Source organism: Nonomuraea sp. NPDC054003 (genome assembly GCF_055585125.1).
Genome location: NZ_JBVJKR010000003.1, coordinates 227,787 through 340,095 on the forward strand (window position 1 = coordinate 227,787; position 112,309 = coordinate 340,095).

At 72.4% G+C, this 112,309-nt stretch carries 106 protein-coding genes (2 of these 106 only partly in view); 60 read left to right on the forward strand and 46 right to left on the reverse strand.

The window, feature by feature from the left end; genetic code table 11:
* Positions 1–661, reverse strand: the 5' portion of a protein-coding gene (locus ACZ6YG_RS08645; protein ID WP_378525167.1) for an amino acid ABC transporter ATP-binding protein. Its footprint begins 59 nt before the window's first position; the window shows 661 of its 720 coding nt (coding positions 1–661); the start codon lies at positions 659–661; its stop codon lies off the left edge, out of view.
* Between the two features lie 173 nt (positions 662–834).
* Here ACZ6YG_RS08645 and miaB point away from each other — a divergent pair, with 173 nt between their 5' ends.
* The 3 genes from miaB to ACZ6YG_RS08660 all read left to right on the forward strand — a co-directional run bounded on the left by miaB (position 835) and on the right by ACZ6YG_RS08660 (position 4,696).
* Positions 835–2,334: a tRNA (N6-isopentenyl adenosine(37)-C2)-methylthiotransferase MiaB gene (gene miaB, locus ACZ6YG_RS08650; protein WP_466017578.1), complete on the forward strand. Its 1,500-nt coding sequence runs from the start codon at positions 835–837 to the stop codon at positions 2,332–2,334.
* A gap of 898 nt (positions 2,335–3,232) precedes the next feature.
* On the forward strand, positions 3,233–3,808 hold the full coding sequence (locus ACZ6YG_RS08655) for a hypothetical protein (protein ID WP_466017579.1): 576 nt from the start codon (positions 3,233–3,235) through the stop codon (positions 3,806–3,808).
* A gap of 141 nt (positions 3,809–3,949) precedes the next feature.
* Complete coding sequence (locus ACZ6YG_RS08660) at positions 3,950–4,696, forward strand: isocitrate lyase/PEP mutase family protein (protein ID WP_466017580.1); 747 nt, start codon at positions 3,950–3,952, stop codon at positions 4,694–4,696.
* 18 nt (positions 4,697–4,714) lie between these two features.
* On the opposite strand, the gene ACZ6YG_RS08665 is transcribed toward ACZ6YG_RS08660, so the two are convergent.
* Positions 4,715–5,614, reverse strand: coding sequence for a ribonuclease Z (locus ACZ6YG_RS08665; RefSeq protein ID WP_466017581.1), 900 nt, complete (start codon positions 5,612–5,614; stop codon positions 4,715–4,717).
* On the opposite strand from ACZ6YG_RS08665, the gene ACZ6YG_RS08670 reads away from it, so the two are divergent.
* Genes ACZ6YG_RS08670 through ACZ6YG_RS08695 form a run of 6 tightly spaced genes read left to right on the forward strand, consistent with a single transcriptional unit; the run spans position 5,592 to position 11,755 of the window.
* Positions 5,592–6,125: a methylated-DNA--[protein]-cysteine S-methyltransferase gene (locus ACZ6YG_RS08670; RefSeq protein ID WP_246639586.1), complete on the forward strand. Its 534-nt coding sequence runs from the start codon at positions 5,592–5,594 to the stop codon at positions 6,123–6,125. The genes ACZ6YG_RS08665 and ACZ6YG_RS08670 overlap by 23 nt on opposite strands.
* A gap of 48 nt (positions 6,126–6,173) precedes the next feature.
* Positions 6,174–7,067, forward strand: coding sequence for a tRNA (adenosine(37)-N6)-dimethylallyltransferase MiaA (miaA, locus tag ACZ6YG_RS08675; protein WP_148033532.1), 894 nt, complete (start codon positions 6,174–6,176; stop codon positions 7,065–7,067).
* An 18-nt stretch (positions 7,068–7,085) separates the two neighbouring features.
* On the forward strand, positions 7,086–7,892 hold the full coding sequence (gene dapF, locus ACZ6YG_RS08680; protein WP_148033531.1) for a diaminopimelate epimerase: 807 nt from the start codon (positions 7,086–7,088) through the stop codon (positions 7,890–7,892).
* A gap of 50 nt (positions 7,893–7,942) precedes the next feature.
* The gene (locus ACZ6YG_RS08685; RefSeq protein WP_246639585.1) at positions 7,943–8,698 is read left to right on the forward strand and encodes an SCO6745 family protein; all 756 of its coding nucleotides are present in this window, start codon (positions 7,943–7,945) and stop codon (positions 8,696–8,698) included.
* 19 nt (positions 8,699–8,717) lie between these two features.
* Positions 8,718–10,994, forward strand: coding sequence for a tetratricopeptide repeat protein (locus tag ACZ6YG_RS08690; RefSeq protein ID WP_148033530.1), 2,277 nt, complete (start codon positions 8,718–8,720; stop codon positions 10,992–10,994).
* A gap of 2 nt (positions 10,995–10,996) precedes the next feature.
* The gene (locus ACZ6YG_RS08695) at positions 10,997–11,755 is read left to right on the forward strand and encodes an SDR family NAD(P)-dependent oxidoreductase (RefSeq protein ID WP_466017582.1); all 759 of its coding nucleotides are present in this window, start codon (positions 10,997–10,999) and stop codon (positions 11,753–11,755) included.
* Between the two features lie 8 nt (positions 11,756–11,763).
* Here the strand turns inward: ACZ6YG_RS08695 and ACZ6YG_RS08700 are convergent, their stop codons facing one another.
* The gene (locus ACZ6YG_RS08700) at positions 11,764–12,369 is read right to left on the reverse strand and encodes a TetR/AcrR family transcriptional regulator (protein WP_466017583.1); all 606 of its coding nucleotides are present in this window, start codon (positions 12,367–12,369) and stop codon (positions 11,764–11,766) included.
* A 130-nt stretch (positions 12,370–12,499) separates the two neighbouring features.
* Between ACZ6YG_RS08700 and ACZ6YG_RS08705 the strand changes: the two genes are divergently transcribed.
* From ACZ6YG_RS08705 to ACZ6YG_RS08725, 5 genes are all read left to right on the forward strand, one after another.
* Complete coding sequence (locus tag ACZ6YG_RS08705) at positions 12,500–14,908, forward strand: GcvT family protein (RefSeq protein WP_466017584.1); 2,409 nt, start codon at positions 12,500–12,502, stop codon at positions 14,906–14,908.
* On the forward strand, positions 14,905–16,107 hold the full coding sequence (locus ACZ6YG_RS08710; protein WP_397198170.1) for a sarcosine oxidase subunit beta family protein: 1,203 nt from the start codon (positions 14,905–14,907) through the stop codon (positions 16,105–16,107). The genes ACZ6YG_RS08705 and ACZ6YG_RS08710 overlap by 4 nt, the downstream gene beginning before the upstream one ends.
* Positions 16,107–16,355 carry a sarcosine oxidase subunit delta gene (locus ACZ6YG_RS08715; protein ID WP_148033525.1) on the forward strand — a complete coding sequence of 83 codons (249 nt, stop codon included), beginning with the start codon at positions 16,107–16,109 and terminating at the stop codon, positions 16,353–16,355. Before ACZ6YG_RS08710 ends, ACZ6YG_RS08715 begins: the two co-directional genes overlap by 1 nt.
* Complete coding sequence (locus ACZ6YG_RS08720) at positions 16,352–19,894, forward strand: 2Fe-2S iron-sulfur cluster-binding protein (RefSeq protein WP_466017585.1); 3,543 nt, start codon at positions 16,352–16,354, stop codon at positions 19,892–19,894. The genes ACZ6YG_RS08715 and ACZ6YG_RS08720 overlap by 4 nt, the downstream gene beginning before the upstream one ends.
* Positions 19,895–19,982: 88 nt before the next feature.
* Positions 19,983–20,633: an HNH endonuclease family protein gene (locus ACZ6YG_RS08725; protein WP_466017586.1), complete on the forward strand. Its 651-nt coding sequence runs from the start codon at positions 19,983–19,985 to the stop codon at positions 20,631–20,633.
* Positions 20,634–20,636: 3 nt separating this feature from the next.
* On the opposite strand, the gene ACZ6YG_RS08730 is transcribed toward ACZ6YG_RS08725, so the two are convergent.
* Genes ACZ6YG_RS08730 through ACZ6YG_RS08740 form a run of 3 tightly spaced genes read right to left on the reverse strand, consistent with a single transcriptional unit; the run spans position 20,637 to position 22,945 of the window.
* On the reverse strand, positions 20,637–20,996 hold the full coding sequence (locus ACZ6YG_RS08730; RefSeq protein WP_148033524.1) for a PepSY domain-containing protein: 360 nt from the start codon (positions 20,994–20,996) through the stop codon (positions 20,637–20,639).
* Between the two features lie 36 nt (positions 20,997–21,032).
* Positions 21,033–22,271, reverse strand: coding sequence for a sensor histidine kinase (locus tag ACZ6YG_RS08735; RefSeq protein ID WP_148033523.1), 1,239 nt, complete (start codon positions 22,269–22,271; stop codon positions 21,033–21,035).
* A complete protein-coding gene (locus tag ACZ6YG_RS08740) occupies positions 22,268–22,945 on the reverse strand; it encodes a response regulator transcription factor (protein WP_271277937.1) in 678 nt (225 codons plus the stop codon). Before ACZ6YG_RS08740 ends, ACZ6YG_RS08735 begins: the two co-directional genes overlap by 4 nt.
* 94 nt (positions 22,946–23,039) lie before the next feature.
* Here ACZ6YG_RS08740 and ACZ6YG_RS08745 point away from each other — a divergent pair, with 94 nt between their 5' ends.
* Positions 23,040–23,474: a hypothetical protein gene (locus ACZ6YG_RS08745; protein ID WP_148033521.1), complete on the forward strand. Its 435-nt coding sequence runs from the start codon at positions 23,040–23,042 to the stop codon at positions 23,472–23,474.
* On the opposite strand, the gene ACZ6YG_RS08750 is transcribed toward ACZ6YG_RS08745, so the two are convergent.
* The 8 genes from ACZ6YG_RS08750 to aceB form a co-directional block, all read right to left on the reverse strand.
* Positions 23,458–25,371, reverse strand: a complete 1,914-nt coding sequence (locus ACZ6YG_RS08750) for a hypothetical protein (RefSeq protein ID WP_466017587.1) — start codon at positions 25,369–25,371, stop codon at positions 23,458–23,460. The genes ACZ6YG_RS08745 and ACZ6YG_RS08750 overlap by 17 nt on opposite strands.
* 60 nt (positions 25,372–25,431) lie before the next feature.
* On the reverse strand, positions 25,432–25,644 hold the full coding sequence (locus ACZ6YG_RS08755) for a DUF2277 domain-containing protein (RefSeq protein ID WP_219544141.1): 213 nt from the start codon (positions 25,642–25,644) through the stop codon (positions 25,432–25,434).
* A gap of 3 nt (positions 25,645–25,647) precedes the next feature.
* Positions 25,648–26,385: an IclR family transcriptional regulator gene (locus tag ACZ6YG_RS08760; RefSeq protein ID WP_187281325.1), complete on the reverse strand. Its 738-nt coding sequence runs from the start codon at positions 26,383–26,385 to the stop codon at positions 25,648–25,650.
* Positions 26,386–26,456: 71 nt separating this feature from the next.
* Positions 26,457–27,197, reverse strand: a complete 741-nt coding sequence (locus tag ACZ6YG_RS08765; RefSeq protein WP_148034838.1) for an IclR family transcriptional regulator — start codon at positions 27,195–27,197, stop codon at positions 26,457–26,459.
* A 2-nt stretch (positions 27,198–27,199) separates the two neighbouring features.
* Positions 27,200–28,402, reverse strand: a complete 1,203-nt coding sequence (locus tag ACZ6YG_RS08770; protein WP_466017588.1) for a (Fe-S)-binding protein — start codon at positions 28,400–28,402, stop codon at positions 27,200–27,202.
* Positions 28,402–29,622, reverse strand: a complete 1,221-nt coding sequence (locus tag ACZ6YG_RS08775; protein WP_466017589.1) for an FAD-binding oxidoreductase — start codon at positions 29,620–29,622, stop codon at positions 28,402–28,404. The genes ACZ6YG_RS08770 and ACZ6YG_RS08775 overlap by 1 nt, the downstream gene beginning before the upstream one ends.
* Positions 29,622–31,061 (reverse strand): FAD-linked oxidase C-terminal domain-containing protein, encoded by a 1,440-nt coding sequence (locus ACZ6YG_RS08780; RefSeq protein WP_466017590.1) that lies wholly within the window; start codon positions 31,059–31,061, stop codon positions 29,622–29,624. Before ACZ6YG_RS08780 ends, ACZ6YG_RS08775 begins: the two co-directional genes overlap by 1 nt.
* Before the next feature lie 50 nt (positions 31,062–31,111).
* The gene (gene aceB, locus ACZ6YG_RS08785) at positions 31,112–32,689 is read right to left on the reverse strand and encodes a malate synthase A (protein WP_466017591.1); all 1,578 of its coding nucleotides are present in this window, start codon (positions 32,687–32,689) and stop codon (positions 31,112–31,114) included.
* 147 nt (positions 32,690–32,836) lie between these two features.
* Between aceB and ACZ6YG_RS08790 the strand changes: the two genes are divergently transcribed.
* The 7 genes from ACZ6YG_RS08790 to holA all read left to right on the forward strand — a co-directional run bounded on the left by ACZ6YG_RS08790 (position 32,837) and on the right by holA (position 42,759).
* Positions 32,837–33,541: a DUF4097 family beta strand repeat-containing protein gene (locus ACZ6YG_RS08790; RefSeq protein WP_148033514.1), complete on the forward strand. Its 705-nt coding sequence runs from the start codon at positions 32,837–32,839 to the stop codon at positions 33,539–33,541.
* An 83-nt stretch (positions 33,542–33,624) separates the two neighbouring features.
* Positions 33,625–35,037, forward strand: coding sequence for a GTPase HflX (gene hflX / locus ACZ6YG_RS08795; RefSeq protein ID WP_148033513.1), 1,413 nt, complete (start codon positions 33,625–33,627; stop codon positions 35,035–35,037).
* A gap of 404 nt (positions 35,038–35,441) precedes the next feature.
* The gene (gene hutI / locus ACZ6YG_RS08800; protein WP_148033512.1) at positions 35,442–36,650 is read left to right on the forward strand and encodes an imidazolonepropionase; all 1,209 of its coding nucleotides are present in this window, start codon (positions 35,442–35,444) and stop codon (positions 36,648–36,650) included.
* A 13-nt stretch (positions 36,651–36,663) separates the two neighbouring features.
* Positions 36,664–37,473 (forward strand): DegV family protein, encoded by an 810-nt coding sequence (locus ACZ6YG_RS08805; RefSeq protein ID WP_466017592.1) that lies wholly within the window; start codon positions 36,664–36,666, stop codon positions 37,471–37,473.
* Between the two features lie 384 nt (positions 37,474–37,857).
* Entirely contained in the window at positions 37,858–38,559 is a 702-nt protein-coding gene (locus ACZ6YG_RS08810) for a ComEA family DNA-binding protein (protein ID WP_261808759.1), read from the forward strand.
* 332 nt (positions 38,560–38,891) lie between these two features.
* Positions 38,892–41,642, forward strand: coding sequence for a ComEC/Rec2 family competence protein (locus ACZ6YG_RS08815; RefSeq protein WP_466017593.1), 2,751 nt, complete (start codon positions 38,892–38,894; stop codon positions 41,640–41,642).
* Positions 41,643–41,775: 133 nt separating this feature from the next.
* The gene (gene holA, locus ACZ6YG_RS08820; RefSeq protein WP_187281323.1) at positions 41,776–42,759 is read left to right on the forward strand and encodes a DNA polymerase III subunit delta; all 984 of its coding nucleotides are present in this window, start codon (positions 41,776–41,778) and stop codon (positions 42,757–42,759) included.
* Here the strand turns inward: holA and ACZ6YG_RS08825 are convergent.
* The 9 genes from ACZ6YG_RS08825 to ACZ6YG_RS08865 all read right to left on the reverse strand — a co-directional run bounded on the left by ACZ6YG_RS08825 (position 42,756) and on the right by ACZ6YG_RS08865 (position 53,722).
* On the reverse strand, positions 42,756–43,379 hold the full coding sequence (locus ACZ6YG_RS08825; RefSeq protein ID WP_466017594.1) for a hypothetical protein: 624 nt from the start codon (positions 43,377–43,379) through the stop codon (positions 42,756–42,758). The genes holA and ACZ6YG_RS08825 overlap by 4 nt on opposite strands.
* A 45-nt stretch (positions 43,380–43,424) precedes the next feature.
* Complete coding sequence (locus tag ACZ6YG_RS08830; protein ID WP_466017595.1) at positions 43,425–43,880, reverse strand: hypothetical protein; 456 nt, start codon at positions 43,878–43,880, stop codon at positions 43,425–43,427.
* On the reverse strand, positions 43,877–44,779 hold the full coding sequence (locus ACZ6YG_RS08835; protein ID WP_466017596.1) for a hypothetical protein: 903 nt from the start codon (positions 44,777–44,779) through the stop codon (positions 43,877–43,879). The genes ACZ6YG_RS08830 and ACZ6YG_RS08835 overlap by 4 nt, the downstream gene beginning before the upstream one ends.
* A gap of 72 nt (positions 44,780–44,851) precedes the next feature.
* Positions 44,852–45,550 carry an ABC transporter ATP-binding protein gene (locus ACZ6YG_RS08840; protein WP_148033507.1) on the reverse strand — a complete coding sequence of 233 codons (699 nt, stop codon included), beginning with the start codon at positions 45,548–45,550 and terminating at the stop codon, positions 44,852–44,854.
* Complete coding sequence (locus tag ACZ6YG_RS08845) at positions 45,540–46,463, reverse strand: ABC transporter ATP-binding protein (protein ID WP_148033506.1); 924 nt, start codon at positions 46,461–46,463, stop codon at positions 45,540–45,542. Before ACZ6YG_RS08845 ends, ACZ6YG_RS08840 begins: the two co-directional genes overlap by 11 nt.
* Entirely contained in the window at positions 46,460–49,051 is a 2,592-nt protein-coding gene (locus ACZ6YG_RS08850) for an FtsX-like permease family protein (RefSeq protein WP_466017597.1), read from the reverse strand. The genes ACZ6YG_RS08845 and ACZ6YG_RS08850 overlap by 4 nt, the downstream gene beginning before the upstream one ends.
* Positions 49,048–52,134: an FtsX-like permease family protein gene (locus ACZ6YG_RS08855; RefSeq protein ID WP_466017598.1), complete on the reverse strand. Its 3,087-nt coding sequence runs from the start codon at positions 52,132–52,134 to the stop codon at positions 49,048–49,050. The genes ACZ6YG_RS08850 and ACZ6YG_RS08855 overlap by 4 nt, the downstream gene beginning before the upstream one ends.
* Positions 52,135–52,340: 206 nt before the next feature.
* Positions 52,341–52,613 carry a 30S ribosomal protein S20 gene (gene rpsT, locus ACZ6YG_RS08860; RefSeq protein ID WP_148033503.1) on the reverse strand — a complete coding sequence of 91 codons (273 nt, stop codon included), beginning with the start codon at positions 52,611–52,613 and terminating at the stop codon, positions 52,341–52,343.
* Positions 52,614–52,735: 122 nt separating this feature from the next.
* Positions 52,736–53,722 (reverse strand): glycoside hydrolase family 18 protein, encoded by a 987-nt coding sequence (locus ACZ6YG_RS08865; protein WP_246639583.1) that lies wholly within the window; start codon positions 53,720–53,722, stop codon positions 52,736–52,738.
* A gap of 58 nt (positions 53,723–53,780) precedes the next feature.
* On the opposite strand from ACZ6YG_RS08865, the gene lepA reads away from it, so the two are divergent.
* Positions 53,781–55,610 (forward strand): translation elongation factor 4, encoded by a 1,830-nt coding sequence (lepA, locus tag ACZ6YG_RS08870; RefSeq protein WP_271279644.1) that lies wholly within the window; start codon positions 53,781–53,783, stop codon positions 55,608–55,610.
* A 167-nt stretch (positions 55,611–55,777) separates the two neighbouring features.
* Here lepA and ACZ6YG_RS08875 read toward each other — a convergent pair whose 3' ends face one another.
* From ACZ6YG_RS08875 to ACZ6YG_RS08890, 4 genes are all read right to left on the reverse strand, one after another.
* The gene (locus tag ACZ6YG_RS08875) at positions 55,778–57,469 is read right to left on the reverse strand and encodes a DUF6297 family protein (RefSeq protein ID WP_466017599.1); all 1,692 of its coding nucleotides are present in this window, start codon (positions 57,467–57,469) and stop codon (positions 55,778–55,780) included.
* Between the two features lie 27 nt (positions 57,470–57,496).
* The gene (gene ccmA, locus ACZ6YG_RS08880) at positions 57,497–58,123 is read right to left on the reverse strand and encodes a heme ABC exporter ATP-binding protein CcmA (RefSeq protein ID WP_148033499.1); all 627 of its coding nucleotides are present in this window, start codon (positions 58,121–58,123) and stop codon (positions 57,497–57,499) included.
* Positions 58,051–58,491, reverse strand: a complete 441-nt coding sequence (locus ACZ6YG_RS08885) for a hotdog family protein (protein ID WP_466017600.1) — start codon at positions 58,489–58,491, stop codon at positions 58,051–58,053. The genes ccmA and ACZ6YG_RS08885 overlap by 73 nt, the downstream gene beginning before the upstream one ends.
* A 180-nt stretch (positions 58,492–58,671) precedes the next feature.
* Positions 58,672–58,866 carry a hypothetical protein gene (locus ACZ6YG_RS08890; protein ID WP_466017601.1) on the reverse strand — a complete coding sequence of 65 codons (195 nt, stop codon included), beginning with the start codon at positions 58,864–58,866 and terminating at the stop codon, positions 58,672–58,674.
* A 139-nt stretch (positions 58,867–59,005) separates the two neighbouring features.
* Between ACZ6YG_RS08890 and ACZ6YG_RS08895 the strand changes: the two genes are divergently transcribed.
* Complete coding sequence (locus tag ACZ6YG_RS08895) at positions 59,006–59,275, forward strand: hypothetical protein (RefSeq protein WP_271280096.1); 270 nt, start codon at positions 59,006–59,008, stop codon at positions 59,273–59,275.
* 75 nt (positions 59,276–59,350) lie between these two features.
* Entirely contained in the window at positions 59,351–59,983 is a 633-nt protein-coding gene (locus tag ACZ6YG_RS08900; RefSeq protein WP_364228310.1) for an MOSC domain-containing protein, read from the forward strand.
* A gap of 60 nt (positions 59,984–60,043) precedes the next feature.
* On the opposite strand, the gene ACZ6YG_RS08905 is transcribed toward ACZ6YG_RS08900, so the two are convergent.
* Positions 60,044–61,294, reverse strand: a complete 1,251-nt coding sequence (locus ACZ6YG_RS08905; protein ID WP_148033495.1) for a glycoside hydrolase family 18 protein — start codon at positions 61,292–61,294, stop codon at positions 60,044–60,046.
* A gap of 99 nt (positions 61,295–61,393) precedes the next feature.
* Here ACZ6YG_RS08905 and hemW point away from each other — a divergent pair, with 99 nt between their 5' ends.
* Positions 61,394–62,614 carry a radical SAM family heme chaperone HemW gene (hemW, locus tag ACZ6YG_RS08910; protein ID WP_466017602.1) on the forward strand — a complete coding sequence of 407 codons (1,221 nt, stop codon included), beginning with the start codon at positions 61,394–61,396 and terminating at the stop codon, positions 62,612–62,614.
* Here hemW and ACZ6YG_RS08915 read toward each other — a convergent pair.
* Genes ACZ6YG_RS08915 through ACZ6YG_RS08925 form a run of 3 tightly spaced genes read right to left on the reverse strand, consistent with a single transcriptional unit; the run spans position 62,607 to position 64,662 of the window.
* The gene (locus tag ACZ6YG_RS08915; RefSeq protein WP_271280100.1) at positions 62,607–63,278 is read right to left on the reverse strand and encodes a DUF4870 domain-containing protein; all 672 of its coding nucleotides are present in this window, start codon (positions 63,276–63,278) and stop codon (positions 62,607–62,609) included. The genes hemW and ACZ6YG_RS08915 overlap by 8 nt on opposite strands.
* Positions 63,275–64,084, reverse strand: coding sequence for a DUF3097 domain-containing protein (locus ACZ6YG_RS08920; protein WP_219544117.1), 810 nt, complete (start codon positions 64,082–64,084; stop codon positions 63,275–63,277). Before ACZ6YG_RS08920 ends, ACZ6YG_RS08915 begins: the two co-directional genes overlap by 4 nt.
* 17 nt (positions 64,085–64,101) lie before the next feature.
* On the reverse strand, positions 64,102–64,662 hold the full coding sequence (locus tag ACZ6YG_RS08925) for a hypothetical protein (protein WP_261808756.1): 561 nt from the start codon (positions 64,660–64,662) through the stop codon (positions 64,102–64,104).
* Between the two features lie 446 nt (positions 64,663–65,108).
* On the opposite strand from ACZ6YG_RS08925, the gene hrcA reads away from it, so the two are divergent.
* Positions 65,109–66,128: a heat-inducible transcriptional repressor HrcA gene (gene hrcA, locus ACZ6YG_RS08930; RefSeq protein WP_148033491.1), complete on the forward strand. Its 1,020-nt coding sequence runs from the start codon at positions 65,109–65,111 to the stop codon at positions 66,126–66,128.
* A gap of 11 nt (positions 66,129–66,139) precedes the next feature.
* Positions 66,140–67,282: a molecular chaperone DnaJ gene (gene dnaJ, locus ACZ6YG_RS08935; protein ID WP_148033490.1), complete on the forward strand. Its 1,143-nt coding sequence runs from the start codon at positions 66,140–66,142 to the stop codon at positions 67,280–67,282.
* 27 nt (positions 67,283–67,309) lie between these two features.
* Here dnaJ and ACZ6YG_RS08940 read toward each other — a convergent pair whose 3' ends face one another.
* Complete coding sequence (locus ACZ6YG_RS08940; RefSeq protein WP_466017603.1) at positions 67,310–70,048, reverse strand: sensor histidine kinase; 2,739 nt, start codon at positions 70,046–70,048, stop codon at positions 67,310–67,312.
* A 167-nt stretch (positions 70,049–70,215) separates the two neighbouring features.
* Here ACZ6YG_RS08940 and ACZ6YG_RS08945 point away from each other — a divergent pair, with 167 nt between their 5' ends.
* Positions 70,216–70,941: a 16S rRNA (uracil(1498)-N(3))-methyltransferase gene (locus ACZ6YG_RS08945; protein WP_466017604.1), complete on the forward strand. Its 726-nt coding sequence runs from the start codon at positions 70,216–70,218 to the stop codon at positions 70,939–70,941.
* A gap of 61 nt (positions 70,942–71,002) precedes the next feature.
* Here ACZ6YG_RS08945 and ACZ6YG_RS08950 read toward each other — a convergent pair whose 3' ends face one another.
* Together ACZ6YG_RS08950 and ACZ6YG_RS08955 are read right to left on the reverse strand one after the other, a co-directional pair.
* Entirely contained in the window at positions 71,003–71,644 is a 642-nt protein-coding gene (locus ACZ6YG_RS08950; protein ID WP_466017605.1) for a hypothetical protein, read from the reverse strand.
* Entirely contained in the window at positions 71,641–72,153 is a 513-nt protein-coding gene (locus ACZ6YG_RS08955) for a SigE family RNA polymerase sigma factor (RefSeq protein ID WP_148034834.1), read from the reverse strand. The genes ACZ6YG_RS08950 and ACZ6YG_RS08955 overlap by 4 nt, the downstream gene beginning before the upstream one ends.
* Before the next feature lie 302 nt (positions 72,154–72,455).
* Here ACZ6YG_RS08955 and ACZ6YG_RS08960 point away from each other — a divergent pair, with 302 nt between their 5' ends.
* From ACZ6YG_RS08960 to era, 8 genes are all read left to right on the forward strand, one after another.
* The gene (locus ACZ6YG_RS08960) at positions 72,456–72,800 is read left to right on the forward strand and encodes a histidine triad nucleotide-binding protein (protein ID WP_148033486.1); all 345 of its coding nucleotides are present in this window, start codon (positions 72,456–72,458) and stop codon (positions 72,798–72,800) included.
* 93 nt (positions 72,801–72,893) lie between these two features.
* A complete protein-coding gene (locus ACZ6YG_RS08965) occupies positions 72,894–73,922 on the forward strand; it encodes a PhoH family protein (protein ID WP_148034833.1) in 1,029 nt (342 codons plus the stop codon).
* Complete coding sequence (gene ybeY / locus ACZ6YG_RS08970) at positions 73,919–74,395, forward strand: rRNA maturation RNase YbeY (RefSeq protein WP_148033485.1); 477 nt, start codon at positions 73,919–73,921, stop codon at positions 74,393–74,395. Before ACZ6YG_RS08965 ends, ybeY begins: the two co-directional genes overlap by 4 nt.
* Entirely contained in the window at positions 74,368–75,687 is a 1,320-nt protein-coding gene (locus ACZ6YG_RS08975) for a hemolysin family protein (RefSeq protein ID WP_187281317.1), read from the forward strand. The genes ybeY and ACZ6YG_RS08975 overlap by 28 nt, the downstream gene beginning before the upstream one ends.
* A 391-nt stretch (positions 75,688–76,078) precedes the next feature.
* A complete protein-coding gene (locus tag ACZ6YG_RS08980; RefSeq protein ID WP_148033483.1) occupies positions 76,079–76,618 on the forward strand; it encodes a hypothetical protein in 540 nt (179 codons plus the stop codon).
* A 10-nt stretch (positions 76,619–76,628) separates the two neighbouring features.
* Positions 76,629–76,949, forward strand: coding sequence for a cytidine deaminase (locus ACZ6YG_RS08985; protein WP_466017606.1), 321 nt, complete (start codon positions 76,629–76,631; stop codon positions 76,947–76,949).
* A gap of 2 nt (positions 76,950–76,951) precedes the next feature.
* Positions 76,952–77,428: an NUDIX domain-containing protein gene (locus ACZ6YG_RS08990; RefSeq protein ID WP_466017607.1), complete on the forward strand. Its 477-nt coding sequence runs from the start codon at positions 76,952–76,954 to the stop codon at positions 77,426–77,428.
* A 17-nt stretch (positions 77,429–77,445) separates the two neighbouring features.
* Complete coding sequence (era, locus tag ACZ6YG_RS08995; RefSeq protein ID WP_308248850.1) at positions 77,446–78,354, forward strand: GTPase Era; 909 nt, start codon at positions 77,446–77,448, stop codon at positions 78,352–78,354.
* Here the strand turns inward: era and ACZ6YG_RS09000 are convergent.
* From ACZ6YG_RS09000 to ACZ6YG_RS09015, 4 genes are read right to left on the reverse strand one after another with little or no spacing between them, the layout of a single operon-like run.
* Complete coding sequence (locus ACZ6YG_RS09000; RefSeq protein WP_466017608.1) at positions 78,345–79,769, reverse strand: FAD-dependent oxidoreductase; 1,425 nt, start codon at positions 79,767–79,769, stop codon at positions 78,345–78,347. The genes era and ACZ6YG_RS09000 overlap by 10 nt on opposite strands.
* Positions 79,770–79,797: 28 nt before the next feature.
* Positions 79,798–80,256, reverse strand: coding sequence for a DUF3598 family protein (locus ACZ6YG_RS09005; RefSeq protein WP_466017609.1), 459 nt, complete (start codon positions 80,254–80,256; stop codon positions 79,798–79,800).
* 2 nt (positions 80,257–80,258) lie between these two features.
* A complete protein-coding gene (locus tag ACZ6YG_RS09010; RefSeq protein WP_466017610.1) occupies positions 80,259–81,695 on the reverse strand; it encodes an aldehyde dehydrogenase family protein in 1,437 nt (478 codons plus the stop codon).
* A 9-nt stretch (positions 81,696–81,704) separates the two neighbouring features.
* Positions 81,705–82,745, reverse strand: coding sequence for a nitrilase-related carbon-nitrogen hydrolase (locus tag ACZ6YG_RS09015; protein WP_466017611.1), 1,041 nt, complete (start codon positions 82,743–82,745; stop codon positions 81,705–81,707).
* A 185-nt stretch (positions 82,746–82,930) separates the two neighbouring features.
* Between ACZ6YG_RS09015 and ACZ6YG_RS09020 the strand changes: the two genes are divergently transcribed.
* From ACZ6YG_RS09020 to ACZ6YG_RS09050, 7 genes are all read left to right on the forward strand, one after another.
* Complete coding sequence (locus tag ACZ6YG_RS09020; protein WP_397198144.1) at positions 82,931–83,749, forward strand: hypothetical protein; 819 nt, start codon at positions 82,931–82,933, stop codon at positions 83,747–83,749.
* Positions 83,749–85,386 (forward strand): FAD-dependent oxidoreductase, encoded by a 1,638-nt coding sequence (locus ACZ6YG_RS09025; protein ID WP_466017612.1) that lies wholly within the window; start codon positions 83,749–83,751, stop codon positions 85,384–85,386. The genes ACZ6YG_RS09020 and ACZ6YG_RS09025 overlap by 1 nt, the downstream gene beginning before the upstream one ends.
* Positions 85,383–86,348, forward strand: coding sequence for a VOC family protein (locus ACZ6YG_RS09030; RefSeq protein ID WP_466017613.1), 966 nt, complete (start codon positions 85,383–85,385; stop codon positions 86,346–86,348). The genes ACZ6YG_RS09025 and ACZ6YG_RS09030 overlap by 4 nt, the downstream gene beginning before the upstream one ends.
* A 111-nt stretch (positions 86,349–86,459) precedes the next feature.
* Positions 86,460–87,692, forward strand: a complete 1,233-nt coding sequence (locus ACZ6YG_RS09035) for an ABC transporter substrate-binding protein (protein WP_271279317.1) — start codon at positions 86,460–86,462, stop codon at positions 87,690–87,692.
* 35 nt (positions 87,693–87,727) lie between these two features.
* The gene (locus ACZ6YG_RS09040; protein WP_466017614.1) at positions 87,728–88,957 is read left to right on the forward strand and encodes an ABC transporter substrate-binding protein; all 1,230 of its coding nucleotides are present in this window, start codon (positions 87,728–87,730) and stop codon (positions 88,955–88,957) included.
* Between the two features lie 4 nt (positions 88,958–88,961).
* On the forward strand, positions 88,962–90,776 hold the full coding sequence (locus ACZ6YG_RS09045) for an alpha/beta fold hydrolase (protein ID WP_466017615.1): 1,815 nt from the start codon (positions 88,962–88,964) through the stop codon (positions 90,774–90,776).
* A gap of 33 nt (positions 90,777–90,809) precedes the next feature.
* Positions 90,810–91,493 (forward strand): hypothetical protein, encoded by a 684-nt coding sequence (locus ACZ6YG_RS09050; protein ID WP_466017616.1) that lies wholly within the window; start codon positions 90,810–90,812, stop codon positions 91,491–91,493.
* On the opposite strand, the gene ACZ6YG_RS09055 is transcribed toward ACZ6YG_RS09050, so the two are convergent.
* The 5 genes from ACZ6YG_RS09055 to ACZ6YG_RS09075 are packed head-to-tail and all read right to left on the reverse strand — an operon-like array spanning position 91,494 to position 95,566.
* Positions 91,494–92,207, reverse strand: a complete 714-nt coding sequence (locus tag ACZ6YG_RS09055; RefSeq protein ID WP_466017617.1) for an SDR family oxidoreductase — start codon at positions 92,205–92,207, stop codon at positions 91,494–91,496.
* Positions 92,198–93,130 carry a VOC family protein gene (locus ACZ6YG_RS09060; RefSeq protein WP_466017618.1) on the reverse strand — a complete coding sequence of 311 codons (933 nt, stop codon included), beginning with the start codon at positions 93,128–93,130 and terminating at the stop codon, positions 92,198–92,200. Before ACZ6YG_RS09060 ends, ACZ6YG_RS09055 begins: the two co-directional genes overlap by 10 nt.
* A complete protein-coding gene (locus tag ACZ6YG_RS09065) occupies positions 93,127–94,065 on the reverse strand; it encodes a VOC family protein (RefSeq protein ID WP_466017619.1) in 939 nt (312 codons plus the stop codon). The genes ACZ6YG_RS09060 and ACZ6YG_RS09065 overlap by 4 nt, the downstream gene beginning before the upstream one ends.
* The gene (locus ACZ6YG_RS09070; RefSeq protein ID WP_466017620.1) at positions 94,062–94,499 is read right to left on the reverse strand and encodes a YybH family protein; all 438 of its coding nucleotides are present in this window, start codon (positions 94,497–94,499) and stop codon (positions 94,062–94,064) included. The genes ACZ6YG_RS09065 and ACZ6YG_RS09070 overlap by 4 nt, the downstream gene beginning before the upstream one ends.
* 50 nt (positions 94,500–94,549) lie before the next feature.
* A complete protein-coding gene (locus ACZ6YG_RS09075) occupies positions 94,550–95,566 on the reverse strand; it encodes a zinc-binding dehydrogenase (protein WP_466017621.1) in 1,017 nt (338 codons plus the stop codon).
* 84 nt (positions 95,567–95,650) lie between these two features.
* On the opposite strand from ACZ6YG_RS09075, the gene ACZ6YG_RS09080 reads away from it, so the two are divergent.
* The 14 genes from ACZ6YG_RS09080 (at position 95,651) to ACZ6YG_RS09145 (ending at position 107,747) form a co-directional block, all read left to right on the forward strand.
* Positions 95,651–96,388: a FadR/GntR family transcriptional regulator gene (locus tag ACZ6YG_RS09080; protein ID WP_148033465.1), complete on the forward strand. Its 738-nt coding sequence runs from the start codon at positions 95,651–95,653 to the stop codon at positions 96,386–96,388.
* Positions 96,389–96,487: 99 nt separating this feature from the next.
* Positions 96,488–97,009, forward strand: a complete 522-nt coding sequence (locus ACZ6YG_RS09085) for a MaoC family dehydratase (RefSeq protein ID WP_219549164.1) — start codon at positions 96,488–96,490, stop codon at positions 97,007–97,009.
* Positions 97,010–98,056 carry an LLM class flavin-dependent oxidoreductase gene (locus ACZ6YG_RS09090; RefSeq protein ID WP_148033463.1) on the forward strand — a complete coding sequence of 349 codons (1,047 nt, stop codon included), beginning with the start codon at positions 97,010–97,012 and terminating at the stop codon, positions 98,054–98,056. It begins immediately after the preceding gene.
* Positions 98,053–99,519 (forward strand): CoA transferase, encoded by a 1,467-nt coding sequence (locus ACZ6YG_RS09095; RefSeq protein ID WP_466017622.1) that lies wholly within the window; start codon positions 98,053–98,055, stop codon positions 99,517–99,519. The genes ACZ6YG_RS09090 and ACZ6YG_RS09095 overlap by 4 nt, the downstream gene beginning before the upstream one ends.
* Entirely contained in the window at positions 99,516–101,096 is a 1,581-nt protein-coding gene (locus tag ACZ6YG_RS09100; RefSeq protein WP_466017623.1) for an MmgE/PrpD family protein, read from the forward strand. The genes ACZ6YG_RS09095 and ACZ6YG_RS09100 overlap by 4 nt, the downstream gene beginning before the upstream one ends.
* Positions 101,093–102,259 carry a RidA family protein gene (locus tag ACZ6YG_RS09105; RefSeq protein WP_466017624.1) on the forward strand — a complete coding sequence of 389 codons (1,167 nt, stop codon included), beginning with the start codon at positions 101,093–101,095 and terminating at the stop codon, positions 102,257–102,259. The genes ACZ6YG_RS09100 and ACZ6YG_RS09105 overlap by 4 nt, the downstream gene beginning before the upstream one ends.
* Positions 102,256–102,756, forward strand: coding sequence for an FAS1-like dehydratase domain-containing protein (locus ACZ6YG_RS09110; protein WP_148033461.1), 501 nt, complete (start codon positions 102,256–102,258; stop codon positions 102,754–102,756). The genes ACZ6YG_RS09105 and ACZ6YG_RS09110 overlap by 4 nt, the downstream gene beginning before the upstream one ends.
* Complete coding sequence (locus ACZ6YG_RS09115; RefSeq protein ID WP_148033460.1) at positions 102,753–103,178, forward strand: MaoC/PaaZ C-terminal domain-containing protein; 426 nt, start codon at positions 102,753–102,755, stop codon at positions 103,176–103,178. The genes ACZ6YG_RS09110 and ACZ6YG_RS09115 overlap by 4 nt, the downstream gene beginning before the upstream one ends.
* Positions 103,175–104,320 carry an acetyl-CoA acetyltransferase gene (locus tag ACZ6YG_RS09120; RefSeq protein WP_466017625.1) on the forward strand — a complete coding sequence of 382 codons (1,146 nt, stop codon included), beginning with the start codon at positions 103,175–103,177 and terminating at the stop codon, positions 104,318–104,320. Before ACZ6YG_RS09115 ends, ACZ6YG_RS09120 begins: the two co-directional genes overlap by 4 nt.
* Positions 104,317–104,715, forward strand: a complete 399-nt coding sequence (locus ACZ6YG_RS09125) for a Zn-ribbon domain-containing OB-fold protein (protein ID WP_148033458.1) — start codon at positions 104,317–104,319, stop codon at positions 104,713–104,715. The genes ACZ6YG_RS09120 and ACZ6YG_RS09125 overlap by 4 nt, the downstream gene beginning before the upstream one ends.
* Before the next feature lie 2 nt (positions 104,716–104,717).
* Positions 104,718–105,878 carry an acyl-CoA dehydrogenase family protein gene (locus tag ACZ6YG_RS09130; RefSeq protein WP_148033457.1) on the forward strand — a complete coding sequence of 387 codons (1,161 nt, stop codon included), beginning with the start codon at positions 104,718–104,720 and terminating at the stop codon, positions 105,876–105,878.
* 5 nt (positions 105,879–105,883) lie between these two features.
* Complete coding sequence (locus tag ACZ6YG_RS09135) at positions 105,884–106,708, forward strand: HpcH/HpaI aldolase/citrate lyase family protein (RefSeq protein WP_466017626.1); 825 nt, start codon at positions 105,884–105,886, stop codon at positions 106,706–106,708.
* Positions 106,705–107,169, forward strand: a complete 465-nt coding sequence (locus tag ACZ6YG_RS09140) for a DUF3598 family protein (RefSeq protein ID WP_466017627.1) — start codon at positions 106,705–106,707, stop codon at positions 107,167–107,169. Before ACZ6YG_RS09135 ends, ACZ6YG_RS09140 begins: the two co-directional genes overlap by 4 nt.
* Positions 107,169–107,747 (forward strand): cupin domain-containing protein, encoded by a 579-nt coding sequence (locus tag ACZ6YG_RS09145; RefSeq protein WP_466017628.1) that lies wholly within the window; start codon positions 107,169–107,171, stop codon positions 107,745–107,747. Before ACZ6YG_RS09140 ends, ACZ6YG_RS09145 begins: the two co-directional genes overlap by 1 nt.
* Positions 107,748–107,804: 57 nt before the next feature.
* Here ACZ6YG_RS09145 and ACZ6YG_RS09150 read toward each other — a convergent pair whose 3' ends face one another.
* The 3 genes from ACZ6YG_RS09150 to ACZ6YG_RS09160 are packed head-to-tail and all read right to left on the reverse strand — an operon-like array spanning position 107,805 to position 111,297.
* Positions 107,805–109,220: an MmgE/PrpD family protein gene (locus tag ACZ6YG_RS09150; protein ID WP_466017629.1), complete on the reverse strand. Its 1,416-nt coding sequence runs from the start codon at positions 109,218–109,220 to the stop codon at positions 107,805–107,807.
* On the reverse strand, positions 109,217–110,041 hold the full coding sequence (locus ACZ6YG_RS09155; protein WP_466017630.1) for a cyclase family protein: 825 nt from the start codon (positions 110,039–110,041) through the stop codon (positions 109,217–109,219). The genes ACZ6YG_RS09150 and ACZ6YG_RS09155 overlap by 4 nt, the downstream gene beginning before the upstream one ends.
* The gene (locus tag ACZ6YG_RS09160) at positions 110,041–111,297 is read right to left on the reverse strand and encodes a CaiB/BaiF CoA transferase family protein (RefSeq protein ID WP_261808753.1); all 1,257 of its coding nucleotides are present in this window, start codon (positions 111,295–111,297) and stop codon (positions 110,041–110,043) included. Before ACZ6YG_RS09160 ends, ACZ6YG_RS09155 begins: the two co-directional genes overlap by 1 nt.
* Positions 111,298–111,489: 192 nt before the next feature.
* Between ACZ6YG_RS09160 and ACZ6YG_RS09165 the strand changes: the two genes are divergently transcribed.
* Both ACZ6YG_RS09165 and ACZ6YG_RS09170 read left to right on the forward strand, forming a co-directional pair.
* Positions 111,490–111,840, forward strand: a complete 351-nt coding sequence (locus ACZ6YG_RS09165; protein WP_148033451.1) for a ferredoxin reductase domain-containing protein — start codon at positions 111,490–111,492, stop codon at positions 111,838–111,840.
* 29 nt (positions 111,841–111,869) lie between these two features.
* Positions 111,870–112,309, forward strand: the 5' portion of a protein-coding gene (locus ACZ6YG_RS09170) for an IclR family transcriptional regulator (RefSeq protein ID WP_148033450.1). The gene runs 391 nt beyond the window's last position; the window shows 440 of its 831 coding nt (coding positions 1–440); it begins with the start codon at positions 111,870–111,872; its stop codon lies off the right edge, out of view.

The window sequence follows — 112,309 nt, forward strand, 5'->3', positions numbered from 1 at the left end:
AGAACTCGTCAGGGGTGTTCTCCTCGACGACCTGCCCGTCGGCCATGAACACGACCCGGTTGGCGGCCCTGCGGGCGAAGCCCATCTCGTGGGTGACGACCATCATCGTCATCCCGTCACGCGCCAGCCCGATCATGACGTCGAGCACCTCCTGCACCATCTCGGGGTCCAGCGCGGAGGTCGGCTCGTCGAACAGGATCATCTTCGGGTCCATGGCCAGCGCCCTGGCGATGGCGACGCGCTGCTGCTGGCCGCCGGAGAGCTGGGCGGGATACTTGTCCGCCTGGGCCGCGATGCCGACCCGCTCCAGCAGCTCCATGGCGCGCTTGTCGGCGGCGTCCTTGGCCTGGCGGCGGACCTTGACCGGGCCCAGCGTCACGTTCTCCCGGATGGTCTTGTGGGCGAACAGGTTGAACGACTGGAACACCATCCCGACGTCGGAGCGCAACCTGGCCAGCGCCTTGCCCTCCGCCGGCAGCACCTGGCCGTCGAAGACGATCCTGCCGTCGTCGATCGTCTCCAGCCGGTTGATCGTCCGGCAGAGCGTCGACTTGCCGCCGCCGGACGGGCCGATGACGACCAGGACCTCGCCACGTGAGACGGTCAAGTTGATGTCCTTCAGGACGTGCAGCGCCCCGAAGTGCTTGTTGACGTGCTCCATCTGCACGAGTGGAGTGGCGTCCCCGTTCTCCGTCATGGACCCAAACGGTAGAGGCACGAAGGACGCTGGTCACTAACCAGGCGGTACCGATCCGATCACATCAGGCAGTCAAGCTGGTCTTTTGAAAGCGTACGGCTGGCGCAGGGCTCATAACGACTACCCTTGTTCATGCCATGACTGTGACCCAGGAGAGCCCCCGCACGTACGAGGTCCGCACGTACGGGTGCCAGATGAACGTGCACGACTCCGAGCGGCTGTCCGGCCTGCTGGAAGGCGCCGGCTACGTCGCCGTGACCGAAGGCGAGACCGCCGACGTCGTGGTCTTCAACACCTGCGCCGTCCGGGAGAACGCCGACAACCGCCTCTACGGCAACCTCGGCCATCTGCGGCCCGCCAAGGTCCGCAACCCGCGGATGCAGATCGCCGTCGGCGGCTGCCTCGCGCAGAAGGACCAGGGCGAGATCGTCCGCAAGGCGCCCTGGGTCGACGTGGTGTTCGGCACCCACAACATCGGCTCCCTGCCCGTGCTGCTGGAGCGCGCCCGCATCGAGGGCGAGGCGCAGGTCGAGCTGAAGGAGTCGCTGGAGGTCTTCCCCTCCACGCTCCCCACCAGGCGCGAGTCCGCCTACGCCGCCTGGGTGGCCATCTCGGTCGGCTGCAACAACACCTGCACCTTCTGCATCGTCCCGGCGCTGCGCGGCAAGGAGAAGGACCGCCGGCCCGGCGACGTCCTCGCCGAGGTGCGCACCCTCGTCGACCAGGGTGTCCTCGAAGTCACCCTGCTCGGCCAGAACGTCAACACCTACGGGGTCGAGTTCGGCGACCGGCTCGCCTTCGGCAAGCTGCTGCGCGCCTGCGGCGACGTCGAGGGCCTTGAGCGGGTCCGGTTCACCTCGCCGCATCCGGCCGCGTTCACCGACGACGTCATCGCCGCCATGGCCGAGACACCCAACGTCATGCACCAGCTCCACATGCCGCTCCAGTCGGGCTCCGACCGGGTGCTCAAGGCCATGCGCCGCTCCTACCGCGCCGAGCGCTACCTCGGCATCATCGAGCGGGTCCGCGCCGCCATGCCCGACGCGGCCATCTCCACCGACATCATCGTCGGCTTCCCCGGCGAGACCGAAGACGACTTCCAGGCGACCCTCGACGTCGTACGGGAGAGCCGCTTCGCCAACGCCTTCACCTTCCAGTACTCGATCAGGCCGGGCACCCCCGCCGCCACCATGGACGACCAGATCCCCAAGGAGGTCGTCCAGGAGCGCTACGAGCGGCTGGTCGCCCTCCAGGAGGAGATCTCCTGGGCGGAGAACAAGAAGCAGGTCGGCCGCACGCTGGAGATCCTGGTCGCCGAGGGCGAAGGCCGCAAGGACGAGGCGACCCGCCGCCTTTCCGGCCGCGCGCCCGACAACCGCCTCGTTCACTTCGCCGTGGGCGAGGAGACGCCGCGTCCGGGCGACATGGTCACGGTCGAGGTCACGTACGCGGCCCCGCACCACCTGGTCGCCGACGGGCCGGTCCGCGACCTGCGCCGCACGCGTGCGGGTGACGCCTGGCAGGCGCGTGTGGCTCCTCAGCCGTCCGGGGTGCTCCTCGGTATGCCTACCATTGGCCGGCCGGCGACTTCTCCTTCTTCTTCTTCTTCTTCTTCTTCGGGCTGTTCCGCTCGCTGATCGTCGGGTGTGCTTGGCTCGGGTGGGTCGCGCCGTAAAAGATCAAGATCTTAAGGGCTTTTTGGGAAACCCCCCGGGCTGGGCGCCGATAGCAAGCCTTCGGCCTGCTCTGCCCGCCGTAGTTCCTGAGTTGCGGGCTCGCCTTGGGTGATCAGTTTCCTAGGCTCTTGAGGGCCTCGTAGCAGGCTTCGCGGCGGAAGTCGTGGAAGGTTGCGCAGGGGTCGGGGGCGGGGAGTCCTGGTGGGGTCTGGGCCTTGGGCTGGGGCTCGGGGGTGGGTGAGGGGGCGGTGGTGAGTGTGACCGCCTCGCCGGTGCTGGTGTTGTCGTTCGGTGTGTGGGTGTTGGAACGTTCCCGGGGTTCGGGGCGGTGGGTGCGGGGTTGGGCACGGGGGCCTTGGTGATCTCGGGTGGGGGGCTGGCGTTCTGGGACGTCTGCCGGACGCCTGGTGGCGTCTCCTGGGTGGGACGAGGGTGTGTTGTTCGGTGGGGGGATCGGGTGGAGCCAGGGGGTTTCGGTGGTGATGCTCGTCACCGGTGCGGGGGGTTCTGGGCTGGCTGAATGGGGCGGGGGAATGGACGTCCACGTGGGTGGGGGCGTGCGGCGGGATTGATCGAAAAGTGGGCTTTCCTGATCGATTTCCGGGGCGGATTTGCGAGGGTGCATTCGCGGGCCGGTGAACGCGAGGAGAATTCCCGCCGTGGCGATGGCCAGGACGGCGGTGACCGCGGCGGCGGGGGCGAGGCGGTGGCGTCGACCTGGGCGAATAGGACCTTGGGGGGACAAGTCGTGATTCCTTTGTGATTGTTGCGCGAGCATTCGGCTGTTGCGGCTAGTGTGGTCCATCGCCCGCGGAAGCCGGAGAGCTTTCCCGATACGACCGCAGGGAGCTGTAACACCATGCAAGATCCGACCGAGCCGGATCGTCTTGAGATCCTCAACGGGCCAGGCGAGGGCCGCCGGGCCGCCAGGAACAGGCCGAGCAAGAAGAAAAAGATCACCGTCATCGCCGCGTCCGTACTCGTGGCGGCGATGGCCGTGGGCGGCGTCGGCTACGCGCTGACCGCCGGGTCCGGAGAGACGGGCACGCCCACCCAGCAGAGCCGGCAGGCGGGGCCCGAGCAGGGCGCCGGCGAGACCGGCAGCGAGGGCGAGCCGCTGCAGGACGAGGCGGCCGCCGACGAGGCCACCATGGGCGACGCCGACACCGGCCTGCCCGAGGAGGAGGCCGCCGAGATGGGCGACGCGTCCGTTGGCGACACATCGGGCGACACCCGCGACACCCGCGCCGGTTCGTCGGACAAGAGCACCGCGAGCAAGGGCGACGGCGCCAAGCAGGAAACCGCCGCGAAGCAGGGCGACAGCGGCAAGAAGCCCACGACCGCGGCCAAGCCGCCGCCCTCCGACGAGGGCGACAACCCGGCTGACGGCCCGGCCGGCACCGTCGGCGGCCAGTGCGCCAAGAGCGGCTGCTGACACCACGAGCACGGTGGCGCGGGACACGGCCGTTCACCCTCCGGACGCACCCCGCACCTCTTGAGAAACCTGAAGTGGCTTGCCGGTTCTCGCGGGCATTGGACCTACAGCCACCGGCCCCGCCTTCCTATGGTTCCGGCCATGACCATTGAGAAGGCGGCGGCACTGCGTGCCCTGCACGTGCCGGGAAAGCCGTTGATCCTGCCGAACGCCTGGGACGCCGCGTCCGCGACGGCCGTCCGGGAGGCCGGCTTCCCGGCGGTGGCGACCGGGAGCGCCGCGGTGGCGCGCGTGCTGGGCTACGAGGACGGCGAGGCGACGCCGGTGGCCGAGATGCTGGCCGCCGTGTCCCGCGTCGTCCGGGTGGTGGACGTGCCGGTGACGGCCGACATGGAGCGCGGATACGGGCTGGACCCGGCCGAGCTGGCCGGGCGGCTGCTGGAGACCGGCGCCGCGGGCTGCAACCTGGAGGATTCCGACCCCCGTACCGGAGAACTGGTCGATCCGGACGAGCAGGCCGCTTTCCTGGCGGCGGTGCGCGCCGCGGCGGGACCGGCGCTCGTCGTCAACGCCAGGATCGACACCTACCTCGTCCGCGACGGCGGCGGGCGCGCCGACGCGGTGGCGCGGGCCCGGCGTTACCTGGAGGCGGGCGCCGACTGCGTCTACCCGATCGGGCTGTCGGCCGAGGACGAGATCGGGGCGCTGGTGGACGAGGTGGACGGCCCGGTCAACATCCTGTTCAAGCCGGGCGCGCCGAGCCTGGCCAGGCTGGCGGAGCTGGGCGTGGCCCGGGTCAGCTACGGCCACGGCCTGCACCGGGCGGCCCACGCGTACGCCGTCGGCATGATCGGCGCCGTGAGCGAGGGCCGCAGCCCCTACGAGTGACCACAGGACGAGAGCATGTCAGCGGCGGCGGCGCGGCACCGGGACCCGCATCAGGTCGCGCGCCAGGAAGACCTCCCCGTCGAAGGAGCGCCGCACCTCTTCCAGGAACACGGGCTCGTCCGCGAACGTGTAGCGCTCGGAGAAGTGCGTGAGCACCAGCCGCCGCACCCCCGCTTGGGCGGCCACCAGCCCCGCCTCGAACGCGGTCAGGTGCCCGTACTCCTTGGCCAGCGCCTGCTCGCCCGACAGGAACGTGGCCTCGATGACGAGCAGGTCGACCCCGTCGGCCAGCTCGAACACCGCGTCGCACAGCCGGGTGTCCATGACGAACGCCGCGGCCTGGCCCGGCTTCGGCACGCTGCACCGGGCCAGCGTCACGCCGCGCACCGAGCCGGTGCGCTGCAGCTCGCCCACCTCGGGCCCGCGGATGCCGTGGGCGGCCAGCCGCTCGGGCAGCATGCGCACGCCGGGCGGCTCCTGGACGCGGTATCCGTACGACTCGACCGGGTGGGACAGGCGGCGGGCGGTCAGCGGGCCGGTGGAGGCCAGCTCGCCGGAGACCGGCTGCTCCTCGATGACGGCGGTGTCGGCGAACACGGCGGCGTGCCGCAGCCTGCGCCAGTAGTCCGCGCCGGAGGCGGGGAAGATGGCCCGCACCGGGTGGCGCACCCTGTCGCGCGCGATGCGCTGGATCACGCCCGGCACGCCCAGGCAGTGGTCGCCGTGGAAGTGCGTCAGGCAGATCCAGTGGACGTCACTGGCGCTCACCCCTGCGTGCAGCATCTGCCGCTGGGTCCCCTCGCCGGGATCGAACAGATAACCCTGTCCGTCCCAGCGCAACAGGTAGCCGTTGTGGTTACGGTGTCGGGTGGGGACCGCGCTGGAGGTGCCGAGGATGACGAGTTCACGAGACGACATGACGACCACCGTCGCGTTCGCGGAGGTGCCGACGCCGGTCGGGCCCTTCGTGCTGGCCGTCACCGAGGACGGGCTGGTGGCGTCGGGGTGGGGCGTCCGTGACAGGATGCGCGACCGCCTCGGCCTGCCTGAGGTCCATGACCCGGATCGTACGGGTTCCGTGGTCGAGGAGCTGAGTGGTTATTTCACCGGTGCTTCGCGGCGGTTCGAGACGCCGATCGACTGGCGGCTGACGTCGGGCGTGCGGCGCGAGGTTCTGCAGGCCCTGTACGAGGTCCCGTACGGCACCGCGGTGACCTACGGCGAGCTGGCGGCGCGCAGCGGCACCGGCGTGCCCGCGCGCGGGATCGGCTCGATCATGGGGTCCAACCCGCTGCCGATCGTGGTGCCGTGCCACCGGGTGGTCGCGGGCAACGGGCTGGGCGGGTTCAGCGGCGGGGTCGGCGTCGAGACCAAGCGCTGGCTGCTCACCCACGAGGGTTACCTGCAGCCCACGCTGCTCGACCTGTGACGTGGTGCCGGGCGCGACCGCTGACCTGGGCAGGCCACACTGGTAGGCGTGCGTCACCCAGTCATCGCCGTCGTGGGGCCCACCGCGGCCGGTAAGTCAGACCTCGCCGTCGACATCGCGCTGCGGCTGGGCGGGGAGTGCGTCAACGCCGACTCCATGCAGCTCTACCGCGGCATGGACATCGGCACCGCCAAGCTCACCGAGGCCGAGCGGCGCGGCGTGCCCCACCACCTGCTCGACGTCTGGGACGTGACGGTCACGGCCAGCGTGGCCGAGTACCAGAAGCTGGTCAGGCCGCTGATCGAGGCCATCGCCGTGCCGGTGCTGGTGGGCGGCAGCGGGCTCTACGTGCGCGCGGCCATCGACGACCTGGAGTTCCCCGGCACCGACCCGGAGATCAGGGCCCGCCTGGAGGCCGAGCTGGCCGAGCGCGGCGCCGGGCCGCTGTACGCGCGGCTGTGCGAGCTCGACCCGGCCGCCGCCGCCGCGATCCTGCCGAGCAACGGCCGGCGCATCGTGCGGGCGCTGGAGGTGATCGAGCACTCCGGCCGGCCGTTCTCCGCCACCATGCCGTCCTACGAGGCCATCTACCCCAGCGTGCAGATCGGGCTGGAGGTGCCCAGGCCGGTGCTCGACGAGCGGATCGAGACCAGGGTCGGGCGGATGTGGGCGGCGGGGCTGGTCGGCGAGGTGCGCGAGCTGCTCGGGCGGGGCCTGGCGGAGGGCCGCACGGCCGGCCGGGCGCTCGGCTACGCCCAGGTGATCCGCTACCTGGAAGGGGAGTGGAGCGAGGAGGAGGCGTTCGCCGAGACGGTGCGGGCGACGCGGCGGTTCGCGAGGCGGCAGGAGTCGTGGTTCCGGCGCGATCCGCGGGTGCGCTGGCTCCCGTACGACGATCCCGGCCTGCTCGACCGGTCCCTGGCGCTGATAGCCGGACAGTAGTCCGGATAAAATCGGGTAATGCGCTTTCTCAAGGGGCACGGCACCGAGAACGACTTCGTCATCCTTCCCGATCCCGATGGGGAGCTCGACCTGCCCGCCACACTCGTGGCCCGCATCTGCGACAGGCGGGCCGGCGTCGGGGCCGACGGCGTGCTCCGCGTGGTGCGCACCAAGCAGGTTCCCGAGGTGGCGGGGCAGCAGGCCGAGTGGTTCATGGACTATCGCAACGCCGACGGCGGCATGGCCGAGATGTGCGGCAACGGCAGCCGGGTCTTCGCCCGCTACCTGGTCGACGCGGGGCTGGAGGGTCCGGGCGAGTTCGCCATCGCGACCCGGGGCGGCACCCGCCTGGTCCGGGTGGAGCCCGACGGAGAGATCACCGTCGAGATGGGCAAGCCCGCCGTGCTGGGCTCCAGCGTCACCACGGTGGGCGGCCACGAGTACGAGGGCGTCCACGTCGACGTGGGCAACCCGCACCTCGCCTGCTCGATCGGCGACCCGGTCGTCCAGCTCGACCTCACCCACCAGCCCACCTTCGACCCCGCGGTGTTCCCGGCCGGCGTCAACATCGAGCTGTTCAACGCGGTCGGCCCCAGCCGCGCGGTGATGCGGGTCTTCGAGCGGGGCTCCGGCGAGACCCGTTCCTGCGGCACCGGCGCGGTCGCCACCGCGGTCGCGGCCGCCGCGCTGTCCGGCGAGACCACCGGCACCTGGACGATCGAGGTGACGGGCGGCACGCTCACCGTGGTGCTCGACGAGGAGACCAGCTATCTGCGGGGCCCGGCGGTCATCGTGGCCTCCGGCGAGCTGATGCTTGCAGAATGATGTTCTCCTAGGGGATGCTGGGTCTGTTTCCCGAACCGAGAGGGGTGGAGATGGCAGACCCGCGCACCACAGCCGTCCAGGTCAAGGCGCCCATCGGGCAGTACGGCGGCGGCTTCATGATCTCCCGCGAGGCCAAGGCCGTCTGCGACGAGCACGGCCTGGGGCCTCGCGAGTTCTACTTCCGCGGCCGCTGCGGGGTGCTCGGCGAGTGCGAGGCCGACGTGGTCACCTCGGTGGCCGTCTTCTTCCCGCCCGAGCACGTCAGGCAGAGCTGGGAGGGCGGCCGCAAGATGCCCGTGGACCAGGCCGTCGAGCTGGCCGCCGGGGCCTGCCAGGACTGGGGGCGGCGCAAGCTCGGCGGCTACGACGGCTGCGCCAGGATCGCCGAGCTGCTGGAGAAGGTCGTCGAGGCGGCCTCACCGGTCGGGGCGCCGCTGTTCGCCGGGTGGCGGGCCGTGCCGCTCGCCGGCGATCCGCCCGCGCGGGCCGTCCAGCTCATGCACGTGGTCCGCGAGCTGCGGGGCGGGCTGCACGCCAACGCGGTGCTCGCGGCCGGGCTGAGCCCTCTGGAGGCCACGCTGGCCGCCGACCACGACGCGACGCCGTTCGGCCACCGGAGCGGCGAGATGATCGCCCAGTTCTTCCAGTGGCCGGAGCCCTATCCGACCCCTGGACCTGACGTCGTCGCACGCCGGGCCGCCGCCGAGGACGCCACCGACGACCTGATGGCACCGGTATTTTCCGTGCTAAACGACGACGAATCGGACGAGCTCATCGCGCTTCTGCGTTTGGGGGACGCTCGTTGACCTGGCAGACTGACTGCCCATGGACGTGGACATCTGGGCGTGGGTCGGCGAAACCCAGCAGCAGCTTTCCGAGGCGGGCAACGTGGGCCTCGCCATGGCTCTGGGAGACCTGCCCGCGCAGGCCTACGAAGGGCGATATCCGCAGCTCGACGTGATGGCCCCGGCCATCGCTCAGCAGGCGGAGGCCCTGGGGCAGCCCTGGCTGGAGTTCTACTCCCGCTACTGGCACCTCGTCGGCCGCATCGGCGACCGCGTCCAGGGCGCGGTCGCGATCGAGGACGCCGAGCAGCTGCTCGCGTTCGCCCAGCGCGAAGACGTCCGCGACTGCCCGGCCACCCCGGCGGCCGTCGAGGCGCTCGCCGTGGCGTGGGCCAACACCGACGGCCCCGGCTACGCCGACCGGAGGCTGGAGCTGCTGGCCCCGGCCATCGAGGGCGCCGACCCCGCCGGGCCCGCCTTCTCCGGCCTGGTGACCCAGTACGCCGCCGCGCTCGTCGACGCCGGCCGCGCCGGGGAGGCCGTCACCTACATCGAGTCCGCCGTCGAGCGGCTGCGTGCCGCCGGCCGCGAGGCGAGCTGGGAGCTCGGCGCCGAGAGCGCCCGCGCGCTCCTCGCCGCGGGACGCGCCGAGGACGCGCTCACCGCGCTGCAGGCCGCCGCCGGCTTCCAGGCCGACGACCCGGTCGCCAAGGACCACCGCGACGGCGTGCGCCGCGCGCTCGTCCTGGCGCAGCTCGACCGCCTCGCCGAGGCCGTCGACGCGCTGCCCGACCTCGACGTGGTGGGCGAGCACCCGCGGGTGTTCGTCGAGTGGGCCCAGGCCGTCTACAAGCTCTCCGGCTCCGCCCAGATCACCAACACCTGGCAGCTCGGCCGCGTGCTGCGCCAGTGGATCGACTACTTCGGCATGATGGGCGGCTACCGCCCCCGCGTCGAGCTCGCCCTCGTGGCGGGCGACCTGGCCGTCGCCCGGCAGGGCGTCTGGCAGGCCAGGGCGCTGGCCGACCTGGCCGAGTCCGCCGCCGCCGAGCTGCGCGCCGACGCCGGCGTGGCCGAGCGCGTCGCCGCGCTGCGCGCCGCCGCCGACGCCACCGCCGAGCCCGAGGCGCCCGGCCCGCTGGAGGAGCGCGTCGCCTACTTCGACGCCGCCGACGGTTACAACGCCGACCCCGAGCGCTGGATCGGCTGGCTCGCCCCGCTGTCCGGCGAGGACCTCGAGGCCACCCGCCGCCACACCACCACCCTCGGCTTCCTCGGCTACCCCGCGTCCGGCGCCGACATCTACTGGAAGATGCTCGTCGACTCCGGCGACATCGCCACCGCCGAGCCCGACGACATCGGCTACCTCACCACGCTCCTCATCGAGGCCCGCCAGGACGAGCGCCTTGAGCAGCTGGCCGGCATGCTGCCGCACGCCGCCAAGCACCTCGCGCTGGCCCGCCTCCACACCGCCCGCGAGCGCTGGCCCGAGGCCCTCGACAACGCCGAGCACGCCGTCGCCGCCGGCGCCGGGGTCGACGCCCGCCGCATCGTCGCCACCGCCGCCCAGCAGCTCGACGACAACGTCAAGGGCGCCAAGGCGCTGCTGGAGGTGCTCGACGAGCTCGCCGACGAGGACGTCTGGCGCATGATCGTCATGGCCACGGCGGCCGAGGACTGGGCGGCCGTCCGCAAGGGCGCCGCCAGGATCGGCATGCCGATCAAGTCCACCGAAGGGCCGATCGAGGAGGAGATGGGCCTGATCCGGGTCATCCTCCCCGCGCCCGACGGCGGCCGCCGCCAGGTGCTGTCCATCCGCACCGGCCCCGCCACCGCCCGGCTGGCGCTGCCGCAGCCGCGCGGTATGGACTACAACGCCGGCGACCTCGTGGTGTTCGACCCGCAGTTGCTGGAGCCGCTCCCCGAAGACCCCGAGGAGCAGCAGAACTTCGTGCCGCCGTTCGCGGCGGTGAGCATCCTGCGGCCGGGCGGCTACACGAGCTACTTCTTCGACGGCGCCGCGCCGAGCGAGAGCGACTGGGCCGAGTTCACCGAGGTCATGGCCGAGCGCGGCTGGCCCATGTGGGTCTACAGCGACGAGAACTACCAGGTCAACCACCCGACGAGCGGCGAGCAGCTCCCCGGTGTGTTCGGCTGGGTGGCGGTGCCGCCCGGCGTCTCGCCGGTCGAGGTCGACGCCCTGCTCGACGACGCCACGGAGCGCTGGTCCCACCCGCTGGCCTGGCTCGACCTGGCCCGCGAGGTCGACGTCGAGGTCGAGCGGCACGAGCGCATCGTCAAGGAGTACGGACTCTAGTCATGCTGCGGCGTTTCGCGCTCGACGGCAAGGTCGCCATCGTCACCGGCGCGTCCTCGGGGCTCGGCGTGGCCTTCGCCAGAGGGTTCGCCGAGGCCGGGGCCGACGTCGTGATCGGCGCTCGCCGCGCCGACCGGCTGGGCGAGACGCGGCGGCTGGTCGAGGAGACCGGTCGCCGGTGCCTGGCCCTGGCCACCGACGTGGCCAGGGCCGAAGACTGCGGCGCGCTGGCCGAGGCCGCGATGGCCGAGTTCGGCGCGGTCGACGTGCTGATCAACAACGCCGGGGTCGGCACCGCCGTGCCCGCGCTGCGCGAGACGCCGGAGGAGTTCCGGCAGGTGATCGACGTCAACCTGCTCGGCACCTACTGGATGGCGCAGGCGTGCGCGCGGGTGATGCGGCCCGGCTCGTCGGTGGTCAACATCGGCAGCGTGCTCGGCGGCACCACCGCCGGGCTCCCGCAGGCCGCCTACAGCGCGTCCAAGGCGGGCGTGGAGGGCCTCACCAGAGACCTCGCGCAGCAGTGGACCGGGCGGCGCGGCATCCGGGTCAACTGCCTGGTGCCGGGGTTCTTCGCCTCCGAGATGACCGATCAGTACCCGCCCGGCTATCTGGAGCGGGTCCTGGAGCAAAGGGTGCCGATGGGCCGGGCGGGCGATCCGGCCGAGCTCGTGGCGGCGGCGGTGTTCCTGGCGAGCGACGCGGCCTCCTACATCACCGGCGTCGCGCTGCCGGTCGACGGCGGCGTGCTCATCACCTGACGCGCCCGTCAGCGCGCGTAGATGCCGCGCAGCGCCGTCTCGACCACGGCGTCGGCGTAGGCGTGGGTGAGCGGGCCGGAGCGGTGCAGCCAGCGGCTCAGCAGCGGGCTCCAGATCAGGTCGACCGCCACGTCCAGGTCGAGATCCGCGGGCAGCTGCCCGGCCTCCTGGGCGGCGCGCAGGCGGGCCTTCTTCAGCTCGTTCATCGGCCTCTCCAGGCGCTCGGCGTAGAGGGCGGCCAGCGCGGGGTCGTTCGTGATCTCGATGGAGAGCGCGCGCAGCGGCCGGTCGTAGGCCGGGTCGGCGAACTCGTCGACGGTGGCGCGCAGCACCAGCTTGAGGTCGGCCTCCAGGTCGCCGGTGTCGGGCAGCGCCATGCCCTCAGCGCCCTCCCGCCCCTCGGTCAGGCTCAGCACGGCGTCGAAGAGCACCGCGCCCTTGGTCGGCCACCAGCGGTAGATCGTCTGCTTGCCGACGCCCGCGCGGGCGGCGATGCCCTCGATGCTGAGCTTGGCGTAGCCGACCTCGCCGGCCAGCGCGAAGGCGGCGTCGAGGATGGCGCGGCGGGAGGCCTCGCTGCGGCGGCCCGTGTCAGGTGTGGTTCTGCGCTGCACGGGCCGATCCTAACAGGAGACGAGACGGTCCGTCTCCGCTGAGAGACGCTCTTGTCCTGCCGATCGCTGGGCTTTATGTTCGTTGCGTAGTCCGGTACGTGTTGCGTATTAAGGAACAACCGGAGGGTGCATGACGAGCCGGCCTCGATTGGTGATCATAGGAGCCGGCATCGTGGGCTGTGCCCTGGCCGACGAGCTGACCGCACGCGGATGGACCGACGTCACGGTCGTCGACCGAGGGCCGCTCCCCGCCACCGGCGGCTCCAGCTCCCACGCGCCGGGCCTGGTCTTCCAGACGAACCCGTCCAAGACCATGACCGAGTTCGCCTCGTACACCGTGCGCAAGTACACCGAGCTGGGCTGTTTCGAGCAGGTCGGCGGTCTGGAGGTGGCGACCACCGAGGAACGCTGGCAGGACCTGCACCGCAAGCACGGCTGGGCCGAGTCCTGGGGTGTGGAGAGCCGCCTGGTCGACCCCGCCGCCTGCGCCGAGCTGTGGCCGCTGCTCGACCCGGGCAAGGTGCTCGGCGGCTTCCACGTGCCGTCCGACGGGCTGGCCGTCGCCGTCCGCTGCTGTGAGACGCAGGCGCGGCGGGCGTCGGAGCGCGGCGCGCGGTTCCTGGGCGGGCACACGGTGGTGGGCGTCGAGCAGCACGGCGGCCGGGTCACCGGTGTGGCGGTCGAGTCCGACGACGAGCACGGGGTCGTCGAGCACCGGGTCATCGAGGCGGACGTGGTGGTGTGCGCGGCCGGGTTCTGGGGGCCGTCGATCGGCGAGCTGGCCGGGCTGACCGTGCCGCTGCAGCCGCTGGCCCACCAGTACGCCAGATCGGGCCCGCTGGCCGGCAGCCCGGGAATCGGGCCGATCCTCCGCCACCAGGACCGCGACCTCTACTTCCGGCACCACGGCGACCGCGTCGGCGTCGGCTCGTACGCCCACCGCCCGATGCCCGTCGCCCAGCACGAGATCGGCCCCAAGGGCACCACGATGCCGTCGGTGCAGGCGTTCACCGAAGAGGACTTCGACCCCGCCTGGCGGGACGCGTGCGAGCTGCTGCCGACGCTGGCCGGGACCACGTACGAGGACGGCATCAACGGCGTCTTCTCGTTCACCCCCGACGGCTTCCCGCTGATCGGCGAGGCGCCGCACCTGGAGGGGTTCTGGCTGGCCGAGGCCGTCTGGGTGACGCACTCGGCCGGGGTCGCCAGGGCGGTGGCCGAGCTGCTGGTGGACGGCGTGTCCGCGACCGACCTGCACGAGTGCGAGCTGAGCCGGTTCGAGCCGGTCCAGCTCTCCCCGGCCTTCGTCGCCGAGCGCGGCGCGCGGAACTTCATCGAGGTGTACGACGTCATCCACCCGCTGCAGCCGATGGAGTCGCCGCGGCCGATGCGCACCAGCCCGTTCCACATCCGGCAGCGCGAGCTGGGCGGCTTCTTCCTGGAGGGCGCGGGCTGGGAACGGCCGCACTGGTTCGAGGCCAACCGTCCGCTGCTGGACGACCTCCCCGGCGACGAGGCGTTCCTCGGCCGCCGGGACGCGTGGGCGGGCCGCTACTGGTCGCCGATCGCCGCGGCCGAGTCGCACGCCACCCGCGAGAGCGTCGCGCTCTACGACATGACCCCGCTCAAGCGGATCGAGGTCGGCGGCCCGAAGGCGGCGGCGTTCCTGCAGCGGCTGACCACCAACGACGTGGACAAGAAGCCCGGCTCGGTCACGTACACGCTCCTGCTGGACACCGGCGGCGGCATCCGCTCCGACCTCACCGTGGCCAGGATCGAGGAGGACCGGTTCCAGATCGGCGCCAACGGCAACCTGGACCTCGACTGGATCACCCGACACGCGCCCGGCGGCGTGTACGTGCGCGACATCACGCCCGGCACCTGCTGCGTCGGCGTGTGGGGGCCGCGCGCCAGGGAACTGGTGCAGCCGCTCACCGACCTGGACATGTCCCACGAGGGCTTCCGCTACTTCACCTGCAAGACCGGTTACGTCGGCCACGTGCCGGTGACCGCGATGCGCGTCTCGTACGTGGGCGAGCTGGGCTGGGAGCTCTACACCACCGCCGACCTCGGGCTCAAGCTGTGGGACACGCTGTGGGCGACCGGCCTGCCGGTCGCCGGCGGCCGGGCCGCGTTCAACAGCCTCCGCCTGGAGAAGGGCTACCGGCTGTGGGGGGTCGACATGACACCCGAGCACGACCCGTACGAGGCGGGGCTGGGGTTCGCGGTCAAGACCGGCAAGGACTTCGTCGGCCGCGACGCGCTGTCCACGGACGTCACCCGCAAGCTGGTGCCGCTGCTGACCGCCGAGGTCGTCATGGGCAAGGAGCCGGTCAGGCACCAGGGCCGCACCGTCGGGTACGTCACCAGCGCCGCGCACGGCCACACGATACGGGCGCCGATCGCCTACGCCTGGCTGCCCGCCGAGCTGGCCGAGCCCGGCACCCAGGTGGACGTCACGTACTTCGGCCGGCGCGTGCCCGCCGAGGTCGCCGCCGAGCCGTTGTTCGACCCGAAGATGGAGAAGATCCGACGGTGACCCATCCCGACTTCCTCTGGCGCGACCCCGATCCGAAACCCGCCTACGACGTCGTCATCGTCGGCGGCGGCGGCCACGGCCTGGCCACCGCCTACTACCTGGCGCGCAACCACGGCATCACGAACGTGGCCGTCCTGGAGAAGGGCTGGCTCGCGGGCGGCAACATGGCGCGCAACACCACGATCATCCGCTCCAACTACCTGTGGGACGAGAGCGCCGCCATCTACGAGCACTCGCTGAAGCTGTGGGAGGGGCTGAGCGACGAGCTCGACTACGACCTGCAGTTCAGCCAGCGCGGCGTGCTCAACCTCGCGCACAACCTCGGCGACGTGCGCGAGGCCAGGCGGCGGGTGAACGCCAACCGGCTCAACGGCGTGGACGCCGAATGGCTCGACGCCGACGAGGTCGGGAAGTTCTGCCCGATCGTCAACGTGTCGAGCCGGGCCCGCTACCCCGTCCTGGGCGGCACGCTCCAGCGGCGCGGCGGCATCGCCAAGCACGACCACGTGGCCTGGGCGCTGGCCCGCCGGGCCGACGCGTACGGCATCGACCTCATCCAGGGCTGCGAGGTGACCGGCTTCGCGATCGAGCGCGGCCGGGTGCTGGCCGTCGAGACCACGCGCGGCCGGATCGCCGCCGGGAAGGTCGCGCTCGCCGCCGCCGGGCACACCTCCGTGCTCGCGGCCAGGGCCGGGATCCGGCTGCCGCTGCAGTCGCACCCGCTGCAGGCGCTGGTGTCGGAGCTGCTGGAGCCGGTGCTCGACTGCGTGGTCATGTCGAACGCCGTGCACGTGTACGTCAGCCAGGCGCACAAGGGGGAGCTGGTGATGGGCGCGGGCATCGACGCGTACAACTCCTACGGCCAGCGCGGCGCCTTCCACGTCGTCGAGGCGCAGATGGCGGCGGCGCTGGAGCTGTTCCCGATCTTCGCCAGGGCCCGGGTGCTGCGCACCTGGGCGGGCATCGTGGACGTGTCGCCGGACGCCTCCCCGATCATCGGCCGCACCCCGGTCGACGGCCTGTACGTCAACGCGGGCTGGGGGACCGGCGGCTTCAAGGCCACGCCGGGCTCCGGCTGGGTCTACGCGCACACGATCGCCGAGGGCGAACCCCATCCGCTGGCCGGGCCGTTCGCGCTCGACCGGTTCACCAGCGGGGCGCTCATCGACGAGCACGGCGCGGCGGCGGTGGCGCACTGATGATGCTCATCGACTGCCCGTTCTGCGGGCCCCGCGACGAGAACGAGTTCCACTACGGCGGTCAGGCCGGGATCGCCTACCCGGAGGCGCCCGGCGAGCTGTCCGACGCCGAGTGGGCCGAGTACGTGTTCATGCGCGACAACCCCAGGGGCTGGTTCCGCGAGCGCTGGTTCCACGGGCTCGGCTGCCGCACCTGGTTCACCGTCGAACGGCACACCGTCACCCACGAGATCCGGAAGGCGCCATGAGCCGTCTGCCGTCCGGCGGTCTGATCGACCGCTCCGTCACGCTGCCCTTCCGCTTCGACGGACGGCGGCTGCACGGCCACCCCGGCGACACGCTCGCCTCCGCGCTGCTGGCCTCGGGCGTGCGCGTGGCCGGGCACAGCGTGAACCTGGGCCGGCCGCGCGGGATCTTCACCGCCGGGCCGGAGGAGCCGAACGCGCTGGTACGGGTCGGCGCCGACCCGATGCTGGCCGCCACCACGGTCGAGCTGCACGCGGGCCTGGAGGCGTGGAGCCTGCGCGGCAAGGGCCGGCTCGACCCCGGCGCTGTGGACGATCGCCGCCACGACAAGGGCTACCTGCACTGCGAGGTGCTCGTCGTGGGCGGCGGTCCCGCCGGGCTGGCCGCCGCGCTCGCCGCCGGGGAGTCCGGCCTGCGGGTCATCCTGGTCGACGACCAGCCGAGGCTCGGCGGCGACCTGCTGGGCAGCCGCGTCCTGCTCGACGGCGCGCCCGCGCTCGGCTGGGTGGCCGCCGCCGAGTCGCACCTGGCCGCGCTGCCCGAGGTGCGGGTCCTCACCAGGACCACCGCGACCGGCTTCTACGACCACGGCTACGTGGTCGCCGTCGAGCGCCGCCCGCGCGGCGAGCGGCTGTGGCACTTCCGCGCGGGCCGCGTCGTGCTGGCCACCGGCGCGCACGAGCGGTCCCTGCCGTTCCCCGGCAACGACCTGCCCGGCGTCATGCTCGCCGCCGCCGCGCGCACGTACGCCAACCGATACGGGGTACGTCCCGGCGCCCGCGCGGTCGTGTACGCGTGCGCGGACTCCGGGTACGAGGCCGCCCGCGACCTGGCGGCGGCCGGGGTGGAGATCGCCGCCGTCGTGGACCCCCGCCCGGAGGGTCTCTCCGGCGCCCTGGCAGGGCGCGTCACCGGCACCGTTGCCGGGGACGACGGGACACTCGCGGCCGTCCTGATCGGCGACCGGCGCGTGGAGGCCGATCTGCTGGCCGTGGCGGGCGGCTGGAACCCGGCCGTGCACCTGTTCAGCCAGTCGCAGGGCAGGCTGCGGTTCGACGAGACCCTGCGCGCGTTCGTCCCCGGCGAGCCCGCGCAGGCCATGAGCCCCGCGGGCGCCTGCCGCGGGCTGTACGGCACAGCGCAGGCCATCGAGGACGGCTACCGGGCGGGCGCCGAGGCTCACGGCCCTGTCGCCGCCGGGTTCAGGGTGCCGGTTTCGGACGAGGAGGCTCTACGGCCGCCCGCCGCGTACTGGGGTGAGCTGGATCCCGACCCCACGGCGTTCGTGGACCTCCAGCGGGACGTCACCGTCGCCGACGTGGCCAGGGCCACCGGGGCCGGGATGCGCTCGGTCGAGCACGTCAAACGGTTCACCACCGCGAGCACCGGCGCCGACCAGGGCAAGACCTCCGGCGCCCTGGTCGTCGGCGTGCTGTCCGAGCTGCTCGGCGCCGCCCCCGGCCAGGTCGGCGTCACCACGTTCCGTCCCCCGTACACGCCCGTGTCGTTCGCCACCCTGGCCGGCCGCGACCGGGGACCGCTGTCCGACCCCGCCAGGACCACCGCCATGCACGGCGCGCACGTCGCCAGGGGAGCGGTGTTCGAGGACGTCGGCCAGTGGAAGCGGCCCTGGTACTTCCCGCTCGGCGGCGAGACCATGCGCGAGGCCGTGCGGCGCGAGTGCGAGGCCGCCCGCACCGCCGTGGCCGCGATGGACGCCTCCACCCTGGGCAAGATCGACATCCGGGGCGCGGACGCGGGCGCTTTCCTGGACCGGATCTACACCAACATGTACTCCACGCTCGCCGTCGGCGCCTGCCGCTACGGGCTGATGTGCACCGCCGACGGCATGGTGTTCGACGACGGCACCACCACCCGGCTGGGCGAGCACCACTACCTGATGACCACCACCACCGGCAACGCCGCCGCCGTGCTCGACTGGCTGGAGGAGTGGCACCAGACCGAGTGGCCGTCCCTGGACGTGCGGTTCACCTCGGTGACGGACCACTGGGCCACCGTAGCCGTGGCCGGCCCTCTGGCCGGGAGGGTCATCGCCGCCGTCGCCCCCGAGGCGGTCGGCCTGGCGTTCATGCGCTACACCGACGCCGCCGTGCTCGGCGTGCCCGGCCGGGTCTTCAGGATCAGCTTCTCGGGTGAGCTCGCGTACGAGGTGAACGTGCCCTGGCACCACGGGCGGGCGCTCTGGGAGGCGGTGCTGGACCTCGGCGCCGTTCCGTACGGGACCGAGACCATGCACGTGCTGCGGGCCGAGAAGGGGTTCGCGATCGTCGGCCAGGACACCGACGGCACGGTCACCCCGCAGGACCTCGGCATGTCGTGGATTGTCTCCGGGCGCAAACCGGACTTCGTCGGCAAGCGCTCCCACACGCGGCCGGACACCTCCCGGACGGACCGCAAGCGCCTGGTGGGCCTGCTGACGGAGGATCCGTCGGCGTTCGTGGAGGAGGGCGCCCAGCTCGTCGCCGACGGGGTCATGCTCGGACACGTCACCTCCAGCTACCCGAGCGTCCCGCTCGGCCGCGCCATCAGCCTCGCGCTCGCCAGGAACGTCTCGCCCGGCGACCGGCTGACGGCCATCTCGGGCGACACGGCGACCCCCGTGCGGGTGGTCTCCCCGATCTTCTACGACCCCGAAAACCTCCGCCGCGACGGCAACCCCACCCCCCAAAACCCCCCGCCCCAAGCAGTCCCGTCCGAGATCACCCCCGCCTCACCTCAGGGGGCGGTGTCGTCGGAGGTCACTCCCGGCTCGTCTGGAGGGGTGGTGTCGTCGGAGGTCACTCCCTCCTCACCTCAAGTGGCGGTGCCGTCCGAGGTCACCCCCGCCTCACCTCAAGGGAGGGTGTCGTCCGAGCTCACCCCCGCCTCACCTCAAGGGAGGGTGTCGTCCGAGCTCACCCCCGCCCCACCTCAAGGGGCGGTGCCGTCCGAGCTCACCTCCGGCTCGTCTGGAGGGGTGGTGCCATCCGAGGTCGGACCCTCCTCACCGCGAGGGGTGGTGTCGTCGGAGGTCACTCCCTCCTCATCAGGGATGGTGTCGTCCGGGGGCACCGGCAGGTCGGGTGAGGGGGTGGCTTTGGGTGGGGGTTTGCGGATGTGGGCGGAGAGTCCGGCTGCGGGGTTCAAGGAGCGGTTCGCGGCGGTGGGTGGTGGGCGGGTGCGCGTGCGGGAGGTGCCGTTCGTGCCGATGTGGGAGGTGCGGCGGGAGGATCCGGGGACGGGCATGCGGTTGGGGCCGGAGTGGTGGTTGGTGGTCGGGGAGGGTGAGCCAGGGGCGGGGTGGGTGGACGTCTCGGGTCAGCGGACGGTCGTCGAGCTCAGCGGCCCGGGGGCGCTGGACGTCCTGATCACCGGTTGCCCGATCGACCTGCACCCGGGGGTGTTCACCGGCCACGCGCAGACGGTCCTCGGCAAGGCGCCGGTGATCCTCCAGAGGTACGGCGATTCGTACCGGATTTTCGTTCGCTCCTCGTACGCGAACTATCTCGGAGAGTGGCTGATTGATGCCTTGGAGGGGTAAAGCGCGGGCAAAGAGGAAATTGATATACCTAGACGATCGGTAGCCGAGTCTGGGAGTCGCAGTGCGTGTTCGGGCGGTCTTGGCGGGTTTGGCCGCCGTAGTAATGCTCACCGGGTGCGGGGAGCTGGAAGCACAACTGGGACAGCAGGCGGAGGACGGCGGCACATCCTCGTCCGACGTAGACGTCAAGGACGCGCGCGGCAAGCTGGAGAAGCTGGCCGTCAAGGGGCGGGCGCCGAAGACCGGGTTCGACCGCGACAAGTTCGGCCCCGCCTGGGCGGACGTCGACCGCAACGGCTGCGACACCCGCAACGACATTCTCAAGCGCGACCTGACCGACGAGACGTTCAAGGAAGGCACCCACGACTGCATCGTCCTCACCGGCGTCCTGAAGGACCCGTACGGCGGCGAGACGATCAACTTCAAGCGCGGCCAGGACACCAGCAGCAAGGTCCAGATCGACCACCTGATCCCGCTCTCCGACGCCTGGCAGAAGGGCGCCCAGCAGTGGTCGGACGCCAAGCGCAAGGAGTTCGCCAACGACCCGCTCAACCTGCTCGCCGTCGACGGCCCGCTCAACAGCCAGAAGAGCGACTCCGACGCGGCGACATGGCTGCCGCCGCGCCGGTCCTACCGCTGCGCGTACATCGCCCGTCAGATCGACGTCAAGGCCAAGTACGAGCTCTGGGTGACGAAGGCCGAGAAGGACGCCATGGACGGCATCCTCGACTCGTGCTGAGCGTCAGTCGTCGTCGCTGTCGTCATCGTCGTCGGCCCGCTCGGTCTCCTGCTTGAGCAGCTTGCCCGACGCGGCGTCGATGTCGAGCTCGTGCTCGACGTCACCCTTGATCGTCTTGACCTCCCAGACGTCCGTCTTCTTGCCGCGGCCGTCGAAGTCGACCTCCGACACCCACGAGCCCGGCACCTCCTTAAGGGCGAGCTCGATGGCCTGCTGGGCGGTCACCTGAGGGGCGGTCTGGGCGACGCTCTGGGAGGCGGGGCCTTCGAGGGAGTCCTGGGAGGCGGCGAAGGCGGCGGAGCCGCCGGCCACGAGGGCCATGGCGGCGGCGCTGGCGACGATGATTTTCGTAGTGGTCTGCATGCCTTCAAGAAAACCCCGGTCGCCGGTAATGCCGCGCTAAGGCCGCCCTAACGTCACTTCAACCCGCGCGCCGCCGGACGGCACGGGCGACACGGCCAGGCCGCCGCCGCTGGACTCGGCGGTGCGGCGGGCGATGTCCAGGCCGAGACCGGTCGAGCCGCCGCCGCTGTTGCCCCGGGCGAGCAGGGCGGGGTCGAATCCGGGGCCCGTGTCGCTGACCACGAGCTCGGCCCCCTTCGGATGCGGCGCGAGCCGTACCGAGAAGGACGCCCCTTCGGGGGTGTGCGCGAAAACGTTGCCCAGCAGCGCGTCCACGCACGCCGCCAGCGACTCGGCGCCGGCCGCGACGGGCAGCTCGCCGCCGGGCAGGGCGACGTCCACCTCGCGCCCCTGGTCCTCGGCGAGCACCGACCAGAAGCGCACCCGCTCCCGCACCACGGCGGTGGCGTCGCAGGACTCGCGCCCGGCCGAGCGGCGGCGGGCGTCGGTGATGACCGCGCTGACGGCGCGCTCCAGCGCGTCCACGCGGGCGCCCACGCGCGCCGCCTCCTCGGGGTCGCGCAGCGACTCCACGTCCAGCCTGAGGCCCGTCAGAGGCGTACGGAGGCGGTGCGACAGGTCGGCCACCGACTCGCGCTCGGCCGCCAGCAGGTCGCCGATGCGGCCGGCCAGGTGGTTCAGCGCCAGCGCGACCGCCCGCACCTCCGTCGGCCCTCCCGGCTCCGCCCGCGCGTCCAGGTCGCCGCCGGCCAGCCGGTGCGACACCCGGGCCAGCCCGTCGATCGGCCCGGTCATGGCCCTGGCCAGCCGGTCGGCCAGCGCGATGCCCAGCACGACCAGCGCCAGCCCCAGCACGAGCAGGGCCGTCCACGCCTCGCGGACGCCGCGCATCAGCTCGGCGTCGCTCACGAACGACCTGATGACCACGGTGCCTTCCGGCGACTGCACCGCGACCAGCACCTCCCTGCCGTCGTCGCACTCGGCGGTGACGCTGCGGCCGGTCGCCGCCAGCTCCACGGCGTCGGTGCGCCGGGCCTCCTCGCCGATCACGCGCCCGCCGGGCAGGAACACCGTCACGGGCCACTCCACGCGCTCGACCGCCAGCGGCAGGTCCGCCGTGCCGACCGAGACGGCCACCGACTCGGCGGCGGCGGTGGCGCGGCTCATCGCGCCGTTCTCCGCCACCGAACGGATCAGCAGCGCCATCGGCACCAGCAGCGCGATCAGCACCAGCGACGTGGTGGCCGCCACCAGCAGCGCCAGCCAGCGCCTCACGACGGCTCGACCAGCTTCACCCCGACACCGCGCACCGTGTGCAGGTAACGGGGTTCGGAGGCGGTCTCGCCGAGTTTCCTGCGCAGCCACGACAGGTGCACATCCACGGTCTTGTCGGCGCCGCCGTACGGGAGCTGCCACACCTCGGTCAGCAGCTCCCGCTTGGTGACGACCTCGCCCGCGCGCGCCGCCAGGTAGTGCAGCACGTCGAACTCGCGCGGCGTCAGGTCCAGCGCCGCGCCGTCCAGCTCGGCCAGCCGGGCGCGCGGGTCCACGCGCAGCGCGCCGACCTGGAGCGGCGTCGGCGCCGGGTCGCCGGCCCGCCGCAGCACCGCCCTGATCCGGGCGTCGAGCTGCGTCGCGCTGTACGGCTTGACCACGTAGTCGTCCGCGCCCGCGTCCAGCACAGGCACCATCTCGGCGTCGCCGTCGCGGGCGGTCGCCACGATGACCGGCACCTTGCTCACCGCACGCAGCATCCGCAGCAGCTCGGCGCCGTCGAGGTCGGGCAGCCCCAGATCGAGCACGATCAGGTCGGGCCGGTCCTGCACGGCCAGCCGCAGGCCGTCGAGCGCGGTGGGGGAGGAGGCGACGGCGTGGCCGAGATCCCGCAGCCCGCGGCTCAGCGCCGTGCGGATCGTCACGTCGTCCTCAATCAGCAGGATGTCAGCCATATGGTGAAACGGTAGACGGTAAACAGAGGTACGAGCCGCCGTCTTAGGGCTGTCTTAACCCGCGCTTAGCCGTACGAGGGGAAAGGTGACGAGGGTGAAGCGACTCGTCCTGGCCTGGGCCGCCGCCGCGGTCGCCGCGACCGGCGCGGCCGTGGCGGTGCTCGGCCTGCTCGGCGGCGCGCTGACCGGCACGTCCGGCCAGGTGATGACGCAGGAGGAGGCCCGTGCCGCCCTGACCAGGGTGACCGCCACCATCCAGCGCCCGTCCCAGAGCCCCGCGCGGACCCCCACCCAGGCGCCCCTGGAGAACGAGGTGATCCGCACCGCGGGCGGCACCGTCATCGCCTCCTGCGCGGGCGGCAAGGTGACGCTGCGCTCGTGGAGCCCCGCCCAGGGCTACTCGGTCGACGGCGTCGAGCCCGGCCCCGACACCGAGGCCAAGGTGGAGTTCGAGCCGGACGACGACGCCGAGGAGGTCGAGGTCAAGGTGGGCTGCGCGGGCGGCCGACCGGTCAAGCTTCCAGACTGAGCGCCTGCGAGGTCAGCTCGGCCTGCTTCCTGATCTGGCCCATGATGATGGGGTTGACCCCCTTGGCCTGGAAGGTCGCGACCATCTTGTCGAGCACCGCCCTGGCCTTGGGCAGGTCGCCCTGCCGCGCCTCCGCCCTGGCCCAGCGGCGCATCACCATGTTGAGCGTGATGTTGTCGATCGTGCCCGCCCCGGCGACCCTGGCGAGCTGCTCGATGCCCTGCTTCGGGTCGGGCGGCCGGATCCGCAGCCGCTTGCCGGCGGTGATGGTCTTGAACTCACGCTCGGCGTTGAGCCCTTTCACCATCCGGGCGTAGACGGACAGCGGGTGCTGCCCGAACCGGTCGATCATCTCCTCCAGCGCCTCGTTGCCCGGGCGCAGCGCCGGCGAGTCGGAGCCGAGCAGCGAGAACAGCTTGCCCTGGTCCTCGCCCAGCATCAGCTCGGCCACCCGGTGGTCGTCGTCGGTGGCCGGGTAGCGCACCCGTACCAGGCAGGGCGGGGAGACCACGTGCGAGCCGTCGGCGGCGATGTACTGGGCGCGCACCCGGTACTCGCCGGGCTGCTGGAAGTAGTGGCCGTCGCGGCCGTGGCCGATGTAGGCGCTGCGGTACATGGCCGGGTTGCCGGCGTCGAGCCTGATCTCGGGCGAGCGGTCGACGCAGTGGCGCATCATCGGCCGGTAGAGCACGGTCCTGCCGCTCGGCTGGGTGATCGTGACCTGGGTGAACTCGGTGTCGGGGTGGAGGTGGCCGTGGGTGACGCGCGGCTCGCCCGTACAGGAGAGCTTGAGCTCGACCACCACCGGCTCGCCGAACCCGAACGGGTCCTTGGCCCGCAGCTCCAGCGCCAGCCCCGAGTGGTCCTCGATCGGCTGCTCGAACGGGGCCACCTCGGCGGCGCCCGCGCCGAACGCGTTGGCGCCCATGGCGACGTCGCGGAAGAAGCCGTGGCGCACGTGCACCAGCTCCGCGTCGGTGAACTGGAACGGGAACGCCGCCCAGTAGCCCTCCTCGCCGCCCGGCCGGTAGTTCTGCACGTAGTTCATCCAGGACAGATCGCCGAAGCCGCCGTGCGGGCCGAGCGGCTGGGGCGGCGTGGCGAGGTTCTTCTGCCAGGAGTGCAGCAGGTTGAAGGCGTGCCCGAGCTCGTGCACGTACGTCCGTAACTGGGCCCGCTGCGCCTCCGGCGAGTCGCCCTTGATCGCGTCGTGGAACACGGCGGCGCCCTGCCGCTGGTGGGCGTCGTCGTAGTCGAACATGATGCCCCGGTAGCCGCCCACGTGCCGGCTGGCCACCAGCAGCCACACCCGCCAGGCCGGAGCGTCGCCGAACTGACCGAACTGCTGGGTCATCGCGTGGTGCAGCTCGGCGTCGTCCCACGCCAGGTCGGCGCCGGAGCCGTCGACCGGGATCACGCCCGGCTCGGTCACGGTCATCCCGACGCCCGCCTCCGCCCAGGCCTCCACCACGTTCAGCTCGCGCGCAGGCGACCCGTCGGGCCCCCGCAGCCTGCCGGTGTGGTACGAGACGAACGGCACGGCTCCTGCCACCGAATCCTGCTCCAGCACGACCTCACGGAAGTGGCGCGAGGTGAACCGGACGGGGTAGTCGCGCCCGGCGACGCGCGCGGTGCCGCCGTCGGCGGTGATCGTGACGCGCACGTCACGGTCCGGCGTGGCGAAGGTGAACTCCCCCCGCCCCTCGGCCCGCGTCTCGTCACCCTCCGCCGTGACGACGGGGGCGTGCAGCACGAAGGATCCGTCGTAGGTGACGGTCGCGCCCGAGGCGGCGAACAGGTCGCCGCTCACCCGGCCCGTCGGCCGGGGCCCGTCGACGTCGACGCGGAGCACCAGCGTCGAGTCACCGTCCTGCCCCTGGTAAAGCCCGCTGATCATGATCGCCCCCTGGAGTCGGTGGGGTTACAACGCGGACACTTCTCCCGACGGGCGGGCGTGTCAACGGGATCCGCGAACTCGCAGCGAGCTCAGCAGCTCCTCGGAGGCCCGGGTGATCGTCTCGACCGCGCGGTCGAACGCCTCGGCGTTGTGCGGGGCCGGGGCGCGGAAGCCGGAGATCTTCCTGACGTACTGCAGCGCCGCCGCCCGCACGTCGTCCTCGGTGACGTCCTCGGTGTACGGGGGGCGCAGGGTCTTGATGCTTCGGCACATGCTTCAACCGTAATAGCCGAGCCGCCGGCTTATCTCCCGCGCGCCCTCGGCCACGGACTCGCCCACCTCAGGCAGCCGCTGCGGGGTCAGGCGGAAGGACGGCCCGGACGCGCTCACGGCGGCCACGACCGCGCCGTCGATGTTCCTGACCGGCGCCGCGACCGCGTTGAGCCCCGGCTCCAGCTCCTCCACCGCGGCCGCCCAGCCGCGCCGGACGATCTCCTCCAGCCCGAGCTGCCGCCGGTCGGTGATGGTCAGCGGGGTGAACCGGCGCAGCTCGTCCGGCACGGCCAGCGCGCCGAACGCCAGCAGCACCTTGCCGCTGGAGGTGGCGTGCGGGGGAGTGCGGGCGCCGGCCCAGCTCTGCCCGCTGATCGCGGACGGGCCGCGCACCTGGCTGATGTTGACCACGTCGCCGTCGCGGGCCACCGCGATGTTGACGGTCTCGCCGACCTCCTCGGCCAGCCGCATGCAGACCGGCCTGCTCTCCCTGGCCAGGTCGAGCTGGGCGGTGGCGGCCCCGGCGAGCCGGACCACGCCGACGCCGAGCCGGTAGCGGCCCCGGTCACCGGTCTGCTCCACCAGCCCGCCCTGCTCCAGGGCGCCGAGCAGCCGGGACGCGGTGGATTTGTGCACCTCCAGCTCCGAGGCGAGGTCCGTCACGCGGGTGGCGCCCTCGCGGGCCAGGATCTCCAGGATGGCGATGGCGCGGTCGACGGATTGCACGGAGCTGTTGCTCATAGCGCAACAGCTTAGTCCGTCCGAGCGCCGAGAGTCGTCGTCACCCTGACGAAAACAGGGCTTCCATGGCGCTATCCGGCGGCCGGGCTCAGCTCCGCGCCGAACGCGTCGGCGATCTTCAGCATGCCGCGGGCCAGCTCGTCGCGGTCCAGGGCGTCGATCCGCTCGGCCGGGCCCGACACCGACATGGCCGCCACCACCCGGTCGCCGTCGCGCACCGGCACGGCCAGGCAGTGCACGCCCAGCTCCTCCTCACCCAGGTCGAGCGCGTAGCCGCGGTCGCGCACCACGTCGAACTCGGCCAGCATGGGGCCGGTAGCGGTGATCGTGTTGGGCGTCCGCCGCGGCATGCCGGTGCGCTCCAGCAGCGTGACCGCGTCGTGGGCGGCCCGCCACGCCAGCAGCACCTTGCCCACCGCCGTGCTGTGCGGCAGCACCCTCCTGCCGACCTCGGCGAACATCCGCAGCCTGCGCGGCGACGGCACCTGCGCCACGTAGACGATGAAGTCGCCTTCGAGCACCGCCAGGTTGGCCGTCTCGCCCGACAGCTCCACCATCCGCGTCAGGTGCGGTTGCGCCCACACGCCGACCATGCCCTCGGCCACGCCGCCGAGCCGCACCAGCCCGCCGCCCAGCGCGTAGCGGCGGTCGGACTCCTGACGCACGTAGCCGCGCGACAGCAGGGTCTGCAGCAGCCGGTGGATGGTCCCGTACGGCAGCCCGGTGCGGGCGGCGATCTCCGACAGGCTCGCCTCGCCACCCTGCTCGGCCAGCGCCTCCAGCACGTCGAGCGCCCGCTCGACCGACTGCACGCTCACAGGGAGACCCCGCGCAGCGACGCGTCCAGCACCTCGGCGGTGTGCGCCACCTTGATCTCCGCTCCCTGGCGGCGCATCGCGGCGGCGATCTGCATGGTGCAGCCGGGGTTGGCCGACACCAGCAGCCCGGCCCCGGTGGAGCCGACGGCCTTGGCCTTGAGGTCGCCGAGGTCGCGGGCCGCCTCGGGCTGGAAGATGTTGTAGGTGCCGGCCGAGCCGCAGCAGATCGCCGAGTCGGGCACCTCGCGCAGCTCCAGCCCAGGGATGCCGCGCAGCAGCTCGCGCGGCTGCGACCGGACGCCCTGGGCGTGCGCCAGGTGACACGCGTCGTGGTAGGCCACGGTCAGAGGCAGCGGGCGCCGCTCGGCCACCGGGCCCAGCTCGACCAGGAACTCCGACAGGTCCATCACCCGGAAGCCCGGCTCCTCGCCGAGCAGCTCCCCGTACTCCTTCATGGACGAGCCGCACCCGGCGGCGTTGACCACCACGACCTCGACGCCCGCCCTGCGGAAGGCGCGGACCGTGCGGCGGGCCAGCCGCCTGGCCTGGTCCTCGCGCCCGGCGTGCACGCTCAGCGCGCCGCAGCAGCCCTGCCCCGCGGGGATCAGCACGTCGCAGCCCTCCAGCGCGAGCACCCGCGCGGTGGCCGCGTTGACCTGCGGGAAGAACTCGCCCTGCACGCACCCGGTCAGCATGCCGACCACGGCCCGCCGCGGACCTCTGGCCCGCACCAGCCGGGGCAGCCGCTGCCGCCGCCGCACCTCGGGCGCCAGCGCCGCCATCGCGCCCAGGCTCGGATGCGCCCGTTCCAGGAACGGCGCCAGCCGCCGGACCAGCCCCGTGCCGGGCCGCGTCAGCCGCAGCCTGCGCGGATACGGGAACAGCCCGAACACCAGGCCGCGCACCGCCCGTTCCTGGGGGTCGCGCTCGTGCGCCCGCTCCACCTCGGCCCTGGTCTGCTCGATCAGCCGGTCGTAGCGGACCCCGGAAGGGCAGGCGGTCACGCACGCCATGCACCCCAGGCAGGCGTCGAAGTGGCCGGCCATCTCCGGCGTCACCGGAGTGCCCTCCACGTGCTGCTTCATCAGGTGGATGCGGCCGCGCGGGGAGTCCATCTCCTCGCCCCACAGCACGTACGTGGGGCACGTCGGCAGGCAGAACCCGCAGTGCACGCAGTCGCCGATCAGGTCGGGGTCCATCAGATGCCTCCCACGAACCGGCCGGGATACATCCTTCGCCCCGGGTCGAACCGTTCCTTCACCCGCCGCATCAGCGGCAGCGCGCCGACGCGCCCCCACCGCTGGACGCTCTCGTACGGGGTCGCGTGCACGACGAGCCGGGCCCCGCAGGGCTCCAGCCGGTCGCGCAGCGCGTCCACCGCGCCGGAGACCTTCTCCTCGTCCTCCTCGCCCCACAGCTCCAGCCAGATCCGGCCGGTCACCGCGGACCCGCGCAGCGAGAAGCCGCTGTAGTGCACCGCGTCGAGCACCTCGGTCAGCGCGGCCGGCGGGAAGCGCACCTCGGCCAGCAGGTCGTCGTCGGCGATCAGCCCCCACTGCGGCGGCGGCTCGTCGCGCACCCCGGTCACCGGCTCGCCCATCCGCTCCGCCAGCGCCCAGGCCCGCTCCTCCGCCGCCGCGCCCTCGACGAGCACGGTCATCCAGATCGGCCCCTGCCCGTGCGGCCAGTCGAGCTCGACGGCGCTCGGCTCCTCCTGGGCGGCGGCCAGCATCGCGGCCAGCTCGCTCACCTGGCACGGCCCGCGCTCCGACACCTGGGGAGGTTCGATCACCGCCACGATCCAGCGCCGGTCGGCGGGCAGCGGGTGGAGCCGGAAGGTGGCCTCGGCGATCACACCCAGCGTGCCGAACGAGCCGGTGAACAGTTTGCCCAGGTCATAACCGGCGACGTTCTTGACGACCTTGCCGCCCGAGCGCGCGACGGTGCCGTCGGGCAGCACGACGGTGATGCCGATAAGCAGGTCGCGGGCCGTGCCATAGCGGAAGGCGCGCGGCCCCGCGACCGCGGCGGCGAGCGTACCACCGATCGTGGTGCCTTCGGTGAACGGAACGTCGAGAGCGAGCTCCTGGCCGCTGCCGGCGAGCGCCGCCGCGAGCGCGTCCATGGTCACTCCGGCCTGGGCGCGCACCACCAGATCGCCGGCCGCGTGCTCGACGATCTCGTTCATGCAGCACAGGTCGAGCAGCACGTCCAGCCGCTCCGGCGGCGGGCCCCAGTGCAGCTTGGTGCCGCCGCCGGCGGGCACGACCGCGAGGTCGCGGTCCGCGCAGGCGCGCATCAGGGCCGACACCTCCTCGACCGTCTCGGGCAGCGCCACCCAGCGCGGCGTCACCCCGCACACGGCGTCTTCCGGCCCGGCCTCCCTGACCGTCACCCCGGTCAGATCCTCTGAGAGCATCAGAACTGCTCCGCCTTCCCGGACTCCACCAGCGGGTGCACGCCCTTGCGCACCCCGGGCACCTCACCGCACAGCCGCGGCGTGGGGAACACCTTGCCGGGGTTCGACAGGCCCCGGGGGTCGAACGCGCACCGTACGAGCTGCATGGTGTCGAGGTCGTCGTCGGTGAACATGCGCGGCATGTATCTCGCCTTGTCGACGCCCACCCCGTGCTCGCCGGTGATGGAGCCGCCGTGTTCGATGCACAGGTCCAGGATCGCGCCCGACACCGTCTCCGCGCGCTCGCCGGCGCCCGGCTCGGCGTCGTCGAACAGCACCAGCGGGTGCAGGTTGCCGTCGCCGGCGTGGAACACGTTCGCCACCCTGATGCGGTGCTCGGCCGACAGCCGGTCGATCTCGGCCAGCACGCGCGGCAGCGCGGTGCGCGGCACCACGCCGTCCTGCACGATGTAGGCCGGGCTGATCCGGCCGACGGCGGCGAACGCCGACTTGCGGCCCTTCCAGATCGCCGCCCGCTCCTCCTGGCCCGCCGCCACCCGCAGCTCGAACGCGCCCGCGCAGATCTCCTTGAGCCGCGCGAACTGGAGCTCGACCTCCGCCGACGGGCCGTCCAGCTCGACGATCAGCACGGCGCCCGCGCCACGCGGGTAGTCGCAGGCCACCGCCGCCTCGGCGGCCTCGATGGCCAGCGCGTCCATCATCTCGATCGCCGCGGGCACGATGCCGGCCCCGATGATGGCCGACACCGCCCTGCCGCCCTGCTCGATGTTCTCGAAGGCGGCCAGCACGGTGGTGACCGACTCGGGCGCGCGGCTCAGCCGTACCGTGATCTTCGTGGCGATGCCGAGGGTGCCCTCCGAGCCGATGAACGCGCCCAGCAGGTCGTAGCCGGGGTCCATCCGGTCCAGCGTCACCAGGTCACCGTCGGGGGTGACGATCTCGCAGGCCTCGACGTGGTTGACGGTGAAGCCGTACTTGAGGCAGTGGGCGCCGCCGGAGTTCTCCGCCACGTTGCCGCCGATCGAGCAGATCTGCTGGCTGGACGGGTCGGGCGCGTAGTAGTAGCCCCGGTCGCGCACCGCCTCGGTGATCGCCAGGTTGGTGACCCCCGGCTCGACGACCGCCCGGCGGTTCGGCAGGTCGACCTCCAGGACGCGGCGCATCCTGGAGGTGACGACGAGCACCCCGTCCTCGCGGGGCAGCGCGCCGCCCGACAGGCCCGTGCCCGAGCCGCGGGCCACGAAGGGCACCGCGAACTCGTTGCACAGCCTGACCACGGACGCCACCTGCTCGGCGGTGTCGGGGAGCACGACCACGCCCGGCGTGGCCCGGTGATAGGTGAGACCGTCACACTCGTAGGTACGCAGCCGGACGGGGTCGGTTATCACCGCGTCGGCGGGCAGCACCTCGCGCAGCGCCGCCGTCAGCGTGTCCAGCATGGCGCCTCCAGCGAACTCGGCCTCCCTATAGTGCAAATATATGGCGGCATCTACGGCATTCGGGCGTATGCCGGAAGCGTCAGGAAATCGGCGAAGTCGTCGTCCAGGGCGACCTCCTTGAACAGCTCCGTCGCCTGCCCGAACAGCTTCTCGTCGTAACCCGGCTCGGCCGCGATCTTCTCCAGCTCCTCGCCGATGATCCGCTCGACCAGCTCCTTGGTGACCTGGGCCCCGGTGTCGGCGAGGGTGATGTCGTTGTGGATCCACTGCCAGATCTGGGAGCGGGAGATCTCGGCCGTGGCCGCGTCCTCCATCAGGTTGTGGATCGCCACCGCGCCCAGCCCGCCCATCCACGCGGCCAGGTAGCGCAGCGCCACGTCCACGTTGTTGCGCAGCCCCGCCTCGGTGATGTCGCCCGGCGTCTCGGAGACGGCCAGCAGGTCGGCGGCCGTGACGGTGACGTCCTCACGCAGCCGGTCGAGCTGGTTGGGGCGGTCGCCGAGCACGCCGTCGAAGACCTCGCGGCAGATCGGCACCAGGTCGGGGTGCGCCACCCAGGAGCCGTCGAAGCCGTCGCCCGACTCGCGCGTCTTGTCGGCGCGGACCTTCTCCAGCGCGACCGCGTTGACCTCCGGGTCACGCCGCGACGGGATGAACGCCGCCATGCCGCCGATCGCGTGCGCGCCCCGCTTGTGGCAGGTGCGCACCAGCAGCTCGGTGTACGCGCGCATGAACGGGGCGGTCATCGTCACCGCGTTGCGCTCGGGCAGCAGGAACTCGCGGCCCCGGGTGCGGAAGCTCTTGATCACGCTGAACAGGTAGTCCCAGCGGCCCGCGTTGAGCCCCGCCGAGTGGTCGCGCAGCTCGTAGAGGATCTCCTCCATCTCGAACGCGGCAGGGTAGGTCTCGATGAGCACGGTCGCCCTGATCGTGCCGTGCGGGACGCCCAGCAGCTCCTGGGCGCGGGTGAACACGTCGTTCCACAGCCGCGCCTCCAGGTGGGACTCCATCTTCGGCAGGTAGAAGTAAGGGCCGCTGCCCCTGTCGAGCTGCCGCTTCGCGCAGTGGAAGAAGTAGAGGCCGAAGTCGAACAGCGACGCCGACACCGGGTCGCCGTCGACCAGCGCGTGCTTCTCGTCCAGGTGCCAGCCGCGCGGCCGCACCACGATCGTGGCCAGCTCCTCGTCGGGACGGAGCGCGTAGGCCTTGCCGCCGGACTCGAAGTCGATCGTACGGTCGAGCGCCTCGCGCAGGTTGAGCTGGCCGAGCACGCAGTTCTCCCAGAGCGGGGAGTTGGCGTCCTCGAAGTCGGCCAGCCACACCTTGGCACCCGAGTTGAGGGCGTTGATGGTCATCTTGCGGTCGACCGGCCCGGTGATCTCGACCCGCCGGTCCTCCAGGCCGGGCGCGGGCGGCGCGACCCGCCAGTCGCCCTCCCTGATCCCCTTGGTCTCCGGCAGGAAGTCGAGCGTGCCGCCCGCCGCCAGCTCCCGCTGCCTGGCCTGGCGGGCCTCCAGCAGCTCCAGCCGCCTGCCGCCGAACTCCCGCTGCAGTGTCGTCAGGAACGAGAGCGCCTCGGGCGTGAGGACCTCGTCGAACCGGTCGAGCATCGGGCCGGTGATCTCCATGGTTGCGATCTCTTTCCGCTTCGTGGAAAACTGCTTCTGGATTATGGAAGGGAAGCTACGCCATCCGGGTTCCGAGGGTCAAAGCCGGGGGTGCCTTCGGGGGCATCCCCGATGCGTGGGGGTGCCACGCGCGGAAGGATCGGGGGCATGAAGAGACTTGTGATCGCGGGTGGCCTCCTGGCCTCGGCCGCGTTGCTGACCGGCGGTCTGACGGGATGCGGCCTGACGGGCATCGCCGGGCCCACCGAGCAGGACTCCGTGTCGTACGAGGTCGCGGAGAAGGTCACGAAGCTGGAGGTGCACAACGGCTCCGGCGACACCGAGATCACCGAGACCGACCGCCGCACGGTGAAGGTCGACGAGACCATCCAGTGGCGCGGCGAGAAGCCGACGACCGAGCACACGGTCAACGGCGACACGCTTGTGATCAAGTACGACTGCCCGAGGCTGGTCGCCGGCAACTGCGGCGTCAACTACAAGATCGAGGTGCCGAAGGGCCTCCAGGTCACCACCGAGGCCGGCTCCGGCGACATCACGCTCAGGGCGCTGTCGGGGCCGCTCACCGTGAGCTCCGGCTCCGGCACGGTCGACGCCTCCGGCCTGACGGGCAAGACGGTCGTCGCCGAGCTGGGCTCGGGCGACATCGAGCTCGAGTACGCGGCCGCGCCGGACAGCGCCGAGGTGGAGACGGGCTCGGGGAGCGTCATCCTGCGCGTCCCCGACGAGGGCTACGACGTGAGCACCGACGTCGGCAGCGGCGACGCCACGGTCTCGGTCCGCGACGAGCAGAACGCGCCTCGCAAGATCAAGGTCAGCGCCGGATCGGGCGACGTCAGCGTGTTGCCGCAATAATCAGGTGTTGGCGGTGAGGATGTCGTGCCACGATCGGGGAAGACACCGAGGTGTCCAGACGTTTCCTATTAGAGATGACACGAATGCACGAAAACCCCGCGATCGAAGAGTACGAGACCGGCGAGATGGACCTCGAGGAGCGCCAGGCGCTACGGCGCGTCGCAGGCCTCTCCACTGAACTTCAAGACATTTCCGAGGTCGAGTACCGGCAGCTGCGACTCGAGCGGGTCGTCCTGGTCGGGGTCTGGACCTCGGGCACGGTCGAGGACGCGGAGAACTCGCTCCAGGAGCTGAAGCTCCTGGCCGAGACCGCGGGTTCCCAGGTCCTCGAAGGCCTGATCCAGCGCCGCAAGTTCGCCGACCCCTCCACCTACATCGGCTCCGGCAAGGCGCTGGAGCTGCGTGACGTGGTCGAGTCGACCGGCGCCGACACGGTGATCTGCGACGGCGAGCTGAGCCCTGGCCAGCTCCGCCAGCTCGAAGACATCGTCAAGGTGAAGGTGATCGACCGTACGGCGCTGATCCTCGACATCTTCGCCCAGCACGCGAAGAGCCGGGAGGGCAAGGCCCAGGTCGAGCTCGCCCAGCTCCAGTACCTCCTGCCGCGCCTGCGCGGCTGGGGCGGCAACCTGTCCCGCCAGGTCGGCGGCCGGGCGGCCGGCGGCATCGGCATCGGCGGCCGCGGCCCCGGTGAGACCAAGATCGAGCTGGACCGCCGCCGCATCCGCGAGCGGATGTCCAAGCTGCGCCGCCAGATCAAGGGCATGTCCACCTCCCGCGACACCATGCGCCAGCGCCGCCAGCAGCGCGAGGTGCCCGCGGTCGCCATCGCCGGCTACACCAACGCGGGCAAGTCCTCGCTGCTCAACCGGATCACCGGAGCGGGCGTGCTGGTGGAGGACGCGCTGTTCGCCACCCTCGACCCGACCGTGCGCCGCTCGCGCACGCCCGAGGGCAGGCTGTTCACGATCGCCGACACCGTCGGGTTCGTCCGCCACCTGCCGACCCAGCTCGTCGAGGCGTTCCGGTCGACGCTGGAGGAGGTCGGCGACGCCGACCTGATCCTCCACGTGGTCGACGGCTCGCACCCCGACCCCGAGGGCCAGCTCGCCGCCGTGCGCGAGGTCTTCGGGACCATCGAGGGCGCGTCCGACCTGCCGGAGATCGTGGTGATCAACAAGGCCGACGCGGCCGACCAGGAGGTGCTCGACCGCCTGACGCGACGCGAGCGCGACAGCGTCGTGGTGTCCGCCCGCACCGGCGCCGGCATCCCCGAGCTGCTGGCCCTCATCGAGCGCAGCCTGCCGCGGCTCGACCACGAGGTCGCGCTGCTCGTCCCGTACGACCGGGGCGACCTGATCTCGCGGGCCCACAAGGAGGGCGAGGTGCTCTCGGTGGACCACGTCGAGGAGGGCACCATCCTGCACGCCCGCGTGCTGCCGAGCCTCTACCAGGAGCTGATGCGCGTAGGCAAGCCGGTCGAACGAGTCTCTTAACGGCACGCGAGGGCAGCTCTGGTCACAAAGTGGCCAGGGCTGCCCAAACGCGGCAGTGGTCCCGCAACGCTGGGATTGCTAGGATTAGCCGAGCCTTTCGGCTTAATGACACGGGTTAAGGGATGACGGCTGCTGCGCACGATGGAGCACGCGGGGGCCTGTGGTTGAGGGTGTGGCGTCTGGGATGAGTGGGCTTTCTTCCGGATAACCCTGTACAGCAAGCCCGCTTGTGAAATAACGTAACTGAACTGAAATCGCCGGATCATGAGTCCGGCGATACGGTCACCGCTACAGCATTGCGGATGAGAGCAGGAGACCCCCATGTCGTCCGGACCCGGAGCGGACTCAGTGGGCGCGGCGGAGGCCGTGCGCTGCGTGCTGCTCCCGCGTGGGGCGGTGATGCGGTGACCGTTCGGTTGCTGACCAACATCGGCCGCCTGTGGACCGGCAACGAGGTCCTCAGCAACGCCGCCATCCTCGTGCACAACGACCGCATCGCGTGGGTCGGCCGGGCGCCTGACCTGCCGCAGAGCGTCCCCGGCGTCGTCGACGACATCGTCGACGTCGACCACGTCGAAAACCTGAGCGGCGCGCTCGTCACCCCAGGCCTCATCGACGCCCACACCCACCCCGTCTACGCCGGCAACCGCTACGCCGAGCTGGCCATCCGCACCGGCGGCTCGACCTCCGCGTCGATCACCGCCGCGGGCGGCGGCGTGGGCTCGACCGTCACCGTGACGCGCGGCACCGACCCGTGGACGCTCTGCAACGGCGTGCGCGAGCGGCTGCGCGGCTGGCTGCTCAACGGCACCACCACCGTCGAGGCCAAGACCGGCTACCACCTCACCCGCGACGGCGAGCTGGCCGACGTGCGGCTCCTGCGCGAGCTGGAGAAGGAGCCGATGATGCCGCGGGTGCACGTCACCTTCCTCGCGGCGCACGTCGTGCCTCCCGAATACTTCGGCCGCCAGCGCGAATACGTCGAGGCCGTGGGCGCCTGGTGCGCCGACGCGGCCGCGGCCGGCGCCGACAGCGTCGACGTCTACTGCGACGAGGGCCACTTCACCACCGAGGAGTCCCGCTGGGTGCTCGCCTCGGGCCGCAACGTCGGCCTGCTGCCGCGCATCCACGCCGGCCTCTTCAGCCGCCGCGGCGCCGTGCAGCTCGCCGCCGAGCTCGGCTGCGCCTCCGCCGACGGCCTGCACCACATGTCCGAAGAGGACATCGCGATCATGTCCCGCTACGGGGTGCCCGCCGTCGTCTGCCCCGCCACCGCCCTCCAGCGCGGCCACCTGCCGCCGGTCCGCCAGATGATCAAGCACGGCGTGCAGATCGCGCTCGGCAGCGACCACAACCCCGGCTACTGCGGCATCACCTCGATGTCGCTGGTCATCGCGATGGCCGTGTCGGCGTTCGGGATGAGCGTCAACGACGCGCTGCGCGCGGCGACGCTGGGCGGCGCGACCGTCCTCGGCGCTCCCGACCGAGGGGTGCTGCAGCCGGGACGCCTCGCCGACATCGTCCAGTGGGACGCCGACCACGAGGGCGCCTTCGCCTGGTCCTTCGGCCTCAAGCCGCGCCGCGTCTGGCGGGGTGGGACTCCGGTTCAGTAGTTAAAGTCGGGGTATGCCGCCCGCTGTCGCCGTAGTCACGGATTCCACCGCTTACTTGCCTGAGGTGCCGGGTGTCGCTGTTGTACCCGTACAGGTGATTTCCGGTGATCAGTCCTGGGATGAGCCAGAGTTCGTCGGAAATTTCGCCACAGCAACCACTTCGCGGCCCGCGCCGGAGCGCTTCGCGTCCTGCTACGCCGCGCTCGCCGCGCGAGGCGCGGCGAGCGCCGTGTCCATCCACCTGTCGGGAGACCTGTCCGGCACGGTGGATGCGGCCAGGACGGCGGCACGCGAGGCGCCGCTGCCGGTTACGGTCGTGGACAGCCGCTCGATCGGGATGGGCGTCGGCTTCCCCGTCCTGGCGGCGGCCCGCGCCGCCGAGGCGGGGGAGTCCCTGGACTCGGTGGCGGCTGCGGCCACCCGGTGCGCCGCCCGCACGCGGACCTTCTTCTACGTCGACACGCTGGACCACATGCGCCGTGGCGGCCGGATCGGCGCGGCGGCCTCGCTGCTGGGCTCGGCCCTCATGATCAAGCCTCTGCTGCACCTGACGGACGGGCGCATCGCCCTGCTGGAGAAGGTCCGCACCTCGGCCCGCGCCCTCACGCGCCTGGAGGACCTGGCGGTGGAGGAGGCGGGCGACGAGCCGGTCGAGATCGCCGTCCAGCACCTGGCCGCCCCGGACCGCGCCGAGTCCCTCGCCGCCAACCTGGCCAAGCGGGTGCGCGGGCCGGCGGGGATCCGGGTGGTGGAGGTGGGCGCGGTGATCGGGGTCCACGTGGGGCCGGGCATGCTGGGCATCACGATCTCTCCGACGTCGTAGCCGCTGGTGGTCGCGGCGGTGGCTGGGGAGGGCCTGTCGCGACGGGGAGGTTCGCGCGGGACCGGGGGTCCAAGGCTTTTCGGGAACACGGGGGGTTGGCGCTGTGCCTAGCTTGACGTCTCGAGCGCGCCTTTTTAGGAGCCTGGGGCGCTGGTACCGCGCCCAGCCTGTCGTCTTGGGTGCTGCTTTTCGTGACCCCGGGGCTCCGGTGCCGTCCCTAGCTTGATGTCCCGGACGCGGCCTTTCGGGAACCCCTCGGTCGGCTGCCGTACCGGGTGTCTTCGTTCGCTGGGCTCGCCGTAGGGCCTGTGAACAAGGCGTCGTTGTCCACAGAACCTCGTTCGGGACGTGTCGGGCACCGGGCTGCCCCGTACCTTTCCGGCCGTGCGCGCCCAAGATTCGACGTCCGAGCGGACCATCGCCGAGTCCCGGCTCCGTTCTCTCACCGGTTCCGAGGGTGCCCCGTTCTCCGCCGGGGTGCCCGAGTCCTTCCAGGCATTCCGGGCCGCCGCTCCCGCCCTGGACCCCGGTCGGCCCGGCGTGCGTGTCCTGCTGGCCCTCGGCGCCGCGGCGGTCCTGGTGGCGGGTTTCCTCCTCTGGCGCGCCCAGCCCGTCCCCGAGCCCTTGCCTGACCCGGCTCCGCTTGCCAGCGCGACGCCCGCCACCACCCCGACGACCAAGGTGACCGTCCACGTCGCCGGAAAAGTCCGTGAGCCGGGCGTCTACCCCCTGCCTACCGGCTCCCGCGTGCAGGACGCGATCACCGCCGCCGGAGGCATCCGCCGAGGCGCCCCTCTGGGCACTCTCAACCTGGCCAGACGCCTCGTCGACGGTGAGCAGATCATGGTCGGCGCCCCAGCGGCTGAGCCGGGCTCCGCCGCCGCACCCGAAGCCGCCGTCATCGACCTCAACGCCGCCACCCTGGACCAGCTCGAACAACTCCCCGGCGTGGGCGAGGTCCTGGCCTCCCGCATCGTCGACTTCCGCACCAGCCACGGCGGCTTCACCAGCGTCGACCAACTTCGCGAGGTCAGCGGCATCGGTACCCGGCGGTTCGAGGAGATCAAGCCGAAGGTCCGCATCTGATGCCGATCCCGATCCGTCCCTCAGCCACCACCACCCAGACCCCCAACGATCGTGTCGACGCCGCACCCGGCAGCGGCAGAGCGGAGGGCGGCGAAGGCAGCAGGCCCGCATTCAGCGGCGGGAAGTCCAGCGTCGGGAGCTTCGGTGGCAGGAAGTTCGGCGGCGGAAGGTTCGGTGGTGCGAGGTTCGGCGTCGGGAGGATCGGTGGTGGAAGATCCAGCCTCGGGAAGCTTGGTGGGGCGAGGTTCGGTGGCAGCGAAGGTGGCGGGGCGGCGGGTCACGAGCGGGCGTCGAGCCGTGGTGAGGGTGGCGGGGGCCACTTCTGGCCGCTCGTGATCCCGGCGGCCGCCGCGTGGGCCACCGCTCTCGTTCTCCTCGGCTGCCCCGTCCAGGTCGCCGTCCTCACGTGCCTTCTCGCGGCGGCCGGCTCGCCGGTGGCCTGGCGGTTCGCGCGGAGCACGGCCCGCCGCAACACCATGGTCGCGGTGCTGATCAGCGTCGCCGCCACCAGCGGTTCGATCGCGCTCCGCCTGCACGCCGTCACCACCGGCCCCGTCGCCGAGCTGGCCGCCGAGGGCGCGTCCATCACCGCCGAGATCACCCTCACCGACGATCCCAAGGTCAGGCGCCCCAAGCCTGGCCTGTTCCAGCGGGACAGCATCGTCGTCGAGGCCAACCTGGAGATCCTCCGCACCGGCACCCGCCGCATCTCCGTACACACCCCGATCGTGGTCTTCGCCAACGGCGCGGAATGGCGACCGCTCCTCCCGAGCCAGCGTCTCCACGTCAGGGGCCGCCTCGCCGAACCCACCTCGCCCGGCCTCGTCGCCGCCATCCTCTTGGTACGAGACCCGCCCGAGATCCTCACGCCCCCTTCGCCCGTCCACACGGTGGCAGGCGAGTTCCGCAGCGGCCTGCGCGAGGCGGCCGGCGTCCTCCCGCCTGACCAGCGTGGCCTCCTCCCGGCTCTGGTGGTCGGCGACGTCTCGCGGCTGGACCCCCAGGTCGACGAGGATCTCAGGGAAGCGGGCCTGAGCCACCTCAACGCTGTGAGCGGCGCCAACCTGGCCATCGTCGCGAGTGCCGCCCTCGCCCTCTGCCGGCTGGCCGGGTTGCCCCTCGCCCCCAGAGCCGCCTTCGCCGCCCTGGCCATGATCGCCTTCGCCATCGTGGCCCGGCCGTCCCCCAGCGTCCTGCGCGCCCTCCTGATGGGTCTGGTGGCCGCCCTGGCCCTGGGCACCGGCCGGGCCAAGGACGGCGTCGCCGCACTGTCCGCCGCCGTCCTGCTGCTCATCCTGTTCGTCCCCGACCTGGCCCGCTCCTACGGCTTCGCCCTCTCGGTGACGGCCACAGCCGGCATCCTCCTCCTGGCCCCTCGCTGGCGCACCCGCCTCACCGGCGACCTCACCGCACATCCCCCTCCCACCGCCCCAGGCTCAGCGGTCCACGCGCCTGTGGCCCGTCCCGTCTCCGGCTCGGGCAGGAAAGCGTGCCCAGCCCCGGAGCCGGAAGACTCCATGCGTCTGGCGCATCCCGGTTCAGGGCTGGGCCGGGACGCGAGGTCGTGGGACTTCCTGGCTGCGGCGAGTTCGGGTTCTGGGGAGGGCGGGGGTGGAAGTGCCCGCGTGAGGCTGGAGGGCTTCGCGTCTGGGGCGCGTCCCGGTTGTGGGGTGGGTCGGGAAGCGGAGGCGAAGGGCTCCGCGCTTGGGGGGCGTCCCGGTTCTGGAGTGGGCGGAGAGGCGGGGGCGGGGGAGTTCTCTGCTGCGGCGAGTCGGGGTCCTGGGTTGAGGGGGTTCGAGCCTGGGGCGGGTTCTGGTTTTGGGGTGGGTGGGGCAACGGGGGCGGTGGGGCGGCGCCGGGTGCGGTGGCCTCGGTGGGCGGCGGAGGCGGTGGTGGTGACCGCTGCGGCACAGGCTGCCGTCACCCCGGTGCTGGTGCTCATGTCGGGTCAGATCAGCCTGGTGGCGGTGCCGGCCAACCTGCTGGCGGGGCCGGCTGTGGCGCCCGCGACCCTGCTGGGGTTCGTGGCGGCGCTGATCGCGCCGGTCTGGCCCGAGGCGGCGCAGGCGCTGGTGGTTCCGGCCGGGTACGCGGTCGGCTGGATCATCGTGGTCTCCCGGTGGGCGGTCGGCATCCCGCTGGCCAGCGTGCCCTGGCCGCAGGGGATCGCGGGGCTCGGGTTGCTGGCGGTCGCCGCCGCCGTGGCGGTGGTGCTGCTGAGACGGCGGGCGGGGCGGGCCGTCATGCTGGCCGTCGCGGCCGGGGTGCTGATCGCGGTGCTCGTGATCAGGCCGATCGCTGCGCCCTGGCCGCCCAGAGGATGGCTGATGGTGATGTGCGATGTCGGCCAGGGCGACGGGCTGGTCATCGCGGCCGGTCCCGGCCAAGGTGTGGTCGTCGACGCCGGCCCCGACCCGGCCGTCATGGACCGGTGCCTGCGCAGGCTCGGCGTTCGGGACGTGCCCCTGGTGATCCTCACGCACCCGCACGGTGACCACGTCAACGGCCTGGCGGGCGTGCAGCGTGATCGGCGGGTGGGAGCGGTCATCACCAGCCCGCACCGCGTGTCCGCGCCGCAGAGCGCCCGTCTCAGCGCCGGCCTGGCGCGCCGACGTATCCCCGAGCACACCGCGCAGCCGGGCACCCGGTGGCGGCTCGGCCCGTCCGAGTTGACAGTCCTCGCGCCCGAGTCAGCGGCGGCGGACGGGCCGGGGGAGGGCAGTGCCGCCAACAACGCGAGCATCGTCCTGCACGTCCGCTGGCGCGCGGGGTCGGCGTTGCTGAGCGGCGACATCGAGTCGGAGGCCCAGCACCGGCTCCTGCGTGACTCCCTGCCGAGGGCCGACATCTTCAAGGTCCCGCATCACGGATCGCCTCGGCAGGTCCCGGCCTTCTTCGCGGCGGTTCAGGCCCGTGCGGCACTGGTCAGCGTGGGAGCCGGCAACGGCTACGGCCACCCGGCCCCGTCCACCCTCAGCCTGCTGAACCGTATGGGCGCCCGCGTCTACCGTACGGACAAGTCGGGCGATGTCGCGATCGTCGACCAGGAAGGAGCCCTCGCGGTGGTGTCGCGCGGACGCTGACCGCCCCAGAGCGGAACCGACCATCGGTCGCTCCCACGGGTATGGCCGGACTGAACCGACCACCGACCGCCCCCACGGGTGTGGCCGGGGTGGGTTGGTGTCTCTGCGTTTTGGGATGGGGGGAGGGCGTGGGATGCTGCTCGACATGGCGGGAAGCGATCCGGCACCTGTGACCTTGGTCGTCGGGGATGAGGAGTTGCTGGCGGAGCGGGCCGTAAGCCAGGTGGTCGTGGCGGCGCGGGCCATGGATGCCGGGGCCGAGGTGCACGATCTCGTCGGGTCGAAGGTGACGGCGGGGGAGCTGACGCAGTTGACGTCGCCTTCGCTGTTCGGAGACCGGACCGTCGTGGTCATCAGGTCCGCGCACGACCTGGGCAAGGACGTGATCGCGGAGGTCGTCGCCTACGCCAAGCGGCCGTCCGACGACGTGGTGCTCGTGCTGGCGCATCCCGGCGGGGTCAAGGGCAAGGCGCTGGTCGACGGGGTGAAGAAGGCCGGGGCCGAGGTGGTCACCGTCACCAAGGTGACCAAGGCGGGGGAGCGGCTGGAGTTCGTCAAGGGCGAGTTCAGACGGGCCGGGCGGGGCATCTCGGGGGAGGCCGCCCAGGCGCTGCTGGAGGCGGTGGGCAACGACCTGCGGGAGCTGGCCGCCGCGTGCAACCAGCTGATGTTCGACACGGAAGACAAGACGATCACTCCGGCGGCGGTGGCGCGCTACCACAGGGGGCGCGCCGAGGTGACCGGGTTCAACGTCGCGGACTCGGCCGTCGAGGGGCGGCTCGGCGAGGCCCTGGAGCAGTTGCGGTGGGCTTTGAGCACGGGTGTCGCGCCCGTGCTGCTGGTGAGCGCGCTGGCGGGCGGGCTGCGGTCCATCGCCAAGGTCGCCGGGGCGCCGCGCAACCTGCGGGGCGGGCAGCTGGCGAGCCACCTGGGCATGCCGCCGTGGAAGATCGAACGGGTCAGGAAACAGGTCAAGGGGTGGGGGCCGGAAGGGCTCTCGCGCGCCATGCAGGCCGTGGCCGACGCCGACGAGCAGGTCAAGGGTGCAGGCGCCGACCCCGCCTACGCCTTGGAGCACACCGTCCAGGTCATCGTGGCCAGCCGCACCGGCCGTTAGGGAACCTCCGGGCGGTCCTCGGCCTGGTCACGTCCGGTCGCGCGGCGTTCCCGCAGGTCCTCGGCCTGGTCACGTCCGGTCGCGCGGCGTTCCCGCAGGTCCTCGGCCTGGTCACGTCCGGCCGTGTGGCGTTCCCGCAGGTCCTCGGCCTGGTCACGTCCCGCCGTGCTACGTTCCCGCAGGTCCGCCGCGAGCCCTTCCTTGCGTACCCGTACGTCGACGTAGAGCAGGACGAGGACGGCCACCAGCCAGGCGTAGTAGGCGGCGGTGGCCACAGTCGTCGGCACGTACGTCACCACGTCCACCCACCCGGGTGTCGCCGGGACCTGGCCGAGAAGCAGCGCCAGTGCGAGCACGGCGGTGAGCCAGATCGGCAGGAGGAAGGTCACCACGATCGCCACCGTGGCGAGGAGTTCGAGCAGGAGCATCCCCAGGACCCGCGGCAGGTTGTTGCCCAGCAGGAGGGCGGAGCGACGCAGCGCGCCACCGAGGCGGAGCGGCTCCAGCGCGGCCGTGACCGGCGCGAACAGCAGAGCCAGCGCCATCATCAGCCAGACCAGCAGCGGCAGCGTGGTGATCTGCCAGGTGTACGGCAGCAAGGACAGGACCTCGGAAACCATCGCCGGGTCCGCGGGAGCGTCCCCGTCGGCCAGAGGGCGAAGCCCCTACCAGAAAAAGGCTCCGAGCGCCGCGATCAGCCCGAGGACCACCAGCTGCGGCACCACGGTCAGCAGCGCGGTCACCCCGAGCACCGGCCGTATCCTGCGGGCCAGCAGGCGGAGCGCCGTGCGGATGGTCACCGGTTCCCCGGTGAGCGCCTGCACCACGAGGACCGCCTGCAGAGCCCCGGTCATTGCGAAGACCGCCAGGACGACGGCCTGGCCGAGCAGGAGCGACAGCACCGACAACTGGACGAGTTGTTCCCGCGTGGCGCCGGAGGTCGTCAGCGGGGTGACCAGCGCGCTCCACGCCCACAGGACCAGGTCGCCCGCGAGGGTGAGGACGAGCGCGGACCCGACGAACGGGAGCGGATGGCGGCGCAGCAGCAGGACGGCGGTCGCCCAGATCTCCAGGATGTTCCGGGGCGCGAGCGGCGGTGGCGGGTGGGCGGCGGCCGTCACGACGGCTCCCCGATGGCGTCCTCGCGGCTCAGCCGCTTGTCCTGATCGGCGAACTGCACCACGGCGAGCATCGACGCGGTCGCGAGGACGCAGGTGAGCATGGCCCACTTGACGGCGACGAGCACAGTCCACCCGGCCGGCCCCAGACCGCCGGCCGGGTCGTCGCCCGTGGCGCGCAACAGCACGGCCGCGCCGAGGATCCCGCCGAAGCCTTCGAGAAGCGCCCGCAGCACGCAGCGCGCGGAGAGAATCTTGAAGAACTGGCCGCGGGTCAGCCGCCGGGACAGTTTGACGGCCTGCCAGCCGCCCAGCCCTTTCACCGTGACGCCGGGTGCGGCGAAGGCGAACCGGATCTCCACGGCGGCGACCACGAAGAGGGCGGCCAGGAAGAACAGCGGCCCGGCGCCCGGGAAGCCGGACACCGGTATGTCCCGCTCGGCGGCGACCGGGAAGAGCGCGTACATCGCCAGTCCCAGGGAAGTCAGCAGGAAGGTCAGCCCGCACAGCCGGGCCAGGCCGCGCCACGTGCCCGGCGGGGAGCTCGCGCCGATGACCGTGGGCGCCAGCAGACCGCTGAGCACGACGATCGCGGCGCTGTTCACCGCGAGGATCGCGATCGCGCTCAGCGCGTCGGCGAACCGTGTCCACAGGAACGTGTACTCGTGCCAGATCGCCGGCCGCTCGATGACGCGCGCCAGCAGCGACTGTGCGAGGAGAGCCGGGACGGCCACCACCGCGGCGCGCCACAGAACGGCACGCGGATGGCGGCGCACCTCTGAGAACGCCTCGACGACCTGTTCCTCGGCGGGCTTCCACGGGGGCGGCGGGGGCGGCTCCTCATGTGGGGGGACGGGCAGGGCCGACAGCGGTCGTCCGGTGGGATCGCGGTCGTCAACCACGCTCCCATTGAACTCCGCACACGGCGACCCGGCCAGGGTCCCACCGGCAAACCGCGCGTGCCCGCCGCCGGGTCAGGATTCCTGGAGCGCGGCCTCCCGCAGCGTGCCGTCGCTGATCTCCAGCACCCGGTCGGCCAGCGTGATCAGGTTCGGGTCGTGCGTGGCGACCAGGGCGGTGACGCCCTCGCTGCGGACCAGGGCGCGCAGCAGTTCCATGATCTGCCGTCCCGTCTGCGAGTCGAGCTGTCCGGTCGGCTCGTCGGCCACCAGCAGGCGCGGCCGGTTGGCCAGCGACCGGGCGATGGCCACCCGCTGCCGCTGTCCGCCCGATAGCTCGTACGGGCGCTGGTTGGCGTGCTTGTCCAGCCCGACGAGGGCGAGGAGGGTGCGGACCCGCTTCTCCCGCTCCTCGACCGGGGTGCGGGCCAGCCGCATCGGCACGCCCACGTTCTCGGCCGCCGACAGCACGGGGATCAGCCCGAACGACTGGAACACGAACCCGATCACGTCCCGGCGCAGCGCCAGCAGCGCGTCCTCGGGCAGCGCCGTGACCTCCTGCCCGGCCACCACCACCCGCCCGGCGTCGGGCCGGTCCAGCCCGCCCACCTGGTTGAGCAGCGTCGTCTTGCCGGACCCCGACCGCCCCCGGACGGCGATCAGCTCGCCCGGGTAGGCCTCGAACGACACCTCCCGCAGCGCCACGACCTCCTCCGGCCCCGTCCGGTAGACCTTGCGCAGCCCTTCGACCACGACCAACGGCTCACCGCTCATCGGCGGGCTCCTCCCGTACCGGCCACACCCCGATGTGGTCGCTCTCCAGTTCCAGCCGGACACGGCGTTCCATGTCGAGCGCGTTCGTGAAGTCGCGGGGCAGCTGGAGCCGTCCCACCCGGTCGAGCACCGCGTACTCCTCGGCGACGATCTGCCCCTCGGCGCCCTCGCGGCGCAGGGTCTCGCTGCTGGTGCGCCCGTCGCGGATGCCGATCGTGCGGTCGACCTGCTCGGACACGAGCGGGTCGTGGGTGACGACGACCACGGTGACGCCCAGTTCGCGGTTGGCCCTGCGCAGCGCGCCGAACACCTCCTCGGACGTCTCGCTGTCGAGCTCGCCGGTCGGCTCGTCGGCGAGGATGAGCTGCGGCGCGTTGGCGAGCGCGACGGCGATGGCGACCCGCTGCTGCTCGCCGCCGGACATCTCCGGCGGCTTGCGGCCGGCGCAGTGGCTCACGCCCATCAGGTCGAGCAGCTCGGCCGCCCGTTCGCCGCGCCGCCGGCCCGCGAGCACCATGGGCAGCTCGACGTTCTCCCGCCCCGTCAGGTAGGGCAGCAGGTTGCGCGCGGTCTGCTGCCAGATGAACCCGACGACCTCGCGCCGGTAGCGCAGCCGGTCCTTGGCGGTCATCGCCAGCAGGTCCATCCCGGCGACCCGTGCCACCCCGGCGGTCGGCACGTCCAGCCCGGACAGCACGTTGAGCAGCGTCGACTTGCCGGACCCGGACGCGCCCACGATGGCGAGCAGTTCGCCCTTCTCCACGACCAGGTCGAGGCCCTGGAGCGCGACCACCTCGACGCCCTCGGTCTTGTAGATGCGTACGAGGTTGTCGCAGACGATGTGCGCGTCACCTCCGAAAGCGGCCTTCTCCCGGCCGGCCTCCGCCTCCAGCTCGGACAATGTCGGGTTCAAGACAGGTCTCCCACTCTCAGGACGGCGCTCACGTCGCGGCGTCGGCTGATGGCGGCGTGCGCGTACGCGCCGAGCACGGCGACGACGGCGAGCCCGGCGGCCAGCGCGGCCGGGGTGGTCAGGTCGAGATCGTAGCCGCCGACGGCCAGCCCGCCGGCGTAGGCGGACAGATCGATGCCGGGACCGAGCGCGGCCGGCAGACCCAGCCCGAGGCCGAGCCCGACCAGCGCGGTGACCAGGACCATCGGCAGGATCTCCAGCACCGTGAGCCGCCGCGCCTGGCGGTCGGACAGTCCCAGGGTGCGCAGCAGCGACAGCGCCCTGGCCCGGTCGGCGGCGCCGATCACCAGCGTGATGAGGACCGCGACCAGCGCGTACCCGGCGAGCGCCACCGTCACCACGAGCAGCGTGGCGCTGACGGTGCCGGTCATCGGGTCGGCCTGGATGGCGGCCAGCGTCGCCGCCTGCGTCTCCACCCGGGCGTCCGGCACGGCCCGCGCCAGCGCGGCCCGGTCGGCGGCGCCGGAGACGAGCAGCGCGTTGACCACCGGCCGCGGGTTCACGTCGAACGGCAGGACGATGAACTTGCCCTCGGTGAAGAAGCCCGGCACCGCGGTGACCACGTCCCTGGTGGTGATCGTCAGCCGTGACTGCCAGCCGATCTCGAACGTGCCGCGCCCGCGCAGCTCGTGCGACACCAGCGCGGGGATGCCGGAACCGGCCGCGGGCGGCGCGGGCAGGCTGACCGGAGCGCCCGCCACCAGCTCCCGCCACCCGGCCAGGTCGACGGCGATCGCCTCGGCCCGCTCCGCCGTGTGGCCGACCTGCACGTCGGCGAGCTGTACCGGCACGACCCGGGCCACGCCGGGCACCTGACGCACCCGCTCGACCTCCCCGGCGGTGAGCTCCCGATCGGAGGTGATCTTGACCGGCGCCCCGACGGCCTGCCACGAGGCCAGCCGCTGCGTGCTCGCCACGCTGCCGGAGATCACCGAGGCGAACACCGACACGCCCAGCGCGGGCAGCAGGATCAGCACCGGCAGCACGCCGGACGAGCCCGTCCTGGCCGCCCGTGTCAGTCCCAGGAAGGCCACCGCGGTCCGGGCCCCGGCGGCGGCCCGGACCATCAGGCGCAGCGGGTACGGGTAGCAGCGCATGGTGATCAGCGCGGCGGCCAGCGTGAGCGCGAGCGGCACCACCAGCAGGAACGGGTCCAGCCCTCCGGCGGCCGTGCCCCGGGTGCGCAGCAGGTAGGCGCCCGCCAGAGCGAGCCCGACGACCAGCAGTTCCAGCGTGATCCGCCGGGCGGACGGCCGGGCCGCCACCACGTCCTCACGCCGCTCGTGCAGCGGCGCCCGGTGGGCGACGGCGATCCGCGCGGCGGCGAACGCCACCGCCGCCACCGCCACCGCGACGGGCCCGGCGTGCACGACCGGCGGCACCGGCCCGGGGAAGAGGTACGAGAGCGCGTACCCGGCGGCGGCGGCCGGCCCGACCACGGCGGCGACCAGCACGGCGCCGGTCCCCGCCACCTGCCGCAGCGAACCGCCGCGCGCCCGCGTCAGCGACAGCGCCCGGTCCATCCGGTCGACGAGGAGCCGCACGGCCAGCAGGATCACGCCGAGCGCCACTACGAGCAACCCGCCGAGCACCAGGAACATCACGGTCTGCGCGGTCGCCAGCGCGGCGCGGAACCCGTCCAGCAGCCCGGGCAGCCCCGTGGAGACGACGGTGCCGGACACCAGGCCGGGCCGCACCTTCAGCACCCGCTCGAACTCCGTGACGGCCGCGTCCAGCTCGTCCACCTGACGCGCCCCGGTCCTGGCGGCGTCCACCGGCAGGACCCAGCGGTAGGACAGATTCCGGTCCGCGCCGCTCAGCCGGGCCAGCCCGGCGTCGGCGATCAGCGCGGTGGTGTAGTGCTCGTAGTCGAGCGAGCCCGGCGGTTGCAGCCGCGTGACGTGCAGGATCTCACCGTTGTGCGACCAGTAGTCGTCACCCGCGTCACGGGCGCGGAAGACGCCGACGACCTTCACGGCCGCGAAGTCGCTCTCGCCGAGGATCTTCAGGTCGCCGACCTTCAGCCCCATCATGTCGCGGGCCTCCGCCGACACCCCCACCTCGTACAGCGGCACCGTCTGCCCCTGCCACCGCGTCGTGCCGACGCTCCCGGGAGCCCGGCCCTCGGCCCACTCCACCCGCCGCTCGCCGTCGGACAGCCAGCCGAGATTGAGGTACGTGCGACCGCCGGAACCGTTCACCGGCGTGTCGTACGTCTTGGCGCTGGCGTGCCCGGCGCCGCCGAGCAGGCCGCTCAGCGGCTCCGGCACCAGGTCCCGGTACTGCTCCCCGTACGAGGCGAACTGCGCCGGCTCGCGCAGGTCGCTCTCCGGACCCGACGAGCGCAGCTCCACGGCCACGTCCCGCTGGTAGGCGGGCGCGGCGGCCAGCGACTGGCGCAGCGCGCCGTCGAAGGCGGCCTGCATGGTGCGCGGCAGCCCCGCCACGAGCACGCACGCGCTCAGCACGAGCAGCGCGAGCACGGCCACCGCGCCCCGGTGCGTCCGGGCGAGCCGCAGCACCCTCACTGGTCCTCCCCGATGCGCAGCACCCGGCCGAGGCCCTGGCGGCGCAGGTTGCGCGCCAGGACGGCCACGATCGCGAACAGCACGGCCGCCACCCCGGCCAGCAGGGCCGCGGTCGCTCCCCATGGGATGTCGAGCAGCACCTCGGGCGTGACCGCCGACGCCTGCCCCGTCAGCACGATGTGCGGTACCACCAGGCCGCCCACCACGACGGCCAGCGCCGTGCCGGCCACCAGCGAGAGCACGATGACGAACGCCTGCTCGACCGCCAGCAGCCCGAACACCTGCCGGGAGCTGACGCCGAGCGCGCGCAGGATCGTGAACTCGGCCATCCGCTCGCGGGCGGCCACGGCCGCGTTCACCAGGAAGCCGAGCGCGGCGAACACCAGCGCGGACAGGAAGCCCAGGATGAGCGCCCCCTGCAGCCCGCTGGCCAGCGGGTCGTCGCGCAGCCCGGCGGCCAGCTCGCGCTGGTCGGTCACGGTGACGTCCCACTCGGGATGGCCGCGCAGCTCCCGCGCGGCCGGCGCGGTGTCGCCGCCCTCGACGGCCAGCCACCACTCGGTGGCGGGCCTGGGCTGCTGCCCGGTGGCCAGGCCGTGCGCCTGCAGGGTCCCCCAGTCTGCTAGCAGGGCCGGCTGGTCGGGCTCCGTGGTGGGCATCCGCTCGACGACCCCGGCCACGCTGACGTCGACGACCTCGCGGTCCAGGTTGATCCGGCCGGTCTGTCCCGCCGCCAGCTTGTTCGCGGCGGCGAGGTCGGCGGTGAGCACGACCGGCAGCGGGCGCCGCTCCCGTACCGGGGCGAACCCGGCCGCGACCGGCCGCTCGCCCGTCACCTCCAGCCGCACCTCGGGCGCGCCGACCGGCCGCCCGTCGGCGCTCAGGCCGGACAGCGTGACGACCGTCGTGCCCTCCGCCGGGGCGCCGGCGGTGAAACCGCGCACCGCCAGTGGGTAGGCGATCTCACCACTACGCCCGGCCAGCCCCTTGAGATCAGCGCTCAGCCGGCCGTTCCCGGCGGCGGTCAGCGGCAGGTCGCGCCACACGCCGAGAGAGTCGGAGACGCGGACACGCAGTGGCAGGATGCGGTCCATCCGCGCCTCGACGGCGAGAGCAGAGGGCCGGCCGGGCAGTTCGAGTCCCCCGTCCGCGGGCCGGTTCGCGGCCAGCGCGCGGCTCATGCCGGCGACGGGCCGCGCCGACAGGTCGGGGCGGAGCCGGAAGAGCGCCTCCAGCTCGGTGGCGTCCAGGGCGAGCAGGACGGCCCCTTCGCCGCCCACCTCCACCTGGCCGCGGAAGGCGGGCGAGGCGGCGGTCACGCCAGGCAGCGCCGCGAACGCGCTGCCCCGCCCGGACGACCCCAGCTCGGGCGAGTCCGGCGGGCCGGACAGCCGCAGGTCCGCGCCGGCCTGGTGGCGCGCCTGGTCGAGCTGGGAGCCCCGCCAGGTGGCGGCGGTGGCCATGGACACGATGCCGATCGCGATCGCCATCGTGAGCAGCAGCGCGGGACCCGCGTAGCGGAGCGGACGCCGGCTCACCTGCCAGGCGCCGAGCGCGGGCGCCAGCCCCGGCCGCCGGGCGGTGATCCGCTCGGCCAGCCGGGACACGCGCGGCACCAGCCGCAGGCCGAGCATGCCGCCGGTGAGCAGCGCCAGCGCGGGTCCGGAGACGATGAGCGGATCGATGCCCAGCCCTCCGCCGGAGGTGCCGGTGACGGGCGAGCCGTAGTGCCGGAGCTGCCAGATCGCCAGCGCCGCCACCGCGAGCAGCGCCAGGTCCGCGCCCGCCCGCTCGATCAGGCCGCGTCCCGCGCCGCGCCCGCGCGCGGTCTGCTCCTCGACGTAGGTGCGGCGCGCGCCCGCCAGGGCGGGCAGCGTGAGCAGCACGGCGGCGGCCAGGGCCACGCCGGACGAGACCAGGAACGTGCCCGCGTCCGCCGCCGGCGCCAGGCGCACCCCGCTGGCCGCGATCCACGGCAGCGCGTTGACCGCGGCCAGCAGCGGCGGCCCCAGCAGCGGCGCCGCCACCGCGCACGGCACCGCCACCAGCAGCGCCTCGCCGCCCGCCAGCGCCGCCAGTCGCAGCGTGCCGGCGCCTCGCGAGCGCAGCAGCGCCACCTCCATCCGCCGGTGGTCGGCCAGCAGCCGGGCGGTCAGCATCAGCGCGTACGCGGCGAGCAGCAGCAACTGCAGCACCGGGATCAGCATCGTGGAGCGGGCCACCAGCGAGGCGGTGTCGAGCTGGGTCAGCATGCCGGGAAGGCGGGTGACGGCCGTGCAACTCGGGCAGCCGTCCGTCTTGAGCGACTCGGCCAGGCCGCTCACGCCCGCGGCCAGCGGACGCAGGCGTTCCGGGGTGATCGCGCTCAGGTCGGGGACGGCGGTCCAGGTCGTGCCGACGTTGGTGGCGAAGCGGGCCAGGAACGTCTCGCGCGGCACCATCAACGGCCCGTACGTGGTGAACTCGCCGTGCTCGACGCCGCGGCTGAGCAACTGCTCGCCGGCCCAGCGGTCTCCGTACGGGTCGGCGAGCTGGAAGACGCCGGTGACCCGGACCGTCACCGGCCTGCCGTCGAGCCGGCCGCGCACGGTGATCTCCTGCCCGCTCTCCAGCCCGGAGGCCGACGCCGCGGACAGCGGGATCGCCGCCTCGACGGCGCCGTCCTCCGCGGGCTCCGGCCACGTGCCGGACACCAGCCGGGCATGCCCGTCGAGACCGTCGTAGCTGCCGAACCGCAGCAGCTCCGGCACCTCGCGGCGCTCCTGGCCCGGCATCGTGTACGAGTCGGAGTGGAAGCTCGTCGAGAACGCGGCGGGCGTGCCGCCGAGCGACTCGGTCACCCGGCCGCGCACCGCCGCGTCGAGCCGCGGGAACGTCTCGCCCGTCACCGGGGCGCTCACCGTCACCGCCACCTGGCGCAGCGGCGCGGTCTCCATCGTCCGGCGCACGCCCGCCTCGGCGATGGAGGAGGCGTACATGGTCAGCGCGACGAGCGTGGTGGTGGCCAGCAGGATCGACCCGAAGGCGGCCAACAGCAGGAGCGGCTCGCTGAACGCGCGCTTGACGACCAACGGCCCCCGCATCCGACCCCCCAACATCCGCTCCTCAGGAGGATTGGGGAGGGCGTCACCGAGGGCAAGAGCGCGATGTCAACGGTGACGGAGAAGATACGGCCCGGCGACGCGTATGTGATATTGAAACTGTGACATTGCTCTTGGGACTGTGCCCGAGCAGCAGAAAACGCCGCACCCCGTGAGGGAGTGCGGCGCTCCTATGGCCGGACCGGCGCCTACTTGGCCGCGGCGAGCGCGGCGGCCTGCTTGGCGATCGCCGACTTGCGGTTGGCGGCCTGGTTCTTGTGGATGACGCCCTTGCTGGCGGCCTTGTCGAGCTGACGGGCGGCCACCTGCTGCAGCGCCGCGGCCTGCTCGACGTCGCCCTGCTCGGCGGCCTCGCGGAACTTGCGGACCGCGGTCTTGAGAGAGGACTTGACAGCCTTGTTGCGCAGGCGAGCCTTCTCGTTCTGCTTGTTGCGCTTGATCTGGGACTTGATGTTCGCCACGAAGAAGCCTCGGTGAAGTCTAAAGGTGGTGGATGAAGCGCGCGGGCTCGAGAGAGGGCGCGCCACACGCAGTTGCTCAGGCTACCAATAACTCAGGTGGCCGCTCAAATCAACGCCCGGTTTCAGGATAACCAGTTTTCCTCGTACTCCCGCCAGTCCTCCTCGGTCGCCGCGAAGTCCACGTACAGCGCCAGCCCGAACCGCTCGCGCGGGCCGTGCTCCGACAGCGCCAGCTTGGCGCCCTGGCCGGCCACGGCGACGCTCTCCGCCGCGTCGCTCCACGGGACGCCGTGGTCGTGGTAGGCAGGGGCGCCGACGAACAGGGACTTCGACTCGGGCACCAGGTCCAGGGCCAGCTCCGCCTGCCGCACCACGTGTCCGCCGTACAGCGACTCCAGCGGCAGACCGGAGTCGTACGTCATGACCGCGACCTGGTCGACCCGGGACACGACCTCCTGGAAGTATCCGGGCGACCAGTACTTGTCGTGGCCCATGACGGCCCTCGTGCCGATCCGCATGAGCGGGTACGGCTCGATCTGCGGGGTCGAGGTGGACACCAGGGACGCGTGCCGCCTGGTCTCGTCCAGCAGGACGAGGAAGTCGGTGTCGCCGTCGCCGAGCGGCTCGAAGTTGTAGTGGACGCCGTCGTACCCGGCCTTCATGACGGCCGCGACGCCGTCGAGCACGTTCCGGCGGGCGGCGGGATCGTCCAGGTCCAGGCCGTTCTTGACCTTCTGTCCGAGCCACGCGGAGACGCGCACGCCCGGCATATGCCGTTTCGCCCACTGGACGAACTGTGAGGCGTTCGGATACTTGGCCGGATCGAGCCTCCCGTCCAGCTCGAAGGGACCGGAGTGCACGTACAGATCCTTGACGCCGGTGGTGCGCAGGCGCTCGGCGAGGACGCGCACGTCCTGCTCGTCGCGGCGGCCGTCGACCCACATGTGGCCCAGCCAGAGGGCGTCGTTGCCGGTGCTCATCGCCCACCCGGCCGGAGCCCCGGTAAACTGGAGCCGGAACGCGGCGGCTAAGACGCCGATCAGCGCGACCATGACGACCGAGGCGAGCGCGATCAGGCGCAGGCCGCGGCGGATGACGGTTCGGGACATCACCCGGGCATGTCACCATGAAAGACGCTTGACCTCAAACCTGTCGGAACGGACTTCGGTGCGCACTCAGCCTGGCCAGACAGACCCCGCGTTGATCCGCAACTTCTGCATCATCGCGCATATCGACCATGGCAAGTCCACGCTTGCCGACCGGATGCTGCAGATCACGGGGGTGGTCGACGACCGCTCCATGCGCGCTCAATACCTCGACAGGATGGACATCGAGCGAGAGCGCGGCATCACGATCAAGTCCCAGGCCGTCCGGCTGCCGTATGACGGCCACGTCCTCAACATGATCGACACACCGGGTCACGTCGACTTCACCTACGAGGTGTCCCGGTCGCTGCAGGCGTGCGAGGGCGCGATCCTGCTCGTCGACGCCGCCCAGGGCATCGAGGCGCAGACCCTGGCCAACCTCTACCTGGCCATGAACGCCGACCTGCACATCATCCCGGTGCTCAACAAGATCGACCTGCCGGCGGCGCAGCCGGAGAAGTTCGCCGAGGAGCTGGCGGGCCTGATCGGCTGCGACCCGTCCGACGTGCTGCGCGTGTCGGGCAAGACCGGCGAGGGCGTGCGCGAGCTGCTCGACCACGTGGTGCGGGAGGTGCCGGCCCCGGTCGGCCGGGCCGACGCGGCCGCCCGGGCGCTCATCTTCGACTCGGTCTACGACACCTACCGCGGCGTCGTCACGTACGTGCGGGTGGTCGACGGCCACCTGGGCAAGCGCGAGCGCATCCTCATGATGTCGACCGCCGCCACCCACGAGACGCTGGAGATCGGCGTCATCTCGCCCGAGCCGCGCCCGGCCGAGCTGGGGCTGGGCGTCGGCGAGGTGGGCTACCTGATCACCGGGGTCAAGGACGTGCGGCAGTCGCGCGTCGGCGACACCGTCACCTCCGCCGTCAAGTCCGCCGGCGAGATGCTGGCCGGTTACGAGCACCCCAAGCCCATGGTGTTCTCCGGCCTCTACCCGATCGACGGCGACGAGTACCCAGAGCTGCGCGAGGCGCTCGACAAGCTGCAGCTCAACGACGCGGCGCTGGTCTACGAGCCGGAGACGTCGGCGGCGCTCGGGTTCGGCTTCCGCGTCGGGTTCCTCGGGCTGCTCCACATGGAGATCGTGCGCGAGCGGCTGGAGCGCGAGTTCGGGCTGTCGCTGATCTCGACCGCGCCCAACGTCATCTACCGCGTGATCATGGAAGACGGCAGCGAGCTGACCGTCACCAACCCGTCGGAGTTCCCCACCGGCGGCAAGATCGCGCAGGTCTTCGAGCCGGTGACCAAGTCGACGATCCTGGCCCCGTCCGAGTTCATCGGCGCGATCATGGAGATCTGCCAGGGGCGGCGCGGCAACCTCCTCGGCATGGACTACCTCTCGGAAGACCGCGTCGAGATCCGCTACACGCTGCCGCTCGGCGAGATCATCTTCGACTTCTTCGACCAGCTCAAGTCGCGCACCCGCGGCTACGCCTCGCTCGACTACGAGCCGGCCGGGGAGCAGGAGGCCGACCTGGTCAAGGTCGACATCCTGCTGCAGGGCGAGCCGGTCGACGCCTTCAGCGCCATCGTGCACCGCGAGAAGGCCTACGCGTACGGCACCGAGATGGCCAAGAAGCTGCGCGAGCTGATCCCCAGGCAGCAGTTCGAGGTGCCGATCCAGGCCGCGATCGGGGCCCGGGTCATCGCTCGCGAGAACATCCGCGCCATCCGCAAGGACGTCCTGGCCAAGTGCTACGGCGGCGACATCTCCCGTAAGCGCAAGCTGCTGGAGAAGCAGAAGGAAGGCAAGAAGCGGATGAAGATGGTCGGCCGGGTCGAGGTGCCGCAGGAGGCGTTCGTGGCCGCGCTGTCGACCGACTCCGGCTCCGACAAGCCAAAGAAGTAAGGGCTCTACCGCTTCTGCCGGTACGCGTACGCGCGGCCGGCAGCGGGTCGGCGCTTATCGAGCTTTCTGCCGGTACGCGTACGCGCGGCCGGCAGCGGGTCGGCGCTCAGCGAGCCTTCTGCCGGTACGTGTACGCGGCGAACGCGCGGCCGGCAGCGGGTCGGCGCTTATCGAGCCTTCTGTCGGTACGCGTAAGCGGCGAGCGCGCCCAGGCCGGTGACGGCTTGGGCGGCCAGGTGGCCTGACGGGTCCGCGGGCTGCGCGACCAGTGCGGCGAGCGTCGGGAGGCAGCCCAGCAGGGCCAGGTCCGGGCCGGTGGCCGCCCAGAACACCGGGCCCGTCGGGATGGCGCCCGCCGGGGTGTCGATCAGCGGCAGCGAGTGGTCCACGGGCGGCCTGCGGGCCATCCGGAGCGCGCCCGCCGCCAGGGCGGGCGCGGCCAGCGGTCCGAACGCCCACCACGGGCCCGCGACGGCCCCGGCCGCCGCCAGCCAGCCGAGCGCGGCGGCCATCCAGGCGGCGGCGAGCAGCGCCGGCAGCAGCGCGCGGGCCAGCAGGGCCGCGCGCGTGCCGACGGCGGCCAGCCGGGCGAGCGCCGGATTGTCGGCGTCCCGCCGCGCCCCGGCCACCGCGCTCGCCGCCACGGCCAGTGCCCCGCCGATGAGCAACGCGGTCGGCGCCAGCCCACCCACCAGCGCACCGACCCCCTCCATCGGCCCCCCACCACCGGCAACGGCCCCGCTTGCGATGCCCGTGAGGTTCTCTGCGGTTGGCCCGCCTGCGATCTGCGCGAACTTCTCTGCGCTCTGCCCGCCTCCGGCGCTTGCGAGACTTCCTGCGTCCGGCATCCCCGTGAGGCTTTCTGTGGCTGATCCGCGGCCAAGGTTGGTGGGGGCGGCGCCGGTGGCTTGGGTGAGGAGGGCTGGGAGGGTAGCGGTGGCCGCCATCAGGGCCAGGCGGCCGGGGCGGCGCGCCACCCGGCGCCAGTCCTGCCAGGCCAGCGCGAGCGGGGCCGGCAGCGACGGCCAGCGCCGGGAACGCAGCCGCCTGCCACGCCAGTGATCGTCCTCGGCCGCCCAGGTGAGCGCGCCGGGATCCAGCTGCGTCGCCGCCGTGGTCAGATGGCGTGCCCTCGTCGCCGCGCCCATCAACGTGCCCGCCGGTATCCGGTCGAGCGCCGTCCACGCATGACGTACCAGAAGGGCGGCCGCCGCCAGCGCGCCCGCCGCGGCGGCTCCGAGGGCCTGCGCCGGCGCGGCGGCGACGGCGGCGAGCGGTTCGCGCGCCGGTCCGATGGCCGCGGCCACCGCCACCGCCAGCACCGCCACCAGCGCGACCGTCGACCACGTCTGCCACGCCTGCGATCCCTGGCCGAGCACGGCCAGGGCCATCCCGCCGGCGCTCGCCGACATCCCCAGCACCACCGCCGCGAGCAGCCGCCAGACGAGCTGGTCGGGAGCCCCCAGCGCGGTGAGCAACGCCAGCCCGAGCAGCGCCCCGGCCGCGAGCGTGATCACCGCGAGGATCCGGACGGGCCGCCCGAGCAGCCCTCGGCGGCCGACGCCCGACAGCAGCAGCCACGAGGCGTCGGCGGCCGGCAGCACCACCGGGCCCGCCGCCCGTCCCAGGGCCAGGAATCCGGCCAGCGCAAGCATCACCAGCGCCACCCCCGGCCCCATCCGGGCCGCGTCCACCTGCCCGGCGAGCCCCGTCACGGCCGTGGTCACCGGGTTGCCGAAGACGGCCACGGCGATGGCCAGCATGAAGACGGAGACGTACCGGTCGAGCAGGCTGACCGGCCGGCGCTGCCGTGACCGGACGAACGCGCGTGCGAGGCGGGCGTCGGTGGCGTCGTTCATGGTTCCTTCTCGATGATCGGACGGCGGTCAGGACGTGAGCTGGTTGCCCGGGAAGACCTGGCGGGCGCCGGTGGCGAGGGCGGCGTCGTGGGTGGCCGCCACGACGGTGCCGCCGGCGGCGGCGTAGCCGGCGAGAAGGGCGCCGAGCCGCTCACGGAAGGCGGCGTCGAGGCCGCGCTCGGGCTCGTCGAGCAGGAGGAGCTCGCTGGGTCTGATCAGGGCGGCGGCCAGGGCGAGGCGCTGGCGCTGGCCGGTGGACAGGTTGAGCGGAGGCGCGTCGGCCCGCGCGGACAGCCCGAACAGCTCCAGCGTCTCCTCGACCTCCAGCCGGGGTTCGCCGTGGACGGCCCGCATCAGCTCCAGGTGCTCGCGCGTGGTCAACCCCGGGTACCACGCCGGTTCGTCGGCCGCCCACGCCACCCGGCGCCAGAAGACGGGCCCGTCGACTGGAGGCGCGCCGAACACCTCGACCGATCCGGCGGACACCGGCACCAGCCCGGCCAGGCAGCGCAGCAGGGTCGACTTCCCCGACCCGTTGGGGCCGACGACGGCCACCACCTCGCCGCGCGCGACCGCCAGGCTCAGGTCTCGCAGCACGGGAACGCCTTCGAGCTCGACCGTGACGCCGCGAACCTTGATGATCTTGTCGTCCACATCCCAAGCCTAGCCATCGTCGCGCAGGTGCGGGGTCGGCGGTCAGAGACCAGCAGCTCGGGTGAGGTCGCCAGCTCCCGCCGTCGGGCCTTCGGATCGTCGACCAGCCGCCGCGCGCGCAGGTCGAGCAGCCGTCGCGCGCGCAGGTCGAGCAGCCCGCCGACGCCTGTCAGCTCGGCGGCCGGCTCTCCGGGAGGGCGCGGGAACTCCTGCCGCACCCGGAAGGTCCTGCCCTCGCCCCACTCGAACGCGCACGTCACATCCACCTCGTCGCCCACGCGGAGGTAGCGGATGGTGTTCTCCAGTGTGATCGGGCCGACGCCGCCCCTGCGCAGGTCGTCCGCCTCGATCCCGGCCGCGCGCAGCAACTCCCACCGGGCGTGGTCGCCGTACTGCGTTGTCGAGGTGGCCCTGCGCGTCGATCTCGTAGCCGCGTACGGAGAAGCTCGTCGCCGTTCCTCCAGCCAGCGGTGCGACTTGCCGGTGAGGTAGCGCAGGCCGTCGTCGCCGATCTCGACCCAGTCGCCGCGTGTCCAGCCCTCGGTGATCTAGAGGGCGAACCTGTGGCGCTGGGAAGCTCCGAGGACTCCTTCTGGGTGAGCCCGCGGCAACCCCCACTCCTGGATCACCCGGGCCGTCCACTCGTCCCCGCTCGCCGGTTCGTGCTCGCCGAGCGCCGCCCCGACCTCTTCCAGGCCGCGTGCGACCAGGCGCAGCCCGGACTGCAGCCGCTGTGTGTCCATGACTCTCCATCGCCTATCGGTCGGTAGTGATTGCCAAGCGATCGTGTCGAGCGGTGCTTTCTAAGTCGACGGGGCCGGGGTTTTGTCGGTGGGTCCCGTTAGCTTGGGCATCCGAACACCTGTGCGACTGGAGGGTGAGATGATGGCTGCTGAGCGCATGGAGCGTGCCGCTGTGCTGGGGGTCGCCGTGGCTGAGGAGACGCGGCGGTTGCTGCGGGCCCACATGAGGCCGGCGGTGCTGGGCGACGACGGCAAGGTCGTGGTCGACGTGCCCTATCCCGACGCCGCCGTGGTGACGGCGCTGCTCGACGTGGCGGCCGAGTGCTTCGGGGAGCGGGGCGCGTCCGTGGAGGAGGCGCGCCAGGCCGCCCTGGAGACCTTGTTAGACCTCGCCGACGACCGGGCCTGACGTGGCGGAGATGGTCACCTGTCTGGCCTGGTACTTCATCGCTCAAGGCAAGGAGGCTCCGATACCGTCCCCCGTATGCGTGTTATATCGGTAAATATCGGGCAAGCTGTCGACGCTGACTGGGCCGGGAAGCTGAAGCGCACGGCCATCGACAAGCGGCCGGTGACCCACCGGGTGGCGGTCCTGGCCAACGGCCTGGCCGGTGACGAGCGCGCCGACAAACCCAGCCACGGATCCCCCGGCCAGGCCGTCTACGCCTACGCCAGGGAAGACTACGACTGGTGGGAGCGGGAGCTGGGCCGCGAGCTGCGTGACGGCAGGTTCGGCGAGAACCTCACGACCTCGGGGCTGGACGTCAACGGCGCGCTGATCGGGGAGCGCTGGCGGATCGGCAGCACGCTCCTGGAGGTGGCGGCCCCGCGGGTTCCGTGCGTGGTCTTCCGCAACTGGCTGGACGAGCCCCGCTGGGTCAAGCGCTTCACCGAGGCCGCCCGGCCCGGCGCGTACCTCAGGGTGCTGGAGCTGGGCGAGCTGGGCGTGGGCGACGAGGTGGAGGTGGTCCACCGGCCGGCGGCGAGCGTGACCGTGGCCGAGTCCTTCCTGGCCTACCACGGCGACGAGGAGCTCCTGCGCCGCATCCTGGAGGTCCCCGGATACGACGAGCGATGGGACCGGGTGGCCGAGCGTGTCCTGGGCGTGCCCTCGTAGCTTCGGGGGACTCCCCGCGTGGGCGCGAGCGCGCCCACGCGAGGGATCAACGCGGGGAGGTCACCTCAGGACCTTGTGCAGCGCCGTGGTGAGCGAGGCGCGGGAGTCGTCCTGGTCGATGGACCACAGCATGGCGCCGCCCAGCCCCTTGAGCCGGATGTACGCGGCCTTCTGCAGCATCACCGCCGGGTCGTCGTACGACCAGAACTCGTTGCCGTCGTACATCCAGAGCGTGCCCGTGAGCAGGTCGCGGTGGCGCTTGCCCGGCTTGGTCACGAGGTCCTTGTAGTCCTCGACGCCGGCGGCCCACTTGCCGGGGGCGGGGCCGGTGGCCGCCTTGTAGAGGCCCTTCCCGCCGCCGGTGACGCCGGTCCAGCCCTGCCCGTACGCGGGGACGCCGATCACGAGCTTGCGGGCGGGGGCGCCGCGCCGCAGGTAGTCGCGGACGGTCTGGTCGACGCTGTAGCGGACCTCGTTCGGGTCGCGCCCGTCGGTGAACAGGTTGCCCTGGTGGCCCGTCCGGAGCTCCCAGTTGCCGCGCAGGTCGTAGCCCTGGACGGTGGCGAAGTCGAGCAGGTCGAACACCCGCCGCACCTCGAAACCGGCGTCGATCTTCGCGGCGGCGGCGGGGAGGAAGGCGCTCAGCTCGGCGTCACGGGAGTACGCGTCGAGCTGGGCGCGCAGTTCCTCCAGGAACAGGGTGAAGTTCCGCCTGTCCTCCGGCCTGATCACGTTGCCCTCGGCGCCGGACGAGCCCGGCCACTCCCAGTCGAGGTCGATGCCGTCGAACACGCCCGCGCCCGCGCCGGGCTCCAGGCCGGGCAGGTTGCCGCGCAGCCACAGGTCGATGCAGGAGGCGGCCAGCCTGGCGCGCGACTCGGGAGTGAGCACGGCGTCGGAGAAGTGCTTCGAGCCGGTCCAGCCGCCCAGCGAGATGAGCGCCTTCAGCCGGGGGTGCTTGGCCTTGAGCTTGCGGAGCTGGTTGAGGTTGCCGTTCAGGGCCTGGCCGGGCGCGTCGGCGACGCCGTCCACGCTCTGCTCGGCCGGCACCGGCCGCTGCCAGTCGGCCCACGGGTCGGGGGAGTAGCAGTCACCGGCGGCGTCGACGAAGCCGAAGGCGTAGTTGACGTGGGTGAGCTTGGCGGCGGCGCCGCTGGTGTCGACGTCCTTGACGTGGTAGTCGCGCCCGTAGACGCCCCACTGGACGAAGTACGCGACCCGCTTGAAACGGTCGCCTCCGGCCTCGGCGGGCAGCGCGGTCACGGTCAGGGACAGTAAGACGGAGAGGGCGATGAGGATGCTCTTCTTCACGGGGTGCGCCTCCTGACTTATAGGAAACTTTCCTATAAGTTGTCCCGGATCGTAGATCTCCTGGATCGGGCAGTCAATGGGACCGGGCAGACTGGAGACGTGCCTTCCACGCTGCCTGACGGAGATCCCGCGCCCGCCTCCGGCGAGCTGCCCGAGAGCGCGCTGCGCGGCCTCGGCGAGCGGCCGTTCGGCTTCTACGTGCACGTCCCGTTCTGCGTGACGCGCTGCGGCTACTGCGACTTCAACACCTACACCGCCGCCGAGCTCGGCCCCGGCGCCTCACACGGCGACTACGCCGACACCGCGATAGCGGAGGTACGGCTCGCGCGGCGGGTGCTCGGCGAGACCCGGCTGCCGGTCGAGACGGTGTTCTTCGGCGGCGGCACCCCGACCCTGCTTCCCGCCCGCGACCTGGGCAGGATCCTCGCGGCCATCGACGCCGAGTTCGGCCTGGCGCCCGGCGCCGAGGTGACGACCGAGGCCAACCCCGAGTCCGTCGACCCGCGCTACCTCGAAGAGCTGCGCGAGCGCGGCTTCACCCGGGTCAGCTTCGGCATGCAGAGCGCCCGCGAGCACGTCCTGCGGGTGCTCGACCGGCAACACACCCCAGGCAGGGCCGGCCAGGCCGTGCTGGAGGCCAGGAAGGCCGGGTTCGATCACGTCAACCTCGACCTGATCTACAGCACTCCCGGCGAGACCGACGACGACTGGCGCGCCTCCCTGGCCGCCGCCGTCGAGGCCGGGCCCGACCACGTCTCGGCCTACTCCCTCATCGTCGAGGACGGCACCCGTCTCGCCGCCCGGATCCGGCGCGGCGAGCTGCCGATGCCCGACGACGACGTGGCCGCCGACCGCTACCTCATCGCCGACCAGATGCTGGCCGAGGCCGGGCTCCGCTGGTACGAGGTGTCCAACTGGGCCACCGGCGACGCCGCCCGCTGCCGCCACAACCTGCTCTACTGGACCGGCGGCGACTGGTGGGCCGTCGGCCCCGGCGCCCACAGTCACGTCGGCGGCACCCGGTGGTGGAACGTCAAGCATCCGGCCCCGTACGCCCAGCGCCTGGCCGCCGGCCACTCGCCCGCGCACGCCCGCGAGGAACTGACCGCCGAGGATCGCGAGACCGAGCGGCTCATGCTGGAGCTGCGGCTCGACTCCGGCTACCCGCTGGCCGACGTGGCGCCCGGCGCGCGCCCGAAGGTCGCCGCGGCGCTGGCCGGCGGGCTGCTGGAGCCGGAGGTGTTCAAGGCCGGGCGCATGGTGCTCACCCTGCGCGGCCGGCTGCTGGCGGACGCGCTGGTCCGCGACCTGCTCACGTGATGAGGCGGATGTTGATCGGGTAGCGGTAGTTCTGGCCCCGCTGCGCCGCGATGGCGGCCTGGATCTGGAAGATCAGCGCGATGATCCAGACGATCGGCAGCAGCAGGAGGCCGATCAGGATGATCGAGAAGAGGGCGGCGACGATGAAGCCGATGAACATGGTGATCTGGAAGTTCAGCGCCTCCGCCGACTGGTCCCTGACGTACGGGGACTCGTCCTTCTTCATCAGGTAGACGATCAGCGGGCCGACCCAGGAGACCAGCAGGCCCAGCAGGTGGGAGACCATGGCCATGGTGGTGTCGTCGGTGCCCGGGCGCGGGCCGTACCTGCCGGGGACGTGCGGTTGCTGCCGGTGGGGGGCGGCGTAACCGTACGGAGGCTGCTGGTGACCGTACGGCGGCTGTGGCTGCTGCCCGTAGCCGTAACCAGGTTGCTGTCCGTACCCGTGGCCAGGTTGCTGCCCATACCCGTAGCCGGGCTGCTGCCCGTAGCCGTGGCCGGGTTGCTGTCCGTACCCGTAGCCGGGCTCGGAACCGGGCTGCTGGCCGTACCTGTACCCGGGCTCGGAGCCGGGTTGCGGGCCGTAGCCCTGCGGGGGGTTGTCGGTGGGGATGCGGCGGGTCGCGTCCTCGTCGGACGGCGGTGGGTGCGGATCCTGGCTCACGATGCCTCCGTAACGAAGTCGATCAGTTCCTCGACCCGGCCGAGCAGCTCCGGCTCCAGGTCGGCGTAGGTCGAGACGGCGCCCAGAATGCGCCGCCACGCGTCGGCCGGCTCCATCCGCCAGCCCAGGGCGGCGATCACGCCCTCCTTCCACGGAACCCCGCGCGGCACCTCGGGCCAGGCCCGGATGCCCAGCGCGGACGGCTTGACCGCCTGCCAGATGTCGACGTACGGGTGGCCCACCACGAGGACGTGCGGCGAGGTCACCTGGGCCGCGATGCGGCTCTCCTTGGAACCCGGCACCAGGTGGTCGACCAGCACTCCCAGCCTGCGCCCCGGCTCGGGGCCGAACTCGCCGACGATCGCGGGCAGGTCGTCGACGCCTTCCAGGTACTCCACGACCACGCCCTCGACCCGCAGGTCGTGACCCCAGATCTTCTCCACCAGCGCCGCGTCGTGCACGCCTTCGACGTAGATGCGGCTCTCCCTCGCGACCCTGGCCCGCAGCCCCTCGACCGCGATCGACCCCGAGGCGCTGCGCCTGTGACCCTGGGGCGCGGCGGCCTGCGGTCGCACCAGCGTCACGACCCGCCCTTCCAGCAGGAAAGCGGCGGGCGCCAGCGGGAACAGCCGCCGCTTGCCGAAGCGGTCCTCCAGCGTCACCGCCTCCTTGTCGCAGGCCACCACCGCGCCGCAGAAGCCGCTGTCGGCGTCCTCCACGACCAGGTCCGGTTCGGCGGCCACTTGGGGGATCTTCCCTTTGCCGGGACGCCGCCAGTTTCCCGCTAGAACATCGCCGTCGTACACACGGGGACCGTAGCAAATCACCCGGCCGTCGCGAGGCGCTTGCGATGGCCGCTCCGCCGCATCAGGACGACCACCGTCACGATGATCGCGCCGAGCACGCCCACGCCGGGGATGAGCAGCAGCGCCGCCAGCCCTCCCACGATGCCGCCGGCCGCCGAGAGCGCGTCCCTGCCCACGCCGAACAGCACGTCACCCTGTTCCTGGATGACGCAGGTGAGCTGGTACTCGCCCGCGGCGGGCGCGTTGACCAGCAGGATCTGCTCCCACGTCCGGCTGCCGGCCGTCACCGTCTGCGAGCCCGGCGCGTTGACGAGCCGCGCCTGGCCGGGCCCGCCGGAGATCTCGCAGCGGTAGTTCACCCGGGCGTCGGTGGAGACGTAGACGGACGGTCGGTCGTCGGGGTCGAGCGAGACCGTGACCGTCTCGCCGGCGGCGAACGTCGTGGACGGGGCGATGTCCTCGACGGTGTTCACGATGCCGGTGACGAACAGGACCACGCCCGCCACGACGCACGCGACGGCCACGCCCCACGCGACCGCGATCCACCGCAGCCGCGGGCGGAGCTCCTTCGGGTCCACCTGGCGTCCGTAGGGTGCTCCCGGCGGCCCGTACTGCGGCCCGCCGAACTGCGGCTGCTGCCCGTACCCGTAGCCGGGCTGCTGCTGACCGTACGGACTCCCGCCGTACGGCCCGGGACCCGCTTGGGGCGGGGGCCCGTAGGGGCCGGAGGGCTGAGATCCGTACGGGTTCGGGCCGGAATGTGGGGGTGGCGGCGCGTACGGGGAAGGTTCACCCTGGGGATAAGGCTGACCAAAAGGAGGATCCTGCCCTGAAGGCGGATCAACAGGCCGCTGGGGTGGATTGTCGTTCATGTCGGCAATTGTGATGCTTGTCGTTCACGCGTGCCAGCAGCGGGGACAACGGTGTTATCGCACCCTGTGAGCGAGACCCGTACACTTGGCACTCGGGAACACAGAGTGCTAGGTCTGGCGTTTCCCTGAAAGCGGCGGTAGGAGGTGCGCACGTGCTCGACGATCGGAAGCTCGCGGTGCTACGCGCCATTGTCGAAGACTACGTTTCGACCAACGAACCGGTGGGCTCCAAGGCGCTCGCCGAGCGTCACAATCTGAAGGTGTCGCCGGCGACCGTGAGAAACGACATGGCGGCGCTGGAGGAGCAGGGTTACATCGCCCAGCCCCACACCAGCGCCGGGCGCGTGCCGACGGACAAGGGCTATCGCCTGTTCGTCGACAGGCTCTCCCAGGTCAAGCCCCTGTCGGGGGCCGAGCGCCGGGCCATCGAGACGTTCCTGGCGGGAGCGGTCGACCTCGACGACGTGGTGATGCGCACGGTGCGGCTGCTCGCGCAGCTCACCCGTCAGGTCGCCGTCGTGCAGTACCCGACGCTCAACCGCTCGACCGTGCGCCACGTCGAGCTGGTTCCGCTCCACGACCGCCGCGTCATGCTGGTGCTGATCACCAACATGGGCCGCGTCGAGCAGCGCATGGTCGAGCTGCCCGAGGTGGTGGAGGAGCACCGCATCGCCCACATGCGCGGGGTGCTCAACGACTGCCTCGACGGCTGCGGCCTGAGCAGCGTGCCCGAGCTGGTCTCGGACCTGCCCGAGCGGCTGCCGGTCGACGAGCGGCCGGCGATGGCCACGATCCTGTCCGTCCTGCTGGAGACGCTCGTCGAACGGCACGACGAGAAGATCGTGTTCGCCGGGGCGGCCAACCTCGCCGGCGCCGACCTCAGCGTCGGCCTGCGCGAGGTGCTCGAAGCGCTGGAAGAGCAGGTGGTGCTCATGCGCCTGCTCGGCGAGACTTCCTCAGACACACCTTCCGCCCTCACCGTGCGCATCGGATCGGAGAACGCCTACACCGGACTGCGGGGCACGTCCATCGTCGCGACGGGATACGGTCAAGGCGACAACCAACTGGCCCGGCTCGGCGTTCTGGGCCCCACCAGGATGGACTACCCCGTGACGATGGGCGCCGTGCGCGCGGTGGCACGCTACGTCAGCCAGATTCTGGCTGCATCTTAAGAGGTCGATAAGTGGCAAACAGCGACTATTACGCCGCCCTCGGGGTGCGCCGTGACGCCAGTCAGGACGAGATCAAGAAGGCCTACCGCCGGCTGGCCCGCGAGCTGCACCCCGACGTGAATCCTGACCCCGCCACGCAGGAGCGGTTCAAGGAGATCACGCAGGCCTACGAGGTGCTCTCCGATCCGAACAAGCGCCAGATGTACGACCTGGGCGGCGACCCGTTCGGCGGCGCCGGGGCGGGTGCGCCGGGCGGCGGCTTCGGCGCCGGCTTCCCGTTCAGCGACATCATGGACGCGTTCTTCGGCACCGCCACGGGCGGCGCCCGCGGCCCGCGCTCGCGCGCCCGCCGCGGCCGCAACGCGACGATCCGGGTCGAGCTCGACCTGCGCGAGACCGCGTTCGGCACCACCCGGGAGCTCCAGGTCGACACGGCCGTGCTGTGCGAGGTGTGCCAGGGCGTCGGCGCGGCGCCCGGCACCCACCCCGACACCTGCGACATGTGCAACGGCCGCGGCGAGATCTCCCAGGTCACCCGGTCCTTCCTCGGGCAGGTCATGACCACGCGGCCGTGTCCGCAGTGCGGCGGCTTCGGCAGCATCATCCGCCACCCGTGCCAGGAGTGCTCGGGCGACGGCCGGGTCCGCACCCGCCGCACGATCAAGGTCCGCATCCCCGCGGGCGTCGAGGACGGCACCCACATCCAGCTCGCCGGCGAGGGCGAGATCGGCCCCGGCGGCGGCCCGCCCGGCGACCTCTTCCTGGAGATCGTCGAGCGCTCCCACGAGATCTTCGAGCGGCGCGGCGACGACCTCCACTGCACCGTCCAGATCCCGATGACGGCCGCCGCGCTCGGCACCGTGCTCACCGTCGAGACCCTCGACGGCGCCGAGGAGATCGACGTCCGCCCCGGCACGCAGTCGGGTCAGGTCATCACCATGTACGGCCGCGGCGTGCAGCGCCTCAACGAGACCGGCCGCGGCGACCTGCTCATCCACGTGAACGTGGAGACCCCGTCCCGCCTCGACCCCCCGCAGGAGGAGCTGCTGCGCGAGCTGGCCAAGCTGCGCGGCGAGGAGCGGCCGCCGGGCAAGTTCGCGCCCGGCCAGCAGGGTTTCTTCTCCCGTCTCCGCGACGCCTTCAACGGCCGCTGACGACGGGACGCGGCGGCGGGCGGCCGGTCACCGGGACCCGTTGACCGCCTCCGCGGGCTGCACGGCCAGGAGCTCCTCCGGGAGGGTCACCTGTGCCGTGACGCCGCGGCCGGGCGACGGGTGCAGCGACACCCGCACGCCCAGCCGCTCGGCCAGCCTGCCCACCACGTGGTGGCCCAGACAGCGGGTCGGCGCCACCAGGAAGCTCTGCTCGCCCCGCAGCCTGGCGTTGGCCGCGGCCAGCTCCCCGGCCGTCATGCCCATGCCGTAGTCGGAGATCGTGACGCGGCACTCACCCTCGGCGGCCCGTGACACCACGTCCACCTCCGACTCGGGCGGCGAGTAGCCCAGCGCGTTCTCCATCAGCTCGGCCAGCATGTGCGCCACCTCCGCCACCACCGGACCCCGCACGTGCGCCCGGCCCACCACCCGCAGCGCCACCCGGTGGTGCTCCTCGACCTCGGCCAGCACCGACCGGAGCACCTCGTCCACCGGCACCGGTTCCGACGAGCGCCGCTGCCCCCGCGTGCCGGTCAGGACCAGCAGGCTCTCGGCGTTCCTGCGCAGACGGCTGGTCACGCGGTCCAGCTCGCACAGCCTGGCCAGCACGGCGGGATCCGACTCGTCGCGCTGCAGCACGCTGATGAACGTCAGCTGCCGGTGCACCAGATCCCGGTGCCGCGTCCCCAGCTCGCCCAGCGACGCGGCCGCGTCCCGCCGGATCGCCGCCCGCCCGGCCGCGATCCGCACCGCCGCCTCATGCATGTCACCCAGCGCCCCTGCCAGCCGCGCGAACTCCCCAGCGGTTCCCCCGCTCCGGATCGCCCCGCTGACCTTGTCCGAGCCCTTCCCACCGTAGGAGGCCCCCCCGAAGCCCGAAGCGGTCCCCCGCGCGGGCTCCTCACCGAGGCGGAACGTGCTCTCGTACGGAGGCTCGCCTCCCTGGAGGTGCTTGTCGCGGGATGTGCTTTCGTACGGTGGCGCGACCTCCAGAGGGTGCTTGTCCCGGGTTGTGTTCTCGTGTGTGGGCTCGACCCTGAGGGGGTGCTTGCTGGGAAGCGAGTGGGTTCTGTCGCTGAGTGGGTGTTTGACGCGGAATGAGAGGCCTGGGACTTCGCGCGAGTGGTCCTGGCGCGCGTCCGAGGTCGGGCGGCTCGCCGGCTGGCCTGGAGTCCCGGCTCTGCGGGTTTCTCTCCCGTACGAGGCATTTCCGAGGCTTGGAAGGCGTGCGGACGGCAGAGGGAAAGAGGCGTCGTAGGCGCGCCACAGGTGGGCGGGGCGAGTCCCTGGGGCGTGGAGGCCGGACGGGGGCGTGCCGGGGACGGCGAGGCGGGGCGTCTCCGCTGCCTCCAGGGTGGCGATGTGGCGCGCCAGGGCGGTGGCCTCGCCGGTGAGCCTGCGGAGGGGACGCGTGATCGAACGTGCCATGAGCGCCCCCAGTGCCCCCATGACCAGCAGGAACGCGGCACCCAGACCGGCCAGCCAGGTCAGGTGCCGGGTGTGGCGTTCGCGGGCCGCCGTCGCCAGGACATGTGCTTCGCGTCCGGCCACGTGCTGCACGGCGCGCAGGGCGTCGGCGTAGGCGCCGCTGGCCGCGAGCCAGGTACGCGTGCGGACCGTCAGAGGCGTGCCGGGGGAGGCGGCGAGGGCCCGGCGTTCCAGCCGTGCCGTCCTGGCCGCCGGAGCGCCCCGCTGCGCCCGCTCCAGCGCGGCCACGCCTTCAGGACCGGCGGTTCGGCGGTACCGGTCCAGGGCGTCCGTCATGGAGGCGCGGGCCTCCAGGAAGGTGATGTACTCGACCTGGGTGAACGCGCCCGTCGCGAAGGCCGCCGCGGCCACCGCCCGCTGCCGTGCGGCCGCCTCCTTGGCCCGGCTGATAGCCTCCAGCGCCTGCAACGGTCTCAGCAGCGACGGGTCTGTCCGGCCGACCTCCGTGCCGAACGACCCGTCTGCCAACTCCGTGATCACATCGGTGAACGCCTCGAAGACGTCCTGCCGCACCCTCGGCCCCCTGTCGACCGGCACCCTCCGACCAGCGGACGCACCGATCTCGGCACCGACGCCTTCCGTCTTGCCGGTCAAACCCTGGGTGGAAGTCACGCCGGCGACCCCCGTCCCTTCGGTACCGGCCACCGCGTCCTGAGTAGGGGTCACGGCGGGGTCTGAGGCACCTTCGGCGGTCCTGTCGAGGGTGGGGTTCGCGGCGCCATCAGCGGTCATGTCCCACGTGGGCGGCGCGACGCCATCGGTGGTTGTGGTCAGGGTGGCGGCTCCTGGGCTCACGAGCGCGCCGTAAGGGCCCACCAGTGGTGCGGTCGGTGTGGGAGTCGCCTGCCGGGTGCGGGAAAGGGGGCCGCCGGGAGTGGCGGGGGCGTCGGGGGACAGGGCGAGGGCCGGGGTGCCGGTGCGAGGGCGGTCGAGGGTGGGGAGGCGGGCGAGCGCGTCGCGTACTGGTCCGTACGCGGTGGGAGGGGCGGTGGCGAGCAGGTGGGAGAGGGCCGAACGGGCGTGGTCGGTGGCGTGGCGGGCGGGGGCGAGGTCGGGCCTGACGCGCGGCTCGCCGGCGAGCAGCGCCGCGAGGAGGGCACGTTCGCGCTGGAGCGCGTGGACGAGATCCTGGACGGCGAGCACCAGTGTCACGTGCCGGGCCGTGGCGTCGGCGTCGGCGCGGGCGTGCAGGCGGGCCGCCGCCTCCGCGGCCATCCCGGTGATCAGCAGGAGTGTGGGCACGGCCAGCACGAGCACGAGACGCGTCCTGACGCGCATCGGCCGCGACACGTGCTCTCGGACACCGCCCGGTTCTGGCGCGCGTCGGCGAGCGGGAGAGACGGCCATCGACCCCCTCGTAGAGTGATCTCAGGAAGGCTGCACGGGACACGATATTGCGCAGGGTGTTCGTGTGGTTGCGTAACGTGGAGAATCCGAGGTGGCTGGTGACGGTTCCGGTGTTCCTGACGGGCGAGCTCGACGGCCCCGAGCTGGTGCTCGGCGGCCCCGAAGGGCGTCACGCGGCCACCGTCAGGCGGTTGCGGCCCGGGGAGCGGGTGGATCTCACCGACGGGGCGGGGTCGGTGGCCGAGTGCGTGGTGCTGGAGGTGCTCAAGGACTCGCTGCGGGTGGAGGTCCGGGGCAGGTACGAGGTCGCGCCGCCCAGGCCGAGACTGGTCGTCGTGCAGGGGCTGCCGAAGGGTGACAGGGGCGAGCTGGCGGTCGAGATGATGACCGAGGCCGGTGTCGACGTGATCGTTCCCTGGCAGGCGTCGCGGAGCATCACCCAGTGGAAGGGCGACAAGGTGGCCAAGGCGCTGCAGCGCTGGCGGTCGACGGCCCGCGAGGCGGGCAAGCAGGCCCGGCGCTTCCATCTGCCCGAGGTGACCGAGCCGGTCTCGACGGCCGGGGCGGTGAAGCTGCTGGCCGGGGCGGCGCTGGGGCTGGTGCTGCACGAGGAGGCCGCGGCGCCGCTGTCGCGGGTGGCGCTCCCGGACGACGGTGACATCGTCGTCGTGGTCGGGCCCGAGGGCGGGGTGTCGGAGCGTGAACTGGCGGAGTTCCTGGCGGCGGGGGCCGCGTCGGTGCTGCTGGGGCCGACGGTGCTGCGCACCTCGACCGCGGGGGTGGCCGCCGCGGCGGTCCTGCTCACCCGTACAGGACGCTGGTGACACCCGGGAGGGCCGGTGACGCGGGTGGGTGGGGGAGTGCGCGGCGGTCAGGGAAGGGGAGTCACGACGTGTTCGCGCTGATCAGAGGGCTGGGCATGTCCGAGATGGTCGGCACCGGGTCCAGCGTCGAGCACTCCTCGTCCGGGCAGGGCGTCGGCGTGGGTGACACCTCCGGCTCGGACGGCGAAGGCGTCGGCGGATCGTCGGCCTCAGGGCAGTCGGCCGGCTGCTCCGCCTGGTCGGCCGTCGACGGGCAGGGGGTCGGCGTGGGGGTGGGCGTCGGCTTGGCGGTCGAGCGGGCCGTCTCCGACGGGCGGGGCTCCTGCTTCTGCGACGGCTCGGACGACGTCGGCGGCGGCACGACGAGAGGCTCGCTCTCCCGTACGGTCGACTTGGGCGAGGCGGGCCGGCTGGTCGAGGACTTCGCCGGCGGGGTGGCGCTGGAAGTGGTGCGCACCTCGAGATAGGGCGCCTCGACGACGCGCTGGCGCAGGTCGGGCACCACCATCACGATCGTGCCCGCCACCAGCACCGCGCTCGCCGCGGCCGCCCCGGCCCGCCACCAGAAGAGGTTGCGCGCGCCGCGCCGCTCGATCTTCGTACGGATGACGTCGAGCCCGTCCGGCGAGGGCACGACCGCGTCCGCCTCCGCACGGAGGGCACGGCGCAGGACCTCGCCGTACTCGTCGGGGGGCTGGGTCATGACATCTTCTCCAGGACGGAACGCAGGGCGGCCATGCCACGTGCCGTGTGGCTCTTCACCGCCCCCTTGCTGATGCCCATGGCGTGGGCGATCTCGGCTTCGGACAGATCACCGTAGTAACGAAGGACCAGTGCCTCCCTCTGGCGAGACGGTAGCGCCCGCAACGCCTCGATGACCGCGGACCGTTCGAACTCGCCGATGGCGCCGTGCTCCGCGCTCGGCGCGTCGGGCAGGCCCTTGGGGGCGTACTTCTCCACGACCGCCCGATGGCGCAGCACGGACCGGGACCGGTTGACGACGGACTGCCGTAGGTAGGCGAGCGCCTTGTCGGGGTCACGCAACCTGCGCCAGGCGCCGTGGATGGCGACGAACGCATCCTGCACGACTTCCTCCGCGGTTGCCATGTCGCGCACCAGCAACACGGCGAGACGAACTAATGACCGAAAATGCGCACTGTAAAGCGCGGTCACGGCCATGTCGGCGTCCCACCCGACCGGCACCGCCCCCATGGATCTGTCGACCAGGAGGGTTTCGGTGGTCACATCAGTGGGACGCGCGGCCTTCCCTGACGGTTTACGTTCTTCCGGTTCCTTTGGGGGCATGACCCAGTTGTGTCCTCGCCAGGTGGTCTCGCCCGAGGCTGAATCGTTCGCTGCGATGGTGCACTGACACCCTAACCGCGGGGATCTTCGGGTGCCACGACGGATCCGGTCACCGATTCGCAACGCTGATCAGCGTACATGCCGAGCAGCAGGTCAGGGTCGTCGAGGCTTACGGACAGGAGAGCCACCCCTATCGGTAAGGTGATCGGATGACAGACTGCCTGTTCTGCAAGATCGTGGCCAAGGAGATCCCGGCCGAGATCGTCTACGAGAACGACGGGGCGCTCGCGTTCCGCGACATCAACCCGCAGGCCCCCACCCACGTCCTCGTCATCCCCAAGGAGCACCACGCCGACGCCGCCGCGCTGGCCCGCGCCGACCAGGGGCTGGCCGACGAGGTGCTCAAGGCCGCGCACGCGGTCGCCGTCCAGGAAGGCGTGGCCGACGAGGGCTACCGGGTCGTGTTCAACACCGGACCCGGCGCCGGGCAGACCGTCTTCCACGTGCACGCGCACGTTCTGGGCGGCCGCAACCTGACATGGCCGCCCGGCTGATATTGCCGCGAGGAAACGTTCCGCCCCCGGATACGATGGGTGAAGAAGATAAGCCCTCGAGACCGGGAGGCATCAGGCCACGCTGGCCTGCCCATGTCCGAACTACACGAATCCCGACGCACGGCACCTCCAACGCGCACACAAGCCAAGGTGCTGATTCCGGACGAGTACCCCATGGTCAGCCTCCTGGGCTCCCGCGACGAGCTGCTACGCGTCATCGAGGGCGCCTTCAAGGCCGACATCCACGTCCGCGGCAATGAGATCACCGTCACCGGCAGCCCCGACGAGAGCGGCACTGTCGTCCGGCTCTTCGAGGAGCTGGTCGAAGTGCTGCGCAGCGGCGGCGACCTCACACCCGACGCAGTCGAGCGGAGCATCGCCATGCTCCGGATGACCTCCGAGCGCCCGGCCGAAGTGCTGTCGCTCGACATCCTGTCCTCGCGCGGGCGCACCATCCGCCCCAAGACGGCCAACCAGAAGCGCTACGTCGACGCCATCGACAAGCACACGGTCGTGTTCGGCATCGGCCCCGCCGGCACCGGCAAGACCTACCTGGCGATGGCCAAGGCGGTCCGGGCGCTCCAGGAGAAGCGGGTCAACCGCATCATCCTCACCCGCCCGGCGGTCGAGGCCGGCGAACGGCTCGGCTTCCTGCCCGGCACGCTGTACGAGAAGATCGACCCCTACCTCCGGCCGCTGTACGACGCGCTGCACGACATGGTCGACCCCGACTCGATCCCCAAGCTGATGGCGGCGGGCACGATCGAGGTGGCGCCCCTCGCATATATGCGCGGTAGGACCCTTAACGACGCATTTATCATCCTTGATGAAGCGCAGAACTCGTCGGCCGAGCAGATGAAGATGTTCCTGACGAGGCTCGGGTTCAACAGCAAGATCGTGGTGACCGGTGACGTGACGCAGGTCGACCTGCCGGCGGGCACGGTGAGCGGTCTGCGGGTGGTGCAGGAGATCCTCGACGGCATCGACGACATCCACTTCTCGCAGCTGACGAGCGCCGACGTGGTGCGTCACAAGCTGGTGAGCGAGATCGTCGACGCCTACGGCCGCTATGACGCCCTGCGCACTCCCGAACCGATTCAGCAGCGGGGTAAGCGACGATGAGCATCGAGATCAACAACGAGTCCGGGGTGGGCGTCGACGAGGAGTCGCTCGTCGCGCTGTCCACCCACGTGCTGTCCGAGATGGGCATCAACCCGCTGGCCGAGCTGTCGCTCGTGGTCGTCGACGAGAACGTGATGGCCGAGCTGCACGAGAAGTGGATGGGCGAGCCCGGCCCGACGGACGTGCTCGCCTTCCCGATGGACGAGCTGCGGCCCGGCGGCGGCGCCAGGGGCGAGTCCGAGGGGCCGGCCGATCCGGCGCTGCTGGGTGACGTGGTGCTGTGCCCGCAGGTGGCGGCGCGGCAGGCGGAGGAGGCCGGGCACAGCGCTCAGGACGAGATCGAATTGCTCTGCACCCATGGCATCCTGCATCTGCTCGGTTACGATCATGCAGAGCCTGAGGAGCACAAGGAGATGTTCGGTCTTCAGGCGCGGTTGCTCGAAGGGTGGCGGGAGGTGCGCAGCTCGCGGTGAACGCCTGGTTGCCGTTGGCCATCGTCCTCGTTGTGGTCGGTGGCCTGATCGCCAGCACGGAGACGGCGCTGACGCGGATCTCGCGGGTCCGCGCCGAGGAGGCCGTGCGCGACGGCAGGCGTGGCGCCCAGCGGCTGCACGCCATCGTCACGGACGCGCCGCGCTATCTGAACCTGCTGCTCCTGCTGCGGCTGAGCTGTGAGCTGGTCGCGACGGTGATCGCGACGTTGCTGTTCATCGATCTGTTGGACGATCAGGGCTGGGCCTACTTCTCCGCGGCCGCGGTGATGATCCTGGTGAGTTACGTGATCGTGGGCGTGATGCCGCGCACGCTGGGCCGTCAGCACGCCGAGCCCATCGCGCTCGCGGGGGCGCCGATCGTGTACGGGCTGACGAAGATCTTCGGCCCCCTGCCGAAGCTGCTCATCCTGCTGGGCAACGCGCTGACCCCGGGCAAGGGGTTCCGCGACGGTCCGTTCACCTCAGAGGCCGAGCTGCGTGATCTGGTCGACCTGGCCGAGGAGCGCCGGGTGATCGAGCCCGACGAGCGGGAGATGATCCACTCGGTCTTCGAGCTGGGCGACACGCTGGTGCGCGAGGTGATGGTGCCGCGCACCGACATGGTCTACATCGAGCGGGGCAAGACGCTCAGGCAGGCGCTGTCGCTGGCGTTGCGGAGCGGTTTCTCACGGGTCCCGGTGGTGGGCGAGAACGAGGACGACGTGATCGGCATCGCCTATCTCAAGGACATCACCCGCCGGGTGCACGAGTCGGGCGGCGACGGCGAGAAGGAGACGGTCGAGTCGATCATGCGGCCGGCGACGTACGTGCCGGAGAGCAAGCCGATCGACCAGTTGCTGCGTGAGATGCAGGCGAGGCAGACGCATCTGGCCATCGTGATCGACGAGTACGGCGGCACCGCGGGTCTGGTCACGATCGAGGACGTGCTGGAGGAGATCGTCGGGGAGATCACCGACGAGTACGACCAGGAGGCGCCGCGGGTGGAGCCGATGCCCGACGGCGGGGTGCGGGTGACGGCGCGGATGCCGGTCGACGAGCTGGGTGAGCTGTTCGACGCCGAGATCGAGGTCGACGACGTGGAGACGGTCGGCGGCCTGCTCGCGCACGCGCTGGGGCGGGTGCCGATCGCGGGGTCGAGGGCTGAGGTGGCGGGGCTTGAGCTGACCGCGGAGAGCCTGGCCGGCCGGCGCAACCGGATCAGCACGGTGGTGGTGCGGCGGGTCCGGGCCGATCAGGACGACGCGGTGCCGGCCGCGGCCGAGCAGGAGTGACCTCTGCCCGGTTCGCGGCAAGCGGTCGTCAAGCGAGTTGCAAGCGGGGTCCGCGAGTCTGTTTCCCGGCACCCTGTGCGGTGGGTGCCGGAGGGGGAAGCGCCCCGCCGCAGGGGGGTTCATGCGGCAGGGCGCTCCTGGGGGGACGACAACGTTCTGGCCAGCTAGCCGGTCGGACGTTGTTCGGCGTAAAGGGTGCTCTCGTCCGGATAACCGGGCGAGGGCACCCTTTTAGCGTTTGATCGTTTATTGGTAACTCCGGTGGATTGCCGTTTTCGCTGCTCGGGGAGGCTGGGCACCGGGGGGAATCATGAAACGCGGAACCCGGATCATCGTCTGTGGGCTCCTGGCCGGCGCTCTTGCGGCCTGCGGAGGCACAGAGGGGCTCGACGTGCGCGCGCTTGCCCACATGAAGGAGATCCTCAGCAAGGAGCCACGGCTGCCCGACGGTTTCTCACCGCGCTCGGAGCAGGCATGGCGGGCGCCGTTCACGCCGGCCGACCGCAACTGCCGGGCGGTGCTCGACGCGGCCGGTGGCCGGGCGCCGGAGCGGGGGCTGACCGCGCAGGCCGCGGCCAGCTACCAGGGCGACGAGCTGGGCGAGCAGGTCGGGGTGGGGCTGGCCAGGTACGCCGGTGCGGCCGACGAGCACATGGCCGCGCTGGCGGGGTCGCTGAGGGCGTGCCGGGAGGTGCGTGCCAAAGGCGGCACCCACCTGACTGCCACGCTGGTGCCGGTGGCGGACGTGGGGGACGAGGCGGTGTCGGGCGAGCTGCGCGGCCGGCTGAACGGCTACCCGTACGCGCTGGACGTGGTGCTGGCCCGTTCGGGGGACATGCTGGTCTCGCTGGTGCACACGAGCATGGCCGAGGTGGAGCCGCAGCGCACCCGCCAGCTCCTCGACGCCGTGATGCGGATGGCCAGCCCCTAACCTTGTCCTCGTGACACTCGATCCTGAAGACAGCAAGATCATTACTTTGGCGCGGGCGTCGCGGGCCCGCAACGGCTCCGCCGAGGGCGCGGCCGTGCGCGACGAGACCGGCCGCACGTACGCGGCCACCGACGTGACGCTGGCGGCGCTGCGGCTGTCCGCCGTGCAGGTGGCGGTGGCGACGGCGATCTCGAGCGGCGCCCGCTCGCTGGAGGCGGTGGCGCTGGTCACCGGCGGCGACGGGCCGTCCGACGACGACCGGGCCGTGGCGGCGGAGCTGGGCGTGACGGCCATCCTGGTGGCCGGCCCCGACGGCGCGCTGCGGGGCTGAGCATGCCGATGTCGCCCTACCTCGCGGAGGTGCGCGCCAAGCTGGGGCCCGACCTGCTGATGATGCCGTCGGTCTGCGGCTGCGTGTTCGACGACGAGGGCCGGCTGCTGCTGGCCCTCCATGGCGACGGAGGGCTGTGGGCGGCGCCCGGCGGCGCCGTGGACCCCGACGAACGCCCGCAGGAGGCCGTGCGCCGCGAGCTGCGCGAGGAGCTCGGGATCGACGTGCGGGTGCGCGGCCTGATCGGCGTCTACGGCGGGCCGGAGTTCCGGGTGCGCTACCCGAACGGCCACGAGTGCGCTTACATGATCGCGGTGTACGGGTGCGCGCTCGTGTCGGGCACGCCCACCCCCGACGACGACGAGATCAGCGAAGCCAGATGGGTCCGGGAGGACGAGCTGGCCGGGCTGCCGACGACGCCGTGGACGCCGCTGGTGATGCCCGAGGTGTTCGCCTGGTGGCGCGCGCAGGCCTCCTGATGGGCGAGAATCACTATGTGACCTCGCCAGACAGCCATCGCGCCGGATTCGCCTGCTTCGTGGGGAGGCCGAACGTCGGCAAGTCCACGCTCATGAACGCCCTGGTCGGCACGAAGGTGGCGATCACCTCGTCGAAGCCGCAGACGACCAGGCGGGTGATCAGGGGCATCGTACACCGCCCCGACGCGCAGCTCGTCATCGTCGACACGCCGGGGCTCCACCGCCCGCGCACCCTCCTCGGCGAGCGGCTCGACAGCCTGGTCCTGTCGACGCTGACCGAGGTCGACGTGATCGGGTTCTGCGTGCCGGCCAACGAGCCGATCGGCAAGGGCGACCGGTTCATCGCGGGCAAGCTCGCGGCGGTCAAGAAGACGCCGGTGATCGCCGTGGTCACCAAGTGCGACCTGGCGAGCAAGGAGCAGATCGCCAAGCAGCTGGTGGCGGTGTCGGAGATCGAGGAGTTCGCCGACGTGGTGCCGGTGTCGGCGCAGTCGGGCGAGCAGCTCGACGTGCTGGCCGACGTGCTGGTGCGCCACCTGCCCGAGTCGCCGCCGCTGTACGAGGACGGCCGGTTGACAGACGAGCCGGAGCAGGTGCTGGTCGGCGAGCTGATCCGGGAGGCGGCGCTGGAGGGCGTGCGCGACGAGCTGCCCCACTCGATCGCGGTCGTCGTCGACGAGATGCTGCCCAGGGCCGACCGCGACGACCTGCTCGACATCTACGCCCACATGTTCGTCGAGCGGCCGTCGCAGAAGGCCATCGTCATCGGCCGCAAGGGCGAGCGGCTGCGTGAGGTCGGCACCAACGCCCGCAAGCAGATCGAGGCGCTGCTCGGCACCCGCGTCTACCTCGATCTGCGCATCAGCGTGGCCAAGGACTGGCAGCGCGACCCCAAGCAGCTGCGCAGGCTCGGCTTCTACGACTGAGCCAGGCGGCGGCCGAGCAGCCGGCCGAAGGTGATCGCTGGGGTGACGAGCATGCCGGAGCAGAAGCTCTGCCCGCAGGTGGCGGCGGCGCCGATGACCTCGCCGATGGCGTAGAGGCCGGTGATGGGCTCGCCGTCGGCCCGGCGCACCCTGAAGCCGTCGTCGATGTCCAGGCCGGCGAACGTCACCAGCGAGATGGCGTGGTTGCGGATCGCGTAGAAGGGCGCCTCGGCCAGCGGCAGCGGCAGGTGGACGCGGCCGAAGTCGGGGTCGGACCCGGCGGCCACCGCCTCGTTGTAGCGGGCCGCGGTTGCGACCAGCCCTTCGGCGTCGATGCCGGTCTGTCCGGCCAGCTCCTCCAGCGTGGCGGCGCGGTGCACGCCCTCGCGCACGCCGGCCTGGGCGCGCAGCTCCTCGGGCGTCCAGCCGACCACGAGCGGGCGGCCCGACCGGGTCGACTCCAGCATCGCGTCGTCGAACACGGTCCAGAACGTCATGTCCGGGATGCGGGTGAGCGCGCGTTCCTTGGTGTCGATGGACGGCTCGTCCTCGGCCACCCAGCGGCGCCCGGTCTTGTCCACGTAGATCTCGACGGGCGGGCGCTCGGCGGCGACGAGCAGCTGCCGGTCGGACCAGTTGGCCTTGCCCGGGGTGGTGGGGTGGGGCAGGCCGCCGAAGCTCGGCAGGAACGAGCCGGTGCCCTGGATGCCGGCGTCGAGCTCCCTGGCCAGCAGGATGCCGTCGCCGGTGGAGGTCGGGTGGGCGGCCGACACCAGCGGCGCCCCCTCCAGCTCCAGGAACAGCTCGGGCTCCGCGGCGAACCCGCCGGTGGCCAGCACGACGTGGCGGGCGCTCACCCGTACGTCCTGGCCGTCGCGCAGGACGGTGACCCCGGTGACCCGGCCGTCGCCGCCCGTCAGCAGCTCGATCACGGGGGCGTTCTTCCACAGCTCCAGGCGGCCGGTGGCGGTGGCGTCGGCGAGCACCCGCTCGTACACCTCCAGGATCGACACCGCCTCGTCCACGCCGTAGTAGGTGCGCGCGGTCGTGTACGGCTCGTGCCCGTAGATGACGCGCGGCGTCTCCGGCGCGAAGCGGAAGCCGAGACCGTCGAGCCAGTCGACGGTCTCGGCGGCGTTCTCCACCACGGTGCGGACGAGGTCCTCGCGGACGGTGCCGCCGCTGATGCGGCGGATGTCGGCCAGGTGCGCCTCGACGGAGTCGGCGATGCCGCGCTCGGCCTGCCGCCGCGTCCCCGCGGCCGCCATGTGGCCGCCGGAGATGTGCAGCGTGCCGCCGACGCGGTGGTCCTTCTCCACCAGGAGCACCCGGGCGCCGCCGTGCGCGGCCTCCGCCGCGCACGGGATGCCCGCGGTGCCCGCGCCCACCACCACGAGGTCGTAGTCCAGTTCCACCAGTGATTCTCCTGAGATTCGGGTACGGTCAGGCGCCGGCCGGCACGTACCAGCGTTCGGGCTCGGCGCCGGGGACGCGGCGCTCCTCGATGACGGTGAGGCGGCTCAGCGCGCCGTCCTCGAAGTGCTGCCACAGGCGGGTGCGATAGTCGCCGGTGGGCATCGACATCTCGACGATGCGCTCCCGCGGGCGGTCGTTCCAGCCGAAGGTGAACACGATGGCCTGGTCGCCGGCGCGGGCGGTGGTGCCCCACATCTCGGTGTCGACGAACTGGACCGAGTCGCCGTCGACGATCGCGCGGTAGTGCCGCACCGCCGGTTCGGCGCCCTCGCGCAGGTAGACGACCTTCTCGGTCCAGTCGGTGCCTTCCATCCGGCCTTCCTGACGGCTGGGGTAGCGCTCCAGCACGGTGCCGTCGGGGGCGAGCACGGTGTAGGTGCCCTCCCACACTCCGGACATGTCGCGCAGGATGTCGGCGATGGTCATCGTTACTCCGTCTCGGTGGGGGTGCCGTCGTAGTACCAGGGGCGGATGCCGGCGTTGCCCCGCATGAGCAGGGCGCGGCGGCGGAGGAAGCGCCGCACGGACGGCGGCCCCATGCGGGACGCGCCGAGCCCGGACGACTTGAAGGAGTTCTTCTCCGCTTCGGGGAACATGCCGGTCAGGCAGACGTCGTTGACGCTGACCGCACCGGCCTCCAGCCGGTGCGCGACCGGGGCGGCCTGCTCGGCGGTGGCGGCGAAGACGGCCGCGCTCAGCCCGAACTCGGTGTCGTTGGCGAGCGTGACGGCCTCGTCCTCGCCGTCGAAGGGCATGATCGGGATGATCGGGCCGAACGTCTCCTCGCGCATCACCCGCATGGAGTGGTCGACGCCGGTCAGCACGGTGGGCCGCAGATAGGCGCCCCCGCCGAGATACTGGATCGTGCCGCCGGTCCGGATCACGGCGCCCTTGGCGACGGCCTCCTCCAGCTGCTCGCGGATGACGTCCACCTGGGCGTCGCTGATGATCGGCCCAATCTGGCCGTCGCCGATGTCCGGGTACGCGAGCTCGACCTGTTCGGCCTTGGCCACCAGCGCCTCGGTGAACTCCTCGACCACCGTGTGGTCCACGTACACCCGCTCGATGGACATGCAGGAGTGGCCGGAGTTGATCGTCGAGCCCCACAGGATGGCGGAGGAGGCGGCGTCCAGGTCGGCCGAGGCGGTGACGATCGCCGGGTCCTTGCCGCCCAGCTCAAGGAAGGCGGGGATGAAGTGCTCGGCGGCCGCGCGGCCCACCGCGCGGCCGGTGCGCACGCTGCCGGTGAAGCACACCGCGTCGGCCACCGCGACCATGGTGGCGCCGGTGGCGCCGTCGCCCTCCACCACGGTGAGTACGCCCGCCAGCTCCTCGACCTCGGCCACGCACGTGCGCAGCACGGGGATGAAGCGCGGCGTCACCTCGCTCGGCTTCAGCAGCACCGCCGACCCGGCCAGCAGGGCGGGCACCGCGTCGATGAGGGCGAGCTGGAACGGGAAGTTCCACGGCGAGATCACCGCCACGACCGGGTACGGCACCAGGTCGCCGGTGACGTGCACGTCGGGGTCGGCGGTGGGGGCCGGATCCTCCGGGGCGAAGGCGGCTTCGGCGTACCGGCAGGTGCGCTCGATGCTGGTCAGCACCGAGTCGACCTCCAGCTGCGAGACCCAGCGGCGTCCCGTGTCGGTCTCCAGCCGGGCGACCAGCTCGTCGCGGTGCCGGGCGACCGCGTCGCCGAACGCGCGCAGCGCCTCGGCGCGCCGCTCGACCGGCTGGGCGGCCCACGCGCTCTGGCGGGCGCGCAGCGCGCCCGCGGCGGCGATGATCTCGTCGTCGCCCGCGGCGACGATGGTGTGGTCCGGGGTGCCGGTGCGGGGGTTCCGGACGTGGATCTCCCTGGGCATGTCGCCTCCTCAGATGAGGCCGTCGCCGGCCAGCCGTTCGATGACGGCACGCTGGGTGTTCACGAAGTGCTCTCGCCCGGTCTCGCCGGGCCGCACCGTGTCGGGCGGGTAGAAGGAGGTGCGGGCGTAGCTGGCCGCGTAGAGCTCGAACCGCTGGCGGGGGAGCAGGTTCATCATCTCCGGGGTCCTGCGGGCCCGGCGCAGCGCGGCCAGGTCGATCTCCGCGTTGGCGGCCATCGTCTCGCCCTGGCCGGCCTTGGCCAGCACGAGGCCGCGGTGGTCGACGATCTGGCTGCCGCCGTCGCCGGAGGCCGCGGGCATGCCGGTGCCGTACAGGCCGCCGGTGTTGGCGGAGACCACGTACGCGCCGTTCTCCACGGCGCGGGCCAGCTTGGCCACGTTCTTCGGCGAGAGGAGCGCGCTGCACACCTCCGACGAGCTGTGCAGGAACACCTCCGCGCCGCGCATGGCCAGGCAGCGGGCCACCTCGGGGAAGAGGATCTCCTCGGAGGCGATCGCGGCGAGCGTGCCGATCTCGGTCCTGGCGACGGGGAAGAGCGCGTCCTCGCCGTAGACGGCCAGGTAGCGGTCCAGGATGTCGTGCGGGGTCACGGCGTACATCGAGTTGAGCCGCCGGTAGCGGAGCACGGTCTCGCCCGCCGGGTCGAAGACGACCGACGCCTGGAAGTAGACGCCCGGGAAGTGCTCGTCCGTCTCGTAGCCGTTGACGCACAGGAAGACGCCCGCGTCCCTCGCGATGTCCGCGAGCCGGGCGTACTCCGGGCCGCCCGGCGCCAGGGCGGCGCGGTCGCACCACTCCTGGAACGGCTCCCCGATGGGGTGGCCGGTCAGCAGGTACTCCGGCAGGACGACCAGCCGCACGCCGGGGCCGACGAACCGCTTGGTCGCGGTGACCTGCTCGTGCACGCGGTCGACGGCGGCCCGTATCTGGTCGCGGGCGGCGGCCGCGCTCTCGGCGCGGTTGACGGCATGACAGGCGGTCTGCAGGGCGACAGCACGGTACGCGGTCGCGGGCGGATCCTGGGACACCCGATGCTCCTGTTCCACTCCATGAAACGGCGTTTCTGGTTTCTACAGGTTGGACTATAGGAAGCGCGCCGCGCAAGAGGAGGGAACCGTCCAACCTGCGACATCATTGACAGTCAGCGACATCCCGCCTTAGTTTGAAACACCGTTTCGAGGGACGGAACAGTCTGGATCTGCGGAGGTGCGGCTTGTCGCTGGGAGCGATCGTCGAGGCGGTCATCGCCTGCAGGGATGTCGGAGCGTCGGCCGCCTTCCATGCCAGAGCCTTCGGGCTCGACGTGCTGGCGGACGACGGGCGGGAGGCGCTGCTCGGCGTCGAGGGCGTGGACACCGGCCGGATCCGCCTCGTGCCCGGCGCGGACGCGCCCGACCCCCAGCTCTGGGACGTCGGCCCCCGCCTGCTCGGCATGTACTCGCGTGACCTGGCGCGCACCACCCGGCTGATCGACGAGGCGGGCGGCAGGTCCAGGGAGATCGTGACCTACCCGTACGGAGCCGCGTCCCTGACCGAGGCCGTGGCCCTGGGCGCGGACGGCGTGTGGTGGACGCTGCCGCAGGCAGGCGCCGGTCACCGGCCCAGCCCCGCGCTGGAGCGCGACCCCGGCCGTCTGCACGGCGAGCTGCACACCGCCGTCATCGTGCCGCGGGACCATGACGCCGCGCTGGCCTTCTTCACCGCGGGCGGCGGGCTCAAGGTGCTGTTCGACGGGGAGATGAGCGGCCCGCCGTTCGACCGGATGACGGGCATGCCGGCGGACGCTAGCCTGCGGCTGTCGTTCCTGGTCTCCGCCGACCAGGCTCCGGCCCGCCTGGAGATCATGTCCTTCACCGGCGTCGACGCGGCCGACCTGTCGGACCGGCCGCTCGGCCTGCGGCGGGTGGTGTTCGCCGCGGACGACCCGGCGGCCACGGCCGCGGAGCTGGAGCGTCACGGCGGCGAGCGGCTGGGCGAGCTGCTCCTGCGCGGTCCCGCTGGGCTGGAGATCCAGCTGACCGGAGGCGCGTGATGAGCGCGGGGAACGGTGGCGCGAACGGCGCGGGGAACGCGGAGGATCTGGGGCGTTACGACGTCATCGTGATCGGTGCGGGCGGGGCCGGGATGTGCACGGCGATCGAGGCCGCCGCCGCGGGCGCGAGCGTGCTGGTGCTGGAGAAACAGAGCCGGATCGGCGGGATGCTGCACATCGCCAACGGCGAGTTCAGCGGGGCCGGGACCCGCCGCCAGCGCGAGCGCGGCATCGACGACAGTCCCGAGCGCCACTTCGAGGACGTACTGCGCCTCTCCCACGGCAAGGTGGACGAGAAGCTGGCCTGGAAGTCGGTCAAGGCGCAGGGCGAGACCGTCGACTGGCTCGACGGCCAGGGCTTCGACTTCCATCCCGACACCCCTGGCCTGGTGCACGGGCACGAGGTGTACTCGGTGCCGCGCACGTACTGGGGCGTCAAGAGCGGCCTGTCGGTGGTGAAGCCGCTGAAACGGCGGCTGGAGGAGCAGATCGAGGCCGGCCGCGTACGGCTGCTGCTGAACACCCGCCTCACCGGCGCGATCGTCGACGCCGCCGGCCGCGTCACCGGCATCACCGCGACCACCGCGCCCGGCGCGACCACCGCGACCACCGCGACCACCGCGACCACCGCGACCAGCGCGACCAGCGCGACGAGCGCGACGAGCGCGGCCGGCGCGGCCACCGCCGCGAATGGCGCGAACACCGCGACCGCCGCGACTGGTGCAGGCGATGCCGGTGGTGAGGTCGTCGCGCACGGCGGTGCCGTTGTGCTGGCCACTGGCGGCTATGACGCCAACCCCGGACTGCGCAATCGCTTTCTGCCGTCCGGCTGTGAGAGTGCGCTGATCGGCTGTCTGCCGCATGCCACCGGTGACGGCCTGGAGCTGGCGATGGGGCTCGGCGCGCGGGTGAGCCGCGACGGTTACTTCATCCCCGTGATGGGGCTGATCCCGGACCCGGGCCAGGAGGGCTTCGCGGTCGACTACCGTGAGGCGTTCATCGAGGTCGCGCCCGCGTACCGGACCCCGTACGAGATCTGGGTGAACGACCGGGGCGAGCGGTTCGTCGCGGAGGACGGCACCAGCCCGGAGCACCGCGAGCGGGCGCTGCTGGAGCAGCCGCGGATCGCCATGCACGTCGTGTGGGACCGGGCGATCGCCAAGACGGCCGAGCCGCTGATCCGCAACGGCGCCGGCGACTGGACCCGCGAGCGGATGCTGGCCGAACTGGAGCGCGGCCGGTGGATCGCCGTCGCCGACACCCTGGAGGAGCTGGCCGCGAAGCTCGGCGTCGCTCCCGGCGGCCTGGCGGCCACCGTGGAGAGGTACAACGCCGCGGTGCGGGCCGGCCGCGACGACGACTTCGGCCGCACCACGCTGCCGGCGCCGATCGAGCGGGCGCCGTTCTACGGGATCACCACGGTCGGGGCCTCCATTCTCAGCCGCGACGGGCTGCGCGTGAACGAGGACCTGGAGGTGCTGACCGAATCCGGCGCACCCCTCCCCGGGCTCTACGCGGTCGGGGAGATCCTCGGCAACAACGTGTTCGCCGGGGACAACTACGTCGGCGGCATGAGCGTGACACCGGCGATGACGCTCGGCCGCGAGCTGGGCGCCAGGCTGGGGGCGGGCCGATGAGCGAGCCGATCGGGAGCATCACGGCGGCGGTGCTCGGCGTCGCCGACTTCGGGCCGCACCTGGACTTCTACTGCGGCGAGCTGGGGTACGCGGTGGCGGCCGAGGGCGTGGTCGCGGCCGCCGACGCGGACCGGCTGTGGGGAGAGGGCGCCGGCGACGTGGAGGTGCGCTCGCTGGCCGCGGCGGGCGCCGCCACCGGCCGCATCCACCTGCTCAAGGTGAACGACCCGGTGGCGCCCGCCGTCCACCCGCACACGCTGGACCTGGGCGTGGCCGGCATCAACCTCTACACCCGCGACATCGCGGCCTCGTACGAGCGGCTGCGGGCGGCGGGCCATCCGTGGATCAGCCCACCGCAGGCGTACGACGTGCCCGTGGGGGAGCGGACCGTCCAGGTCGTGGAGGGTTACTGCCTCGGGCCCGGCGGAGTCCCCGTGGTGTTCGTCGAGCCGACCGGCCCGCGTCCCACGGCCGCGTGGCTGGCGGACCCGGAGCGGCGGCACACGGAGCTGACCTCCGTGGTCTGCCACGTGCCCGACTTCGAGGCCGAGCTGCGTTTCTGGGCCGCGCTCGGCATGTCCGCCGGGTACGACGTGACGTTCGCCGCGCCGGGCCTGGACACGATGGCCGACCTGCCGCCGGGCACCCGGCTCAGGCTGGCTTTCCTGGCGGGCCCGGACGGCGGCACGACCCGTATCGAGATGATCCGGGCCGACCGGCCCAGAGTGGATCGGCGTTCCGCTCAGCGGCCCGCTCGCGGGCTCGGGCACACCGCCTGGTCCGCGCGTACGGACGATCTGGATGAGGCCGTGGCCCGCGCCGCCGGCGCCGGAGGGCGGGTCCGATGCCGGCCGTTCGCCGCGGCCACACCGCTGCACGGCACATCGCGGCTGGCCATGGTGGAGACGCCGAACGGCGTCCACGTGGAGCTGTGGCAGCCGCGACATGTTTCGGATCGTTAAACATCAGACGTATCCGTTGACATCGGGACAGCCGCATTTCTAGGCTCCGTGTAACGCTGTTCCGCACATTGGAATTACTGGCTCGGGGGCATGAGAACAAGGAGGTGGCACATGCGTGGGACCGGACTTCGCTGGATCTCTGCGGCTGCCGTCAGCGCGCTGGTGCTCACCGGCTGTGCGAGCAAGGAAGAGCGCGCCCAGTCCGCCGGCGAAACGGGAAACGCCGGCTGGAGCGCGGGCGCCGACACCATAAAGATCGGGCTCATCGCCCCGATGACCGGCGCGTACGCGATCCTGGGCATCCTCCAGGAGAACTCCATCAGGGTGGAGATGGACCGCGTCAACGAGGCCGGCGGCGTCGGGGGAGCCAAGCTGGAGCTCGTCGTCCGCGACACCGCGCTCGACCCGGCCAAGGCGGTGCAGGCCAGCAACGAGCTGGTCGGCGACAGCCAGGTGCACTTCGTCGTCGGGCCCTCGCTGTCGGCCTTCTACAACGCGTCCAAGAACATCTTCGAGACCAACAGCAAGCTCAACTGCCAGCCGGGCGTCGGCACCGGCGACTTCGGCTCGCTGAAGTACGGCTTCCGCTCGCAGGACCCCAACAACCTGAGCGTCGAGAAGCTGGTGGAGTACCTCAAGGCCAAGGGCGTCAGCTCGGTCGGGCTGGTCTACGAGGCCGACGACACCGGCAAGGCCATGGACGGGTACCTCAAGGAGTACGGCCCCAAGTACGGCGTCGAGTACAAGGGCTACCAGGAGACCCGCAACGACGACCAGTCCCACCGGCCCTACGTCGACGCGCTCAAGGACGCCGGCGCGATCATCGTCTCCAGCAACGCCAGCGGCGCCAAGACGATGGCCGCCGCTGCCGAGTCGGGCTACAAGGGCGTGATGGCCGGCACCTCAGGGCTGCAGAACGTCTCCTTCCTCGACGCCGCCCAGGACATGGCCGTCGGCTCGGTCTTCGCCGCGGGCAACGTAGAGTTCAACATCCGCGACCGCGCCACCTGGAAGCCCGGTTACCGCGCCCACGTGGAAGCCGTCGAGAAGAAGTACGGAGTGGTCGAGGGGCCGAAGTCGGGGGCCAAGATGCCCAAGGGCACGGCCATCGCCGGAGACTGCATCGTCGCCTTCGCCGCGGCGGCCGAGAGCGCCAAGTCGCTCGACGCGGACAAGCTCGCCACCGCCATGGAGCAGCTGAACATCCCCGACACCGAGACCGCCTCCGGCAACACGATCAAGCCGGCGGACCACGAGTTCTACCACATGGAAGACATTCACGTTTACCAGTGGGACAAGGACGCCGACGGCTGGTTCGTCACCGACGTCACACCTCAGTCCTGAGTCACCTGAAAGCCCCTGAGAGGAAGACCCCCGTGATGACGGTCACCACTGGTCGCAAGCTGCTGGCGCTGGCGAGCGCCACCCTGCTGCTCACCGCCTGCGCGAGCAAGGAAGAACGAGCCGGAGTCGAGCAGGCGGCCTCCGGCAGCGGCTGGAGCGCCGGCATGCCGGTCGTGAAGGTCGGGCTCATCGGCCCGGTGACGGGCGCGTTCGCCGTCGCGGGCATCTCCATGGAGAACTCGGTCAGGGTCGAGATCGACCGGCTCAACGCCGAGGGCGGCGTCGGCGGCGCCAAGTTCGAACTGGTCGTCCGCGACACCGCGCTCGACCCGGCCAAGGGTGTGCAGGCGGCCAACGAGTTCGCCGGTGACGACAGCGTGGGGCTGGTGATCGGCCCGGCGCTGTCGGCGTTCTACAACGCCGCCAAGCCCGTCCTGGAGAACGCCAAGAAGGTCAACTGCCAGCCGATGGTCGCCACCGGCGACTTCGCCTCGGTCAAGTACGGCTACCGGGCCCAGGACCCCGTCTCCCTGGACGTACAGAAGATCGTCGAGCACCTGAAGGCCGAGGGCATCACGTCCGTCGGCATCGTGTACGAGGGGGACGACGCGGGCAAGGGCACCGCGGCCGAGATCCAGAAGCAGGCCGAGGCCGCCGGGCTCACCTTCGCGGGCTTCCAGGAGACCCGCAACGACGACCAGTCGCACCGCGCGTACGTCGAGAACCTCAAGGACGCCGGCGCGATCTGGATCTCCAACTCGGCCGGCGGCGCCAAGACCATGGCCGCCGCCAGCGAGACCGGCTACAAGGGGCTCATCGTCGGCGGCTCCGGCGCCCGCAACATCTCCTTCGTCGAGGCGGCCGGTGACGCCGCGGACGGCGCGATCTTCAGCGCCACCTACTACCCGTACCCGGGCAAGGAAGGCCGCGACACCTGGAAGCCCGGTTACCGCACGCACATCGAGGAGATCGAGAAGCGGTTCGGCAAGAACACCGGCCCGAAGACCGGCGCCGAGTCGCCCAAGGCGGCCGAGATCGCCGCGGACTGCGTGCTCGCCTACGCCAAGGCCGCCGAGCAGGCCCAGTCGATCGACCCGGACAAGGTCGCGGCCACGCTCGACTCGATCGAGATCTCCGACCAGGAGACGCCTTCCGGCAACTCCATCAGCCCGGACAAGCACGAGTTCTTCGGCATCGACGACATCCACGTCTACCAGTGGAAGAAGGACGCCGACGGCTGGCACACGGTCGAAATCGGCAAGTGACCGGATGGAGCGCCGTTTCGTCACGGTGAACGGCCGGCAGGTCCACTACGCCCGCGCCGGGCATGGCGGACCTGCCCGCCTGCCGGTCGTCCTTCTCCACGCCTCTCCCGGCGACTGGCGGCCGCTGCGCGAGCTGGCCGCCGAGCTGGCCCGCTCGTTCACGGTGTACGCGCTCGACACGCCGGGGCACGGCGGCTCCGACCCGCTCCCGGCGCCGGACCCGGACATGGCCGACTACGGCGCGGCCCTCGGCGAGACGCTGACCGCGCTCGGGCTGGATCGGGTCCATCTGTACGGGACGCACACGGGGGCCAAGATCGCTCTGTCCCTCGCGGCCGCGAGGCCGGAGCTGGTGGCCTCGCTCGTCCTCGACGGGGTCGGGGTGTCCACTCCCGAGGAGCGGGCCGACCAGCTCGCCCACTACCTGCCGCCGGTGGAGCCGCGGAGCGACGGCGGCCATCTGGTGGCGGCGTGGCACCAGGTGCGGAACATGTTCCTGTACTGGCCCTGGTACGACGAGCGCGCCGCCTCCCGGCTGGCCGCCGTCCCGCCGCCGGCCTCGTACCTGCACGAGGTGACCACGGGGCTGCTGGAGGCGGGGGCGAACTACCCGCTGGCCTACCGCGCGGCCTTCACCTGCGACCCGGTCCCGCTGCTCGCCCGCCTGACCGTCCCCACCCTGGTCCTGGCATCCCCCGCCGACCCCCTCCACGCCCACCTGGCACGCCTTCCCGCGCACCGGCTCCAGCTGGAAACCTCCGCCTCCGGCACCCCGGCACTGGCGTCCCGCATCCACACCCACGCGACATCCCACACACCATCCGGCGCGGTGCCGTCCGATGCGGCCCCGCCCGGTACGGTCGGGCGCGTAGAAGGCGTGAGCCGTCGGTACGTGCCGACCCGGCTTGGGCAGTTGCTCGTCAGAACGGCCGGACCGGCCGACGGGTCAGGGCGGCCGTTGGTGATCCTGCCCCCGGCCCCCGCCTCCGGTCGAGCCGTCACGGACCTGCTCGCCGAGGTGGGCCGCCACCGCCCGGCCTTCGCCCTCGACCTACCGGGAACCGGCGACTCGGACCTGGCCGCCTGGCCCGGATCAGGCCCGCGCGACGGCCTGCCGGGGACCGGCGGCTCAGGCCCGGCGGCCAGGCTTGGATCCGGCCCGCGCGATGATCTGCCGGGAACTGGCGGCTCGGGCCCGGCGACCACGCTTGGATCCGGCCCGCGCGACGGCCTGCCGGGGACCGGCGGGTCCTATCTGGCCGCCGAAGCCGGGTCCGGGTTGCGTGACGAGATCGTTCTGGCTGTCGGGGACGCTATCGACGCGCTCGGGGTCGACGGCGTTGACATCTATGGGATCGGAGCCGGTGCGGTGGTGGCCGTCGCTGTCGCTCGGCTGGGTCCCGGGCGGGTGCGGGCGCTGGCGCTGGCCGGCCTGCCTGACCCGGCCGTGCTGACCGAAAGTGAGGCTTGCGCGCGTACCCCTGACCTGGTGCCCGACGAGCACGGCACGCACCTGCTCAGGGCTTGGCACCTGGTGCGGGACGGCGGGCTGGGGACGGGTCTGCTCGAACTGCCCGGCGGCCGGCCGGACCTGGCCGAGCTGCACCGCAGGACGCTCGACCTCGCAAGGTCGTGGCGGACCTACGCCGCCGCCTTCAGGGCCGCCGCCGCGTGGCCAGGCGAGCCGCCGGTGCCGGTGGTCGCCGCCGACCCGGTCTGGGATCCGTTCACGGCCGGGGCCGTGCGCGCGGTGCCCGGCCACGACGGGACGGGCGGCGTCGCCTCCCTGCTGAAAGCCCTGGACGACGTGGCCGGGTGAGCCGGCGCGTCCGCGAGAAGGAGAAGTGCACCGTTGAGCAGCCGCTACCGGCACGGAGTGATCCATTACATGGGTGACGGGGTGGGGGTGCGCGGCCGCGAGGAGTGGACGCTCACCGCCGCCGAGGACGGCACCCGCACGCTGCGCGCCCACTGCCGCATGTTCGACACGGACATCGAGCGGGACGTCGTGCACACCGCGTCCGCCGGGTTCCGTCCGCTGCGGTCCTTCGTCAGCCACCGGGTGGGCGGCGCGTTCCTGGGCGAGGGATGGTTCGTCTTCGGCGAGGACACCCTGGAGTCGGAGCTGCTGCTCAGGGACGAGGGCAGGGTGTCGCAGCGGGTCCCGCTGGCCGGGCCGCCGCCGTTCTTCGTGCCGCACGCGGTGTGCTGCGATGCCTGGATCGTCCCCGCGTACGACCTCGCCGCCGGCGGCCCGCAGCCGCTGACGGGCGGGTTCCGCTCCTCGCCCCGCCCCAACGGGGCGACCGGGCCGTACGCGGACGAACTGGGCGACCTCACCGCCACCCTGGTCGGCGAGGAGACGGTCACCGTGCCCGCCGGCACCTTTCCCACCCGGCACTTCCTGCTGACCAGCGACGGCGGGGCCGAGGAACACCTGTGGACGAGCACGGACGGGGACTGGCTGCTGATCCGCCTCCGCTCCGACCGCCTGTCCTCCTCCTACGAGCTGGTGGAGCTGCGCGACGGCGGGTGATCAGGAGGCCGGGAGCTGTCCCAGGTCGAGCCGGGTGACCACGGCCGCGCCGCGCAGACGGAGCAGGTCGCGCACCAGGTCGCCCACCACGGACGCCTCCAGCCGGTCAGGATCGGCCCGGTTCGACAACTCGCTCTTCACCATGGCCGCCACCACCAGGTCGGTCACCTTCACGTGGCGGCCCGCCAGCTCCTGCCGGAGGGTGTCGGACAGGCCGAGCAGGCCGAACTTGGAGGCCGAGTACGCCGCCCCCGTCGGGTAGCCGCGCAGGCCCGCGCCGGAGTTGACGTTGACGATGTGGCCGCGCTCGCCCGCCACCGGCTCCTGGCCGGTCATCTGCCGGGCGGCGGCGCGGGCGCACAGGAAGGCGCCGGTCAGGTTCGCGTCGACGGTCTCCCGCCACGCCTCGTCGTCCAGGTCCACGATCTCGGCCTTGCGGAAGACGCCCGCGTTGTTGACCAGCACGTCGAGCCGCCCGTACGTGGCAGCCACCCCGGCGACCACGGCGTCCACCCGCTCGGTCACGGTCACGTCGAGCGGCACGCCGACGGCCTCGCCGCCCGCGGACCGGATCTCCCCGGCCGTCTCGGCCACCCGACCGGCCCGCCGCCCGGCGCAGACCACGGCGTAGCCGTCGGCGCCCAGAGCCAGGGCCACGGCCCGGCCGAGCCCGCTTCCCGCGCCGGTGACCAGCGCGACCCGCCTCACCCGCACTGGTAGAACTCCAGGACCTCGCCGTCCGGCCCGAAGAAGGACTGGACGAGCGCGGAACCGTACGGCGGCAGGTCCACCTCGACGGGCGGGCGGACGGGCTCCGCGCCGAGGCCCGTGACCAGCGCGGACGTGGCCGCCAGATCGTCCGTCTCCAGGGAGGCCGACAGGATGCCCAGGTTGGGCGGCACGGCCGCGTCGCGCTGCTGCCTGCCGGGGAACCCGACGTACTGGGCGATCTCCACCCGGCCGTTGACCGTGCCGCCCGGCATGAACAGGTTGATGTTGTGCAGCCCGGTGCCCGGCGGCAGGCGGAAGAACGACTCCATGTTCTCGATCAGCTTGTCGTACAGCACCTCGTAGCCGAGCGCGGTGTAGAAGGCGGCGGCGCGGCGGGCGTCGCTCACGTGGATCGCGACGGTCTGCAGCTCGCTCGGCCGGCCGTCGTACCCGGCGAGCGGGCTGGTCGGTCCCGGCTCCAGCTGGAACACGTCGAGCACGACGCCGTCCGGGTCGTAGGAGAGCGAGTCCCAGGCGGACAGGTCCTCCATCACGGTCCAGCGGGTCGGCTGCGACTTCTGCCGGCCGCCCGCCGCCACCAGCCGTGCCACGGCGGCGTGGAGGTCGTCGACCCTGATGTTGAGCGCGTAGTGGCCGTAGTCCTGCGGGCGGGCGTACTCCCCCCAGTACGGGCGGCCGGGGGCGGCGAACTGGACCAGGCGCAGCAGCCCGGTCGTCGCCCCCTCCGGCCCCATGACCACGGCCCTGCCGGTGAGCCCGGCCGGCATCTGCCAGGCGGCCTCGGCGGCGGGGCCGCGCACCTCCGCCTCGGCGTGCGGGACGTACCCGAAGGTGTCCGCGTAGAAGGCGCGGGAGCGATCCAGGTCGGACACGGCGACGGTCGTCACCCGCAGTTCGCTGATCACGGGGTGTTCCCTTCCTCCCGGTGCGCCACGAGGTGCACCCGCTCTCCTTCGGACCCGTACGCCACGAACGACCGGCGTCCGGCCAGCGGCCCGGTCCCCGGCACGGCCGGGTCGGTGGCGCGGTGCCCGCCCGCCAGCACGGCGGCGTGCGCCGCGTCGAGGTCGGCGCAGGCGTAGCTGACCAGGCCGGTGCCGCCGGGCAGCCCTGCCGGGTCGAGGTTCGCGGCCGGGTGGCCCTGCAGCTCGATCGCGCCCCGGCCGGTGCCCTCGCGGCCGCTCTTGAGCAGGCTCATGCTGACCGGGGTGCCGCCGGGGATGCCCCAGGCGCGGTGCAGCGGGCCTTCGGTGAAGTCGGCGGCCATCAGCGCGGGCATGCCGAGGCTCCCGCCGTACAGCCGCCGCGCCGTGTCGTGGTCGTCGGTGCGCAGGTGCACCTCGAAGACCGGGCCGGTGCCCCGGCGGGCGCTGGGGAAGCTACGGCCCCGCGGCTCGGTGAGGCCGGTGGTCAGGATCAGGTGGGTGCCCCAGGGCATCCGCCACACGCCGGAGCGGTGCACGTTGCTGCCCAGCTCCGACAGGTCGGTGGTGAACGGCTCGGCCACGGGCCGGACGCCGGGCCAGCCGGCCAGCCGCCCGGAGGCCGCGTCGACGTCCTCGACGACCAGTTCCACCGAGTCCCAGCCGCGCGGCAGCGCCCGCGTGACCGGCCGCGCCTCGCCCTCGACCAGGCAGACCATCCCGTACGGGAAGCCGGGCGGTCCCAGCAGCGCCCACGGCCGCCCGGCCCATCCGCCGAGCCCGGCTTCCGGGGCGAGTGTGCCGCTCGCGCGGGATTCGAGACCGAGGACGCTCCGCAGGCGCTCCTCCGTGGCGTCGAGGCCGGGAACCTCGATCCAGACGCAGGCCAGCTCCTCCACCAGCGGGACGTCGCTCATCGCAGCGGGTTCTCGCCCTCCGGCCACCAGTCGCCGGCGCCGTAGGGGTCGGCCAGCGGCTGCGAGCCGTGCTCGTGCACGATGCGCCAGGTGTCGTCCTCGCGGCGCACCAGCCAGGTCATCCGCATCCGGAGCCGGCCCTTCTTGCCGTCGCCCTCGATGTCGTAGTCGATGACGCCCGCGACCTGGGCCAGCGTGTCGGCCTCCCAGCAGAACGGGCCCTCCACCCAGCGGAAGCCGTGGATCCGGATGGGCGCCTTGAAGTAGGCCTCCCAGCCGGCCTTGATCCGGTCGCCGCCCTGCGTGGTCCAGCGGGGACCTTCGACGAAGACGTACGCGTCGTCGGCGGGGGAGAAGGTGTCGAGGACGCCCTCCAGCCGCCGCTCGATGACGGAGGTGAGCATGGCTTCCGCCGTGCCGACCGGTGTTCTCATGGATCCGCCTCCCCGATCATTCCGCTACTCGGAACGGTGTTTCGAAGACCCTAATTGTCTGATGTATCCCGGTCAAGGTGCACCACGGCCTTGCCGGTGTTCAGTCCCGACATGAGCCGGATGAAGGCGGCGGGCGTGGACTCCAGGCCGTGGTGCTCGTCCTCCAGGAAGCGGAGCCCCCCCTCGGTGAGCAGCTTCCCCACCCGGTCGGCGAACCGCGGGCGCAGGTCGAAGTGGTCGTACACGACCAGCCCGTGCACGGACGCCCGCGCCCGCATGACCGCCCCGGCGGGCAGGACCGTCTCGCCCGCCTCGTTCGCGTGGTCGGGCAGGCCGGCGAGCGCCACCCGGGCGTGCGGGGCGAGCCGGTCCGCCACCCCGCGCAGCACCTCGCCGCCCGCCATGTGCAGGTAGCCGTCGACGCCGTCGGGGCAGGCCTCCGCGAGCGCGTCGGCCCAGCCGGGGTCATGCCGGTCGACGGCCGCCGCGTAGCCGAAGAGGTCCGTGGCCAGCTCGCACTTGGCCGGCCCGCCGACGATCGCCACGGTGCGCGCGCCCGCGAGGCGGGCGAGCTGCCCGGCCACGCCGCCGACGGCTCCGGTGGCCGAGGAGACCACGACGGTGTCGCCGACCGCCGGCCGGATCAGCCGGGTGATCGCGGCGTACGCGGTCAGGCCGGGCGTGCCGAGCACCCCGAGCACGGCCGTACGGGGGACGCCGGGCGGCACGGCGACCGGACGGAGCGACTCCGCGGGCACCGTGGCGTACTCCTGCCAGCCGGTCTCGGCCACCACCCACTCGCCGGTGCCCACCACCCGGGCGACGGCCCTGCCGGGCACCAGGTCGCCCGGGTGGATCGGCGGGTGGCCCAGGTTGCGGCCGGTCATGGCGCCGCGGACCCACGGGTCGAGCGACAGGTGGACGGCCCGGACCAGCACCTCGCCGAGGCCGGGCGAGGTGACCGGCACGGTCTCCAGCCGGAAGTCCTCCTCTGCGGGCACTCCTTCCGGCCGGCGGGCCAGGACGATCCTGCGCACGCTCTCCGGGGGTGGGCTGGTGCTGGTCATGGGGGCTCCCTTCACGTGGAGCATCAGGGTTTCATGTTGAAACACCGTTTCGCTAGAGGGAATCCGGAGTCGTGGTGATCCCGCATGGCGGGTTACGCTGTGGCCGTGCCGACCGACCGCGCCGCTGCTCCGGCGTACCAGGACCTGGCGAGCCGGCTGAGGGAGCAGATTCTCGCCGGCCAGTTGAAGCCCGGCGACCGGCTCCCGGTGGAGCCGGAGCTGTGCGCCATGTACGGCGTGAGCCGCAGCACGGTGCGCGAGGCGCTGCGCGTCCTCTCCAGCGAGGGCCTGCTGGTCACCCGCAGGGGAGTGGCCGGGGGCAGTTTCGTGGTCCACCCCGACCCCGAGCACATCAAGCACTACCTGCGCTCCAGCTTCGCGCTGTTCACCGACGCCGGCTCGGTGGCCAACCTGCTGGAGGTCCGGTGCCTGCTGGAGGTGCCCGCCGCCGGGCTGGCCGCCGAGCGCAGGTCCCCCGAGCAGCTGGAGGCCCTGCGGCGGTCCCTGGTCAAGCCGCGCCGCGACCGGGGGCGCGGGTTCGCCGCCAACCGGGGCTTCCACGAGGTGCTGCTCGCCGCGGCGGGCAACCCGCTGCTGACCGCCGTGACCGCGCCCGTGTTCGGCGTGCTGGAGAGCAGGTTCGCCCGCGACGAGGCGGCGTCCGACTTCTTCGAGCGGGTCGACCGCGACCACCGGGAGATCTTCGGGGCCGTCGAGTCCGGCGACCGCGAGGCCGCCGAGCGGGCCCAGCGCGAGCATCTGGAGCACCTGCGCGAGACCTACACGCGCATCGACAGGGAGCGACGCCAGAACGGCGACTAGCCGAAACGTCGTTGCGTAGAGCGGAACACCACCTTGACCCTCGAATGGTCTGACGTTTAGGCTCTGGCTGTCAGCGTGAGGCCAGAGCGAGGAAACGTCATGAGTGTCAAACCGGGCTGGCAGGGCCGGTACTTCGAGGACTTCGAAGTCGGGGACGTGTATCAGCATCCACTCGGCAGGACCGTCTCCGAGGCGGACAACACCTGGTTCACGCTCCTCACGATGAACACCAACCAGATGCACTTCAACGCGGAGTACGCGGCGAAGTCGGAGTTCGGCAAGCCCCTCGTGGTCTCCACCTTCACGGTGGCCATCGCCGTCGGGCAGAGCGTCACCGACCTCACCCAGAACGCCTTCGCCAACCTGGGCTGGACCGACATCCGGATGACCCACCCGGTGTTCGCGGGCGACACGCTGTGGAGCGAGTCGATCGTGCTGGAGAAGCGCGAGTCCGGCAGCCGCCCGCACGCCGGCATCGTCACCGTGAAGACCAGGACGCTCAACCAGGACGGCAAGGAGGTCTGCTCGTTCAAGCGGACCTTCTACGTCTACCGGCGCGGCGCCGAGCAGATCGAGGGCCTGTTCCCGACAGCGGAACAGCCGCTCGCCCTGGAGGACTGAGTGCGCATCACCTACGGCCCGTGGGGCGAGACCCTGGAGGAGCAGGCGGCCGCCGCCCGCGCCGCCGAGGAGGCGGGCGCGGAGGTCGTGTGGGTGCCCGAGCTGCACCGCAGCGCGACCGTGTCGGCCGCGGCGCTCGCCCAGGCCACCGGCACCGCCCGGGTCGGCACCGCGATCGCGCTGGCGTTCACCCGCAGCCCGATGGTGACCGCGCTGGAGGCGCTCGACCTGGACGAGCTGTCCGGCGGCCGGTTCGTGCTCGGGCTCGGCTCCGGGGTCAAGCGGCTCAACGAGGACTGGCACAACGCCCGCTGGGGCAAGCCGGTCGGCCACCTGCGCGAGACCGTCCGCTACCTGCGCCACTTCTGGGAGCACTGCGGCACCGGCGAGCCGATGGTGCTCGAAGGCGAGCACGAGCCGATGCGGATCGTCGGCTACCAGCGCCCCTTCCCGGTCGTCCGCACCCGGATCCCGATCTACCTGGCGGCCGTCGGCCCGGCGATGACCAGGCTCGCCGCCGAGATCGGCGACGGCTGGATCTCCCACGAGCTGTGCTCGCCCTCCTACCTGGCCGAGCGCATCCTGCCGGAGATCGAGGCCGGGCTCGCCAAGGCCCACGTCGATGAGCGCGGCAAGGGGCGCGGCGACCTCGACCTCGTCGTCTCCGCCGCCTGCTCGGTCGACGACGACCCGAAGCTGGCCCGCCGCCGCGCCGCCGGACTGGTCGGCTTCTACGCGAGCGTGCGCAGCTACGCGGACTTCTTCGCCTTCCACGACCTGGCCGCCGAGCAGGAGGCCGTGATCGAGGCCTTCCGCGGCGGGCGCGGCGCCGACCATCTCGGGGACGTGGTGACCGACCGCATGGTGGACGCTCTCACCCTCGCCGGCACCCACGACGAGGTACGGGAGCGGATCGCCGCCTACGAGGGCCTCGCCGGCTCCGTCAAGCTGACCCCGCCCACGCACGGCCTGCCGGCCGCCGAGACCAGGGCGGCGCAGCGATCCATCATCCGCCTCATCGCCGACATCACGGGAGGACGAGCGTGAGACCGCTGGAAGACGTCCGGATCATCGCCGTCGAGCAGTACGGCGCGGGCCCGTTCGGCAGCGTGCACCTGGCCGACCTGGGCGCCGAGGTGATCAAGATCGAGGACCCGAGGGCCGGCGGCGACGTCGGCCGCTACGTGCCCCCGTACGCCGAGGGCGAGGACTCGCTGTTCTTCGAGACCTTCAACCGCAACAAGCGCAGCCTCTCCCTGGACCTGTCCAGCCCGGAGGGCCGCGCGGTCTTCGAGGACCTCGTCAAGGTCAGCGACGCCGTCTACAGCAACCTGCGCGGCGACGTGCCGGCCAAGATCGGCATCACCTACGACGACCTCAAGCACCTCAACCCGGCCATCGTGTGCTGCTCGCTGACCGGCTTCGGCATGACCGGGCCGCGCAGCAAGGAGCCCGGCTACGACTACGTGCTCCAGGGCCTGGCCGGGTGGATGGACCTCACCGGCGACCCGGAGGGCCCGCCGACCAAGTCGGGCCTGTCGATGGTCGACTACTCCGGCGGGTTCGTGGCGGCCATCTCGCTGCTGGCCGGCCTGCACGCGGCCCGCAGGGACGGGGTCGGCATGGACTGCGACGTCAGCCTGTACGACACCGCCATAGGGCTGCTGACCTACCCGGCGGTCTGGCACCTCAACGCCGGGTTCGTCCCCGAGCGCACCCGTCACTCGGCGCACCCGTCGCTGGTGCCGTTCCAGGCGTTCGAGGCGGCCGACGGGTGGCTGGTGGTCGGCTGCGCCAAGGAGAAGTTCTGGCAGCGGCTCGCCGTGGTGATCGGTCACCCCGAGTGGGCCGGCGACCCGCGCTTCGCCACCTTCGCCGACCGGCGGCGCAACAAGGACGTGCTGCTGCCCCTGCTGGAGGAGATCTTCCGGCGGCGCACGGTCGACGAGTGGCTGAAGCCGCTCTACGCCGCCTCCATCCCGTGCGGCCCGATCAACGACGTGCCCGCGGCCATGAAGGAGGAGCACACCCTCGCCCGCGACCTCCTGGTGGAGACCGAGCACCCGCACTGGGGCACCGTCCGCCAGGTCGCCTCCCCGGTCCGGGTCGGCGCCGACCGTCCCGCCTACCGCCGCGCGCCCCGCCGCAACGAGGACTTCGGCCACGTCGTCCGCGACCTCCTCGGCTACGACGACACCCGGATCGACGCCCTCACCAGCGCCGGCGCCTTCGGCCCGCTTCCCGACGGCGACACCACGCCGGCTTCCGGCGGCGCTGTCCCGGCTTCCGGTGGGGACGGCGCGCAGACTTCCGGTGGCGAGGCCCCGGCCTCCGGCGGGAACACCGCGTCGGCTTCCGGCGGCGCTGTCTCGGCTTCCGGTGGGGACGGCGCGCAGACTTCCGGTGGCGAGGCCCCGGCCTCCGGCGGGAACACCGCGTCGGCTTCCGGCGGCGGGGCGGCTGCCTCCGGTGGTGGGGCTTCGGAGGGTGTGGGGGCGGTGGGGTCGTGACCGTCGCGCGTACTCTCGTGGCCTGGGCGCTCGGGCCCGGGCCGGCGGGCGCGCCCGAGGAGGTGCGGGAGGCCGCGTGCAGGCATCTGCTCGACGGGTTCGGCACCGCCGTCGCGGGCGGCCGGGCCGGGGCGGCGGCGCCCGCGATCGCCGTCGCCCGCGGGCTCGGGGGGCCGCCCGAGTCGGGGATTCCCGGGACCGGGGGGCGCGGGTCGGCGGTGGCGGCGGCGCTGGCCACCGGGACGCTCGTGCACGCGCTCGACTTCGACGACACGCACGCGGGCGGGCTGGTGCACGCGACCGCCGCGGTGCTGCCCGCCGCGCTCGCCGTCGGTGAGCAGACCGGCGCGAGCGGCGCCGAGACGCTCGCCGCCGCCATCGCCGGGTACGAGACCGTGTGCCGGCTCGGCGCCGCCGCGCCGCACGCCTTCCACGCCCGCGGCCTGCACGCCACCATGGCGTGCGGCGTGCTGGCCGCCGCCGTCGTGGCGGCCCGGCTGATGCGCCTCGACCCCGCCACCGCCGTGGACGCGCTGGGCATCGCCGGCAGCCAGGCGGGGGGCCTGCTGGAGTTCCTGTCGACCGGCGCGTCCACCAAGCAGCTGCACCCCGGCCTGGCCTCGGCGTCCGGCATCCTGGCCGCCCGGCTCGCGGCGGCCGGCGCCAGCGGTCCCGACACCGTGATCGAGGGTCCGCACGGCCTCTACGCGGCCCTGGCCGCCCGCCCCGCGGACATCGCCCGCATCACCGACGGCCTGGGCGAGACGTGGGAGACCACCCGCATCACCGTCAAGCCGTACCCGGCCTGCCAGCTCATGCACGCCACCCTGGACGCCGCCGCCGATGCCCTCCGCGAAGCAACTCTGGGCGACAAGACCGCCCAGCCGCGTACGACCTCGCACGACGGGGAGACCCGCCCGCCGCGCCCCGGTGAGGAGGCTCGCGCGGCCCGGCCTGGCGACGAGGCCCGTGGGGACCGGCCCGGCGTGGAGGCTCGCGCGGCCCGGCCCGGCGAAGAGGCCCGTGGGGACCGGCCCGGCGGGGAAACCCGCGCGGCTCGGCTCGGTGAGGAGGTGGTCGAGGTGATCGCGTATGTGCATCCCGACAGTGCCTCCATCGTGTGCGAGCCCGCCGACCGCAAGGTCGCGCCGCGCACCCCGTACGACGCGAAGTTCTCGCTGCCCTGGAGTGTGGCCGCGCTGTTGCTGGACGGGGAGGTGACGCTCGGCACGTACGAGCCCGGCAGGTTGCGACGACACGACGTCGCCGCGCTCGCGGCCCGGGTCCGCACCGAAGTCACCCCGTTCCCCGGCGTCGCCGCCGACGCGCCCGGCCACGTGCGGCTGCGGCTGGCCGGCGGGCGGGAGGTCGAGGGCAGGGTGCCGAGCAGCGCCGGCGGCCCGGGCAACCCGCTGAGCGAGGCCGCGCTGCTCGCCAAGTTCACCGCCAACGCGGGCGGGCCGTCACCGGAGGCGGACGAGCTGGCTCGCCGGATCCGCGCGCTGGCCGCCGAGCCCGACCTGACCGCCATCGCCGCGCTCGCCGACCGGCTCGCGGCCCCGGAGGAGAACGCATGACACTCAACGCCATCCGTCCCGACCACTTCCCCTGGTTCCGCTACGAGGGGTACTCCTTCTCGCTCGGCCTCACGCACGGCGCCGACGCCTGGCTGTCCGGCCACTCGGCCAGCGAGCACGACCCGGAGAGCGGCCGCATGGTGGTCAGGGGCGGCATGACCGACCAGGCCAGGACCGCGTACGCGAAGATCGAGAGGATCCTGGAGGCCGCGGGACTCACCTTCCAGGACGTCACCAAGATCACCGAGAACGTCACCGTCCACGGCCTCGGCCACTACCCGGAGGCCGAGGCCGTCCGGCAGGAGGTCTTCGGCGAGCACCGGCCCGCCGTCAGCACGGTGATCGTGGAGCGGCTGCTGCGCCCGGCGGCGTTCATCGAGATCGAGGTGCACGCGAGCCCCGGCGGGCCCAAGGCCGTCTCCGGGGGCGGGGTGGCCGAGACGGCCGACGGCGCCGTGTTCCTGCCGACCCTGCTGCCCGTCGACGAGCACGGCGCGGTGGTGCACGAGGGCGACCTGGTCGGCCAGTACGCCTACTGCCTGGACAAGGCCGACCGGCTGCTGCGCGGCGCCGGGCTGTCGCTCGACGCCGCCGTGACCACGTACGACTACAGCACCCCCGCCACCCGCGACGTCTACCGGCGCACCCACCGGGCGCGCAAGGAGCGGCTCGGCGGCGCGGGCGTCTACCCGGGCGCGGGCGGCATCCTGATGAGCGAGCTGCACCGGCCTGGCGTGCTCGTCGCGCTGGAGGTCACCGCCTCCCGCCACCCGCTGGAGGCCGTCAACCCCGGCTGGTCCCGCTACGACACGCTCACCTACACGCCCGGCGTCAAGGCCGGCGGCATGCTGTGGATGAGCGGCTTCGCCTCGCTCGACATGGAGACGCAGGAGGTCCTGCACCCCGGCGACGTGGTCGCCCAGGCCGAGGTCACCTACGACGCGATCGGGCAGGTGCTGGCCGCCGCCGGGGCCGGGCCGGAGCACCTGATCTCCACGATCGAGTTCGTCTGCCCGGACGGGCTGGCCGGCTACCGGGGCGTGGCGGGCGTGCGCAAGGAGCGGCTGCGCGAGCCGTGGCCCGCCTCCACCGGCGCACTCTGCGCCGGCCTGCTGCGGCCGGAGTTCCTGCTGGAGGTCTTCCCCACGGCGGTGCTGCCATGAGCCTGCTGAGCGACGAGCTCCGCGCCATGATCGGCACGGAGGTCACCTACACCGCGCCGGAGGAGCTGGGCCGGGCCGCCATCCGCTACTTCGCCAAGGCAGTCGGCGACGACAACCCGCTCTACACCGACGACGCCTACGCCCGCGAGCACGGCCTCCCGGGCGTGGTCGCGCCGCCGACGCTGATCTGCGAGACCAACCAGTACGCCGACGTGCCGCCCGACGCCGACGGGTACGCGGGCCACGACTGGCACATCGACATCCCGGGCAGCAGGAAGGTGCGCGGCGGCAACACGTACACCTTCCACCGGCACGTCCGCCCGGACGACGTGATCACCGCCACCTGGCGGCTGGAGGGCGCGACCGAGCGCCGCACGTCCGGAGGGCAGGACATGCTCGTCGTCTCCTCCGTCGCCACTTACACCAACCAGGACGGCGACCTGCTCTGCACCAACGAGGAGACCATCATCTACGTCGCGCGGAAGGAGGACCGGTGACAGCACCGCGGGTCACACCCGGCGCGGAGGTGCCGCCGCTGGAGCGGACCATCGACCTGCGCGCCATGGTCGCCTACGCCGGCGCCACCTGGGACTGGCACCGGCTCCACTACGACCCCGACTACCTGGCGCCGCGCGGGCTGCCGGCGCCGGTCGTGGACGGGCAGGTGTTCGGCGCGCTCCTGGCCGAGCAGGTGCAGGACTGGCTCGGGCCGCGCGCGTTCGTGCGCCGCCTGCACTTCCGGTTCAAGAACCTCGTCTTCGCCGGTGAGACCGTCCGCTGCGTCGGCCGGGTGACCGCCGTCGAGGGCGGCGTCGTCCAGGTCGAGCAGCGGGTGCTCATCATCGACGGCGACCTGCCGGAGCGGGTGGCGGTCGAGCCGGCCGGAGCGGAGATCGTGCTCGGCGGGGAGGCCTCATGACCGCCGTCGCCATCGCCGGCGCCGCCGAGAGCGACCTCGGCGTCACCGGCAGGTCGATACTCGGGCTGCAGGCCCAGGCGGTGACCAGGGCCCTGGCCGACGCCGGGCTCACCCTCGCCGACGTGGACGGCGTGGCCACCACCGGGGTGTCCCGGTTCTCGGCCACCCAGCTCGCCGAGTATCTCGGGCTGCGCCCGTCCTGGACCGACTCCACCTTCGCGGGCGGGTCGGCGTTCGAGATGTACGTCGCCCGCGCGGTCCAGGCCATCGAGGCCGGCCAGTGCTCCACCGTCGTCGTCTCGTTCGCGTCCAACCAGCGCTCGGCGCGGTCCAGGTCGCTCGGCGGCGTGGTGGAGACGCACACGCCCGAGGCGCAGTTCGAGACGCCCTACGGGCCGCTGTACCCGATCTCGTACTACGCCATGGCCGCCCAGCAGTACCTGCACCGCTACGGCGGCACCCGCGAGCAGCTCGCCGAGGTCGCGGTCGCGGCCCGCGAGTGGGCGCTGCTCAACCCGGCCGCCTACCGGCACGGGGCCGGGCCGCTCAGGGCCGCCGAGGTGCTCGCCGCGCCCATGGTGTCCACGCCGCTCACCTCGGCCGACTGCTGCCTGGTGACCGACGGCGGCGGCGCGATCGTGCTCACCTCGCTGGAGCGGGCCCGCGACCTGCGCAGGCCGCCGGTCCGCGTGCTCGGCTACGGCGAGCGCACCACGAACACGTCGATGACCGCCGTCGACGACCTGACCGTGACCGGCGCCGTCGAGGCGGGCCGCGACGCGTTCGCCCGCGCCGGGCTCACCCCGGCCGACGTGGACGTGGCCGAGGTGTACGACTCGTTCACCATCACGGTCGTGCTCACCCTGGAGGCGCTCGGGTTCTGCGGCCGGGGCGAGGCGCTCGACTGGATCGCCGGCGGGCGCATCCGCCCGGGCGGCGACTTCCCGCTCGACACCTCGGGCGGCGGCCTGTCGTACTGCCACCCCGGCCAGTACGGGGTGCTGCTGCTCGTCGAGGCCGTGCGCCAGCTGCGCGGCGAGTGCGGCCAGCGGCAGGTGCCGGGCGCGGAGGTCGCGCTCGCCCACGGCACCGGCGGCATCCTGTCCACGCACGCGACCGTCCTGCTGGGGGTGGACCGGTGAACGCGCCAGAACCCGACGAGGTCACCCTGCCCTGGTGGGAGGCCACCCGGGAGAGGCGGCTGCTCGTGCAGCGCTGCTCCTGCGGGCACGCCCAGCACCCGCCCAGGGCGCTCTGCACCGCGTGCGGCGCCACCGAGGGCCTGGGCTGGCTCGACGCCTCCGGCGAGGCCGCGGTCGACGCCTGCACCGTGGTCCAGCGGGCGATGCCCGGCTTCACGCCCCCGTACGTCGTCGCCAGGGTGCGGCTCGCCGAAGGCGTGCTGCTGCTGTCCAACGTGGTCACCGACGAGCCCGGCGCGGTCGGGATCGGCGACCCGCTCCGGCTGGACTGGCGCCCGCTGCCCGACGGTCGCGCCCTGCCGGTGTTCGTCCCCCTTGAAAGGCACGAAAGGTAATCATGGACTTCGAGCTGAACGAGGAGCAGCGGGACTTCCGCGCCCTGCTGCGCGCGTTCGTCGACAAGGAGATCGTGCCCGTCGCGCGCGACTGGGAGCACTCCGGCCGGTACCCGACGGAGATCGTCGACGGGTTCAAGGAGCTGGGCCTGTTCGGCATCACCGTCCCCGAGGAGTACGGCGGCCTCGACCTGGACCCGGTGTCGTTCGCGCTGGTCTTCGAGGAGATCTCGCGCGGCTGGATGGGCGTGGCCGGCATCCTCGGCAGCCACTCCCTGGCCTGCCGCATGATCGCCATGCACGGCACCGACGACCAGAAGCGGCGCTACCTGCCCGGGCTGGCCACCGGCGAGCGCCGCACCGGCATCGGCCTGACCGAGCCGGACGCCGGCACCGACCTGCAGGGCATCCGCACCACCGCGCGGCGCGAGGGCGACCACTACGTCGTCAGCGGCACCAAGACGTGGATCACCAACGCCCGCTACGCCGACCCGCTGCCGGTGCTCGTCAAGACCGACCCGGCGACCACGCCCGCGCACAAGGGCATGAGCGTCCTGCTCGTCGAGGCGGACACCCCCGGCTACCAGGTCACCAAGGACATCCCGAAGCTCGGCTACAAGGGCACCGAGTCGTGCGAGATCGTGCTCGACGACGTGCGCGTCCCGGCCTCGAACCTGCTCGGCGGCATCGAGGGGCGAGGCATGCAGCAGGCGCTGTCCGCCCTGGAGTGGGGCCGGGTCAACATCGCCGCCCGCTCCGTCGGCATCGCCCAGCGCGCCTACGACGAGGCCCTGGCCTACTCCCGCCAGCGCAGGGCGTTCGGGCAGCCGATCGGCGACTTCCAGGCCGTGCAGATCCAGCTCGCCTCCCTGGCCACCACGCTGCAGGCGGCGAGGCTCATGGCGTACTGGGCCGCCGACCAGGTCAGGAAGGGCCGCGCGGACGCGCAGACCGGCATGGCGAAGATCTTCTGCTCGGAGGTCGCGCTGGAGTCCGCGATCAGCTCGCTCAAGGTCCACGGCGGGTACGGCTACTCCACCGAGTACGAGGTCGAGCGGCTCTACCGTGACTCGGTGCTGATGAGCATCGGCGAGGGCACCAACGACGTGCTGCGCACGGTGGTGGCCAGGTCGCTGTCGCGCGGCGACGTCAAGGTCGGGTGAGCGGCATGGCCCGATCCCACCTGTACGTGCCGGGCGACGCGCCGGACAAGCTGGGCAAGGCGCTCGGCAGGGGCGCGGACGCGCTCATCGTCGACCTGGAGGACGCCGTCCCGCCCGCGGGCAAGGACGCGGCCAGGGAGGCGGTGGCCGGCTGGCTGCGGGAGACCGATCCCGGGCCGGTGGAGCTGTGGGTCCGGGTGAACCCCGGCTCGCTGCGCGAGGCGGACGTCCGCGCCGTGGCCACCGCGCCGTCGCTGGCCGGGCTGGTCGTGGCCAAGGTCGAGAGCGCCGCCGAGCTGGCCGAGCTCGACACCCTGCTCACCGCGCTGGGCGCGGACGGGGTGCCGGTGGTGCCGCTGCTGGAGTCCGCCTCGGCGCTCTTCCAGGCGCTGGAGATCGCGCGCGGGCCCCGGGTGGCCCGTCTGCAGGTGGGCGAGGCCGACCTGCGCGCCGACACCGGCGTCACCACCGGGCCGGACGAGCGGGAGCTGCTCTGGGCCCGTTCCCAGGTCGTGTTCGCGTCGGCCGCCGCGGGGATCTCCTCGCCGGTCGGGCCGGTGTCCACCGACTTCCGCGACCTCGATGCCCTGCGGGCGTCCACGGAGGCGATCGCCCGGCTCGGGTACGCGGGCCGCGCCTGCATCCACCCGGCCCAGATCGCGGTCGTCAACGAGGTGTTCACCCCGTCGGCCGAGCGGGTCGCCTGGGCCAGGGACCTGGTCGAGCGGTTCGAGGCGAGCGGGTCGGGCGTGCTGCTCGACTCGGCCGGGCGGATGGTCGACGAGGCCGTGGTCCGCCAGGCCCGCCGCGTCCTCGGCATGGCCCGATGAACGCGGCCGTTCCGTGCGGGCTGCGGGATCGGCTCGCCGCTGTCACCGGGGTCTGGGAGGGGAGCTATACGCACCTGTCCCCGGCGGGGGAGGTGCGGGACACGTACGCGTCGCGCCAGGAGACCCGTCTGGAGGGGGACCGCTGGTACGAGCGGATCGTCTACCGGAGGCCCGGCCACGACCCCGAGGTGCTGGACTTCCGCGCCCGCTTCGAGGGCGGCGAGCTGCGCTTCGACGACCCGTCGTTCGAGGGGCGGGCGGTGCTGGTGGAGGGGCGCTTCCTGGTGTTCCCGTACCGGTGGACCGCCGACCCGGGGACCGAGGTGGTCGAGCTGATCACCTTCGCGGACGACGACTACAAGGCGCGGCTCTGGCAGCGCTTCCGTGACGGCCGGCTCGAAGGCGTCACGGTGATCGAGGAACGCCGGGTGCCCGGCGCGACGGCGGAGGTGTGGCACTGATGACGCGCGTGGTCGACCTCGACGGTCCCGGCCTCGACTGGCGGGAGGTCGTCATGCCCGCGAGCTCGGGCCCCGTCCGGCTGGTGCGGTTGCACGCGGCCGGCGAGGCGTCGGTGTCGCTGGTCCGCTTCCCCGCCGGCTGGAGCAGGCCGGACACCGGGCACTACCCGTGCGCGGAGGAGTTCGTGGTGCTGGACGGCCTGATCTCGGTCAGCGGCACCGGCTTCCCCGCCGGGACCTACGCCTACCTCCCGCCGTCCACGCCCCGTACGGCGAGCGTCGCGGGCCCCGGCGGCTGCCTGGCCGTCGCCTGGTTCTCCGGCCCGCCCGCCTGGAAGGACGGCCTGCCGGACGGGCCCGCGCCGCGGGTGGTCCACGGGCCCGTCGCCGAGGCGCTGCGGGTGGAGGACGACGTCATCCGGGCCCGCGGCTCCGCGTCCGGTGTCCCGGAGCCGCGGGGCCTCGTGTCGGGCGGCGACGTGGAGGTGCTCTCCCTCACGGCCCGCACCTGGGCGTACGGCTCCGGCGTCCCGGACCTCCCCGGCCCCCTCCTCACCCGCTTCTGGCCCACCGCCTGATCCCCGGGAGGCGTGGCACCCGCGCAGGGTGGCGTGGGCGCCACCCTGCGCGGGTGCTCACGGGGTCGTCATCAGCGCGGGTTCCAGGAGGCCCGTGACGTCTGCGCGGGTGGCCAGGCCGCGGACCTCCTTGGCGAGGGCCGTGACCGCCTCGGGGGACAGGACGCGTGCGGCGTTGAGGGCGTACTTCCGCTCCAGCTCGTCGATGCTGAGCGGGTGCTCGGGGCCGCCGCGTGAGCTGTGGACGCGGTGCTCCAGCCGCCGCCCGTCGCGGGTGCGCACCCGCAGCACGGCCGAGAACGCCCGCGGGAACTCCTCCGAGCACTGCTCGTCGGCCACCACCCGGACCCGCGTGGCCAGCGCCAGCCGGCGCTCGTCGCGGAACGCTGTCTCGGTGAAGTCGTCCAGGTGCAGGCCCAGCCCGCCGCCGCCGACCAGCGCGCTGGCCACGGTGTAGGGGCCGGAGAACTTCGCGTGGTACGGGGTGCGCGGGCGGATCTTCTCCTCGTACGGCTCCCCGATCGTGCGCAGCGGGGCCGCGGCCACACCGAGCTCGATCTCGTCCACGTCCTCGGGTCGCAGCCCCTCGGCGCGCAGCGCGAGGGCGGCGTCGATGCCGGGGTGGGTGAAGTGGTTGGACGGGTACGGCTTGTAGACCGTGCGCAGCAGCTCCCAATCCTCCCCGAGCCCGGCGGTGATCGCTTCGGCGTCGTAGCGCCCGTCGAGGAACGCCTGGAAGAAGCCGAAACGCCCCTCGAAGACCGTCGGCGGCCCGGTCACCCCTTCGGCCGCCATGGCGGCGGCCACCACGCCGGAGTGCGCCGCCCAGCCGCAGTGGACGCGCTTGACGGTGCCGCCGGTGCGGTTGGCCTCGATGACCCCGGCGCCCATGCTGGCGGCGATGCCCATGGCGTCCGCGATGCCTGCCGCGTCCAGCCCCATGAGCAGGGCCGAGGCGGCGGCCGCGCCGACGGTGCCGCAGATGGAGGTGGCGTGCCAGCCCTTCTCGAAGAAGAGCGAGTTGCGCAGCTCGGGCAGGTAGGAGGCCATGCCGAGCCGGTTGGTGATCTCGTCGCCGACCGCGATGGCCTGGCACAGGGCCGCGCCGCTCGCCCGTACCGACTCCGCGACCGCCAGCGCGGCGGGCACGACCGAGGCGGACGGGTGGAGCACCGACGGTAGGTGGGTGTCGTCGAAGTCGAGCGCGTGCGCGAGCGTGCCGTTGACCAGGGCGGCCGAGGGGGCGGGCAGCGCGAGCGCGTGGCCGAGCACGGAGCACTCGCCGGCGCCGCCCCACCGCCCGGCCAGCCGCCGCACCGCCTCGTGCGGCTCCTGCGGGCCGGTCAGCTCCTGGGCGGCCAGGCAGTTGCCGAACGTGTCGAGCACCCGGCCCGTGACGTCGGCCATAACGGGCTCGGGCAGCCCGTCACGGGCGGCCGCGGCGAACTCGGCGAGAGCGGAGACGATCGTCATGACGCCAGCACCGCGAGCGGCCGGACCGGTGCGCCGGTGGCGCCGACGACCGGCAGCGGGTTGAGCACGAGCAGGAACTCGGGCACGCCCAGCTCCCGCAGCTCGGTGAGCCGCATCGTCTCCACGATGTTCACCCCAGACTCGACCAGGAGGATCCGGTGCACGGGCAGCACGGAGTGGCCGCGGCCCGCCTGGATCTGCTCGAAGGCGACGGTCTCGCCGCCGGCCACCCGCACGCCCTGCTCGGCCAGCCAGCGGGCCGCGTCCGGACCGGGGCCGGGCACGCCGCCCTCCTCGCCGATGAACCGGCCGGGCCGGTCCCACTCCCGAGACCAGCCGGTGCCGATGAGCACCGCGTCGCCGGGCCGGATCCGCACGCCGGCCCGGTCCCGCGCGGCCTCCAGGTCGGCGCGGGTCACCTCGTAGCCGGGCGGGAGCACGTCGGCGCCGTGCAGGGCGGCCACGTCGAGCAGTACCCCGCGTCCCACGTACGGGGGGAAGGCGTCGATGCCCAGCCGGGACAGGCCCTGGTGCGACTGGACCCCGGCGGCCTCGACGCCGCCGTACAGGTAGCCGTCCTGTGAGACGTGGCCGAGCGCGTCGACGTGGGTGCCCACGTGGCCGCCGGTCAGGATCACCTCGTTGGCGGCCGAGCCGCCGTCCTCGCGCACCATGTCGCCGTGCCGGCGCTCGATGACCATCCGGAACCGCGGATGGCTCGGTGACTGCGGCATGCCCGTCCGCATGGGCTGCGCGAGGTCGACGATTTTGGCACCGTCGAGGCGCTCCCAGAGCGTCGGCAGCGTGCTCGTCTCGGTCATCACACGATCCCCTTGTCTCGCAGGGCGGCCAGATCCTCGGCGCTCACGCCGAGCCCGCCCCACACGTCGTCGTTGTCGGCGCCCCTGGCGCGGCCGCTCCAGCGGATGGAGCCGGGCGTCGCCGAGAGGCGGAAGAGCACGTTCTGCATCCGCAGCGGCCCGAGGTCCTCGTCGTCGACCGTGGTGATCGTGTCGAGGGCCTGGTACTGCGGGTCCGCGAACACGTCGCGGATGTCGTAGATGGGGGCGACCGCCGCCTGGGCCGCCTCGAACTCGCGTACCACCTCGTCCAGGTCGCGTTCGGCGATCCAGCCGCCGACGTACGCGTCGAGCAGGTCGGCGTGCTCCGCGCGCTCGGCCCCGGAGGCGAACCACGGCTCGTCGATCACCTCGGGGTGCCCGACCAGGCGCATGACCCGCTCGGCGATGGAGTTCGCCGAGGTGGAGATCGCCACCCAGCGGCCGTCCCTGGTCTGGTAGGTGTTGCGCGGCGCGTTGTTGACCGAGCGGTTGCCGGTGCGCGGCTGGACCCGGCCGAGCTGGTCCCACACCATGGGCTGCGGGCCGAGCAGGGTGACCAGCGGCTCGATGATGGCCAGGTCGACGACCTGACCGCGGCCGGTGCCGCCGGGGCTGTCGCGGTGGTGCAGCGCCATCGTGACGGCGCTCACGCAGGTCAGCGCCGCCACGCCGTCGGCCAGGCCGAACGGCGGCAGCGTCGGCGGCCCGTCCGGCTCGCCGGTGACCGCCGCGAAGCCGCTCATCGACTCGGCGAGGGTGCCGAACCCGGGCCTCCTGGAGTACGGGCCGTGCTGCCCGAAGCCGGTCACCCGGGCGATCACCAGCCGGGGGTTGAGCTCCAGCAGCGTGTCAGGGGACAGGCCCCAGCGCTCCAGGGTGCCGGGACGGAAGTTCTCGATCAGCACGTCGGCCCGGGCGAGCAGCCGTTTGAGCAGGTCGGCGCCCTCGGGCCGCCCCAGGTTGGCGGTCACGGTCCGCTTGTTGCGGCCGAGCATCTTCCACCACAGGCCGATCCCGTCCTTGCTCGCGCCGTGGGTGCGGGAGGGGTCGCCGCGGTCGGGGTGCTCGACCTTGACGACGTCGGCGCCGTAGTCGCCCAGGATCGTCGCCGCCAGGGGGCCCGCGAACAGGGTGGCCGCGTCGACCACCACCAGGCCTGCCAGGGGACCCGGCGGCGCGGTGCGCTGGTCGTCGGTCGCTGATCGGTCCCTCGGGACGATCTGCTCTGCCTCCACGGAATCGGCCTCCTCAGATGGCTGGATGTGCGTCAGGCCAGTCGGTGCCCGCGTCGCCGCACGGTGCGGCGGGAACCCGGGGCCGCGAATCGCCGCAGGACAGCGTCCGGCACCGGGTCTTCCCAATATATTGAAACAGCGTTACTGTGTGCGGAACAACCCCGCCTGAGTGCCAACCTGGAGCTCTTCGCAATGATCTACCTCGTCTACCGGATGAAACTGCGTTCCCGGGCGCGGCAGGACATGAAGGGCTTCTGGCAGTGGCTGGAAGACCGGGAAAGCTGGTTCTACCGGGATCTGCCGATGGTCAGCGAGGTCCGCTGGTACTACAGCGCCGTCGGCGACGTCTACACGCTGGAGAACTGGGCGGCCTTCGAGGACGAGGCGGCCTGGGGCGAGTACCGCAAGGCGCTGTCCACTCTCAAGGCGGACGACGGCTGGGAGAACCAGCGGGTCAGCCAGGACGAGTGGTGGGAGTTCCTGGACACGCGAATTGTCACCGATCTTCCTGCGCGCGTCGGTTTTCACCGCCAAGGTAGATAGCCGATTCTGATCGTTTCCTTGGAGGACAGATGCCGACCAAGAACGCCGGCACCGCGACCAGCGGGAAGGCGCCCGCGAGGGAGAACTCCGGCCAGGCCATCGCCACCGTCGAGCGGGCCGCGGACGTGCTCATGCACTTCGCCGAGACCCCCTCGAACACGCTGGGCGTGACCGAGATCGCCGAGGCGCTGGGCATGTCCAAGGCCGCCGTGCACCGGATCCTCGCCTCGCTGCGCGTGCGCGGGCTGATCGAACTGGACCAGTCGACCCGGCGCTACTCGCTCGGCGTCGGCGCGATGCGGCTGGGCCTGGCCTATCTCGACCGGATCGACGTGCGGCGGATCGCCGCGCCGGAGCTGGTGACGCTCTCCCAGCGCACCGACGAGACGGCCACCCTGTCGATCCGCACCGGTAACTACCGGATATACGTGGACCAGGTGACCCCGGCCCGCGAGGTCATCATGAGCGT

Excerpts from the sequence above, each read along its gene's own strand:
- hflX (WP_148033513.1), top strand. The coding sequence starts at position 33,625 with ATGCACGAAAACCCCGCGATCGAAGAGTACGAGACCGGCGAGATGGAC.
- ACZ6YG_RS08660 (WP_466017580.1), top strand. The coding sequence starts at position 3,950 with ATGACCATTGAGAAGGCGGCGGCACTGCGTGCCCTGCACGTGCCGGGA.
- ACZ6YG_RS08690 (WP_148033530.1), top strand. The coding sequence starts at position 8,718 with ATGGACGTGGACATCTGGGCGTGGGTCGGCGAAACCCAGCAGCAGCTT.
- miaB (WP_466017578.1), top strand. The coding sequence starts at position 835 with ATGACTGTGACCCAGGAGAGCCCCCGCACGTACGAGGTCCGCACGTAC.
- ACZ6YG_RS08890 (WP_466017601.1), bottom strand. The coding sequence starts at position 58,866 with ATGGACACACAGCGGCTGCAGTCCGGGCTGCGCCTGGTCGCACGCGGC.
- ACZ6YG_RS08665 (WP_466017581.1), bottom strand. The coding sequence starts at position 5,614 with ATGTCGTCTCGTGAACTCGTCATCCTCGGCACCTCCAGCGCGGTCCCC.
- ACZ6YG_RS09070 (WP_466017620.1), bottom strand. The coding sequence starts at position 94,499 with ATGAGAACACCGGTCGGCACGGCGGAAGCCATGCTCACCTCCGTCATC.
- ACZ6YG_RS09030 (WP_466017613.1), top strand. The coding sequence starts at position 85,383 with ATGAGCGAGCCGATCGGGAGCATCACGGCGGCGGTGCTCGGCGTCGCC.
- ACZ6YG_RS08755 (WP_219544141.1), bottom strand. The coding sequence starts at position 25,644 with ATGTGCCGAAGCATCAAGACCCTGCGCCCCCCGTACACCGAGGACGTC.
- ACZ6YG_RS08670 (WP_246639586.1), top strand. The coding sequence starts at position 5,592 with ATGACGAGTTCACGAGACGACATGACGACCACCGTCGCGTTCGCGGAG.
- ACZ6YG_RS08895 (WP_271280096.1), top strand. The coding sequence starts at position 59,006 with ATGATGGCTGCTGAGCGCATGGAGCGTGCCGCTGTGCTGGGGGTCGCC.
- ACZ6YG_RS08875 (WP_466017599.1), bottom strand. The coding sequence starts at position 57,469 with ATGAACGACGCCACCGACGCCCGCCTCGCACGCGCGTTCGTCCGGTCA.
- aceB (WP_466017591.1), bottom strand. The coding sequence starts at position 32,689 with ATGGAGATCACCGGCCCGATGCTCGACCGGTTCGACGAGGTCCTCACG.
- ACZ6YG_RS09140 (WP_466017627.1), top strand. The coding sequence starts at position 106,705 with ATGAACGCGGCCGTTCCGTGCGGGCTGCGGGATCGGCTCGCCGCTGTC.
- ACZ6YG_RS08805 (WP_466017592.1), top strand. The coding sequence starts at position 36,664 with ATGCCGCCCGCTGTCGCCGTAGTCACGGATTCCACCGCTTACTTGCCT.
- ACZ6YG_RS08760 (WP_187281325.1), bottom strand. The coding sequence starts at position 26,385 with ATGAGCAACAGCTCCGTGCAATCCGTCGACCGCGCCATCGCCATCCTG.
- ACZ6YG_RS09080 (WP_148033465.1), top strand. The coding sequence starts at position 95,651 with ATGGCGGGTTACGCTGTGGCCGTGCCGACCGACCGCGCCGCTGCTCCG.
- ACZ6YG_RS08775 (WP_466017589.1), bottom strand. The coding sequence starts at position 29,622 with ATGCTCTCAGAGGATCTGACCGGGGTGACGGTCAGGGAGGCCGGGCCG.
- ACZ6YG_RS08990 (WP_466017607.1), top strand. The coding sequence starts at position 76,952 with ATGCCGATGTCGCCCTACCTCGCGGAGGTGCGCGCCAAGCTGGGGCCC.
- ACZ6YG_RS09085 (WP_219549164.1), top strand. The coding sequence starts at position 96,488 with ATGAGTGTCAAACCGGGCTGGCAGGGCCGGTACTTCGAGGACTTCGAA.
- ACZ6YG_RS09105 (WP_466017624.1), top strand. The coding sequence starts at position 101,093 with ATGACACTCAACGCCATCCGTCCCGACCACTTCCCCTGGTTCCGCTAC.
- ACZ6YG_RS09045 (WP_466017615.1), top strand. The coding sequence starts at position 88,962 with ATGGAGCGCCGTTTCGTCACGGTGAACGGCCGGCAGGTCCACTACGCC.
- ACZ6YG_RS08955 (WP_148034834.1), bottom strand. The coding sequence starts at position 72,153 with ATGGGGGCGGTGCCGGTCGGGTGGGACGCCGACATGGCCGTGACCGCG.
- ACZ6YG_RS08730 (WP_148033524.1), bottom strand. The coding sequence starts at position 20,996 with ATGCAGACCACTACGAAAATCATCGTCGCCAGCGCCGCCGCCATGGCC.
- ACZ6YG_RS09145 (WP_466017628.1), top strand. The coding sequence starts at position 107,169 with ATGACGCGCGTGGTCGACCTCGACGGTCCCGGCCTCGACTGGCGGGAG.
- ACZ6YG_RS09110 (WP_148033461.1), top strand. The coding sequence starts at position 102,256 with ATGAGCCTGCTGAGCGACGAGCTCCGCGCCATGATCGGCACGGAGGTC.
- ACZ6YG_RS09130 (WP_148033457.1), top strand. The coding sequence starts at position 104,718 with ATGGACTTCGAGCTGAACGAGGAGCAGCGGGACTTCCGCGCCCTGCTG.
- ACZ6YG_RS08865 (WP_246639583.1), bottom strand. The coding sequence starts at position 53,722 with ATGTCCCGAACCGTCATCCGCCGCGGCCTGCGCCTGATCGCGCTCGCC.
- ACZ6YG_RS08855 (WP_466017598.1), bottom strand. The coding sequence starts at position 52,134 with ATGCGGGGGCCGTTGGTCGTCAAGCGCGCGTTCAGCGAGCCGCTCCTG.
- ACZ6YG_RS08790 (WP_148033514.1), top strand. The coding sequence starts at position 32,837 with ATGAAGAGACTTGTGATCGCGGGTGGCCTCCTGGCCTCGGCCGCGTTG.
- ACZ6YG_RS09005 (WP_466017609.1), bottom strand. The coding sequence starts at position 80,256 with ATGACCATCGCCGACATCCTGCGCGACATGTCCGGAGTGTGGGAGGGC.
- holA (WP_187281323.1), top strand. The coding sequence starts at position 41,776 with ATGCTGCTCGACATGGCGGGAAGCGATCCGGCACCTGTGACCTTGGTC.
- ACZ6YG_RS09040 (WP_466017614.1), top strand. The coding sequence starts at position 87,728 with ATGACGGTCACCACTGGTCGCAAGCTGCTGGCGCTGGCGAGCGCCACC.
- ACZ6YG_RS09065 (WP_466017619.1), bottom strand. The coding sequence starts at position 94,065 with ATGAGCGACGTCCCGCTGGTGGAGGAGCTGGCCTGCGTCTGGATCGAG.
- ACZ6YG_RS08950 (WP_466017605.1), bottom strand. The coding sequence starts at position 71,644 with ATGACCCAGCCCCCCGACGAGTACGGCGAGGTCCTGCGCCGTGCCCTC.
- ACZ6YG_RS09120 (WP_466017625.1), top strand. The coding sequence starts at position 103,175 with ATGACCGCCGTCGCCATCGCCGGCGCCGCCGAGAGCGACCTCGGCGTC.
- ACZ6YG_RS09075 (WP_466017621.1), bottom strand. The coding sequence starts at position 95,566 with ATGACCAGCACCAGCCCACCCCCGGAGAGCGTGCGCAGGATCGTCCTG.
- ACZ6YG_RS08960 (WP_148033486.1), top strand. The coding sequence starts at position 72,456 with ATGACAGACTGCCTGTTCTGCAAGATCGTGGCCAAGGAGATCCCGGCC.
- ACZ6YG_RS09135 (WP_466017626.1), top strand. The coding sequence starts at position 105,884 with ATGGCCCGATCCCACCTGTACGTGCCGGGCGACGCGCCGGACAAGCTG.
- ACZ6YG_RS09165 (WP_148033451.1), top strand. The coding sequence starts at position 111,490 with ATGATCTACCTCGTCTACCGGATGAAACTGCGTTCCCGGGCGCGGCAG.
- ACZ6YG_RS09010 (WP_466017610.1), bottom strand. The coding sequence starts at position 81,695 with ATGCCCAGGGAGATCCACGTCCGGAACCCCCGCACCGGCACCCCGGAC.
- ACZ6YG_RS08825 (WP_466017594.1), bottom strand. The coding sequence starts at position 43,379 with ATGGTTTCCGAGGTCCTGTCCTTGCTGCCGTACACCTGGCAGATCACC.
- ACZ6YG_RS08655 (WP_466017579.1), top strand. The coding sequence starts at position 3,233 with ATGCAAGATCCGACCGAGCCGGATCGTCTTGAGATCCTCAACGGGCCA.
- ACZ6YG_RS08705 (WP_466017584.1), top strand. The coding sequence starts at position 12,500 with ATGACGAGCCGGCCTCGATTGGTGATCATAGGAGCCGGCATCGTGGGC.
- dapF (WP_148033531.1), top strand. The coding sequence starts at position 7,086 with ATGCGCTTTCTCAAGGGGCACGGCACCGAGAACGACTTCGTCATCCTT.
- ACZ6YG_RS08900 (WP_364228310.1), top strand. The coding sequence starts at position 59,351 with ATGCGTGTTATATCGGTAAATATCGGGCAAGCTGTCGACGCTGACTGG.
- ACZ6YG_RS08715 (WP_148033525.1), top strand. The coding sequence starts at position 16,107 with ATGATGCTCATCGACTGCCCGTTCTGCGGGCCCCGCGACGAGAACGAG.
- ACZ6YG_RS08940 (WP_466017603.1), bottom strand. The coding sequence starts at position 70,048 with ATGCGCGTCAGGACGCGTCTCGTGCTCGTGCTGGCCGTGCCCACACTC.
- ACZ6YG_RS09155 (WP_466017630.1), bottom strand. The coding sequence starts at position 110,041 with ATGACCGAGACGAGCACGCTGCCGACGCTCTGGGAGCGCCTCGACGGT.
- ACZ6YG_RS08770 (WP_466017588.1), bottom strand. The coding sequence starts at position 28,402 with ATGGACCCCGACCTGATCGGCGACTGCGTGCACTGCGGGTTCTGCCTG.
- ACZ6YG_RS08740 (WP_271277937.1), bottom strand. The coding sequence starts at position 22,945 with ATGGCTGACATCCTGCTGATTGAGGACGACGTGACGATCCGCACGGCG.
- ACZ6YG_RS08965 (WP_148034833.1), top strand. The coding sequence starts at position 72,894 with ATGTCCGAACTACACGAATCCCGACGCACGGCACCTCCAACGCGCACA.
- ACZ6YG_RS08840 (WP_148033507.1), bottom strand. The coding sequence starts at position 45,550 with ATGAGCGGTGAGCCGTTGGTCGTGGTCGAAGGGCTGCGCAAGGTCTAC.
- ACZ6YG_RS09035 (WP_271279317.1), top strand. The coding sequence starts at position 86,460 with ATGCGTGGGACCGGACTTCGCTGGATCTCTGCGGCTGCCGTCAGCGCG.
- ACZ6YG_RS08685 (WP_246639585.1), top strand. The coding sequence starts at position 7,943 with ATGGCAGACCCGCGCACCACAGCCGTCCAGGTCAAGGCGCCCATCGGG.
- ybeY (WP_148033485.1), top strand. The coding sequence starts at position 73,919 with ATGAGCATCGAGATCAACAACGAGTCCGGGGTGGGCGTCGACGAGGAG.
- ACZ6YG_RS09150 (WP_466017629.1), bottom strand. The coding sequence starts at position 109,220 with ATGACGATCGTCTCCGCTCTCGCCGAGTTCGCCGCGGCCGCCCGTGAC.
- ACZ6YG_RS08780 (WP_466017590.1), bottom strand. The coding sequence starts at position 31,061 with ATGCTGGACACGCTGACGGCGGCGCTGCGCGAGGTGCTGCCCGCCGAC.
- ACZ6YG_RS08720 (WP_466017585.1), top strand. The coding sequence starts at position 16,352 with ATGAGCCGTCTGCCGTCCGGCGGTCTGATCGACCGCTCCGTCACGCTG.
- ACZ6YG_RS09025 (WP_466017612.1), top strand. The coding sequence starts at position 83,749 with ATGAGCGCGGGGAACGGTGGCGCGAACGGCGCGGGGAACGCGGAGGAT.
- ACZ6YG_RS08695 (WP_466017582.1), top strand. The coding sequence starts at position 10,997 with ATGCTGCGGCGTTTCGCGCTCGACGGCAAGGTCGCCATCGTCACCGGC.
- ACZ6YG_RS08750 (WP_466017587.1), bottom strand. The coding sequence starts at position 25,371 with ATGATCAGCGGGCTTTACCAGGGGCAGGACGGTGACTCGACGCTGGTG.